Here is a 109,653-nt window from a genome sequence, read left to right as displayed (position 1 = left end):
CCCTTATGTTCACAGGAAGCATTCAATGGCAAAGAGCAAGTTTGAGCGCAACAAGCCGCACGTCAACATTGGCACGATCGGTCACGTTGACCATGGCAAGACGTCGCTGACGGCCGCGATCACGAAGTACTTCGGCGAGTACAAGGCCTATGACCAGATCGACGCGGCTCCTGAAGAAAAGGCTCGCGGCATCACCATTTCGACGGCGCACGTCGAATATGAGACGCCGGCCCGCCATTATGCCCACGTCGACTGCCCCGGCCACGCCGACTACGTCAAGAACATGATCACCGGTGCAGCGCAGATGGACGGCGCGATCCTGGTTTGCTCGGCTGCCGACGGCCCGATGCCGCAGACCCGCGAGCACATCCTGCTCGCCCGTCAGGTCGGCGTTCCGGCGATCGTCGTGTTCCTGAACAAGGTCGACCAGGTCGACGACGCCGAGCTTCTCGAGCTCGTCGAGCTGGAAGTGCGCGAACTTCTGTCGTCCTACGACTTCCCGGGCGACGACATTCCGATCGTCAAGGGTTCGGCGCTGGCCGCTCTGGAAGATTCGGACAAGAAGATCGGCGAAGATTCGATCCGCGAGCTGATGGCCGCCGTCGACGCCTACATCCCGACGCCTGAGCGTCCGATCAACATGCCGTTCCTGATGCCGATCGAAGACGTGTTCTCGATCTCGGGTCGTGGCACGGTCGTGACCGGCCGCGTCGAGCGCGGCATCGTCAAGGTCGGCGAAGAAGTCGAGATCGTCGGCATCCGCCCGACCTCGAAGACGACGGTGACCGGCGTTGAAATGTTCCGCAAGCTGCTCGACCAGGGTCAGGCTGGCGACAACATCGGCGCTCTCGTTCGCGGCGTGAACCGTGACGGCGTCGAGCGTGGCCAGATTCTGTGCAAGCCGGGTTCGGTCAAGCCGCACAAGAAGTTCATGGCCGAAGCCTACATCCTGACGAAGGAAGAGGGCGGCCGTCATACCCCGTTCTTCACCAACTACCGTCCGCAGTTCTACTTCCGCACGACGGACGTGACGGGCATCGTCTCGCTGCCGGAAGGCACGGAAATGGTCATGCCGGGCGACAACGTCACCGTTGAAGTCGAGCTGATCGTTCCGATCGCGATGGAAGAAAAGCTGCGCTTCGCGATCCGCGAAGGCGGCCGCACCGTCGGCGCCGGCATCGTCGCCTCGATCATCGAGTAATCGATAGCGACATCAAATAGCAAAGGCCCTGCCGGCAACGGCGGGGCCTTTCACTTTCAAGCCCTGACCTTGAGTCAATCGCCCGACTCACCCTGAGTCAGTTTTGGAAAAAGCTCGCTCTCGTAACGGAAATGAGTTTTGCGACGACCCGGCCATCGCTGAGCCTCACGCGATGACAGGCTCGCTGCTGCCAGGCGCTGTGTCAGGCTGACCGTAGAGTTGACGGATGCCGGCAGGGGAGGCGGGCAGACATTCACCCAAACCGATAAGTCGCCGCCCGGTGACCGATGGCGGAAGAAGCGTAAATGCGCGTCCGCGATCAATTCTGCTGGTGTAAGCGCGGCGCCATCGATTGCTTCCCGTCGCGAATCGCCTCCCGACCGACCCCGGGGAGGAGCCTCTGTCGATCAGTCGGGAGTCATTGCGGATCGTCGTCTACGCAAGGAAATCAGCGCAGGCGGCTGCGGGGCGGCGCTTTCGGGCGTTCGCTTTGCCGACGCGCCTGACGGGTCCGGCCGAAAGCTCGGGTAGAACGGTCCGGATATCAAAAATGCTCTTGCAAAGCGCAACGCATCCCCTTAAAGGGAGCGCCTAGCCAGTTGGCGGCGAGGCCGAGTTCCCGGTTTATGTTCCGCCAAGGTTGAAGGGGTGTAGCTCAGTTGGTAGAGCGGCGGTCTCCAAAACCGCAGGTCGTCGGTTCAAGCCCGGCCGCCCCTGCCACTTTCAGATGATTGGCGCGAGATTATCCGCAGCGGAATTGTCGGGAAATGGCCGCCGTGCAAAACGGCGAAATTTCATCGAACACTGTTTTCCCTCTTGTGTAAAGGGGAAGGGGTGTTTATGTAGGTCAAAACAGACACGCGGTGCGTGGGGCTGAGCAAGTTCAGCTTTACGCGCCGTAATTGCGTGGGCAATCAATGGCATCCAAGACCAATCCAGTTACGTTTCTGCGCCAGGTTCGATCCGAAGCGCTGAAAATCCATTGGCCGTCGCGTCGCGAGACCATGATCTCCACGGCCATGGTTCTGGTTATGGTTGTGTTCGCTGCGCTGTTTTTCTTCGCTGCAGACCAGCTCATGGGATGGTTACTCCGTCTCGTACTGAACGTCAGCGTTTGATTTCTGGAGAATAAAGATGGCGGCGCGTTGGTACATCGTCCACGCATATTCTAATTTTGAGAAGAAGGTGGCTGAGGACATCGAGAACAAGGCTCGCCAGAAGGGGCTTGAGCATCTGTTCGAGAAGATCCTCGTGCCGACCGAGAAGGTGGTCGAAGTGCGTCGCGGCCGCAAGGTCGATTCCGAGCGCAAGTTCTTTCCGGGTTACGTCATGGTCCGGGCCAACCTGACCGACGAAGCCTACCACCTGATCAAGAACACGCCGAAGGTCACCGGCTTTCTCGGTTCCGACAACAAGCCGGTTCCGATTCCGGACTTCGAGGCCGAGCGCATCCTTGGTCAGGTCCAGGAAGGTGTCGAGCGGCCGAAGTCGTCGATCACGTTCGAGATCGGCGAGCAGGTTCGCGTATCGGACGGTCCGTTCGCGTCCTTCAACGGCACTGTTCAGGATGTCGACGAGGAGCGTTCGCGCCTCAAGGTCGAGGTCTCGATCTTCGGCCGTGCGACCCCGGTCGAGCTGGAATACGCTCAGGTCGAAAAGGTCTGATCAGTTTCGAATTGAGGCCTGCCGTTTATTCGGTGGGTCTCGCGCGGCGTTTGCCGCAAGCGCGTGGGAGGAATGGTGCCTTAGCCGGGCATTCTGACCGAACCACGCAACCGCAGCCGCCGGCGAAGGTCGGCATATCGGACCGGGAAACCGGTCTCTAATGAGCCGGGTAACCGGTCTCTCGAAAGGCAGAGAGTTATGGCTAAGAAAGTTATGGGCCACCTCAAGCTGCAGGTAAAGGCAGGGTCGGCCAATCCGTCCCCGCCGATCGGTCCTGCACTTGGTCAGCGCGGCATCAACATCATGGAATTCTGCAAGGCATTCAACGCCGCCACGCAGGAAATGGAAAAGGGCATGCCGATCCCGGTCGTCATCACCTATTTCCAGGACAAGTCCTTCACCTTCGCGATGAAGCAGCCTCCGGTCAGCTACTGGCTGAAGAAGGAAGCGAAGATCACCTCGGGTTCCAAGACCCCGGGCAAGGGCGCCAAGGCTGGCACCCTGACCAAGGCTCAGATTCAGACCATCGCCCAGGCGAAGATGAAGGATCTGAACGCGGCCGATCTCGAAGGCGCAATGGCCATGATCGAGGGCTCTGCCCGCGCCATGGGCCTGGAAGTGGTGGCTTAACATGGTAAAGCTTGCAAAGCGTATTCAGAAGATCCGCGAAGGCGTGGATCCGACCAAGCTCGTAGCGCTCACCGACGCCATCTCGATGGTCAAGGAACGTGCGATCGCCAAGTTCGACGAAACCGTTGAAATCGCGATGAACCTCGGCGTCGATCCGCGGCATGCAGACCAGATGGTCCGCGGCGTGGTCAACCTGCCGAACGGCACCGGCCGTGACGTTCGCGTTGCCGTTTTCGCGCGTGGCGTCAAGGCTGACGAAGCCAAGGCAGCCGGTGCGGATATCGTCGGTGCTGAAGAACTCGTCGAAATCGTCCAGGGCGGCAAGATCGACTTCGATCGCTGCATCGCCACCCCGGACATGATGCCGCTCGTCGGCCGTCTCGGTAAGGTTCTCGGCCCGCGTGGCATGATGCCGAACCCGAAGGTCGGAACCGTCACCATGGACGTCGCGGGTGCCGTCAAGGCTTCCAAGGGCGGCGCTGTCGAGTTCCGCGTCGAAAAGGCAGGCATCATCCACGCCGGTATCGGCAAGGCCTCCTTCGAAGCCAAGGCTCTCGAAGAGAACATCAAGGCTTTCGCTGACGCCGTCATCAAGGCCAAGCCGGCTGGCGCCAAGGGCAACTACCTCAAGCGGGTAGCGATCTCCTCGACCATGGGTCCGGGCGTCAAGATCGATCCGTCGACGGTGACGATCTAAAAGTTTCGTCCGGAGCCTTCGGGTTCCGGACTGCATGAATTCCCGGTCCTTCGGGGCCGGGAATTTCCCAGGGAAACCTGGGAATTCCTGTCCGAGATTGCGGGTGGTTTCGACCTTAATCACTTGATGCCTGCATGAGACGGGTAAGACCCGAGATTTTTTGAGGTGCCATGCGCCTCGTAAATTCGGTTCGAGCCTAGTGTGCCTTGTGCCTGGAGCCCCTGTGGCGACAGTGCGAGGGGACAGGATCCTCAAGCGTCGCTTGGGGTCCTAATCAAGGGATCCCTTGAGGCAAAGGCAACCCGATGGGGCCTGCAGGATTGCGGTCCCGTCAACTGGAGACAGACAGTGGAAAGAGCGGAAAAGCGCGAATTTGTCACGGAGCTGAACGAAGTCTTCAAGGCTTCTGGTTCGGTTGTCGTGGCCCACTATGCTGGTGTCACAGTTGCGCAGATGAACGATTTTCGTTCGAAGATGCGCGCTGCTGGCGGCACCGTCAAAGTCGCGAAGAACCGTCTGGCCAAGATCGCTCTTCAGGGTACGGAGTCGGAAGGGATGTCAAATCTCTTCAAGGGTCAGACGCTGATCGCATTCAGCGAAGACCCGGTAACGGCTCCGAAGGTCGTCATGGATTTCGCCAAGACCAATGACAAGATCATTGTTCTGGGCGGTTCCATGGGTGCAACCACGCTCACTGCGGATGCGGTCAAGTCGCTTGCGACCCTGCCTTCGCTGGACGAGCTTCGCGGCAAGCTGCTGGGCCTCTTGAATGCCCCGGCATCGCGTATCGCGACGGTTGTTGCAGCACCGGCAAGCCAGCTTGCCCGCGTGTTCGCGGCCTACGCCAAGAAGGACGAGGAAGCCGCTTAAGGCGGTTTTTCGCTGTTCATACCCAAATCAAGTTCGAACCGAATATAAGGAACTATCAAAATGGCTGATCTCGCAAAGATCGTTGAAGACCTCTCTGCTCTGACCGTTCTGGAAGCTGCTGAGCTTTCCAAGCTGCTCGAAGAGAAGTGGGGCGTATCCGCAGCTGCTCCCGTAGCCGTTGCTGCTGCTGGCGGTGGCGCTGCTGCTGCTGTCGTTGAAGAAGAAAAGACCGAGTTCGACGTCATCCTCGTCGAAGCCGGCGCCAACAAGATCAACGTCATCAAGGAAGTCCGCGCCATCACCGGTCTCGGCCTCAAGGAAGCCAAGGACCTCGTCGAAGGCGCTCCGAAGGCTGTCAAGGAAGGCGTCAACAAGGCTGAAGCCGCTGACCTCAAGAAGAAGCTTGAGGACGCCGGCGCCAAGGTCGACGTTAAGTAATATCGGAATGCGGCGGGAGGGGTCTCCTCTCCCGCCCATTTCCTCCGAACGTATTACCCAGGAACCGTCAAAACGGTTCCTGGGTAATGGGTTCTCAAGAGGATGGTCCCGAATCGAACAGAAAAGGCAATCCGGCCTGGCGTGTTCGAGAGGTGGGACGAGATTGAGAATACCCATTGATCGACGGGATCGACTGGCCAGCGAACCCCGTCCGTTGCAGGCCCGGATGCAATTTTGAAGGAGCGACGATGGCTCAGACCCTTTCCTTTAATGGTCGCAGGCGCGTACGCAAGTTTTTTGGAAAAATCCCCGAAGTCACAGAGATGCCGAACCTCATCGAGGTTCAGAAGGCATCCTATGACCAGTTCCTGATGGTTGATGAACCGAAGGGCGGTCGTCCGGACGAAGGTCTGAACGCTGTCTTCCGGTCGGTCTTCCCGATCACCGATTTTTCCGGCGCCTCCATGCTCGAATTCGTGTCCTACGAATTCGAACTGCCGAAGTTCGACGTGGAAGAATGCCGTCAGCGCGATCTGACCTACGCAGCGCCGCTGAAGGTGACGCTGCGTCTCATCGTGTTCGATATCGACGAGGATACGGGCGCCAAGTCCATCAAGGACATCAAGGAACAGTCCGTCTACATGGGCGACATGCCGCTCATGACCGACAACGGTACGTTCATCGTGAACGGCACCGAACGCGTGATCGTGTCCCAGATGCACCGTTCGCCGGGCGTCTTCTTCGACCACGACAAGGGCAAGAGCCACTCTTCCGGCAAGCTGCTCTTCGCAGCCCGCGTCATCCCGTATCGCGGTTCCTGGCTCGACATCGAATTCGACGCCAAGGATATCGTTTACGCCCGTATCGACCGCCGCCGTAAGATCCCCGTGACCTCGCTGCTGATGGCGCTCGGCATGGACGGCGAAGAAATCCTGTCGACCTTCTATACGAAGTCGTCCTATCAGCGCGACGGCGACGGCTGGCGGATTCCGTTCCAGCCGGAAACCCTGAAGGGTGCGAAGACCCTTTCCGACATGATCGACGCCGATACCGGCGAAGTGGTTGTCGAATCCGGCAAGAAGCTCAACCCGCGTCTTCTCCGTCAGCTGACGGAGAAGGGCTTGAAGGCCTTGAAGGCGACCAATGACGACATCTACGGCAACTATCTTGCCGAAGACATCGTCAACGCGGCAACCGGCGAGATCTACCTCGAAGCCGGCGACGAAATCGACGAAAAGACCCTGCCGATCATCCTGAGCGCCGGTTTCGACGAAATCCCGGTTCTAGGCATCGACCATATCAATGTCGGCGCCTACATCCGCAACACGCTTTCCGCCGACAAAAACGAGAACCGTCAGGACGCTCTGTTCGACATCTACCGCGTCATGCGCCCGGGTGAACCGCCGACGATGGAATCGGCCGAAGCCATGTTCAACTCGCTGTTCTTCGATGCGGAGCGTTACGACCTCTCCGCCGTCGGCCGCGTCAAGATGAACATGCGTCTCGACCTCGAAGTCGCCGATACCGTTCGCACGCTCCGCAAGGACGACATCCTGGCCGTGGTCCGGATGCTGGTCGAGCTGCGCGATGGCAAGGGCGAAATCGACGACATCGACAACCTCGGCAACCGCCGCGTCCGTTCTGTCGGCGAACTGATGGAAAATCAGTATCGCCTCGGCCTGCTCCGCATGGAGCGCGCCATCAAGGAACGCATGTCGTCGATCGAAATCGACACTGTCATGCCGCAGGACCTGATCAACGCGAAGCCGGCAGCTGCCGCGGTTCGCGAATTCTTCGGTTCCTCGCAGCTGTCGCAGTTCATGGACCAGGTGAACCCGCTTTCGGAGATCACCCACAAGCGCCGTCTTTCGGCACTTGGCCCGGGTGGCCTGACCCGCGAGCGCGCAGGCTTCGAAGTCCGCGACGTTCACCCGACCCATTACGGCCGTATTTGCCCGATCGAGACGCCGGAAGGCCCGAACATCGGTCTGATCAACTCGCTTGCCACCTTCGCCCGCGTCAACAAGTACGGCTTCATCGAAAGCCCGTACCGCAAGATCATCGACGGCGTCGTGACGAAGGAAGTGCTTTACCTTTCCGCTATGGAAGAGGCGAAGTATTACGTCGCACAGGCGAACGCCGAACTGGATAAGAACGGCTCTTTCGTGGAAGAGTTCGTTGTTTGCCGTCATGCCGGCGAAGTCATGCTGTCCCCGCGCGACACCATCAACCTGATGGACGTCTCGCCGAAGCAGCTTGTCTCGGTCGCGGCCGCTCTGATCCCGTTCCTGGAAAACGACGACGCCAACCGCGCTCTCATGGGCTCGAACATGCAGCGTCAGGCCGTGCCGCTGGTACGTGCTGAAGCTCCGTTCGTCGGCACCGGCATGGAACCGGTCGTCGCCCGCGACTCCGGTGCGGCGATCGCTGCCCGCCGTGGCGGCGTTGTCGACCAGGTCGACGCGACCCGTATCGTTATCCGCGCCACCGAAGACCTCGATCCGTCGAAGTCGGGCGTCGATATCTATCGTCTGCAGAAGTTCCAGCGTTCGAACCAGAACACCTGCGTCAACCAGCGCCCGCTGGTCGCCGTCGGTGACATCCTGAACAAGGGCGACATCATCGCCGACGGCCCGTCGACGGACCTTGGTGACTTGGCGCTCGGCCGCAACGCGCTCGTCGCGTTCATGCCCTGGAACGGCTACAACTACGAAGACTCGATCCTGCTCTCCGAGCGCATCGTGTCGGACGACGTGTTCACCTCCATCCACATCGAGGAATTCGAAGTGATGGCGCGTGACACCAAGCTTGGTCCGGAAGAAATCACGCGCGACATTCCGAACGTTTCGGAAGAAGCGCTGAAGAACCTCGACGAAGCCGGCATCGTCTACATCGGCGCCGAAGTCCAGCCGGGCGACATCCTCGTCGGCAAGATCACTCCGAAGGGCGAAAGCCCGATGACGCCGGAAGAAAAGCTTCTACGCGCCATCTTCGGTGAAAAGGCCTCCGACGTTCGCGACACCTCCATGCGCATGCCTCCGGGCACGTTCGGCACGGTCGTGGAAGTCCGCGTCTTCAACCGTCACGGTGTGGAGAAGGACGAACGCGCCATGGCGATCGAGCGTGAGGAAATCGAACGCCTCGCCAAGGACCGCGACGACGAACAGGCAATTCTTGACCGCAACGTCTATGGCCGTCTGACGGACATGCTGCGCGGCCAGATGTCGGTTGCCGGTCCGAAGGGCTTCAAGAAGGGCATCGAGCTCACCAACGCCGTCATCTCCGAATATCCCCGCTCGCAGTGGTGGATGTTCGCAGTCGAGGACGAAAAGGTGCAGGGCGAAATCGAAGCGCTCCGCGGTCAGTACGACGAATCCAAGTCGCGCCTTGAACAGCGCTTCATGGACAAGGTCGAGAAGGTCCAGCGCGGCGACGAAATGCCTCCGGGCGTCATGAAGATGGTCAAGGTCTTCGTCGCTGTGAAGCGCAAGATCCAGCCGGGCGACAAGATGGCCGGGCGTCACGGCAACAAGGGCGTCGTGTCGCGCATCGTTCCGGTCGAGGACATGCCGTTCCTCGAAGACGGCACGCATGTCGACATCGTTCTGAACCCGCTCGGCGTGCCTTCGCGCATGAACGTCGGTCAGATCCTCGAGACGCACCTGGCTTGGGCTTGCGCAGGCATGGGTAAGCGTATCGGTGCGCTGCTCGAAGATTACCGCAGGTCGAACGATATCACCGACTTGAAGAAAGAGCTGACGGAAGCCTATCAGAGTGAGGCAAACGCTGAAGTTGCAAGCTTCGACGACGACTCTCTCGTTCGTCTGGCCGAGCAGTCCAAGCGTGGCCTCTCGATCGCAACGCCGGTCTTCGACGGTGCGCATGAGCCGGACGTCGCAGCGATGCTGACCAGGGCAGGCCTCGATCCGTCCGGTCAGTCGGTCCTCTACGACGGCCGTACCGGCGAACAGTTCGACCGCAAGGTGACTGTCGGCTACATGTACATGATCAAGCTGAACCACCTCGTGGACGACAAGATCCACGCGCGTTCGATTGGTCCGTACTCGCTGGTTACCCAGCAGCCGCTCGGTGGCAAGGCGCAGTTCGGCGGCCAGCGCTTCGGCGAAATGGAAGTCTGGGCGCTCGAAGCCTACGGCGCCGCCTACACGCTGCAGGAAATGCTGACCGTGAAGTCGGACGACGTGGCCGGCCGTACCAAGGTCTACGAAGCGATCGTGCGCGGCGACGACACGTTCGAGGCAGGCATTCCGGAGAGCTTCAACGTTCTCGTCAAGGAAATGCGCTCTCTCGGCCTGTCCGTCGAGCTCGAGAACTCGAAGATCGAGGACGCGAACGCCGGCCAGCTGCCCGACGCAGCCGAATGATCATAACAAGGCGCGCGCCGTTTGAAGGCGCGCGCTGCTCCCTCCGCCGGTATCCGCCGGCAGGATAGGGAAACTTTCGCCGCATTTCGCGGCTAATACCGTTTTAAAGCATCGGACGGTCCGTCCCGGGAATTTGGACTGTTCCGATCGCAAGCCGAGGGCTTCCGCCCCTAAAGGAGATAGGCATGAACCAAGAGGTCATGAATCTTTTCAATCCGCAGGTGCCTGCACAGCACTTCGACTCGATCCGTATCTCGATCGCGTCTCCGGAGAAGATTCTCTCCTGGTCCTACGGCGAGATCAAAAAGCCGGAGACCATCAACTACCGTACCTTCAAGCCTGAACGCGACGGCCTTTTCTGCGCCCGCATCTTCGGGCCGATCAAGGACTACGAGTGCCTGTGCGGCAAGTACAAGCGCATGAAGTACAAGGGCATCATCTGCGAAAAGTGCGGCGTCGAAGTTACGCTGTCGCGCGTTCGCCGTGAGCGCATGGGCCATATCGAGCTCGCTGCTCCCGTCGCCCATATCTGGTTCCTGAAGTCGCTTCCGTCGCGCATCTCGACCCTTCTCGACATGACGCTGAAGGATGTCGAGCGCGTTCTCTATTTCGAGAACTACATCGTCACTGAGCCGGGTCTCACCTCGCTCAAGGAAAACCAGCTTCTTTCCGAAGAAGAATACATGATCGCCGTCGACGAGTTCGGCGAAGATCAGTTCACGGCGATGATCGGCGCCGAGGCCATCTACGAGATGCTGGCCTCGATGAATCTCGAAAAGATCGCCGGCGACCTGCGTTCGGAACTTGCCGACACTACGTCGGATCTGAAGCAGAAGAAGCTGATGAAGCGCCTGAAGATCGTCGAGAACTTCATGGAGTCGGGCAACCGTCCGGAATGGATGATCATGAAGGTCGTCCCGGTCATCCCGCCGGACCTGCGCCCGCTGGTTCCGCTCGATGGCGGCCGTTTTGCGACCTCCGACCTCAACGATCTCTATCGTCGCGTCATCAACCGTAACAACCGTCTGAAGCGCCTGATCGAACTGCGCGCTCCGGGCATTATCATCCGCAACGAAAAGCGCATGCTGCAGGAATCTGTGGACGCGCTGTTCGACAACGGCCGTCGTGGCCGCGTCATCACCGGCGCCAACAAGCGTCCGCTGAAGTCGCTGTCCGACATGCTGAAGGGCAAGCAGGGCCGCTTCCGCCAGAACCTTCTCGGCAAGCGCGTCGACTATTCCGGCCGTTCGGTCATCGTGACCGGTCCGGAACTGAAGCTGCACCAGTGCGGCCTGCCGAAGAAGATGGCGCTCGAACTGTTCAAGCCGTTCATCTACGCCCGCCTAGACGCCAAGGGTTACTCCTCGACCGTCAAGCAGGCCAAGAAGCTGGTTGAAAAGGAAAAGCCGGAAGTCTGGGATATCCTCGACGAGGTCATCCGCGAGCATCCGGTTCTCCTGAACCGCGCACCGACGCTGCACCGCCTGGGCATCCAGGCCTTCGAACCGATCCTGGTCGAAGGCAAGGCTATCCAGCTGCATCCGCTCGTCTGCACGGCCTTCAACGCCGACTTCGACGGCGACCAGATGGCCGTTCACGTGCCGCTGTCGCTCGAAGCCCAGCTTGAAGCCCGCGTGCTGATGATGTCGACGAACAACATCCTGCATCCGGCAAACGGCGCACCGATCATCGTTCCGTCGCAGGACATGGTTCTCGGTCTCTACTATCTGGCGATCATGAACCAGAACGAGCCGGGCGAAGGCATGGCCTTCTCCGACATGGGCGAATTGCACCACGCTCTGGAAAACAAGATCGTCACCCTGCATGCCAAGATCCGCGGCCGCTTCAAGACCCCGGATGCCGACGGCAAGCTGGTGTCGAAGATCTATGAAACGACCCCCGGCCGCATGATCATCGGCGAACTTCTGCCGAAGAACGTCAACGTGCCGTTCGAGACCTGCAACCAGGAAATGACCAAGAAGAACATCTCCAAGATGATCGACACGGTCTACCGTCACTGCGGTCAGAAGGACACGGTGATCTTCTGCGACCGCATCATGCAGCTCGGCTTCACCCATGCGTGCAAGGCCGGCATTTCGTTCGGCAAGGACGACATGATCATTCCTGAAACCAAGGCCAAGATCGTTGGCGACACCGAAACCCTGGTGAAGGAATACGAACAGCAGTACAACGACGGCCTGATCACTCAGGGCGAGAAGTACAACAAGGTCGTCGACGCCTGGGGCAAGGCCACCGAAAAGGTTGCAGAAGACATGATGGCCCGCATTAAGGCCGTCGAGTTCGATCCTGAAACCGGCCGCCAGAAGCAGATGAACGCCATCTACATGATGTCCCACTCGGGTGCCCGTGGTTCTCCGAACCAGATGCGCCAGCTGGGCGGCATGCGTGGCCTGATGGCCAAGCCGTCGGGTGAGATCATCGAAACGCCGATCATCTCGAACTTCAAGGAAGGCCTGACCGTTAACGAGTACTTCAACTCGACCCACGGTGCCCGTAAGGGTCTCGCAGACACCGCCTTGAAGACCGCGAACTCCGGTTACCTGACCCGTCGTCTCGTCGACGTCGCTCAGGACTGCATCGTCAACCTGGTCGATTGCGGCACCGAAAGCGGTCTCACCATGACGGCGATCGTTGACGCCGGTCAGGTCGTGGCTTCCATCGGCGCTCGTGTCCTTGGCCGTACCGCACTCGACGATATCGATCACCCGGTCACGGGTGCCCGCATCGTCGATGCCGGCAAGATGATCCTCGAGCCGGATGTCATCGAGATCGAAAAGGCTGGTATCCAGTCGATCCGCATCCGTTCGGCACTGACCTGCGAAGTTCAGACGGGCGTCTGCTCGGTCTGCTACGGCCGAGATCTGGCCCGTGGTACTCCGGTCAACATGGGCGAAGCCGTCGGCGTCATCGCGGCTCAGTCGATCGGCGAGCCGGGAACCCAGCTCACCATGCGTACCTTCCACTTGGGCGGTACGGCAAACGTGGTCGACCAGTCGTTCCTGGAAGCGTCGTACGAAGGCACGATCCAGATCAAGAACCGCAACATGCTGCGGAACTCCGAAGGCGTTCTCGTCGCGATGGGCCGCAACATGGCGGTCACCATCCTTGACGAGCGCGGCGTCGAGCGTTCCTCGCAGCGCGTCGCCTACGGTTCGAAGCTGTTCGTGGATGACGGCGACAAGGTTCGTCGCGGTCAGCGTCTGGCAGAGTGGGACCCCTACACACGCCCGATGATGACGGAAGTGGAAGGTACGGTTCAGTTCGAAGACGTGGTCGACTCGATCTCGGTTTCGGAATCGACCGACGAATCCACCGGCATCACCAAGCGTCAGGTCATCGACTGGCGGTCGACGCCGCGCGGCATCGACCTGAAGCCGGCGATCGTCATCAAGGACGCTTCGGGCACCATCATGAAACTGGCCCGCGGCGGCGAAGCCCGCTTCAACCTGTCGGTCGACGCCATCCTGTCGGTCGAGCCGGGTCAGAAGGTCAGCCAGGGCGACGTTCTCGCCCGCGTTCCGCTGGAAAGCGCCAAGACCAAGGACATCACCGGTGGTCTGCCGCGCGTCGCCGAGCTCTTCGAAGCCCGTCGTCCGAAGGATCACGCCATCATCGCTGAGATCGATGGTACGATCCGCCTCGGCCGCGACTACAAGAACAAGCGTCGCGTCATGATCGAACCGGCGGAAGACGGTGTCGAACCGGTCGAATACCTGATCCCGAAGGGCAAGCCCTTCCATCTTCAGGAAGGCGACTACATCGAAAAGGGCGACTACATCCTCGACGGCAATCCTGCGCCGCACGACATCCTGGCGATCAAGGGCGTGGAAGCACTCGCTTCCTACCTCGTCAACGAAATCCAGGAAGTCTACCGCCTGCAGGGCGTTGTCATCAACGACAAGCACATCGAGGTGATTGTCCGTCAGATGCTGCAGAAGGTCGAGATCACCGATGCCGGCGACAGCCAGTATATCGTCGGTGACAATGTCGACCGGATCGAACTGGACGAAGCCAACGAGCGTCTTGCTGAAGAAGGCAAGAAGCCCGCTTACGGCGAACCGGTTCTGCTCGGCATCACCAAGGCGTCGCTGCAGACCCCGTCCTTCATCTCGGCCGCTTCCTTCCAGGAAACGACCAAGGTGCTGACGGAAGCTGCGATTGCCGGCAAGACGGACACGCTGCAGGGCCTCAAGGAAAACGTCATCGTCGGCCGTCTCATCCCGGCCGGTACGGGCGGCACCATGACCCAGATCCGCCGTATCGCCACCTCGCGCGACGAGCTGATCCTCGAAGAACGCAAGAAGGGTTCGGGCGCATCGTCCGCCACCCCGATGCTTCAGAACCTGAACACCGAGAACACGCCTGCGGAGTGATCCGCCGGCACGTCGGTCAGAATGAAGAAAACCGCCCGGAGCGATCCGGGCGGTTTTTTCGTTTCAGGCGGGAAGGGGAGCGAACATCAAAAAGCCGCCGAAAGTGTTCGGCGGCTCGTGCATGGTTTGGTGAAATGCTCCGAGGTCTGGCGCGCAGCTCTACTGGTGAGGTGGGGGGACAGGCCGGTGATCGAAAGGGCGGCATTACTGCAGCCGCCAACGAGGGGAGGCGAGGGCGGTCAGGCCTCCCTCATCGATCGAGACTACTCGAACCGGATGATCGCCACTTCGCCTTCGAGCGCGCCCTGGTAGGCCGAGGCGTGCGGCTCCTCGGTGGGTTCGTCGGTCAGGACGCCGATTTGGTCGAGATCGGCCTCGATGAAGCCTTCTTCCGAGAGGGCGTTGAGTGCCTCGCGGACGGCGGAATCGTCGTCGGGCGCGCGCAGCATGATATGCAGCTCGATGCCTTCGGCGCCCTTCGTCTCATAGCCCTTGCCGATGATGATGAAGACCATCGGCCCGTCGAGGTTGTTGTCATTGTCGGGTGTGGCGATCATGGTCATCTCCGCGAGCGAATCCCTAGTATCGTCCGAAGACGAGGCGGAACGGAAGGTTCCCGCACTCTTTAGTGCGATCAGCGGTGATTCCCAAACATTATCCGCGAGGGCATCTCATATTTCTGGAAACCCTGTCTCGAAACCCTCCGTTTGGCCCCGAAACCAAGGGTTTGGGGCAATAATTTAGGATTTGGTCTTGACGGGCAGGGGGGAAAACAGTAAACGCCCCGCATCGGAAGCGATGTGAGGCTTGCCCGTTCGGAACGACTCGTTCCGGAGTACGCCTCAGACACGGTTCCATACGCACGTTGAAGACACGAATGCTGCACGCACGACGCATGAGGAATGCGTCCTCTGCTTTTTGTGGTCCATCCGAAAAGCGGATCGGGCCACGTTTTGCGCATGAGGAAATGTGTGTGCCGCCGCCGGAAACGGCATCAGATCGGCCCGAAAGGGTACTGAGAAAAACGTAAGGGATGGTTGAATGCCTACCGTAAACCAGCTGATCCGCAAGCCTCGCCAGGCGAACGTAAAGCGTAACAAGGTTCCTGCTCTGCAGGAAAACCCCCAGAAGCGCGGCGTTTGCACCCGCGTTTACACGACGACCCCGAAGAAGCCGAACTCGGCTCTGCGTAAGGTTGCCAAGATTCGCCTGACCAACGGCTTCGAAGTCATCGGCTATATCCCGGGTGAAGGCCACAACCTGCAGGAACACTCTGTCGTGATGATCCGCGGCGGCCGCGTCAAGGACTTGCCGGGCGTTCGCTACCACATCATCCGCGGCGTTCTCGACACCCAGGGCGTCAAGAACCGCAAGCAGCGCCGTTCCAAGTACGGTGCGAAGCGTCCGAAGTAATTCGGCATTCTGATTATCCGGCGCTGCGCGAGGTTCTCCGCGTGGTAAAGCGCCCGCAACAATTGAGAGACGAGAAGTATGTCCCGACGCCATAGTGCAGAGAAGCGTGAGATCAACCCGGACCCGAAGTTCGGCGATCTGGTCGTCACGAAGTTCATGAATGCGATCATGCTCCACGGCAAGAAGTCCGTAGCTGAAAACATCGTTTACGGCGCGTTCGACGTCGTGCAGGGCAAGGCCAAGGCCGACCCGCTGGGTATCTTCCATTCGGCGCTCGACAATGTCGCGCCGCATGTCGAAGTTCGTTCGCGCCGCGTTGGTGGTGCGACCTACCAGGTTCCGGTCGACGTTCGTCCCGAGCGCCGTCAGGCTCTCGCGATCCGTTGGGTGATCGCTGCTGCCCGCAAGCGCAACGAAACGACGATGGTCGATCGCCTTTCCGGTGAACTTATGGATGCTGCAAACAACCGTGGCAGCGCCGTCAAGAAGCGTGAAGACACGCACAAGATGGCCGACGCCAACCGCGCATTCTCGCATTACCGTTGGTAATCTTCACTCGATCGAATTTCGAAAGGCAGTCCTATGGCTCGCGAATATAAAATCGAAGACTACCGCAATTTCGGTATCATGGCGCATATCGACGCCGGCAAGACCACGACCACCGAGCGTATTCTTTATTACACCGGCAAGTCGCACAAGATCGGCGAAGTTCACGACGGCGCAGCCACGATGGACTGGATGGAGCAGGAGCAGGAGCGTGGCATCACGATCACTTCCGCTGCGACCACGACCTTCTGGAAGGGCCGCGACGGCAAGATGCGCCGCTTCAACATCATCGACACCCCCGGCCACGTCGACTTCACCATCGAAGTCGAACGTTCGCTGCGTGTGCTCGACGGTGCGGTTGCTCTCCTCGACGCCAATGCCGGCGTTGAGCCGCAGACGGAAACCGTCTGGCGCCAGGCCGACAAGTACAACGTTCCGCGCCTGATCTTCTGCAACAAGATGGACAAGACCGGCGCCGATTTCTATCGCTCGGTCGAGATGATCAAGACGCGCCTCGGCGCGACTGCTGTTGTCTGCCAGTTGCCGATCGGCGCTGAGACCGAGTTCAAGGGCATCGTCGACCTGATCGAGATGAACGCTCTCGTATGGCGCGACGAATCGCTCGGCGCTATGTGGGACGTCGTCGAAATCCCGGAAGACCTGAAGGCTCGTGCCGAAGAATTCCGCGAAAAGATGATCGAGACCGTTGTCGACATCGACGAAGAAGCCATGGAAAACTATCTGAACGGCGTCATGCCGGACAACGATAAGATTCGTGCGCTCATCCGTCGCGGCACCATCGACGTCAAGTTCTTCCCGATGTTCTGCGGCTCTGCCTTCAAGAACAAGGGCGTTCAGCCGCTCCTCGACGCCGTTGTCGAATTCCTGCCGTCCCCGGCAGACATTCCGGCGATCAAGGGCATCGACGTCAAGACCGAAGCCGAAATCGACCGTCATCCCGATGACACCGAGCCGCTTTCCATGCTGGCGTTCAAGATCATGAACGACCCCTTCGTTGGTTCGCTGACCTTCTGCCGTATCTATTCGGGCAAGCTCGAAAAGGGTTCTGCGCTGCTGAACACGGTCAAGGAAAAGCGCGAACGCGTCGGCCGCATGCTGCAGATGCACTCGAACTCCCGTGAAGACATCGAAGAAGCCTTCGCTGGCGACATCGTCGCTCTCGCAGGCCTCAAGGAAACCACCACGGGCGACACGCTCTGCGATCCGCTGAAGCCGGTCATCCTCGAGCGCATGGAATTCCCCGAGCCGGTCATCCAGATCGCCATCGAGCCGAAGTCCAAGGGCGACCAGGAAAAGATGGGCCTCGCGCTCAACCGCCTGGCTGCCGAAGACCCGTCCTTCCGCGTCAAGACCGACGAGGAATCCGGCCAGACGATCATCGCCGGCATGGGTGAACTTCACCTCGACATTCTTGTCGACCGCATGCGTCGCGAGTTCAAGGTCGAAGCCACCGTCGGTGCTCCGCAGGTTGCTTACCGCGAAACCATCACGCGCAAGCACGAAGAAGACTACACGCACAAGAAGCAGTCCGGTGGTACCGGTCAGTTCGCGCGCGTCAAGATCGTCTTCGAACCGAACCCGGACGGCGACGACTTCAAGTTCGAGTCCAAGATCGTCGGTGGTTCTGTTCCGAAGGAATACATCCCGGGCGTCCAGAAGGGCATCGAAAGCGTTCTGTCTTCCGGCCCGCTGGCTGGCTTCCCGATGCTGGGCGTCAAGGCGACCCTCATCGACGGCGCCTTCCACGACGTCGACTCGTCGGTTCTGGCATTCGAAATCGCCTCCCGCGCCTGCTTCCGTGAAGCAGCCAAGAAGGCCGGTGCCCAGCTCCTCGAGCCGATGATGAAGGTCGAAGTCGTCACTCCGGAAGATTACGTCGGTGACGTCATCGGCGACCTGAACTCCCGTCGCGGTCAGATCCAGGGCCAGGAATCGCGCGGCATCGCCGTCGTGATCAACGCCCACGTGCCGCTCGCGAACATGTTCAAGTACGTCGACAACCTGCGCTCCATGTCCCAGGGCCGCGCGCAGTACTCGATGACTTTCGATCACTACGCACCGGTTCCGACCAACGTCGCAAACGAAATCCAGGCTAAGTACTCCGGTCAGAAGTGACCGGGGTAACCCGCCCAATCAATTAGAGAATAACCCCTGACGGGGATAAGAACGGAGAAGCCGGAAATGGCAAAGAGCAAGTTTGAGCGCAACAAGCCGCACGTCAACATTGGCACGATCGGTCACGTTGACCATGGCAAGACGTCGCTGACGGCCGCGATCACGAAGTACTTCGGCGAGTACAAGGCCTATGACCAGATCGACGCGGCTCCTGAAGAAAAGGCTCGCGGCATCACCATTTCGACGGCGCACGTCGAATATGAGACGCCGGCCCGCCATTATGCCCACGTCGACTGCCCCGGCCACGCCGACTACGTCAAGAACATGATCACCGGTGCAGCGCAGATGGACGGCGCGATCCTGGTTTGCTCGGCAGCCGACGGCCCGATGCCGCAGACCCGCGAGCACATCCTGCTCGCCCGTCAGGTCGGCGTTCCGGCGATCGTCGTGTTCCTGAACAAGGTCGACCAGGTCGACGACGCCGAGCTTCTCGAGCTCGTCGAGTTGGAAGTGCGCGAACTCCTGTCGTCCTACGACTTCCCAGGCGACGACATTCCGATCGTCAAGGGTTCGGCGCTGGCCGCTCTGGAAGATTCGGACAAGAAGATCGGCGAAGATTCGATCCGCGAGCTGATGGCCGCCGTCGACGCCTACATCCCGACGCCTGAGCGTCCGATCAACATGCCGTTCCTGATGCCGATCGAAGACGTGTTCTCGATCTCGGGTCGTGGCACGGTCGTGACCGGCCGCGTCGAGCGCGGCATCGTCAAGGTCGGCGAAGAAGTCGAGATCGTCGGCATCCGCCCGACCTCGAAGACGACGGTGACCGGCGTTGAAATGTTCCGCAAGCTGCTCGACCAGGGCCAGGCCGGCGACAACATCGGCGCTCTCGTTCGCGGCGTGAACCGTGACGGCGTCGAGCGTGGCCAGATCCTCTGCAAGCCGGGTTCGGTCAAGCCGCACAAGAAGTTCATGGCCGAAGCCTACATCCTGACGAAGGAAGAAGGCGGCCGTCATACGCCGTTCTTCACCAACTACCGTCCGCAGTTCTACTTCCGCACGACGGACGTGACGGGCATCGTCTCGCTGCCGGAAGGCACGGAAATGGTCATGCCGGGCGACAACGTCACCGTTGAAGTCGAGCTGATCGTTCCGATCGCGATGGAAGAAAAGCTGCGCTTCGCGATCCGCGAAGGCGGCCGCACCGTCGGCGCCGGCATCGTCGCCTCGATCATCGAGTAAGTTTTAACGCAAGCGGCCCTAGCCGCTTGCGTATGACACAAAAATGTAGCAAATGGCGCGCGAGCGTGATTTGCCGTCTGCTTCGGGTTCGAGGCGGGCAATGAACAGACAAGGTGGGCCAAAGGCCCGAAGACTGGAAAGGGACGCCGTATTTCGGTGTCCCCTTCGATCTTTGAAACCGGTGGTCCGCCTTAAGGTAAGAGAACAACCCGTGCCCTATTGGGTTGGCACGTGGATAAACAGACAACAAGGATAACGTCGAATGAACGGCCAAAATATCCGCATTCGCCTGAAGGCGTTCGATCACCGCATTCTCGACGCGTCGACGCGCGAGATCGTGTCGACGGCGAAGCGCACCGGCGCAAGCGTCCGGGGCCCCGTTCCGCTTCCGACCCGCATCGAGAAGTTTACGGTTAACAGGTCCCCCCACATCGACAAGAAGAGCCGCGAGCAGTTCGAGATGCGCACGCATAAGCGCCTTCTCGATATCGTTGACCCGACACCGCAGACGGTGGACGCGCTGATGAAGCTCGACCTCGCCGCTGGTGTCGATGTTGAGATCAAGCTCTGAGACTTCTGTCTCGGGCTGAGTGAGAAGGATTGAACCGATGCGTTCAGGTGTAATTGCACAAAAGGTGGGAATGACGCGCGTCTACAACGACGCAGGCGAGCATGTCCCTGTAACCGTATTGCGGTTGGAAAACTGCCAGGTCGTGGCTCAGCGCACCGTAGACAAGAATGGCTACACTGCCGTTCAGCTGGGTGCCGGCACTGCCAAGGTAAAGAACACGACCAAGGCGCTGCGCGGCCATTTCGCCGTTGCCGAAGTCGAGCCGAAGGCGAAGCTCGTCGAGTTTCGCGTTTCCGAAGACAATCTGATCGACGTCGGCACCGAGCTGACGGCAGGTCACTTCACGGCGGGTCAGCTGGTGGACGTCACCGGTACCTCGATCGGTAAGGGTTTCGCCGGCGCCATGAAGCGCCATAACTTCGGTGGTCTCCGCGCCACGCACGGTGTGTCCGTTTCGCACCGTTCGCATGGTTCGACTGGTAACAACCAGGATCCGGGCAAGGTCTGGAAGGGCAAGCGCATGGCTGGTCACATGGGCCAGACGCGTATCACCACCCAGAACCTCGAAGTCGTTTCCACCGACGAGAACCGTGGCCTGATCCTCGTCAAGGGTGCCGTTCCCGGCTCCAAGGGCGCTTGGATCGTCGTTCGCGATGCCGTCAAGTCGGCCGCGAAGTAAGGGAGCCAAGCACATGGAATTTAACGTCAAGACCCTCGAGGGAAAAGACGCCGGCAAGGTAGCCCTGTCGGACGAGATTTTCGGCCTCGATCCCCGCGAAGACATTCTGGCCCGTATGGTTCGTTGGCAGCTCGCCAAGAAGCAGCAGGGCACGCACAAGACCAAGGGTCGTGCTGAAGTCTCCCGCACCGGCGCCAAGATGTACAAGCAGAAGGGTACGGGCCGCGCTCGTCACCATTCGGCTCGCGCTCCGCAGTTCCGCGGCGGCGGCAAGGCTCACGGCCCGGTCGTTCGCAGCCACGAGCATGACCTTCCGAAGAAGGTTCGTGCGCTGGCTCTCCGTCACGCCCTCTCTGCAAAGATGAAGGCTGAAGACATCATCATCGTCGACAACCTGGTTGCCGCCGAAGCAAAGACCAAGGCGCTTGCCGGTTCGTTCGCTTCGCTCGGCCTCACCAACGTGTTGTTCATCGGCGGCGTTGAGCTCGACAGCAACTTCAAGCTCGCAGCCCAGAACATCCCGAACGTCGATGTTCTGCCGGTTCAGGGCATCAATGTTTACGACATCCTGCGTCGCGGCAAGCTGGTGCTTTCCAAGGCCGCGGTGGAAGCTCTAGAGGAGCGTTTCAAGTGACCGACATCCGCCACTATGATGTGATCGTATCTCCCTCGATCACCGAAAAGTCGACCATGGCATCTGAACAGAACCAGGTCGTCTTCAACGTTGCCAAGACTGCTTCCAAGCCGGAAATCAAGGCTGCCGTAGAGGCGCTTTTCGGTGTGAAGGTCACGGCCGTCAACACGCTTGTCCGTAAGGGCAAGGTGAAGCGGTTCCGCGGCTTCATCGGCAAGCAGAAGGACGTCAAGAAGGCTGTCGTCACCCTGGCCGAAGGTCAGACGATCGACGTCTCCACCGGTCTCTGAGGTATAAGATAATGGCATTGAAAAGCTACAACCCGACGACCCCGAGCCAGCGTCAGCTGGTCATCGTCGACCGGTCCGGCCTCTGGAAGGGTAAGCCCGTCAAGAAGCTCACCGAGGGTCTCTCCAAGAGCGGCGGTCGCAACAACTACGGCCGCATCACCGCCCGCTTTATCGGCGGCGGTCACAAGCGTACCTATCGCCTGGTCGACTTCAAGCGTCGCAAGTTCGACGTCGAAGGCACGGTCGAGCGTCTGGAATACGACCCGAACCGTACGGCCTTCATCGCTCTCGTCACCTATACCGACGGTGAGCAGGCCTACATCCTGGCTCCGCAGCGTCTCGCTGCTGGCGACAAGGTGATCGCGTCCGAAAAGGCCGTCGACGTAAAGCCCGGCAACACCATGCCGCTGCAGTACATTCCGGTCGGCTCGATCGTTCACAACGTCGAAATGAAGCCGGGCAAGGGTGGCCAGATGGCTCGCTCCGCAGGCACCTACGTTCAGCTCGTCGGCCGCGATGCCGGCATGGCGATCCTGCGCCTGAACTCCGGCGAACAGCGCCTCGTACCGGGCTCCTGCCTGGCTTCGATCGGTGCTGTATCCAACCCGGATCACGGCAACATCAACGACGGCAAGGCCGGTCGTACCGTCTGGCGCGGCAAGCGTCCGCATAACCGCGGCGTCGTCATGAACCCGGTCGACCATCCGCACGGCGGTGGTGAAGGCCGCACCTCGGGTGGCCGTCATCCGGTCAGCCCCTGGGGCAAGCCGACCAAGGGCAAGCGCACACGTTCGAACAAGTCCACGGACAAGTTCATCATGCGTTCGCGCCACCAGCGCAAGAAGTAAGAGAGGAAGTCACTAATGGCTCGTTCAGTATGGAAAGGTCCGTTTGTTGACGGCTATCTTCTCAAGAAGGCTGAGAAGGTGCGCGAAGGCGGACGGAGTGAAGTAATCAAGATGTGGACCCGTCGGTCCACCATCCTGCCGCAGTTCGTTGGTTTGACGTTTGGCGTCTACAACGGCAGCAAGCACATTCCGGTCAGCGTCAACGAAGACATGGTCGGACACAAGTTCGGTGAATTCGCTCCCACCCGTACCTATTACGGTCACGGCGCGGACAAGAAGGCGAAGAGGAAGTAATCATGGCGAAGGCTAAGACCGAACGCCGGCTGAAGGATAACGAGGCGCAGGCAGTTGCGCGTACGCTCCGCGTCAGCCCCCAGAAGCTGAACCTCGTTGCCGCCATGATCCGCGGCAAGAAGGTGGAACGCGCGCTTGCAGAACTCGAATTCTCGCGCAAGCGCATCGCCGGCACCGTGAAGAAGACCCTCGAGTCTGCAATCGCCAATGCCGAAAACAACCATGACCTCGACGTCGACGCGTTGATCGTTTCGGAAGCCTATGTAGGCAAGTCGATCGTGATGAAGCGCTTCCACGCTCGTGGCCGCGGCCGTGCATCGCGGATCGAGAAGCCTTTCTCGCATCTGACGATCGTCGTTCGCGAAGTCGAGGAAAAAGGGGAGGCTGCATAATGGGCCAGAAAATTAATCCGATCGGTTTCCGCCTCGGCATTAACCGCACCTGGGACAGCCGTTGGTTCGCCGACAACGCGGAATACGGTCAGCTCCTCCATGAGGACCTGAAGATCCGCGCCTACCTGATGTCGGAACTGAAGCAGGCCGGTATCGCCAAGGTGGTCATCGAGCGTCCGCACAAGAAGTGCCGCGTCACGATCCACTCGGCTCGCCCGGGCCTGATCATCGGCAAGAAGGGCGCTGACATCGAGAAGCTTCGCAAGAAGATCGCGACGATGACCAATTCGGAAACGCATCTCAACATCGTTGAAGTGCGCAAGCCGGAAATCGACTCGACGCTCGTCGCCCAGTCGATCGCCCAGCAGCTCGAGCGTCGCGTGGCTTTCCGCCGTGCGATGAAGCGTGCCGTTCAGTCGGCCATGCGTCTCGGTGCCGAAGGCATCAAGATCACCTGCGCCGGCCGTCTCGGCGGTGCTGAAATCGCCCGTACCGAATGGTACCGCGAAGGTCGCGTTCCGCTTCATACGCTGCGTGCAGACATCGACTACGGTACGGCGGAAGCCGAAACCGCATTCGGCATCTGCGGTATCAAGGTCTGGATCTTCAAGGGCGAAATCCTTGAGCATGATCCGATGGCTTCTGAACGTCGCGCCATGGAAGGCGATGCCCAGGGTCCCGCAAGCCGCGAACGCGGCGATCGTGGTGACCGTGGCGATCGCCGCCGCGAAAACGCTTGATCAACGCTGGCGAAAGATAAGCTCGGAGAAGTAAGAAAATGTTGCAGCCAAAGCGTACCAAGTACCGCAAGCAGTTCAAGGGTCGCATCAAGGGTGTGGCCAAGGGCGGCTTCGACCTGGCCTTCGGTGAATTTGGTCTGAAGTCCCAGGAACCCAACCGCGTCAACGCCCGCGAGATCGAAGCGGCCCGCCGCGCGATCACCCGCGCGATGAAGCGCGCCGGCCGTGTCTGGATCCGCGTGTTCCCGGACGTTCCGGTCACCGCAAAGCCGACCGAAGTCCGCATGGGTAAGGGTAAGGGCGGCGTCGAATACTGGGCCTGCAAGGTCAAGCCCGGTCGCATGATGTTCGAGATCGACGGTGTTTCCGAGGAGCTCGCCCGCGAGGCGCTTCGTCTCGGTGCTGCCAAGCTCTCGGTCAAGACGCGCTTCGTACAGCGCATCGCAGAGTAAGGAGCAAGGCACATGAAAGCCGAAGACGTTCGCGGCCTCACGGCCGATCAGCTCAAGGACAAGCTCGCCGACCTGAAGAAGGAGCAGTTCAACCTGCGCTTCCAGAAGGCAACCGGCCAGCTCGAAAAGTCCTCGCGCATCACCGAAGTCCGCAAGGACATCGCCCGCGTGAAAACCATTGCCCGCCAGAAGGCGGCAGAAGCCAAGGCCTAAGGAAAAATAATATGCCGAAACGCATTCTGCAGGGCGTCGTAGTTTCCGACAAGAACGAGAAGACCGTTGTTGTCCGGGTCGAGCGCCGCTTCGCGCATCCGCTGCTTCAGAAGACGGTCCGCCGTTCCAAGAAGTACAAGGCGCATGACGAGAACAACCAGTACAAGGTAGGTGACGTCGTTTCCATCGAGGAATGCGCGCCGATCTCCAAGGACAAAACCTGGACGGTCATTTCCGCCCAGGCTTAATTTGCTTCGGATCCGCGTCTGGGCCTTGCGCCCGGCGCAGAATCCTGTAAGAAGCACCCCACTGGCGCAGGACGCTCGGAAACGAGCGTTCTTTTGCTTTGAGCGCAGGGAAGGTCCTTTTAAGGAAACCACCTTGGCAAGACCCCACCCGCGCACAACGAGATTCTGTCCATAAGCCGAAACGGGGCGTTTTTAACGCCCGGTCGTTTCGGTCATTAGAAAAAGGCGACCTGACATGATTCAGATGCAAACAAACCTCGACGTGGCGGATAATTCCGGCGCACGTCGTGTCATGTGCATCAAGGTGCTGGGCGGCTCCAAGCGCAAGTACGCTTCCATCGGCGACATCATTGTCGTTTCGATCAAGGAAGCCATCCCGCGCGGCCGCGTCAAGAAGGGTGACGTGATGAAGGCGGTTGTTGTGCGTACCGCCAAGGACATCCGTCGTCCGGACGGCAGCGTCATCCGCTTCGACAACAACGCAGCGGTCCTCATCGACAACAAGAAAGAGCCGATCGGCACCCGTATCTTCGGACCGGTTCCGCGCGAACTTCGCGCCAAGAACCATATGAAGATCATCTCGCTGGCTCCGGAAGTACTGTAAGGAGCTCATGCGATGAACAAGATCAAGAAGGGCGACAGCGTCGTCGTACTCGCTGGCAAGGACAAGGGCCGCTCCGGCGAAGTCCTCCAGGTTATGCCGAAGGAAGACCGCGCCGTCGTGCGTGGCATCAACATGGTGAAGCGCCACCAGCGTCAGTCTCAGACGCAGGAAGCCGGCATCATCAACAAGGAAGCGTCCATTCACCTGTCGAACATCGCGATCGTCGCGAAAGACGGCAAGCCGACCCGCGTTGGCTTCTCCGTCATCGACGGCAAGAAGGTGCGTGTAGCCAAGCGTACGGGAGATGTGATCGATGGCTGAGGCAAAGTATGAGCCGCGGCTCAAGGTGGAATACAATTCCCGTATCCGCGCCGCGCTGAAGGAACAGTTCTCCTTCGCAAACGACATGATGATCCCCAAGCTGGACAAGATCGTCATCAACATGGGTGTCGGCGAAGCGACGGCTGACTCGAAGAAGCCTTCCGTGGCTGCCGCCGACTTGGCCGCCATTGCCGGCCAGAAGCCGATCATCACCAAGGCGCGGAATTCCATCGCGGGCTTCAAGGTTCGCGAATTCATGCCGATCGGTGCAAAGGTCACGCTTCGCGGCGCCCGCATGTACGAATTCATGGACCGTCTGATCAACATCGCGCTTCCGCGCGTTCGCGACTTTCGTGGCTTGAACCCGAAAAGCTTTGACGGCCGTGGCAACTTCGCCATGGGCATCAAGGAGCACATTGTGTTCCCAGAGATCAACTACGACAAGGTTGATCAGATGTGGGGCATGGACATCATCGTTTGCACGACGGCTACCAAGGACGACGAAGCACGGGCTCTCTTGAAAGAGTTCAACTTCCCGTTCCGCCAGTAACCGTAACGACGAGCGTTTAGAAGGAACTCCCATATGGCGAAAACCAGCGCAGTTGAAAAGAACAAGCGCCGCCGCAAGACAGTTGCCAACCAGGCCGCCAAGCGTGCGACCCTGAAGGCAACCATCATGAACCAGGAACTTTCGATCGAAGAACGGTTCAAGGCAACCCTGAAGCTCGCTTCTCTGCCGCGCGATGGCTCGAAGACGCGTATCCGCAACCGTTGCGAAGTCACCGGTCGCCCACGCGCTTTCTATCGCAAGCTCAGGATGTCGCGTATCGCGCTTCGTGAGCTCGGCAATCTCGGCAAGGTGCCGGGCATCGTCAAGTCGAGCTGGTAAGGAGATCGTTAGATGACCATGACTGATCCCTTGGGCGATATGCTCACCCGCATCCGCAACGGCGCAGCCCGCCGCAAGTCGACCGTTTCCACGCCTGCTTCCAAGCTGCGTGCCCGCGTCCTCGACGTTCTGCAGGCTGAAGGCTATATCCGCGGTTATTCGGAAATCGACTTCGGTAACGGCAAGGCCGAGATCGAAATCGAACTCAAGTACTACGAAGGCGCGTCGGTGATCCGTGAGATCGGCCGCGTGTCCAAGCCGGGCCGCCGGGTCTATGTCTCGGTAAAGTCCATTCCGCAGGTCGCGAACGGCCTCGGCATCACCATCCTTTCGACTCCGAAGGGCGTGATGGCCGATCACCAGGCTCGCGAACAGAACGTTGGTGGTGAGGTTCTCTGCTCTGTCTTCTAAGACAGGGTAGGGGAACTCCATAGCGAACAGACAGGATTGAAACATGTCTCGTATCGGTAAAAAGCCCGTTCAGGTTCCTGCAGGGATCACGGCCACTGTTGATGGCCAGAAAGTGACTGCCAAGGGCCCGAAGGGTGAGCTTTTCTTCGTCGCAAACGACGAAATCAAGCTGGAACTCGAAAACAACGCTGTCTCGGTGACCCCGGTCAACGACAGCAAGGATGCTCGTTCGAAGTGGGGCATGTCCCGCACGATGATCGAAAACATCTTCAAGGGTGTGAAGGACGGTTTTGAGCGCAAGCTTGAAATCAACGGCGTTGGTTACCGCGCATCGCTGCAGGGCAAGAACCTGCAGCTGGCTCTCGGTTTTTCCCACGACGTGGTCTATCAGACCCCGGAAGGCATCACCATTGCCGTGCCGAAGCCGACGGAAATCATCGTCACCGGCATTAATAAGCAGCAGGTCGGTCAGGTTGCCGCGGAGATCCGTGAATACCGCGGTCCAGAGCCTTACAAGGGCAAAGGCGTCAAGTACGCTGAGGAACGGATCGTCCGCAAGGAAGGCAAGAAGAAGTAAGGACGACGGATCATGGCAACCAGAAAAGAAGCACTCACCAAGCGTGCGAGCCGTGTTCGCCGCCAGATCAAGAAGGTCGCAAACGGCCGTCCGCGTCTGTCGGTTCATCGCTCGTCCAAGAACATCTATGTCCAGGTCATCGACGACGTGGCCGGCCGCACGCTTGCTGCCGCCTCCACGCTCGACGCTGGTCTGCGCGCATCGCTGAAGACCGGCGCTGACGTTGCGGCTGCCGCCGCTGTCGGCAAGCTGGTTGCGGAACGCGCCACCAAGGCCGGCGTGACGGAAGTCGTGTTCGATCGCGGCGCCTTCATCTATCACGGCCGTATCAAGGCCCTGGCCGAAGCTGCCCGCGAAGGCGGCCTGAGCTTCTAAGAACTTTCGCCCGCATCCCTGAATAGGGGAGGCGGGCGAAAAGCGGTTCGCCGCACTCATAAGTCGTTCCATCCTAGTCCTTCGAGGGCAGGGGATGGTTGGCTCCCGGAAATTGCCCATTGCACCCGGAAAAGAAAAAGGAAAAGAACAATGGCACAAGAAAGAAGAGGCCAGCGCGAAGATCGCCAGAGCCGCGAAGAGCGCGATAGCGAATTCGTAGACAAGCTGGTCGCGATCAACCGCGTCGCCAAGGTCGTCAAGGGCGGCCGTCGTTTTGGTTTCGCAGCTCTCGTCGTCGTCGGCGACCAGAAGGGCCGCGTCGGCTTCGGCCATGGCAAGGCACGCGAAGTGCCGGAAGCCATCCGCAAGGCGACCGAAAGCGCAAAGCGCGATCTGATCTTCGTTCCCCTGCGTGATGGCCGTACGCTGCATCACGATGTCAACGGCCGTCACGGCGCCGGCAAGGTTCTGCTGCGCTCGGCCAAGGCTGGTACCGGCATCATCGCCGGCGGTCCGATGCGCGCCGTATTCGAAACGCTCGGCGTCCACGACGTCGTTGCCAAGTCGACCGGTTCGTCGAACCCTTACAACATGGTTCGCGCCACGTTCGACGCCCTGAAGCATCAGGTGCATCCGAAGGACGTAGCAGCTCAGCGCGGCATCAAGTATGCAACGCTGCAGACTCGCCGCGCCGCTTCCGGCAATGCGCAGGAAGAATAAGGAGAGCGATAATGGCCAAGAAAGCCACTCAGGCAGAAGCCAAGAAGACGGTTACGGTCGAGCAGACCGGTAGCCCCATCCGCCGCCCGGCCGTGCAGCGTCAGACGCTGATCGGTCTCGGCCTCAACAAGATGCACCGGACCCGTACGTTGGAAGATACTCCTTCCGTTCGTGGCATGATCCGGGCTGTCCAGCATCTCGTTCGCGTCGTCGACGAGAAGTGAGACGGAGGAAACGACCATGAAACTGAATGAGATCAAGGACAACGAAGGCTCTTCCAAGGACCGTATCCGCGTAGGTCGCGGTATCGGTTCGGGCAAGGGCAAGACCGGTGGTCGCGGCGTGAAGGGTCAGAAGGCCCGTTCCGGCGTCGCCATCAAGGGCTTCGAAGGCGGCCAGATGCCGATCTATCGTCGCCTGCCGAAGCGCGGCTTCACCAACATCTTCAAGACTGACTACGCCGTCGTTTCGCTCGGCCGTATCCAGACCGCGATTGATGCCAAGAAGCTCGACCCGAAGGCAACGATCGATGCTGCTGCCCTCAAGGCTGCCGGCGTCATCCGTCGCCCCAAGGACGGCGTTCGTCTCCTCGCCGACGGCGAGCTGACGGCGAAGGTTTCGATCGAAGTTGCCGGCGCCTCCAAGGCTGCCGTCGAGAAGATCGAAAAGGCCGGCGCTTCGATCAAGCTGCTCGTCGTAGCCGAAGCAGCGGCCGAATAAATCGTTTTGAAATCGCCCGGTTTGTGCTTCACACCGGGCGATTTTATCTCCATATGTGAGCCTCACGATCCCGAAGCGATCCTGTTGGTCGCCTGACCGGGATCATACGGAAAACAGGGTGAGGCATCCGATTGCATTGGCAATCTCGCACGCCCGGTTTTTTGAACCAGAATTTTTAGACTGCTTTCCGGACCCGGCATTTCCCCCGCCGCCGGAGAATTGGTCAGGCGGAGAATTGCATGGCTTCTGCAGCGGAACAACTTGCCTCCAATCTGAATTTTGCGACTTTCGCAAAAGCGGAGGATCTCAAGAAGCGGCTTTGGTTTACCCTCGCGGCACTTCTCGTGTATCGCCTCGGTACCCATATTCCGCTTCCGGGCTTGAACCCCGAAGCCTATGCGCAGGCCTTCCGCGGCCAGGCCGGTGGCATCCTCGGACTTTTCAACATGTTTTCGGGCGGTGCAGTGGAGCGCATGGCGATCTTCGCGCTCGGCATCATGCCCTATATTTCCGCATCGATCATAGTGCAGCTGATGACCTCGGTCGTCCCCTCGCTTGAGAACCTCAAGAAGGAAGGCGAAGCCGGCCGCAAGATCATCAACCAGTACACCCGTTACGGCACGGTGCTGCTCGGCACGCTGCAGGCCTATGGCATTGCAGCCGGCCTTGAGAGCGGCCAGGGCCTGGTGCTGGATCCGGGCTGGTTCTTCAAGATTTCGACGGTGGTGACGCTGCTCGGCGGCACCATGTTCCTGATGTGGCTCGGTGAGCAGATCACCTCGCGCGGTATCGGCAACGGGATTTCGCTGATCATCTTCGCAGGTATCGCCGCAGGTCTTCCGACCGCGCTGGCCGGTACGTTGGAGCTTGGCCGTACCGGTGCGCTTCCGACTGCGCTGATTCTCACCGTTATCGTGGTGGCCATCGGCGTCATCGCCCTCATCGTTTTCGTCGAGCGCGCCCAGCGCCGCCTTCTGATCCAGTATCCGAAGCGCCAGGTCGGCAACCGCATGTTCCAGGGCGATACGTCGCACCTGCCGCTGAAGCTCAACACCTCGGGCGTCATCCCGGCGATCTTCGCCTCGTCGCTGCTGCTTCTGCCGGCGACAGCTGCGGGCTTTGCCGGCAATGCCGGGCTGCCGGACTGGGCGACGATGATCATCTCGGCGCTCGGCCACGGCCAGCCGCTGTTCATGCTGCTTTACGGCCTGCTGATTGCCTTCTTCGCCTTCTTCTACACGGCGATCGTCTTCAATCCGAAGGACACCGCCGACAATCTGAAGAAGCATGGCGGCTTCATTCCGGGCATCCGTCCTGGCGAACGCACGGCCGAATACATCGATTACGTGCTGACCCGAATCACGGTCGTCGGCGCTATCTACCTTGTCTTCGTCTGCATCCTGCCGGAATTCCTCGTGGCCCGCAGCGGCGTGCCATTAGCCCTTGGTGGGACTTCGCTTTTGATTGTTGTCAGTGTAACCCTCGATACGGTAGCACAGATTCAAGGGCACCTCATTGCGCAGCAGTATGAGGGTCTGATCAAGAAGTCGAAACTGCGCGGAGGAAAGAGGGGACGATGAGACTGATTCTTTTAGGGCCGCCGGGCGCGGGTAAGGGGACCCAGGCCCAGCGGATCGTGGAGAAGCACGGTATCCCGCAGCTCTCCACGGGCGACATGCTGCGTGCGGCGGTCGCCGCCGAGACGGAAGTTGGCAAGCGCGCCAAGGCCGTCATGGATGCCGGCAATCTTGTCTCCGACGAGATCGTCAATGCGATCGTCTCCGAGCGTATCGACCAGCCCGATTGCGCCAACGGCTTCATCCTCGATGGTTTCCCACGCACCCTGGTGCAGGCGGATGCGACCGAGGCGATGCTGAAGGCGAAGGGTCTCGATCTTTCGGTCGTCATCGAACTGCGTGTCGACGACAGGGAACTCGTGCGTCGCGTCTCCGGCCGCTATTCCTGCGCCCAGTGCGGCACGGTCTACCACGACACGGACAAGAAGCCGTCCCAGGAAGGCGTCTGCGACAAGTGCGGTTCGACGCATTTCAAGCGCCGTCCCGACGACAATGCCGAGACCATGACCAAGCGCCTCGAGGTCTACTACAAGGAAACCTCGCCGCTGATCGGTTATTACCACGCCAAGGGCAAGCTCAAGGCTGTGGACGGCATGGCCGACATGGACAAGGTCACGGCCGATATCGAAAATATCCTGGCGGCTCTTTGAGCCGTCATCTATCTGTTAAAGAATCTTGGGCGGAGCGGTTGCATTTCAGCGCTGATTCCGTTAAACACCGCGCCAACTCGCGACAGCTTTAGCGATCGGCGCGGATTTCCCGCAAGGACATCCGAGACCGGTCGTTTTGACCTGTTCCGTATGGTGTTTGAACTGGCGGCCATAGATCTGGCTGCTTTCATGGAAGAAGTACCACTTGCCGGATGGCAACTGGAACAAGGAGAATAGGCGTGGCACGTATCGCTGGCGTCAACATCCCGACTGCGAAGCGCGTTGTCATCGCGCTGACCTACATTCACGGGATCGGCCCGAAATTCGCATCGGAAATCATGGAGAAGGTCGGTCTTCCGGCTGAAAAGCGCGTCCATCAGCTGACGGACTCGGAAATCCTGCAGATCCGCGAAACCATCGACCGCGACTATCAGGTCGAAGGTGACCTTCGTCGCGATACCGCGATGAACATCAAGCGTTTGATGGACCTCGGCTGCTACCGCGGCCTGCGTCATCGCCGCGGCCTCCCGGTTCGCGGTCAGCGCACGCACACCAATGCCCGCACCCGCAAGGGTCCGGCAAAGGCGATCGCTGGTAAGAAGAAGTAATTTTCAAGTGAGCGGTGATTAGTGAGCAGTGATTAGTCCTGCTCACTAACGACTAACGACTGCTTACTTGAGGTGGAGCCGCTGGAATTACGGCGGTGCAGAGATCAACGAAAGGGATAAAATGGCCAAGGAAGCCACCCGCGTCCGTAGACGCGAGCGTAAAAATATTACGTCGGGCGTTGCCCACGTCAATTCTACCTTCAACAACACGATGATCACCATCACCGACGCGCAGGGCAATGCGATTGCCTGGTCGTCTGCCGGTGCAAAGGGCTTCAAGGGTTCGCGCAAGTCGACCCCGTTCGCTGCCCAGATCGCTGCCGAAGACTGCGCCAAGAAGGCGCAGGAGCATGGCATGAAGTCGCTGGAAGTCGAAGTCTGCGGCCCGGGTTCCGGCCGTGAATCGGCTCTGCGCGCTCTGCAGGCTGCCGGCTTCATGATCACCTCCATCCGTGACGTGACCCCGATCCCGCACAACGGCTGCCGCCCGCGCAAGAAGCGCCGCGTCTGATCGTCGGAAATTGAAGGGGCTGCCGAATCTCACATCGAGAATGGGCGGCCTCTGTCTGAACTCGGGAATAGCCGCCTGACCCTCTGCGGAGGTTCGGCGGCTTTACCCATATCGCCGATGGACATGGTTCCGATCGGTGCCCCTCATGCTCGGTTGCCACGATTGGATGGTGGCAACGAACGGAAGGTATTTAGTGATGATCCAGAAGAACTGGCAGGAACTGATCAAGCCGAACAAGGTGGAATTCTCCTCCTCCGGCCGTACCAAGGTAACCCTGGTTGCCGAACCCCTCGAGCGCGGCTTCGGCCTGACGCTCGGCAACGCGCTTCGTCGCGTGCTTCTGTCGTCTTTGCGCGGTGCGGCTGTGACCGCCGTGCAGATCGATGGCGTATTGCATGAGTTCTCCTCCATCCCGGGTGTCCGGGAAGATGTGACGGACATCGTGCTCAACATCAAGGAAATCGCCATCAAGATGGATGGCGACGACGCAAAGCGCATGGTCGTGCGCAAGCAGGGCCCGGGCTCGGTAACCGCCGGCGACATTCAGACGGTTGGCGATATCGAGATCCTCAACCCGCACCATGTCATCTGCACCCTCGACGAGGGCGCCGAGATCCGTATGGAATTCACGGTCAACAACGGCAAGGGTTACGTCCCGGCCGATCGTAACCGTGCCGAAGATGCTCCGATCGGCCTCATCCCGGTCGACAGCCTCTATTCGCCGGTCAAGAAAGTGTCCTACAAGGTGGAAAACACCCGCGAAGGCCATGTTCTCGACTACGACAAGCTGACCATGACCATCGAAACCGATGGCTCGGTCACGGGTGAAGACGCCGTTGCCTTCGCCGCTCGCATCCTTCAGGACCAGCTCTCGGTCTTCGTCAACTTCGACGAACCGCAGAAGGACGTCGAAGAGGAGTCGGTTACCGAACTCGCGTTCAACCCGGCGCTTCTCAAGAAGGTGGACGAACTGGAACTTTCGGTCCGTTCGGCCAACTGCCTGAAGAACGACAACATCGTTTACATCGGCGATCTCATCCAGAAGACCGAGGCGGAAATGCTGCGCACTCCGAATTTCGGTCGCAAGTCGCTGAACGAGATCAAGGAAGTTCTGGCATCCATGGGCCTCCATCTTGGTATGGAAGTTCCCGCCTGGCCGCCGGAAAACATCGAAGATCTCGCCAAGCGTTACGAAGACCAGTACTGAAATCAACGAAGGCAGGTTTTGACTGCCTTTCCCCGTCAAACAGCAGGCACCTTGTCCAAGGATCCGGATGTCTGTATGTGCCAGGAAACGGCAGGCCCTAAGAAGAATGGGTACCTGCATTAAAGGAGAATAGCCATGCGCCACGGAGTAGCCGGCCGCAAGCTCAATCGTACCGCCAGCCACCGCAAGGCGATGTTCGCCAACATGGCGGCTTCGCTCATCACCCACGAGCAGATCGTCACGACCCTTCCGAAGGCGAAGGAAATCCGTCCGATCGTTGAAAAGCTCGTCACCCTCGGCAAGCGCGGCGACCTGCACGCTCGTCGTCAGGCGATCTCGCAGATCCAGGACCAGGACGCCGTCAAGAAGCTGTTCGACGCCATCGCTTCGCGTTACGCAACCCGCAACGGCGGTTACCTGCGTATCATGAAGGCCGGCTTCCGCCAGGGCGACAACGCTGCCATGGCCGTCATCGAGTTCGTTGAACGCGATGTCGACGCCAAGGGCGCAGCCGACAAGGCCCGTGTTGCCGCTGAAGCAGACGCTGCCGAAGCCGCATAATCCTGTCCGCATCGTCGGAATAAAAGGCCGGGTGGAAACGCCCGGCTTTTTCGCGTTTGGTGACCTTGGGCGAAGGATGGATGATGAGTGAGCGGGCTTCGGGGCGCATCCTGCGGATTGCCGGGACGGTGGCGGTGATTGCCGTCGGCCTCGCCCTGCGCCGGTTCGGCTACGATCTCGGTCTGCCGTTCCTCGTGGTGAAATATGGAGGCTCGATTCTTTGGGGCGCGATGGTCTACCTGGCCCTTGCCGCTCTCCTGAACTCCACCCGGGCCGTTCCGGTCATCGCCTTCGCTGTCGTGATCGCCGCCAGCGTGGAGTTCTCCCGGCTCTATCACACGCCATGGCTGAACGAATTCCGGCTGACGAACCCCGGTGCGCTTCTGCTCGGTCGCGTGTTTTCGCTCTGGAATATACTCGCCTATGTCGCCGGTATCGTGACGGCGGCGTTCATCGATCGCCGCCTCGCGAATCGAAGGCCCGCTGACCCGCGTCTATGAGCCACTCCGGTTCTGAGTTGACTGGCGTTTGGCTAATTTCTACGGCCTACTGCCTCACCACCTGCGCTACTTTGGTCTTACCGCGTTTCCAGTTCATGAATGGCCGCCTGACGGCCCGGTAGGCGAGGAGGAGGGCAATCAGCCCGATGTGGATGAACGGCACCAGCGTCACCGATTTGACCGCCAGCACGTAATGAAGCGCCCCGCCGGCGGCGATGATGTAGATCAGCCTATGCAGCCTGTTCCAGCCTTGTGCGAGCTTGCGGATCGACCAGTTGTTGGAGGTGACGGCAAGCGGGATCAGCATCAGCAGGCAGGCAAACCCGATGGTGATATAGGGCCGCTTGGTGATATCGCCGCCGACTGCGCCGAAATCGAAGCGCAGGTCGAGCGTCAGATAGACCGAGAAATGCATCAGCACGTAATAGAAGGCGATCAGCCCAAGCGCCCGGCGATAACGTATCCAGTTGATGCCGGCGAGATCGCGCAGCGACGTGATCGCGAGCGTCGCGATGATGAACCGCAGCGCCCAGATGCCGAGCTGATGTTCGAACTCCTTGACCGGATTGAAGCCGAGGCCACCGGTCAGCCCGAGGTAAAAGTACCAGGCAGCCGGAACGAGCCCTATCACGTAGAGCGCCCAGACGCTGGCCTTGTGATAGCGGCGGGGCAGGGAGGGGAGGCTCGCCATTCTCAATAGTTCGCCTTCAGGTCCAGGCCGTCATAGAGGCTCGCCACCTGGTCCGCGTAACCGTTGAAAGGCAGGGTCGGCCGGCGGTTGGCGCCGAAGAAGCCGCCTTCGCCGATCCGCTGTTCTGTCGCTTGGCTCCATCGCGGGTGGTCGACCGCCGGATTGACGTTGGAATAGAAGCCGTATTCGCGGGCGTTGGCGTTCTTCCAGGTGGTTTCCGGCTGCTTCTCGACCAGCGAAATCTTGACGATCGACTTGATGCTCTTGAAGCCGTATTTCCACGGCACGACGAGCCGGATCGGCGCGCCGTTCGGGTTCGGCAGCGTTTCGCCGTAAAGGCCGACCGCGAGGATCGCCAGGGGATGGCGGGCCTCGTCGAGACGCAGGCCTTCGATATAGGGCCAGGGCAGCGGCTGGAAAAAGCCCTTCTGGCCCGGCATTTCCTCCGGCCGCACCACGGTTTCGAACGCCACGTATTTGGCGCTGCCGAGCGGCTCGACCTGGTCGAGAAGGGTAGAAAGCGGGAAGCCGATCCATGGGATCACCATCGACCAGCCCTCGACGCAGCGCATCCGGTAGGTGCGGTCCTCGAGGCTCATCTTCATGAGTTCCTCAAGCCCGAATTCCTTCGGCTTGCCGACCATTCCATCCACCTTCACCGACCACGGCGTCGGTTTGAAGTCGCCGGAATTGGCGGCAGGATCTTCCTTGTTGACGCCGAATTCGTAGAAGTTGTTGTAGGTGGTGACCGCCTCCTTCGGCGTCAGCGTCTCGTCCAGCTTGAAGGCGCTGGGCTTGGCAGACAGCGGCGCGGCAAACGCGCTGTCTGCACCCGCAAAGGCTAGTCCGGCACCGGCCGCCGCGCCCATAAAATTCCGGCGCGAGATGTAGATATCGCGGGGGGTGATTTCGGAAGCCGCGATATGCGGCGGACGATAGGCGGGCATGTCGAAAATCTCCTCTGCGGCAGCGAGTGCCTTCTTGCTCCTATACGTAACGCGGAACCAAAAGGTTTCACAGCGGCGCGAAGATTGGTTCGAACCACGTTTGCGTGAAAAACGGCAGGTTTGCGGATGGAAATGCGATCGATGGAACCCCATTTCTGGTTCTTCAGTTCTCATCGCAGGGCCATTCGCCCGACAGGAGGAGATTGCAGATGACGGCACGCACGTGGGAGGCCGGAAGCCACGAGACCCTCGCCGACCGCACTGAGAGATTACGGCGCCTGCGCCGCCTTTCGGGCATCGCGCGGTTGATGGACACGGCAATCGGCATTCCCGGCACCCGCATCCGTTTCGGCGCCGATTCCGTCTTCGGCCTCATCCCGCTCGTGGGCGATGCAGGCGGCGCGCTCGTCGGCCTCTACATCGTCAACGAAGCCCGAAGGCTCGGCCTGCCGCCCGCAAAGCTCACCCGGATGCTCGGCAATGTCGCCGCCGACTCCGTGCTCGGCAGTGTGCCGCTGGCCGGCGATGTCTTCGACCTATTCTTCAAATCGCACCGCCGCAACGTCAAGATGATCCTCGACCACTTCGACATCCATCCGGATGAACTGCGGGAGAGGTGAGGGCCGATCAGAACGCTTTCGGAACTCCGGCTTGCTTGAGAGTGGCATTTGCGGTGTGACGGGATTTCACGCCATGGTCCACCGTGAAATAGCGTTTGGTGATCGGGCTGTACCAGATTTCGTGATCACCCTTGCCGGGCCGGTGGTAATGACAGCCGGCCTTTTCCAGCATCTCCTTCAATTCCCGAAGGTAGCCGGCCATTGTTCAGGCGCGTCGTGGGTTGGGAATGCGGGAGAGCTGCTCCGACATGATGTAGACGGGAATTTCCTGAAGCGGAGATGAGGTGCCGTTGAGCTCAATCAAGTCGGCGAGCGCGGCTTTCACCTTTGGTTCAAGCTCTTCCATGGTATCGGCTTCAACGGCCAACCCCTCGATATCGTTGCTCGTCGCGACCCACACGGAGGCCTCCTCGTCCCAGGTGGCGTGAACGATGATAGACATGATGGAGGTCATTGTTTTCTCCGAGCGGCCCTAAAGGCAATATAGAGGTTCGAGGCCCGGAACACAATTTCGGTTTCTGCAGGTATCCCAACCGTACCGCTTTGGCCTGTCGTGATAGTGACACTCCGGGCGCTTTGCGCTAGGAAAGCCGCAAAACCACGGGCTTTTGCGCGCGTCTCCCGAAAGCGGTAGACTGTGCCGGCCCGCAAGAAGAGATCGAGGACAACACCATGCCAGCTTACCGCTCGAGAACCACGACCCATGGCCGCAACATGGCAGGCGCGCGCGGGCTTTGGCGTGCGACCGGCATGAAGGACAGCGATTTCGGCAAGCCGATCATCGCCGTGGTGAACTCCTTCACCCAGTTCGTGCCCGGCCACGTGCACCTGAAGGATTTGGGCCAGCTCGTCGCCCGCGAGATCGAAGCGGCCGGCGGCGTTGCCAAGGAATTCAACACGATCGCCGTCGATGACGGCATCGCCATGGGCCATGACGGCATGCTTTATTCGCTGCCTTCGCGCGAAATCATCGCCGACTCGGTCGAATACATGGTCAACGCCCACTGTGCCGACGCCATGGTCTGCATCTCCAACTGCGACAAGATCACGCCCGGCATGCTCAATGCCGCGATGCGCCTCAACATCCCGGCCGTCTTCGTCTCGGGCGGCCCGATGGAAGCCGGCAAGGTGGTGCTCAAGGGCAAGACCCATTCGCTCGACCTGATCGACGCCATGGTTGCGGCCGCCGACGACAAGATGAGCGACGAGGACGTCAAGGTCATCGAGCGCTCGGCCTGTCCGACTTGCGGCTCGTGCTCGGGCATGTTCACCGCCAATTCGATGAACTGCCTCACCGAAGCGCTCGGCCTGTCTCTGCCCGGCAATGGCTCGGTTCTGGCAACCCATGCCGACCGCAAGCGCCTGTTCGTCGAGGCCGGTCACTTGATCGTCGATATCGCTCGCCGTCACTACGAGCAGGAAGACTATTCCGTCCTGCCGCGCTCGATCGCCACCAAGCAGGCTTTCGAGAACGCCATGACGCTCGACATCGCCATGGGCGGCTCCACCAACACCGTCCTTCACATCCTTGCCGCGGCTTACGAAGGCGAGGTCGATTTCAACCTTGACGACATCGACCAGCTCTCGCGCCGTGTTCCTTGCCTCTCCAAGGTCGCGCCGGCCAAGGCCGATGTGCATATGGAAGACGTCCACCGTGCCGGCGGCATCATGTCCATCCTCGGCGAGCTGGACAAGGGCGGGTTGCTCAACCGCGAGTGCTTCACCGTCCATGCCGAAACGCTCGGCGATGCGATTGACCGATGGGATATTACCCGCACCAACAGCGAGATGGTGCGCAACTTCTTCCGCGCAGCACCTGGCGGCATCCCGACCCAGGTGGCATTCAGCCAGGAAGCCCGCTGGGACGAACTCGACACCGACCGTGAGGCGGGCGTCATCCGCTCCGTCGAACGTCCGTTCTCGAAAGACGGCGGCCTTGCTGTCCTCAAGGGCAATATCGCCATCGACGGCTGCATCGTGAAGACGGCCGGCGTCGACGACTCGATCCTGAAGTTCACCGGTCCGGCTCGCGTCTTCGAAAGCCAGGATGCCGCCGTCAAGGCGATCCTATCCAACGAGATTGTCGCGGGCGACGTCGTGGTCATCATCTACGAAGGCCCCAAGGGCGGCCCTGGCATGCAGGAAATGCTCTATCCGACCAGCTACCTGAAGTCGAAGGGCCTCGGAAAGGCCTGTGCTCTGATCACCGACGGCCGTTTCTCCGGCGGCACCTCGGGCCTGTCGATCGGCCACGCCTCGCCGGAAGCGGCCAATGGCGGCACGATCGGTCTGGTGCGGGAAGGGGACAAGATCGAGATCGACATCCCGAACCGCACGATCAACCTCGCCGTTTCGGACGCCGAACTCGCCGAGCGCCGCAGAGAGCAGGACGCCTCCGGCTGGAAGCCGTCGCAGCCCCGCAAGCGCAACGTCACCACCGCACTGAAGGCCTACGCCGCATTTGCTGCGAGTGCCGACAAGGGCGCTGTGCGGATCTTGCCGGAATAAGGGTCTCGTTGCCCGATTCACTTGTTCGCGGCTGGAGTCGCATCGCGTTTTGAGACGATGAGGCTGACGGGCGCATGGTCGCTCGTCTTCGCCTTTTCGCTCAGAAGCGCGTTAATCCGCTCATGGATCTCATGTTCCACCAGCCCCGCCTTTGCATGTACGATAAGCGACCCGAGGCCGAGGCGGCTCAGCGCTTCCGTGAACGTGATATGGTCTAGCAGTATATTGGGCGAGCGGGCCGGATCCAGCTTGTCTTGAAATTGTGACGTCCAGCGTAAATTCTGCGGGTAATCGAAAAGTGCATGGTTGAGAAATTTCCGTGCGAAGAAGATGTCGCCCTGCAGGACGCCGATCAGGTCGTGCAGCAGATATTCCCGCTCGATAAGCTCCTTACCCGGGCCATCGTTGAGATCGCCGATGACGAAGATGATCGGCGACTCCTCCTGCTCGAAGCGCTTGTCGATATAGTAACGGACATCCGTCGCCTCAGTCGTCAGCTTGATGCGGGCAAGATGGGCATTGGCCATGAACCAGTTGACGTCGGCTCGCGCGTAATATGTCTTGTCCGTTTGACCGGCAGCTCGCCCCGGCACGTCCATGCCGATATGCTTGCTCTTGAAATGCGCTCCGATGATCTCGACCCGACGCCCTTCCCAGGTCATCACCAGCACCTGCGGGTGGCGATAATGAGAATGTTGCTGGCGGATATTGCTTCCAACTGTCTGGCTCGACTCGATCAGCTGGGGTGCGGAAAACACCCATTTGCCGTCGGCCTGCGGGCGGAAGGCTACCGCGGCGCTATAGGATTTCCAGACCGTAAGATCGAGCAGGTGGGCTTCCGTCGCCGCAGCCAATTCCGGCTTGACGAGAAACCACATCCATTGCTCGCCCAGAATGCCGTACGCCCTATCGTCTCCGGCAGGATGGACGATGAGCTGGTATTCGGGAAGGTAGGTCCTGCAGAATTCCAACATCGCATCGGCGCCTCGGATCGCTTCGATCAGGAAAAGCACGTCCGCGTCGATCGCCAATATCTCGCTGCGGAGAGCCTGCAGCTTTGCCTGCGCATCGACCATTGACGGGCGACGGCCGGAGAACGTTTTCGATTTTTCCTTCGCCTTTCCAGTCACGACACTGAAAGAATCGATCAGCCACTCAACATTCCACGATGTGATCTTGAAAGCCTTCATGATGGTCCCCCGCGTCTATAGACGGGCGAACAATAGCACGGATGCATCCTTCGGGTGTGTCGGTTTCGTAAAATCAACGATCCGCCCGGGATGCCCTCAAAGCGGCCGGTTCAAATTCTTGTAGGCCTCATCCAACTGCTTTAGCCTCTCGCCATAGGCCGCCCGGAGGCATTCGACATCCTCGCCACAGGCCTGCCGCCTCTTCAGCCAGGCGCTCTGTTCGTCCTGCAGTTTGCCACGGTTTCCCATCGCCATCAGGCTGGTGAGGATGTCGAAGGTGGTGACCATTTTCACGTCGGCATCGTTGAGCGTGCGGGTGTCGCAGATCACCTTCTCGTCGGCCGCAAGGTTTGCCCGCTCGCAGTCGAAACTCGCAGCAGTTGCAGTTCGGGGCGAGCCTGAGAGCGTCAGGCCGAGAAGGCTCGTCAAGGCGATGGCGATGGTAAAACATCTCATGGCTGCACTCCTGATCTCCAGTCGGAACGCCTGGAGATCAGCTCAGTTCCCAGAGGCTCCACAGAGCGAAGACGAGACAGGAGAACCAGATGAAAAGGATGAAGGCGAAGCCGGTGCGGCTGGTGGGGCGTTCGGCCCAACGCTCGGCCTTGGCGCGGAACTCGCTCATCAGCGGCGCGGGGACCAGCCTGATGGCAAGCGCGATGCCGAGCGGCACGATCAGCAGATCGTCGAGATAACCGAGAACGGGAATGAAATCGGGAATGAGGTCGATCGGCGACAGCGCGTAGGCCGCGACCGCGCCGGCGACCAGCTTGGCATGCCCCGGCACGCGGCGGTCGCGCGCGGCGAGCCACAACGCCAGAACGTCGCGTTTCAGCCGTTTCGCCCAACCTTTCATGCCTGCCAGCCAGTTCAATGTTCTTCTCCCGATCTCGACCCTATATAGGGAGGAAAGCTTGACGGTTTTCGCCACAATTTCCGTTGTTCCGCCACCTTTCCTTTCTAGCGTGGCGCGCTACAAATCGATCCGGATTTTTCTCAAATGAGGACTTACATGCTGACCATGCCGAAACGCGTGTCGACCGGCCTTCTCGCTCTTGTTCTTCTGATGCCTGTTGCGGCACTCGCCCAGGAAAAGGTGGTGCCGCAGAGCCGTCAGGAAATGCAGCTCTCCTTCTCGCCACTGGTTAAGCAGACGGCCGGCGCCGTCGTCAACGTCTATGCCGAACGGGTCGTGCAGCGTCTCAATCCGTTTGCGGGGGACCCCTTCTTCGAGCAGTTCTTCGGCCAGCGCATGCCGAACCGTTCGGAAAAGCAGTCGTCGCTCGGCTCCGGCGTCATTCTTGCGGCAGATGGGCTCGTCGTTACCAACAACCACGTGATCGAAGGTGCCGACGATATCAAGATCGCGCTCGCCGACGGCCGCGAATTCCCCTGTGACGTGGTGCTGAAGGACGCGAGCATCGACCTGGCCGTGCTGCGCATCAAGTCGAAGGAGCCTTTTCCGGTTCTCGCCATCGGTGATTCCGATCGCACCGAAGTAGGCGATCTGGTGCTTGCGATCGGCAACCCGTTCGGCGTCGGCCAGACGGTGACGAGCGGCATCGTCTCCGCACTTGCCCGTAACCAGGTCACTACCGGCGATTTCGGCTTCTTCATCCAGACCGACGCCTCGATCAACCCGGGCAATTCCGGCGGCGCGCTGATGAACATGAACGGCGAGCTGATCGGCATCAACACCGCGATCTTTTCGCGCGGCGGCGGCTCTAATGGCATCGGGTTCGCGATCCCCGCCAATCTCGTGAAAGTCTTCCTCGCCACGGCTGCCGCAGGCAAGACGAGCTTCGAACGCCCCTTCGTCGGCGCGAGCTTCGATGCCGTCAATTCGGATGTGGCCGAAGCGCTCGGCCTCAAGACCGCCCGCGGCGCGCTGGTGACACGCGTTGTCGAAGGCGGACCGGCGGACAAGGCCGGCCTGAAGCCCGGCGAAGTGGTAACTGCCGTCAACGGCATTTCGGTCGAGCATCCCGATGCTCTCGGTTACCGGCTGACCACCGCCGGTCTCGGCAGGCAGGCGGTGCTGACCATCCAGACCGCCGACGGCCAGCGGCAGGTGAACCTGGCGCTCAACACCGCCCCGGAAACAACGCCCCGCGACGAGCGGCTGATCGAGGGGCGCAATCCGTTTGCCGGCCTTCGCGTGGCCAACCTGTCGCCGAAGCTTGCGACCGAACTGCGCATCCCGGCTGAAAAGACCGGCGTGGTCGTAACCGACGTGACGCGCAACTCTCCCGCCGCCCGCCTCGGTTTCGAGCCGAAGGACATCCTCATCTCCCTGAACGGCACTGCCGTCACCAGCACCAAGGGCATGGAAACCATGCTCGGCGACGATCCGGGCTTCTGGCGGGTGGAGATCGAGCGTGGCGGCCAGCGCATCAGGCAGTTCTTCCGATGAGCGGTGATCTCTTCGCGCCGAAGGTTCCGGAAGAGGTCGCCAACCGGCGGCCGCTTGCCGATCGCCTGCGGCCGAAGTCGCTTGCCGAAGTCACCGGGCAGCCGCACCTGACGGGCGAGGACGGTGCGCTGCGGCGGATGATCGATAGCGGCTCGCTCGGCTCGATGATTTTCTGGGGGCCGCCCGGCACCGGCAAGACCACGGTGGCGCGGCTGCTTTCCGGCGAGGCGGGTCTCGCCTTCGAGCAGATATCGGCGATCTTTTCCGGCGTAGCCGACCTGAAGAAGGTCTTCGAGACCGCACGCCTGCGCCGCATGGACGGGCGCCAGACGCTGCTCTTCGTCGATGAGATACATCGCTTCAACCGCGCCCAGCAGGACAGTTTCCTGCCCGTCATGGAGGATGGCACCGTCATCCTGGTCGGTGCCACCACCGAAAACCCGAGCTTCGAACTCAACGCCGCTCTTCTGTCACGTGCCCGGGTGCTGACCTTCCGCAGCCACGACGAGGAAAGCCTGAGCGAGCTTCTGGCCCGCGCCGAACAGGCCGAGGGCAGGCCGCTGCCGCTTGATGAGGATGCACGCGCCAGCCTCATCCGCATGGCCGATGGCGACGGCCGCGCGGTGCTGACGCTCGCCGAAGAGGTCTGGCGCGCCGCGCGGGAAGGGGAAGTCTTCGATACGACCGGCCTCACCCAGATCGTCCAGCGCCGCGCCCCAGTCTACGACAAGGCGCAGGACGGCCACTACAATCTGATCTCGGCGCTCCACAAGTCGGTGCGCGGCTCGGATCCGGATGCCGCACTCTATTATCTGGCGCGCATGTTCGATGCGGGCGAGGACCCGCTTTATCTTGGCCGCCGGCTGGTGCGCATGGCGGTCGAGGATATCGGCCTTGCCGATCCGCAGGCGCTGGTCGTCTGCAATGCGGCCAAGGATGCCTATGACTATCTCGGTTCGCCTGAAGGCGAGCTGGCATTCGCGCAGGCCTGCGTCTATCTGGCGACCGCGCCGAAATCCAACGCGGTCTATACCGCCTTCAAGGCTGCCACCCGCGCCGCCAAGGAAAACGGTTCGCTCCTGCCGCCCAAGCACATCCTCAATGCCCCGACCAAGCTGATGAAGGGCGAGGGGTATGGCGACGGTTACCGCTACGACCACGATGAGCCGGACGCGTTTTCAGGTCAGGATTATTTTCCGGAAAAGATGGGCCGGCAGACGTTCTACGACCCGCCGGAGCGCGGCTTCGAGCGTGACATCCGCAAGCGGCTCGACTGGTGGGCCAAGCTTCGCAAGGAACGAAACCCGAAGTGACCCTCGTCTGAAACCGATCAGGAGGCCTGTTTCTGGGCCACGACATTGGCCGGCGCGCCGATCAGCCTGACGGAAGATTCCGCCAGCCCGTGATGGCCTTCCATGTCGACGATGACGTGCCAGTGGCCAGCCTCCGGGATCACCAGGCGGATGGGGGACCGTTTGGCGATGCCGCCGACATATTTGAAATCGAGAAGCTCGGTAAAGCGCTGGAAGTTGGCGGCGTTCATCAGGCGCACGTTGTTGACCGCATTCAACGTCACCTCGATCGTCGTCCCCGCCCGCTGCGGTTTCAGATCGTAGTGGGTAAAGCGGAAATTCGGTACGGCCATTCCTGCCTCATTGATGCCAGCATAGAAGTTCATCAATCTTAACAAAATGTCGTTAACGAATGGTGGAACCTAGCGGCTACCTGTGTGTTTAGTTTCTGAAGACCATCTTCAGCCGGCACAGTCCCCATGCCGCGCCGAGGATTATCAGGCGGCTTTCATCCCCTGCAGCCGCCGTACAAGAATAATATTTTGACCTCCAATCTGCCTGTCCCGCCGTCTCCTCGCGGCGGGATTTTCTTTGCGCGAACAATTTTTAGCGTGGATTGTCGGCCCGGGCTCTTCCTCTCCGTCCTTGGGGCATCACCACCGATCCCCGAGGAGGACGTCATGTCGATCAGGATAATCGCCACCGCAATCGCAGCCCTTGCCGCATCGCTCGTTCCGGCATTCGCCGAAGCGCAGGAGCCGAAGTCGGCCGCGCCGCAGGCAATCGCCGCCGAGCCATCGAAGAAGGGCCGTGTCGAGGCCGGCGGCATCAGCTATTATTACGAGATCCGCGGGAAAGGCGAACCGCTCCTGCTGCTCCATGGTGGTCTCGGCTCCGTCGATATGTTCGCCCCGATCATGCCGGCGCTGACGGAGCACCGCCAGGTGATCGCCGTTGACCTCCAAGGCCATGGCCGCACCCCTCTCGGCAAGCGTCCGATCAGCCTAGAAGCCATGGGCGCCGACATGGGCAGGGTCGTCTCACAACTCGGCTACCGCCAGGTCGATGTGCTCGGTTATTCCATGGGCGGCGGCATCGCGCTGCAGATGGCCGCTCAGGCGCCGGAAAAGGTGCGGCGGCTCGTCATCGCCTCGGCGCCGTTTGCCAAACGCGGCTTCTTTCCGGAAATGATCCCGCAGCAGGAGTCCGTCACCGGTGCCATGGCCGAGATGATGAAGGACACGCCGATGTTCATCTCCTACAAGGCCGTGGCTCCGGATGTCTCCGAATTCCCGCGGCTCCTCGACGCCATGGGCGACCTGATGCGCCGGGACTACGATTTCTCCGATGCGGTCGCCAAGTTGACCATGCCGGTCATGCTGGTCTTCGGCGACAGCGACATGGTGCGCCCGGAGCATATCGTCGAGTTTTACCAGAAGCTCGGCGGCGGCCTGAAGGATGCCGGCTGGATGCGTGAGAACATGCCGAAGAACCGGCTGGCGATCCTGCCCGATCTCACCCATTACGAGGCATTCGCATCGCCGGCCCTGGCGCCGACCGTGCTGCCCTTCCTGGACGGCAAGAGCAATGCGCCGAACTGGGCGGAGCAGGTGAAGAAGTGAAAACCGCAATAAAAGCTATGCCGGCCGAAAGGCCGGCATAGCTTCGATTTCAACCACTTGCCGGCATCTGCGGATTCCCGTTCAGAAACACTTGAATCAGTTTCTGAGGTTTTCGCGGTCGAGCTGCAGCGTCAGCGCCAGCACTGTTTCGCAGGTCGGGGTCGGCACGCCGGCGAGCTTGCCAAGCGCCACCACCATGCCGGTCAGCGGAACGATCTCCAGCGCCTTTCCGGCAAGCAGGTCCTGCAGCATCGAGGTCCTGACCGGGCCGAAACCGCCCGACCGGCCAAGCTGTTCTTCGAGGCTTCGGCTGAAGGCCGCGCCAAGCGCCTCGCCGACGGCCCTGGTTTCCGCCATCACCTTGCCGACCTGCGCGACCAGCGCTGCATTTTCCATGATGCTGTTCATCCGGCCGCGGGTAAGCGCGCTGATCGGGTTATAGGCGGCGTTGCCCATCAGTTTGGTCCAGATCTCGTCGCGGATCCGCGGGGTCGGGATGATGTTGAGCCCGGCACGGCCGAGAAGTTCGGAGATCGACACCAGGTCCGGCGAAAGCTCGCCGGATGGTTCGCCGAGGAAAAAGCGGCCGTCGCCATTGAGGCGGATGGTGCCGGGTTCGGTCACCTCCGCCCCCTGATAGGCGACGCAGCCGATGACCCGTTCCGGACCGACCAGCCGCCAGAGCTTGCCCTCCGGATCGAGTTCCGGGAGCTGTCTTTCCGCATGCCCGCTTCCGGAATCCCGATGGAAATACCACCAGGGAATGCCGTTGAGGATCATGATGACCCGGGTGCGTTCCTTGAGAAGGCTCGCAAGGCCCTCGGCCGCATCGCCAAGCTGGTGTCCCTTGAGACCGGTAATGATCAGGTCCTGTTTCGGCAGTTCCGACGGGTCGCTGGTGGCGGTGACACGCGCATGGAGCGGCGCGGCATCGCCGCCCTGCTCGACGGTCAGGCCCTTGTCGCGAATGGCGGCGAGATGTGCGCCGCGCGCCACGATCGAGACATTGGCCTCCTCGCCGAGCCCGTTCGCGATCTTCGTCGCGAACGTGCCCCCGAGAGCGCCCGCACCATAAATGCAGATATTCCTGATGGTCATGATCCTCACCGACGCTGAAATGCAGTGCGGGTAGATCTAGGGCATCTCCGGCGGTCAGGCGAACGAGTTTTTGTGATGGGTCAATGGGCCCAGTTGGCGGAAACGAGTTCTGTCCGGCGAAGCTCGTCGATCGCGGTGACTGCATCTTCCACGGACCAGCCGGCCTTGACGGCGGCGGCAATCATCTTGATCTCCGCCTCCTCTTCGAGGGCAAGAAAGAGCGGTTCGAGGGCCTCCTGAACGGTGAGGATATGTTCATCGGGCGGGGCTATGGACGCACGTGCGGCGGACGTAGGCATGGTACGTGGTGCTCCTCTCTCTTTTGTGATCGACTGTTCACAATTGCTATGACCGCAAAAGGTTCCACGCAACCTGTGGAAAATTTCATTCGGCCGCTTTCTGCAGCACCGAGCTTGTTCTTTCGCCAAGCCTCTGCCTTGTTGCCGAGCTAAAATGCAAGTGATTCGGGTGCCACGAGGCCGCCCGGCCGGCGGGTGCCGATGCCAAGGAGATTGCGATGACGGACGCCAAAAAATACCAGATCACCGAAATGCGGCCGAAGATCACCGTGATCGGCGTCGGTGGCGGCGGCGGCAACGCCATCAACAACATGATCGCCGAGGAATTGGAAGGCGTCGATTTCATCGCCGCCAATACCGACGCGCAGGTTCTGGCAACCTCCAAGGCGTCGCGGCGCATCCAGCTCGGTGCCCATGTGACCGAAGGCCTCGGTGCGGGCTCGCTGCCGGAGATCGGCCGCGCTGCAGCGGAAGAATCGATCGACGAGATCATGGACCATCTCTCCGGCTCGCACATGTGCTTCGTAACGGCCGGCATGGGCGGCGGCACAGGCACCGGTGCCGCACCGGTCATCGCCCATGCTGCCCGCAATGCCGGCATCCTTACCGTCGGCGTCGTCACCAAGCCGTTCACCTTCGAAGGCAACCGCCGCATGAAGACGGCCGATGCCGGTATCGAGGAACTGCGCCGGGCCGCCGATACCGTCATCGTCATTCCGAACCAGAACCTGTTCCGCATTGCCGATGCCAAGACCACGTTTGCCGACGCGTTCATGACCGCCGACAAGGTGCTATTTGCCGGCGTCGGCTGCATTACCGACCTGATCGTCAAGGAAGGCCTGATCAACCTCGATTTCGCCGACGTGAAGTCGGTGATGAAGGGCATGGGCCGGGCAATGATGGGCACCGGCGAAGCCTCCGGCGACGGTCGCGCGCTGCTTGCCGCGGAAGCTGCGATCGCCAATCCGCTGCTCGACGACATCTCGATGAAGGGCGCCAAGGGCGTGCTGATCTCGATCTCCGGCGGTTCCGACATGACGCTGTTCGAGGTGGACGAAGCCGCAAGCCGCATCCGCGACGAAGTCATGGATGACGCCGATATCGTCGTCGGCGCGATCTTCGACCGCAGTCTCGATGGAAAGTTCCGCGTCTCGGTCGTCGCGACCGGCCTCGATGGCGGCGAAGCCGGTGTCGCTCCCGGCACTCCGGCGGACATGCAGACTTTCCAGCGCACGCTGCAGTAACGTCGGCTCGCCTATCTGGAAAACAGCAGTTTTATATAGGAGCGGTAGGCAAGGATCTGCCGCTCCAGTTGCCAGGGGTCCTTCAGCGCCTTGGACATGATGATCGCCCCGTCCATGACGCAGGACAGCATGTTCGCCACATCTGCCAGAGCCACTGGTTCGCGGGGCGGATAAACCGCTGCGATCTCCTCGATATGCTCGAGAAAGCGCGCGTTCCAGGAACGTATCGAATCCGAGTTCAGCTTCAAGACTTCATGATCGAAAAGCCGCTCCTGGTAGCAGACCGAGGCGATCAGGCAGCCTGGATGGCCGCCCGGCAGGTCGCGCACCAGCTCGCTCAGGAACTTCAGCCCCAGTAGGAAAGCCTGCAGCGGATCGTCGCTCAGTTCCCGGCCCCGGCCGAAGATGTCGTCGAAGATCTGGTCGTTTTCGGCGACGTAGCGGCGCAGCATCTCGCGCGCCAGCTCGTTCTTGTCCTTGAAATGGTAGAAGAACCCGCTCTTGGTGATACCGGCTTCGGCGATGAGTTCGTCGATGGATGTGGCGGCGAACCCCTTGGCGAGCACGGACGCTTCCGCGATCTCCAGGATGCGGTCGCGGGTGGCTGCTCCTTTGCGCGTTTCCCGCGTCTCCGAAGACTTGACCGCCGGTACAGTTTCTCGCGGCCTCACCGTGGCAACGTCGAGATTCTCTGCCCTTCGAGACATGCTAACCTCCCGTAAATTCGGACAAATTTCAAAAGCATGCTCGGCTGTACCATGAGCTTACTAGAAGCTCCGCACGTAAATCTGCGAAAAACCGGTCATTCACTGAGCGGCCCGGAGCAATATCCAGGATCGGCTCGCCATGTTTACCACAGGAGACAGACGATGGCCAAGTATCGCCACAACCTGCCGCAGATCAAGAGCGGCGATTTTCTTTCCGACGGAGGTCTGGAGACGACGCTGGTCTTCCATCGCGGCATCGACCTTCCGGCCTTCGCAGCTTTTCCGCTGCTCGACAACGCCGCCGGCCGCGAGGAACTGACCGCGTATTACGAGACCTATCTGGCGATCGCCCGCGATCACCGCCTCGGCTTCATCCTCGACACGCCGACCTGGCGTGCAAATGCCGACTGGGGGCCGCAGCTCGGTTACGATCGCGAGGCGCTGAGGGCGCTCAATATCCGCTCGGTCGAATACGTCGAAAAGCTGCGTCGGCTCTGGGAGCGGCCGAGCCGGCCGATCGTCCTCAACGGCGTCATCGGACCGCGTGGCGACGGCTACAAGGACGGCAACATGGAGCCTCAGGCAGCCGAGGATTATCACGCCTTCCAGGCCGAAGCCTTCGCCGAGAGCGAGGCCGACATGATCTCGGCGATCACCATGAACAATATCGGCGAGGCGGTTGGCATCGTCCGGGCCTCGAGGCGCGTCGGCATGCCCTGCATCGTGTCCTTCACGGTCGAGACGGACGGTAGGCTGGTCAACGGCAAGACATTGCGGGCGGCGATCGAGGAAACCGATGCGGCGACCGGTGGTTACGCGGCCTATTACATGGTCAACTGCGCCCACCCCACCCATTTCGAGCAGGCGCTTTCCCGCGGCGAAAGCTGGGTGAAACGGATCTCCGGCATTCGAGCCAACGCGTCCGCCAAGAGCCATCAGGAGCTCGACGATTCGACGGAGCTGGATATCGGCGATCCGCTCGACCTCGGCGCCCGCTACCGCTCGCTCCGGCAGAACTATCCGGCGATGCGGGTGCTCGGCGGTTGCTGCGGCACCGACCACCGGCATCTGCAGGCGATCTGCGACGCCTGCCTGCCGGCGGCCGCGGCCTGAGGCGGGAGGGAGGAGCATGCCTGCCACGACATTGTTCGGCGCCATCGCCCTGATCTCCGGCCGTTGGCTCAATCCCTGCGTCACGGTGAAGGATACCGATGGCGAGCGCGCCCGGGCGAGGCTCAGGACCCTGCCCATGATCGACGAACACCTGCTGCGCGATATCGGCTTTCGCGAGGAGGTATCCCGTTTCCACCGCAACCGCTTTCCGGGGTTTTGACCGCAAGGCCGGTTCTTGCAAATGCCTTCCGGCGGTTTCGGCTGCCGGGAGGCTTTTCCTTTTCCGCCTCTTCCCCGTCTTTCCACCGTCATCGCGTGGCGGTATAGCTCGCGGCCCATTCGACGATTGAGAGGAGGACGAGCATGGATGCGACTGATGTCGGCGCCCATTGGGAGAGCAATGCCGAGACCTGGACGATCTATTCGCGGGCCGGTTACGACAAATACCGGGATGCGCTGAATACGCCTGCCTTCCTCGAGATGCTGCCGCCGGTCACCGGATTGAGAGGTCTCGATCTCGGCTGCGGCGAGGGCACCAATACCCGCGAGGTCGCGCGGCGCGGGGCCGAGATGATCGGGCTGGACATTGCTCCGACCTTCATCCGTTACGCGCGCGAGACGGAAGCTGCCGATCCGCTCGGCATCGTTTATGTGCTCGGCGACGGGCAGGGGGTCGACTTTCCGGACGAAAGCTTCGATTTCGTCACCGCCTTCATGTCGATGATGGACATGGCCGATCAGCGCGAAGTGCTGAAGGGCGTCCATCGCATCCTGAAACCCGGCGGTTTCCTGCAGTTCTCGATCCTGCATCCCTGTTTCGTGCCGCCGACGCGCAAGAACATCCGTGACGAGACGGGCGAGGCGGTCGCCGTCCAGGTGGCCGACTATTTCGACGAAACGGACGGGCGGATCGAACGCTGGCTGTTTTCGGACATCCCGGCTGAGGAGCGGGCGAAGCTGACGCCGTTTGCGGTGCCGCGTTTCCACCGGACGCTGACCACCTGGGTGTCGATGATCGTCGGCGCCGGACTGGTGATCGATGCCTTCGGCGAGCCGATGGCATCCGAAGAGATGGCGCGGGCCGAACCGGTCGTCGCCGACACCCGCGTCGCGCCGATCTTCCTGCACATCCGCGCCGTCAAGCGGTAGACGCGAAAAGGGCGGCCAGGCTCTCGCATGGCCGCTCCATCAGGATCGCGATGTTCAGTAGCGTGTCGCGACCAGCAGGTCTTCCTCCTCGTCTCGCTGACGACCGCCGAGGGCGGCTGCCGCGGACGAAATGAAGGCGCCGACAAGCAGCGACAGCGAGCCGACCAACGCGGTCGTGGCGGCCGCCTTGCGGGCCTCGTCCGCTGCCTTCTGGGCGGCGACCTTGGCATCGTCGATCCGCTTCAGGACCGCATCGACGCGAGCGCGGGCATCCTGCGGCGAAAGGCCGGTGCGGGCCGCGACGATCGTTGCCAGATAGGCCTTGTCGTCTTCCGGTACTCCGCCCTGGACGGCACCGTTGAGCAGAATGCGCGACACTTCCGCGGTTGCCGCCGCGTCGTCGTTCTGGGCGCGGGCCTGGGCCTGCTGCGGACGCAGCAGCGCATCGGTGAAGTACGACGTCGCCATGTCTGTGCCGCCGGACCCGCTATCCGACGAGGACGCGGCCGCTGCGGTACCGGCGACACCTGCAGTCGCCGCCGCCGATCCGACAGCCTGCGCTCCGGTGCTCGCCAGCGAGCCGAGCGACGACGCCAGGAAACCTGCGACGAAGACGGTGGCGACGGCCCAGGAGACGAAGCCGTGGGCGGTATCGCGGAAGAACACCTCGTCGGTATGCACGGCCGCCCATTTGGTGCGCAGCCGGCCGGTCAGATATCCGCCGAGCGCCGCCGACAGCCATTGCACCACCACCAGCCAGATCGCCGCGCTGATGCCGACGGTGGCGGCGGAACTGCTTTCCCCCGACCAGGGAGAGATCATGGTGAGGCCGAGGCCGGATCCGAAAAGGATGAGGATGAGGCTGATGCCGGTGGCGGCCACCGCGCCGCCGAAGATCGGCCCCCATGCGATCGCAGATTTCGACGACTCCACCGGAGTTGCGATCGCGGAGCCTGCGGATGAAATGGGCATTTTCCGCCTCCTCAACGCATGAAGAGAACAAGAAGGATGACGATCGGCAGTGGGATGCCGAGAAGCCAGAGCAGTATGCCGCGTCCCATGGTGAACCTCCTGAAAGAACACAGTTTGTTGTCGAATTGCGTTCCCTCAACACGCCGGCCGACGGTTGGTTCCTGACGCCGATTTATTTAACGATTTTAGCTGAGGCGGGGTGGTTGCCGACGCACCCGTTCAACGTGTGGCGACGTATGGTCCAGCCCGAATGGTCACTAAAGCGTGAGCCTGTAACCGAGGCGCGGACCGCCGCGAATGAAGGTGCGATGGCAATGCTGCAAGGAGCATCCGCGTGAAAAACCTGAATTCGTTTCGTATCGCGATCGCCGCCGCGTCGCTTGGCCTGATCGGTGCAGCACCCGCCCTGGCCGGCGCGAGAAATCCGGTCGTGGTCGAACTGTTTACGAGCCAGGGCTGTTCGTCCTGCCCGCCCGCCAATGCCAATCTGGTCAAGCTGAGCAGCGATCCCAACATCCTGGCGCTCAGCTTCGCCGTGACCTATTGGGACTACCTCGGCTGGAAGGACATTTTCGGCAGGAAGGAGTTCACCCAGCGCCAGGTGACCTACGAACCGGCACTCGGCCAGTCGGGCCCGTTCACGCCTCAGATGGTCATCAATGGCCGCACTTCGACGGTCGGCCAGGATCTCGGTGAAGTTCGCAGCCTGATCGCAGCAGAAAAGCCGCTTGCCGGACCTGCGGTGCGCCTGAAGGGCGACACGGCCGCGATCGATGGCGGCGGCAAACCGGCTTCGCCTGCCGATATCTGGCTGGTCCGCTATGATGCGGGTCTTGTCGAAGTTCCCGTGGCGCGCGGCGAAAATGCCGGCGAGACATTGCCCCATGCACATGTGGTGCGCCAACTGACGCATCTTGGGCTATGGGACGGCAAGCCGCAAAGCCGGACGATCCCGCCGGCAAAGCCCAACGAGAAACGTGCTCTGCTCGTCCAGGAGCGCAATGGCGGCCAAATTCTCGCGGCGGCGACGGATTGATGAAGAGCGGAGACGGGCCGCTAAAGCTGCGTGCTCTCTGATGTCCACACCATCCGTAGAGAACCTGTTCCGGCGCCGCCGCTTCATTCCATCGGCGCGGGAGCCTGCTCCCGATGCTGTTACACTTGTTGATCGGTTCTCTGCCACTCGCGGCCGGCGAGTTAAGGAAGTGTTTATGAATTCGTGAAAAATGAATGGATACTTGCCGGCGGTCCGGGCCTGAGGGGGCTTGGTTGGGATGACCGTGACTGCCGCGCGGTGCGTAACCTTTTGAGTAACCGCCTGCATGTGTTCGCGACGCAGGTGCTGTACGGAGTAAAGCCAAGACCATGAACAAGAAGCCCTTCGCCCTGGCGATCTTCGCCGCATCTTTCGCCACGCCCCTCTGGGCTGCCGACCTCGCGCCTTATTCCGAACCGCCGGCCTATAACGAACCTGCCGGCGCACCGAAAGCGGGTTGGGGTGGCGCCTATGTCGGTGCCGATCTCGGCATGGCATCCCGCAAGCTGAACCCGTTCGATGGCGACAAGGGCCTCGTTCTGGGCGCTCATGGCGGCTACAATATAGACCTCGATTCCGGCGTCGTCGGCGCGGAAATCGAAGCCTCGCATCTGGGCAACGTGGAAAGCCGCGTACCGGGCGGCAAGATCACCGAGAAGGGGCGCGTGGCCGCCAAGGCCAAGGCCGGCGTTGGCTTGAACCAGACGCTCGTCTATGGCACCGCGGGCGTCGCGCTCACCAGCTTCGGCGGCAAGAACGGCACGTCCGGTCCGGACGGCTGGAAGCCGGGCTGGGTCTTGGGCGCCGGCGTCGAGCAGAAGCTGACCGACAATCTGTCGGCCCGGGTCGAATACAATTACACCATGACCAACGATGTCCGCAGCACTTCCGGCGGCGTCTCCTCCAGGACCGACGTGCGCGACCAGACGCTCAAGGCTGGCGTGAACTACAAGTTCTAGTCCCGCAAAAAACTCTCCGGATCCATCGGATCTGGAGAGGGCATTGTCGCGGTTCGACAATCTTTAAAGCGCCGTATGCCGGAAGGCCTACGGCGCTGTTGGTTTAAAGGGCGGTTCTCAGAGAGCCGCGTCCGTGTCGAGCTGGTCGCGGACCTGGTCGATCTTGCCGACGGCCGGCCCCACTCCAAGCTCGTCCTGCGCCCATCCGAAGGCCTCGTCGCTCACCGGCGCGCCCGCGAAATCCTCCAGCGCATCGCGAAGCGCTGCCTCGCCGAGCTCGGGATCGGTGGCGGCAGGATCGATGCCGTTCGTCTGTTCGTATTGCGCATAGGCCTTCACATAGGCCGAGAGCGAGGTCATCCGCGGATCGTTGGTGTTGAGATAGGCGTGGTAATTGCGCTTCAGGGAGCTGAGGCCTGCCACTTTTGCGGCCTGCGGCTTGGTTTTCTCCGCTGGCGTTGCCTTCGAGACCTTGCGGTCGGCATCCTTCTTCGTCTGCTCCTTGCCAGAGCCGAGACTGGCCGAGGTCGACCGGCTCTTGCCGGAATTGCCATGGTTCGAGACGTCGTCGCGACCACCGCCCTTGCCGCCGCCGTTTCCACCGCCGCCACCATTACCGCCGCCGTTACCGCCACCATTGCCATCCTTGGCCAAGGCGAGGTCCGGAAATCCGGTTACGCCTCCGCCGACGGACACTGCGGCGAGCGCAAGGACGACGATGCCGTTCTTGAGGACCTTGTTCATGTTCACCCATCTCCTGATATACATTGCCAAAGCCACAAGAAGCTTGTGCTTCGTGGCTTTTCGGATGCCGTACATTCTGGAGCAGCAGCCGATATAAATCCATGGGATTAGGACCAATGAGCCTGCCTTCGGGACCAAGGTCCGGTGGGGGGCGGGGACATTAGTCTCATTGGGCCTGCGGTCCACATGACCTGCCCGGCCGCGCGTCGTCGCTTTGACTGTAACCTAGGCGCGGTAACGAAGCGCGTTCAGCAGGAGCACGAATGCGGGGGAATGCTGCCGCCGGCTCGGGTAATACAGATGATAGCCAGCGAAGGGCGGGCACCAATCTTCAAGAACACGGACTAGGCGTCCGTCCTCGATATATGGCTGGGCGTAGTCCTCCAGCATATAGGCGATGCCGAGGCCAGTGAGGGCCGCGTTGATCCTGAGTGAACCGCTGTTGAACACCGCCTGTCCGTCAACCCTGACGTTGACGACTTTTCCAGCCTTCTCAAACTCCCACGCATTGATGGCCTTGGAGGTGGGCATCCGGATGTTGATGCAGTTGTGACGCGTCAGATCCTCGGGAGTTACGGGCAGTCCCTGCTTTTCGAAATAGGATGGTGAGCCGACCACCGCCATTCTCAGGTCAGGCCCGATGCGCATCGCGATCATGTCTTTCTCGACCTGTTCCCCCAGACGAACCCCGGCATCAAACCGCTCGGCCACGAGATCGACCATGGCCGCATCGACGATCACTTCGATCTTCACCTCCGGGTATTCGCGGAGAAACGTCTCGAGCACCGGCCACAGGATTGCCTCGGCCGCGTGCTGGCTCGACGTGATGGCAATCCTTCCGGCAGGGCGCTCCCGGAGATGCATCAATGAATCAAGCTCCGCGTCGATCTCCTCGAAACGGGGCCCAAGCGATGCCAGGAGGCGCTCGCCCGCTTCCGTGGCCGAAATGTTTCGGGATGTCCGTGCAAGAAGCCGCAACCCAAGACGTTCTTCAAGGTTCTTGATCGTCTGGCTCAGAGCTGACTGCGAGACGTTCAATCTTGCCGCGGCCTTCGTGAAGCTGCCCTCTCGGGCGACGGCGACGAACACGGCAAGGTCGTTATAAAGCTTGGCCATCGATAAGTTTTCCTAATAGCCCCTAGAGCATTCCATCATCTTTTCGATGGAAGCAAGTCGGACTAGGTTTCCTTGCGCGATCGAGGACATGGAGAAAACGATGAAGGCCGGGCAGCAGAGCAGACGCGGGTTCCTTTCCACCCTGGCAGTCGGCCTGGCCGCGCCGGTCTTTTTCAGAGGCACCATGTCGATGGCGGCCCAATCCACGACCGTCGAGATCAGGAACGGCGTCCTGCGTGGCTCCTTTGCAAAGGGGGCCGTCAGCTTCAAGGGGATCCCCTATGCCGCAAGCACGGCCGGTGCCAATCGCTTCAACGCTCCGCAACCGGTGCAGGACTGGGCAGACGAGCGCGATGCCACGAAATACGGCTCCCTCAGCCCGCAGATCAACACCGGAATGAGCGGGCCTGTGTTCGGCTGGTATAATCAGAACGAGCCGCTTGGCGAGGACTGCTGCGTCCTCAACGTTTTCACGCCCGACCTGGACAGGAATGCCAATCGCCCGGTGATGTTCTACATCCATGGCGGCGGATACATCAACGGCGGGGGAGGCGGTGCCGGCCTGGACGGAAGCAATCTCGCCCGCTACGGCGAGGTCGTGGTCGTCACGATCAACCACCGCCTCAACGCGTTCGGCTACACCAATCTGTCCCACCTCGATGCCGAGCGTTTCGGTGACGCAGCCAATGCCGGAAATCTCGACATCGTTGCGGCACTCGAATGGATCCGCGACAATATTGCTGCATTTGGCGGAGACCCCGGCAGCGTAACCGTCTTCGGGCAGTCCGGCGGCGGATCGAAGATCATGACCTTGCTGGCGATGCCGAAGGCCCAAGGTTTGTTCCATCGCGCCATCAGCATGAGCGGCGCGGCCGGCCTCAACGTCGATCCGGCGGCGGCCATGGAGCCTTATGCCAACGCGTTCATCAAGGAGCTCGGTGTCGATCCGAAAAACCTCGCCGCGGCACAGCAGATCCCGATGCAGGCCGTGCTCGATGCACGCAACCGTGCCGTGGCCGCCTCGTTCGAAGGCGCCCGCCCGGTCATCGACGGAAAGCACATCGTCACCCGTCCGATGACGGCGGAAGGCCTCGCAATGCATGCCAAGGTGCCGCTGATGATGGGGAGCACCAAGACGGAGGCCAGCCTGTTCTTCCAGAGCGACATGCGGAACTTCAAGCTCACCGACGATCAGATGCGGACGAGGATGCGCACGGTGTTCAAGATCGACGACCGGAAGGTTGATGCGATCGTGGCGGCGTACCGCAAGGCGTCACCCGAGATGACCCCGTCCGACATCCTGGTCGCCGTTGCCTCCGACGTGCAGTTCCGCCTTCCGCTGACCGGGGCCGCCGAAACCAAGTCGGGCGCCTCCGGGCAGGCTCCCGTCTACATGTACAGTTTCAACTGGCCCATCCCGTGGGAGAACGGCGTGCTCGGCTCGCCGCATGCCGTCGACATCCCGTTTGCGTTCGGCACAGTCAACGAGGCCGGGGAGATGACCGGGCCGGGCGACGAGGCGATGGAGACCTCCATGAACCTGATGTCGGCCTTCGCGAACTTCGCGCGGACCGGAAACCCGAACAACGACCGTATGCCGGAATGGAAGCCGTACGACACTGCCGCGAGGACGACGATGCTGATCGATGCCAAGTGTGAGGCTGCCACGGACTGGCGGGGTGACGCCCTCCGGGAGGTCTCGACACTGAAGATCGATCCGTTCAATCGCGCGGCGCTCTACAAATACGAGTCCTGACGGAGGAGGCGGGGCGTGAGCCATGAGATCCCGAAACGCACGCTCTTGAAGGCGATATCGCTGACAGCCGCAGGTGTCGTCATGCCCCGGGTGCCGGCACTCGCAGGCACGCAGCCCCGCGTGCTGGTGGCCTATTTCTCCCGAACCGGAAACACCCGGGTGATCGCGAAACAGATCCGGCGCGCCCGCGATGCCACGCTCTTTGAAATCACGGCGGCGACGCCCTATCCGGAGGATTACCAGGCAACGGTCGCTCAGGCTGCGGCAGAGACCAGATCCGCCTATCTGCCGCCCCTCATGCATTTTGTTGCCGACATTCAATCCTACGACACGATCTTCCTGGGCTTCCCCATCTGGGGAATGACCGCGCCGCCGGTGATCCGCTCGTTCCTGCTGGCGCACGACCTGGCGGGCAGGCAGGTCGTTCCGTTCATGACCCATGGCGGTTATGGCCAGGGCGACAGCATCGGCGTTGTCGAGGCCTATGCCCCCAAGGCAACCGTCCGCCCCGGCTTTTCCCTGGAGGCCGATCAGGAGAGGCGCACGCTGGATACGGTCTCGACCTGGCTGGACACCATGCCGCGGAGCGACTGAGGCGTTCCGCTGGCCAGATAGAAGCTCCCTGTATTCCGTGGCAACGATCCGTCGGGCTCTTGCGCGACGTCGAACACGGATGTCACATCAGACTATCCTGACGCGTTCGACGAACTGCGGCGGTGGGAGTGTCCACTCTCGCCAATATCGCTGTCATAACCCATATTCCGTCCTTTCTGCCGGAGCAGGCATGGCGGCTGCAAACCTGTGCAAATGCTGGGGCGCGTCCTTTTCATAAATGAAATAAATCTGTCACAAAACTGTAATGAGCAACAGATAGAGGGTAGCCGACGCCCAAGCGTCAATCCGAATTCCAAGGGAGAAATCCATGAAGAAGTATCTAGGAAGCTGCGCTGTAGCCGCAATTCTGCTGGCCACCGCAGGCGTCGCAACGGCTCGCGATCAGGTTCAGGTTGCCGGTTCCTCCACCGTTCTTCCCTATGCGAAGATCGTTGCAGAAGCTTTCGGCGAAGCCTTCCCGAAGTTCAAGACCCCGATCGTCGAGTCGGGCGGCTCGGGCGCGGGCCTCAAGGAATTCTGCAAGGGCGTCGGCGAAGCCACGATCGACATCGCTAATTCTTCGCGTCCGATCAACAAGAGCGAACTGGAAGCCTGCAAGGCCGCCGGCGTGACTGACGTCCAGGAAATTCGCATCGGTTACGATGGTATCGTCTTCGCGGCCGCCAGCAGCAACGGCGACATGAAGATCGAGCCGAAGGACTTCTACAAGGCTCTTGCCGCTGAAGTGGTTGTTGACGGAAAGCTCGTCGCCAACCCTTACAAGAACTGGTCGGAGATCAACCCGACTCTGCCGAAGGGCCCGATCGCTGCCTATATTCCGGGCACGAAGCACGGTACGCGCGAAGTCTTCGAAGAGAAGGTATTGTCGGAAGGCTGCAAGGAAGTTGGTGCTGCGGAAGCCATCAAGAAGCTCGTTCCGGACGCCAAGCAGGCGACCGCCAAGTGCATTGCTGTTCGCAAGGACGGCGTTGCTGTCGACATCGACGGCGACTATACCGAGACGCTCGCTCGTATCGCCGCCAACAAGACTGGCGTCGGCGTATTCGGCCTCGCCTTCTACGAAAACAATGCCGATAAGCTGAAAGTCGCCACCGTCAACGGCATCAAGCCGACCGCGGCTGTGATTGCTGACGGTACCTATCCCGTCTCCCGCCCGCTGTTCTTCTACGTCAAGAAGGCTCACCTGGGTGTTGTTCCGGGCCTCAAGGAATACGTCGAGTTCTTCACCTCTGATGACATGATCGGTCCTGACTCGCCGCTCGTCGAGTACGGCCTCGTTGCCGCTCCGGAAGCGCAGCGCGTGCAGCTCCGCAAGGACTTTGCCGCTGGCAAGACCATGTAATTGAAAGACCGGCGCCGCTTTTGAAGCGGCGCCGTTTTCTCTCCGACCGAGGGCTTTTGCCTTGGTGGGGAATCGTCGGTTTTGTGGCGATGGTGTTGCGCGAGGCGCGACGGCGATGCGATCGGTTCCGATGAACGGAGCTGGGCGGTGATGGGTTGCCGCCGAAGGCGGTACGCCGGGGGATTATGATGAACACATCACTAATATTGTTGATTTTGGCGATAATCGGCATAGCCGGTTACGTCGCCGGTGCCCGGTATGCAATGGCACTGGTCGGAGGAATTTCCTCCAAACTTCATTCGCGGCCTGGATATTACGGTTCTTTTGTCGCCGTCTGGGCGATCCTGCCGGCCGTCGTCATTCTTTTTGTCTGGCTGGTCGCCAGCCCCATGTTTATCAGTTCCTCGGTGCGCGGCGCGTTTCCCGAGGAGGTGAAAACCCAATCGCAGGCCGAGCAAGGCCTGAGCTACGGCATGATCACCTCGATCGCCCGCGGCATGAACGCACTGACCGGCGACGAGATCGCCCGCATCGAGAATAATCCGGTGGAGCTTCGTGCTGCGCTTGGCGCCAAGGGCGTTCCGCTTGCGGGTGATCCGCAGCCCTTCATGGTCAAGGCCGCTGCCGAACTGAACAGGATGACCTTCGTCAGCCGTATCCTCATGACGATCCTCGTTCTGGGGGCTTCCATCGGCGGCGCTCTCTTTGCTTACCGCCAGATCGCGCCGCGCTTCCGTGCCCGCAATCGGGTGGAAAAAGTGATCCTCGGCAGCCTCGTCGTCGCTTCTTCGATCGCTATTCTGACCACGGTCGGCATCGTCGCATCGATGCTGACGGAAGCGGCCCACTTCTTCACCGCCATTCCTGCCTGGGAATTCTTCTTTGGCACGGTATGGGATCCGCGTTTTGCGGCTGCGGGTTCGGGTGGCTCCGAAGGTCAGTTCGGCCTCATTCCGCTGCTGCTCGGCACGCTCTATATCGGTTTCGTCGCGATGCTCTTCGCGGTTCCGATCGGCCTCTTTTCGGCAATCTACATGTCGGAATACGCGTCGCCGAAGGTCCGCTCGGTTGCCAAGCCGCTGCTCGAAGTGCTCGCCGGCATTCCGACCATTGTCTACGGCTTCTTCGCATTGACGACGGTCGGTCCGTTCCTTCGCGACATTTCCTCGCAGCTGAACGGCCTTGTCACCGGCGACTATGCCAACTTCATCCAGGCACAGAGCGTTCTGACGGCCGGTTTCGTCATGGGCATCATGCTGATCCCCTACGTCTCCTCGCTGTCGGACGATATCATCACGGCAGTGCCGCGGGCCCTGCGTGACGGTTCGCTCGGTCTCGGCGCCACCCGTTCGGAAACCATCAAGAAGGTCGTCCTGCCCGCCGCTCTGCCGGGCATCGTCGGCGCGCTCCTGATGACCGCCTCGCGCGCCGTCGGCGAAACCATGATCGTCGTGCTTGCGGCCGGTGTCGCCGCCCGCCTGCAGATCAATCCGTTCGAGCCGATGACGACCGTGACCGTGAAGATCGTCAACCAGCTGACGGGTGACCTTGAGTTTACCTCGCCGCAGACCCTGGTTGCCTTCGCGCTGGGCATCACGCTGTTCGCCATCACGCTTTGCCTCAACATCTACGCGCTCTATATCGTGCGCAAATACCGGGAGCAGTACGAATGACCGATGTGGTTTCTCCCGCCGCCGGCATCCCCAAGGCCAAGTCCGTCCGTCGCGATATCGGCATCAAGCGCCGTTACGCCGCCGAGCGTCGCTTCCGAGCCTATGGCATCGCCGCGCTTTCCTTCGGCATCATCTTCCTGATGCTTCTCCTGTGGTCGGTGGTCTCCAAGGGATACACCGCCTTCCAGCAGACCATGATCACCATGCCGGTCGAGTTTTCGCAGCAGATCATCGACCCGCAGAACGAACGCGCCACCAACCCGCAGAAGCTGATGACGGCGAACTATCCGGTCGTCGCCCGCAATGCGCTCGCCAAGCTGCTCAATGTCAGCGTGGACGACCGTGTCGCAGCCCGCGCAGTCAGCCAGATGCTGTCGGATGGCGTCCGCGTTCAGCTGCGTGACCTGGTGGTCGCCAATCCGGCGATCATCGGCACGACGCAGACGGTAAGACTGCTCGCTTCCGGCGATATCGACTCGGCCTACAAGGGCCAGATCGACCTCAACGTCGGCCAGGAGAACCGCAAGATCAACGACCAGCAGCTCGGCTGGATGACCCAGCTCTCCGACAGCGGAGCGCTTGCCAAGCATTTCAACAGCGGCATTTTCGTCAACGGCGCATCGAGCCGTCCGGAAGCGGCTGGCGTCGGCGTCGCGCTCATCGGCTCGTTCTACATGATGCTGATCGTGCTTGTCCTGGCGCTGCCGATCGGCGTCGCCGCCTCGATCTATCTCGAGGAGTTCGCCCCGAAGAACAAGTTCACCGACCTGATCGAGGTGAATATCAACAATCTCGCGGCCGTTCCCTCGATCGTCTACGGTCTTCTCGGTCTGGCGGTCTTCGTCAACTTCATGGGCCTGCCGCGTTCCGCCTCCTTCGTCGGCGGTCTGGTGCTCACCCTCATGACGCTGCCGACGATCATCATCGCGACCCGCGCGGCACTGAAGGCCGTGCCGCCATCGATCCGGGCGGCCGCCCTCGGGCTCGGCGCATCGAAGATGCAGACGATCTTCCACCATGTCCTGCCGCTTGCCATGCCGGGCATCCTGACGGGCACCATCATCGGCCTGGCCCACGCACTCGGCGAAACCGCGCCGCTGCTGCTGATCGGCATGGTGGCCTTCGTCGCCAACTATCCGACCACGCCGCTCGACCCGTCGACGGCGCTGCCGGTCCAGATCTACATGTGGGCGAACGAAGCGGAGCGCGCGTTCGTCGAGCGTACCTCGGGAGCAATCATCATCCTGCTCCTGTTCCTCATCCTGATGAATGTTGGCGCAATTCTCTTGCGGCGTCGCTTCGAGCGGCGCTGGTAGAAGGAGTATGACAATGAATATGATGTCAGAATCGGCAGTAGAAAAGGCGCTGGACCAAAAGATGAGCGATGCTTCCCACAAGATGATCGGCAAGGACGTTTCGGTTTACTACGGCGAAAAGCGTGCGCTTTTCGACGTGAACCTCAACGTCCGCGAAAACACTGTGACGGCTCTCATCGGTCCTTCCGGCTGCGGCAAGTCCACCTTCCTGCGCTGCCTCAACCGCATGAACGACACGATCGAGAATTGCCGCGTCACCGGCAAGATCACCCTCGACACGGACGATATCTACGACAATAACATCGACGTCGTGGAACTTCGCGCCCGCGTCGGCATGGTGTTCCAGAAGCCGAACCCGTTCCCGAAGACCATCTACGAGAACATTTCCTACGGTCCGCGCATCCACGGCCTTTCCAAGAACAAGGCCGACATGGACCAGATCGTCGAGGCGAGCCTGCAGCGCGCCGGCCTCTGGGGCGAAGTCAAGGATCGCCTGCACGAATCCGGCACGGGCCTCTCCGGCGGCCAGCAGCAGCGTCTGTGCATCGCCCGTGCGATCGCCGTGTCGCCGGAAGTCATCCTCATGGACGAACCCTGTTCGGCTCTCGACCCGATCGCGACCGCCAAGGTTGAAGAACTCATCCATGAGCTGCGTGCCAACTACACGATCGTCATCGTGACGCACTCGATGCAGCAGGCTGCCCGCGTGTCGCAGCGCACCGCCATGTTCCATCTCGGCCAGCTCGTCGAGGAGAACGACACCGACAAGATGTTCACCAATCCCGACGATCAGCGCACCCAGGATTACATCATGGGCCGCTTCGGCTGATCCAGCCGATTGTGCCGCCTGAAAATCAATTTTGAGGACTAGAAGATGGCATCGACCCATATCCTGTCGGCTTACGACGACGAACTGAAATACCTGAGCCGCCGCATTTCCGAGATGGGTGGCCTCGCCGAGCAGATGTGCTCGGACGCTGTGCGCGCGCTGGTCAATTCCGACGCCGCACTCGCGCAGAAGGTCATCTCCGACGACGTGATCCTCGATCACGCCGAGCGCGAGATCGGCGACAAGGCGATCATCACGATCGCCCGCCGCCAGCCGGTTGCGGCCGACCTTCGCGAGATCGTCGGTTCGCTGCGCATCGCCTCCGATCTCGAGCGCGTCGGCGACCTTGGCAAGAACACCGCCAAGCGCGTTATCGCGGTTCAGGGCACCGGCGTTCCGCGCAAACTCGCCCGCGGCCTCGAACATCTCTCCGATCTCGCCCTCGTGCAGCTCAAGGACGTCCTCGACGTCTACGCGACGCGTTCGGCGGAAAAGGCCGAGGCGATCCGCAGCCGCGACGAGGAAATCGACGCGATGTACACCTCGCTGTTCCGCGAACTCCTCACCTACATGATGGAGGATCCGCGCAACATCACCACCTGCACGCATCTCCTGTTCTGCGCCAAGAACATCGAGCGTATCGGCGACCACGCCACCAACATCGCCGAAACCATCTACTACATGACGACGGGCGCCCAGCCGGAAGGCGATCGTCCGAAGGACGACTCGTCGAACACGCTCGGCGCGATCACTGAATAGAACTGACGGAGCAGGCCAAGAATGCTGCCGAAAATCGCTGTCGTAGAAGACGAAGAAGCGCTGAGCGTGCTTCTTCGTTACAATCTGGAAGCCGAGGGTTATGAGGTCGATACCGTTTTGCGGGGCGACGAAGCCGAAATTCGGCTTCAGGAGCGGGTACCGGACCTTCTGATCCTGGACTGGATGCTGCCCGGTGTTTCCGGCATCGAACTCTGCCGCCGGCTGCGCATGCGCCCGGAAACGGAGCGCCTGCCGATCATCATGCTGACGGCCCGCGGCGAGGAGAGCGAACGTGTTCGCGGCCTCGCCACCGGCGCCGACGACTATGTGGTAAAACCCTTCTCGACGCCGGAACTGATGGCCCGCGTCAAGGCCATGCTGCGCCGGGCCCGTCCCGAGGTGCTCTCCAGCGTTCTCCGCTGCGGCGATATCGAACTCGATCGGGAAACCCATCGCGTTCACCGCAAGAGCCGCGAAGTGCGTCTGGGCCCGACCGAATTCCGCCTGCTCGAATTCCTGATGGCAGCGCCAGGGCGGGTCTTCTCCCGCTCGCAGCTTCTGGACGGCGTCTGGGGCCACGACATCTATGTCGACGAGCGTACCGTCGACGTCCATGTGGGAAGACTTCGCAAGGCACTCAACTTCTCCAACATGCAGGATGTCATCCGCACCGTCCGCGGTGCCGGATACTCCATGGAAACATAGTTGGTGGCCACGAGATGAGCGCGCGGGTCCTGTTGGTCGACGACGACGAGTCGTTCCGTCTGATATTGCAGAAAGCCCTCGTGGCCGACAGCTTCGTCGTATCGATGCTGGCAAGTGGAGCCGAGATCTCAAATCGCCTGAAAGCCGTTCCGCCGGATATCCTGGTCATGAGTTCGGATCTTCCGGGCGTGCGAGGTCTCGAGGTCTGCCGGGAGGTCCGTCTCGACCCTATCCTGTCGCGCCTTCCGATCATCCTCCTTGTGCCGTCGGGTGGCGAAGGCCTTCACCTCATCGCGCTGGCGGCGGGCGCCGACGATTGCCTCATGAAGCCATTTTCCCCGGTCGAACTCGTTGTCCGTGTGAAAAACCTGCTGAGGCGCGTCAACCCCGCCCTCCTGGACCACATGCTCAAGGTCGGCGATCTCACGCTCGACCGGGAGGCCCACCGGGTTCACCGGCAGAAACGTGAGGTCAAGCTCGGGCCTAAGGAGTTCAAGCTTCTTGAATTCCTGATGCGGACACCGGGCAAGGTTTATTCCCGCTCGGAGCTCAAGGCATCCCTGTGGGGCGACGACACGACCGTCGATGAACGCGCCATCGACGTCCATATCGGCCGGCTCCGCAAAGTCATCAGCCTCGGCAAGTCCGACAACGTGATCCGGACCGTGCGCGGCGCCGGATACGCATTGGGCGATTTCTGACGCCCCCATTGGCCTCGAGGCTCACCTTTATCCTGACCGTCTCATGCCGCCGGCGGATCATAGCCATGGAAGCTGGCGGGTTTGCTGTGGGCGTCGGCGTTGGATCCCCTCTCTTGGAATTTCTAACACTTAGCTGAAGCTAAAATGTTGAAATTCCATTCTCCCCCGCCAGGGGGGAGATAGGGTACCTGCCGCGCTCTTGCCGTATCCTTCGTCTCCGTGCGTAAATGCATGGCCACCATCGGGGATTGTGATGCGCCGCGACATTCCGGATCGACATCGACGGTTTGCGAGAACCATGCGGTCGGGCTCGACCAAGGCGGAAAATATCCTGTGGCAGGCCGTCCGCAACAGGCAGATCGGCGGCTTCAAGTTCAAGCGTCAGGTTCCGCTGGACGGTTATATCCTCGATTTCCTCTGCTTCGAAGGGCGGTTGATCATCGAGGTGGATGGCGGACAACACGCCGGGAGCATATCCGACCAAATCCGGGATGCATATTTCCAAAGCCAGGGCTTCCGCATCCTGCGCTTCTGGAACGACGAGGTGGTGACCAATCTCGATGGCGCGGTGCTGACCATTCTGGCGGAGTTGAAGAACGGCGGGGAGTGAATCTGCCGATCGGTCGGCGCCTCCGCGCCTGCCTCACTATGGTGCAACGGCGCCGCGGGTTACCTCTCCCCCCTGCGGGAGAGGAAGAAAAATCGGTACTTAGCGTCAGCTAAGTGCCAGATTTTTCAGGTGAGGGGATTTGCTGTTGGCGCCGGCGTTGAACCCCCTCTCTTGGAATTTCTAACACTTAGCTGAAGCTAAGATGTTGAAATTCCATTCTCCCCCGCTAGGGGGGAGATAGGGCGCCTGTTGCACCATCACCTTTTTATAGGCCCAGTCGTGGCAAGATCACGCATTTCAATTCGCCTGGAAAGGGTAACGTTACCTTTTGCGATATTAAGAGGTATGCCGGTTCGCCGTGAAAGAGATTGAATATCGGACCTCAACGCGTAGGAAATAAATGGAGGTGCAAGAAAATGTCTCGCAAACATATCGGCTTGGGCCTCCGCACTTTCAGTAGAGTTCATTCCCCTGATGGCAGCGTCGTAGGTATCAATAGTTTTATGTAGTGTTTTGTTTTTGCTGGCGTGAAGTATATAGTGGCCAATCTCGTGAGCGATAACAAATCTACACCCTGCATCGCCTTCACAAGCGCTGTTGTATATAGATTCGCGTATTACTATTCTCTTATTTTTTGGATCGCTAAAGGCTTGCCCATTAACTTCGGCATCCACCTTTATAACAATATGGAAGCCTGGGAACAATTCGCGCATTTTGAATTCTAATATTTCAATAACGTCAACGAGTTCGACGTGAGCCACATCGAACTCGTGACGATATTTCTGAGCGATCTCAGCCATTTGCCGAGAGTTCAGTCCGTTTCGAATAAAGATGTCTGTCGCCATCTTTCTTTCTTATAGGCCGCCATATCAATCACTTTAGCGGTGACTTTGGCGGCTTCCTTTGGTTGCACAGGCGCAACCGGAGCTTGAGCGATAGGCTGCGGCTTCCGGGGCTTTTTCATGTCACCTAGCATATCAACGGGAAAGCTCAAGAGCTTGGAAATTTTCTCCCATTCCGCTTCAGTTGGCCACTTTTCCCCGTTCTCCACCGAGCTTAGATCACTCGTGGCCATTTGGAGCATCTGGCCCAACTGGTACGTCGTCAATCTAGTATCGCTTCGTGCCTTTTTAATCATGTGGCCCAAGCGCTTCATATTTTCAGACTGTTCCATATTTGAGCCCTCAAAGCCCGTCGTTCTAATCAGCTGCAGCCGCTCGTAGCCCCACAAGTGTCGCACTTCTCGCAAGTCCCATTCCGGACCATCGTGAAGTTCTGGCACTCGCCGCACATGTTGCCCGTATAGCCCTGTGCGATCGAGCGCATGCGGCGTTCGTTTTCGACCTTTTTGGCTTCCGTCTTGGCGGTCGCAGCCTCGTCGGCGGCCTTGTCGGAGAAGAGGGCGGTGGTGGCCGCCTGTTCTTCGACCAGTTCCTCGACGATCTCTTCGGCGAGTTCCTTGGCGCGCTCCTCGTAGTCCCGCTTGAAGGAGACGATTTCGGAAGTCGAGATGGCGACGGTCGGTTCCAGCTTGCGGGCGGCGGCACCGGCAAAGGCGGTGACGTTGGTGCCGGCCGAGGCGCGGGCAGGGGCGGCCGTCGCCGCACCCTTGATGTCGGCCGGGCGATCGCCGCCGGTGCCGGAGACGAGCGTCGGCTTGTAACCGCGGGTCAGGCCCTTGGAGACCACATCCGCCTTGCCTTCCGAAACGCCGCGGCCAAGCGCGGTGTTGGAGAAGTCCGACGTATCGACATGCGCGAGGTCGTGGCGGCCGAGATAGGAGATCGCCAGTTCGCGGAACACGTAGTCGAGGATCGACGTGGCGTTCTTGATCGCGTCATTGCCCGTGACGATGCCGGCCGGTTCGAACTTGGTGAACGTGAAGGCGTCGACATATTCCTCGAGCGGCACGCCATACTGCAGGCCGAGCGAGACGGAGATCGCGAAGTTGTTGATGAAGGCGCGCAGGGCCGAGCCTTCCTTGTTCATGTCGAGGAAGATTTCTCCGAGGCGGCCGTCGTCGTATTCACCGGTGCGCAGGAAGATCGTGTGTCCGCCGATCTTCGCCTTCTGGGTATAACCCTTGCGGCGGCCGGGCAGCTTTTCCTGGCTGCGGACGACCTTTTCGATGATCCGCTCGACGATCTTTTCGGTGATCGTCACGGCCTGGGCGGCTGCCGGCTGGGCCAGCAGTTCCTCGACCGCGTCTTCCGCATCGTCATCGGCAATCAGCGACGAGTTGAGCGGCTGGGAGAGCTTCGAGCCGTCGCGATAAAGCGCGTTGGCTTTGACGCCGAGCTTCCAGGACAGCATGTAGGCGGAGCCGCAATCCTCGACGGTCGCGTCGTTCGGCATGTTGATCGTCTTGGAGATCGCACCCGAGATGAACGGCTGGGCGGCCGCCATCATGCGGATATGGCTTTCGACCGAGAGGTAACGCTTGCCGATCTTGCCGCAGGGATTGGCGCAATCGAAGACGGCCAAATGTTCGGCCTTCAGGAAGGGAGCACCTTCGAGCGTCATCGCGCCGCAGACATGGATGTTGGCGGCTTCGATGTCCTTCTTGGAGAAGCCGATATGTTCGAGCAGGTTGAAGCTCACGTCGGCGAGCTGCTCGTCGGTGACCCCAAGCGTGCCCTTCAGGAAGTCTGCGCCAAGCGTCCACTGGTTGAAGACGAACTTGATGTCGAAGGCGGCCTTGGTGGCGCCGTTGATGGCTTCGATCTTGTCGTCGGTGAAGCCCTTGGCCCGAAGCGAGCCGGCGTTGATGCCGGGTGCCTGGTTGAGGTTGCCGTGGCCGACGGCATATGCCTCGATCTCGGCAATCTGGCTTTCCGAATAACCGAGCGTGCGCAGCGCTTCCGGGACGGCGCGGTTGATGATCTTCCAGTAGCCGCCGCCGGCGAGCTTCTTGAACTTGACGAGCGCGAAATCGGGCTCGATGCCGGTCGTGTCGCAATCCATCACCAGGCCGATCGTGCCGGTCGGGGCGATGACCGAGACCTGCGCGTTGCGGTAGCCGTGCTGTTCGCCGAGGACAAGCGCCTTGTCCCAGGCAGCCTTGGCATGGGCGACCAGATCCTGGTCCGGGTTTTCCGAATGGATCAGCGCCACCGGGTTGACCGACAGCTGTTCGTAGCCGGAGGTTTCGCCATGGGCGGCGCGGCGATGGTTGCGGATGACCCGCAGCATGCTGTCGCGGTTCGGCGCGTAGTTCGGGAAGGGGCCGAGCTCGGAGGCGATTTCAGCCGAGGTGGCATAAGAAATGCCGGTCATGATCGCGGTCAGCGAGCCGGCGATGGCGCGGCCTTCCGGAGAGTCATAGGCGATGCCGGTCGACATCAGCAGGCCGCCGATATTGGCGTAGCCGAGGCCGAGCGTGCGATACTGGTAGGAGAGTTCGGCGATCTGGCGCGACGGGAACTGCGCCATCATCACCGAGATTTCCAGCACGACGGTCCACAGCCGCGTCGCGTGTTCGTAATCGGCGATGTTGATGCGGGCAGTCGTCTTGTCCTTGAACTGCAGCAGGTTCATGGAGGCGAGGTTGCAGGCCGTGTCGTCGAGGAACATGTATTCCGAGCACGGGTTCGAGCCGCGGATCGGGCCGCCGGCCGGCGAGGTGTGCCAGTCGTTCATCGTCGTGTTGAAATGGATGCCCGGATCGGCGGACGCCCAGGCGGCGTAGGAGATCTGTTCCCAGAGGTCCTTGGCCTTCAGCGTCTTCATCACCCGGCCGTCCTTGCGGGCGGTCAGGTTCCAGTCGCCGTCGGTCTCGACAGCGCGCAGAAAGTCGTCCTTCAGCGAGACGGAGTTGTTGGAGTTCTGGCCGGAGACGGTCAGATAGGCTTCCGAATCCCAGTCCGTGTCATAGGTCTTGAATTCCAGGTCCTTGTAGCCCTGGCGGGCGAACTGGATGACGCGGCCGATATAGTTTTCCGGAACCTGGTCCTTCTTGGCAGCCTTGATTTCGCGCTTCAGGGCAGGGTTCTTGAGCGGGTCGTAGCAGTCGTCGCCGCTCCCGCCTTCGCAGTTGAGGCAGGCCTTCATGATGGCCTTCAGGTGCTTGGAGACGATCTTCGAACCGGTGACGAGGGCCGCCACCTTCTGCTCTTCCTTGACCTTCCAGTTGATGTATTCCTCGATATCCGGATGGTCGATGTCGACGACGACCATCTTTGCGGCACGGCGGGTGGTGCCGCCCGACTTGATGGCGCCGGCAGCGCGGTCGCCGATCTTGAGGAAGCTCATCAGGCCCGACGAACGGCCGCCGCCGGAGAGCTTTTCGCCCGCGCCGCGCAGCATCGAGAAGTTGGAGCCGGTGCCGGAGCCGTATTTGAACAGGCGGGCTTCGCGGACCCACAGGTCCATGATGCCGCCTTCGTTGACGAGATCGTCCTCGACCGACTGGATGAAGCAGGCATGCGGCTGCGGATGCTCATAGGCCGACTTCGACTTGGTGAGCTTAGCCGTGAAGGGGTCGACATAGAAATGGCCCTGGCCGGGGCCGTCGATGCCATAGGCCCAATGCAGGCCGGTGTTGAACCATTGCGGGGAATTCGGAGCGACGCGCTGGGTGGCGAGCATGTAGGCAAGCTCGTCCATGAAGGCGGCAGCGTCTTCTTCGGAGGTGAAATAGCCGCCCTTCCAGCCCCAATAGGTCCAGGTGCCGGCAAGGCGGGAGAAAACCTGGCGCGCATCGGTTTCGGAACCGTACTGCTCTTCCTTCGGCAAAGCCTTCATCGCTTCCGTGTCAGCTACAGAGCGCCACAGGAAGGAGGGGACGTCGTTTTCCTCGACCTTTTTCAGGAACTTCGGAACGCCGGCCTTGCGGAAATACTTCTGCGCCAGAACGTCCGTCGCAACCTGGGAGAACTGCGCCGGCACGTCGATATCGGCAAGCCGGAAGACGATCGAGCCGTCCGGATTGCGGATCTCGCTGATCCCCTTGCGGAATTCGATTTCCCCATAAGCGCCTGTATCCGGCTTGGTGAAACGACGTTCGATGCGCATTGCCTTAATCCTCGTCCGTTGGCGCCTGATGATAAGGCGCAGATGTGCCGCTCCAGCCCACACGTTCGACGCGCGCAGCCGGTTGAATGTTCCCGATCCCAGGTGATCATCCGCAGATGCCAACCTGTATGTTGTGGTGATAACGGCTGCAACACTACTACATATAGTATTAACAGAATCTTTCCGCCAGTCCCAGCCGTTGTTCCGGAGCGGAAAATCGAGCACGCACGGAGACCGTGATAGCAGCCCGTCCCTCATAGCCGGACTGCATGATCTTTCCCGTCAAACTCGAAGAAGAACCGGCCTCGTTAATTCCGGTCCAGTCGCCGCCGCAACGTAAGGAACACTGTCGAACGAGCCGAGAGATTCGTCAAGGCGTAGATTGCAACGCTTTTATAACCACAAGATATTGTGGTTCGCGGCTGTGGATAACGGGGACGAAGAAATAGCCGAGGATTCTCAGGCAGTTGCGGGGACAGCCTGAAACTTGCGTTGCGAGGTGCGGAAATATTTCGTGAGCGGCGGCAGGTGCCGAAAGCCCGGTCCAGCAGGGTTTCGGGGGTTCGATCGTACCATATCGAGGCAGTTCAAGAATCTGTGGCCACCACTAATAGATAAGCCCGCGCGGTTTTTTAACCGGCGGGCCAGTGACAAGGACCAAGATTTTTGAAAAGGGCCGGAAAGAATCAGCCGTTGGTGCTCGGCTCCCGATGAAGCCTGTCCCCGCGGAAAAGAGGCCCAGGTGTCCCGGCTGACTTCAAGCGAGTCGGGACGATAGCCGTGCAGGCTACCCGAAAGGGCGCGGATGTGTGCCGAACAGGTTCGCCATCGGCGAGCCCGGGGTCTTCGTTTATCTTTTCCCGGCGCTGCGGCGTCAACGATGCCGCAGCGCCAGGGGTATCTCGCCCGGCTCAGAGAGAATCGACGTTTATCCCGATCGTCACGGCGCCGATCGGCGCTCCGCTCTCATCGGTAATCGTCACGCTTGCCTGCGACTGCAGCGTCTGGGACGATTCGTCCTTTTCAACCTCGTCGACGAACAGCGCGTTCTTGCCGGCACCGAAGGATTTTTTGAACTTTGCCTCGTCGCCCTGCCAGTAATCGGAGGTTATGTCGCTCTGGCCGACATTGAGGCCCTTGGCATCCATGACGAAGATTTCCGTAATCGCTCCCTCGGACTTTTCCTTCTTTTCCACGAGAAGTTTCGACAAGGCGTTGTTCAGCACGCTGTCGATCGTCGCACGATTGGAACTGTCGACCTCGGCGCGCCATTTCTTGTCGAGCGCCAGGATATCGGCGTCGCTCAGCTTGGCATTGGTGGCATTCTGGGCCTTGATCGCCGAAATGATCACTGCGTCGGTGAGCCAGGGCTTTACTTTACCGTTGACATATTCGGTCACCGGCGCGACGTGAGCCTCCTCGGCCAGAGCCGTGCCAAGCGGCAGGGCGGATACGGTGCTGCCGAGAAGGAGCATGACGATGATCTTATGCATAGGTGTTTCCCTTCCATAGGTTGCTGACGTTTATGAGGTCATGCCGCTTCAGAGGCGTATTCAGGACGCTTGTCTGAACGGAGCGGCAAAGCCGGTTTTTTTGTCGGAGAGAGATTGATGCCTCCCCGATTCGGAATGGGCCCGGGCACCATTTCCGGCTGTGTTTCCGACAGTGAAGCTGCTGGCCGAACTCAGCAGCAGACGGCCTTGCGAGAGCAGTTCCTGGCAGGCCGCATTGGTTTCCTCCACCATCGCGGCGTTCTGCTGCGTGGCATGATCCATCTGATTGATCGCGGAGTTGATCTCCTGCAGGCCCGTGGCCTGTTCCCGATAAGACTGGACGATCGAAACGATGCTGTCGCTGATGCGGTTGATCTGGTCGCCGATCTGGAGAAGGGCATCGCCCGTGTCGTTGACAAGCCCGACGCCGGCAGCGACCTCTTGATTGGAACTGGTGATCAGAACCTTGATTTCCTTGGCAGCATTGGCCGATCTCTGGGCCAGCTCCCGCACTTCCTGCGCAACGACTGCAAAACCCTTGCCTGCCTCGCCCGCGCGGGCCGCCTCGACGCCGGCATTCAGCGCCAGGAGATTGGTCTGAAAGGCGATCTCGTCGATAACGCTGATGATGTGGCCGATCTGGCTGGACGAGGCCTGAATCCGGTCCATCGCCCCGATCGCATTGCGGACGACGGTTGCCGAGGAATGGGCGCCCTTCTTCGTCTCCTCGACGAGGTGCCCGGCGCTCTCGGCCTTCTGCGAAGAGGTCCTGACCGTTGTTGTGACCTGGCCAAGGGAGGCGGCGGTCTCCTGGAGAGCTGCGGCCTGTCGTTCCGTGCGCTGAGCCAGCTGGTCGGCGGCGCCGGCAAGCTCGCTGGAGCGATCCTCCACCTGGTGGGACGCCTCCTTGATCTCCGTCAGGGCGGCGGCAACCGCCTCGACCATGTTGTTGAAGTCCTGCTGCAGTTTTTCAAAATCCGGCCCGAGACCATTGAGATGAATCGAAAAATCGCCTCCGGCAAGCTTTTCCAGCGCGTCTCCGAGCTCTGCCATGACGGCCCGTTGGGTGTTGCTGGTTTCCTCGGTGATCCTCGTATTACGGGCGCGTTCCTCGTCAAGCGACTGGCGCTGCTCCGCGGCGATACGCTCTTCTTCGACCTTCGCGATAGCCTCGCCGCGGAACACTTCCAGTGCGCGCGAGAGAACGCCTATCTCGTCACCATTGCGCTGGTATTCGACCGGGGAGGTGAGGTCGCCGGTTTGCAAGGCGATGATGCGCGCACTGAGGTTTCGGACAGGGCGTCCGACAAGCCGGCGCATTGCGAAGAGGAAGGCTGTGACCGCGACGGTGATGACGAGCAATTGGATAAGCAGGGTATTCAGCACTTCCTGCTGCGCCTTGGCGAGGATTTTCGCCACCGACCAGGCAGTGAAGAGATAGCCCGTGACCTTGCCGGATTTGTCCGGGGGCAGGGGCACAACGATCCCGACCAGACCTCTGGAAGCCAGCGTCGTATCGACAACCGTGCTGTCGGGTTTCTGACCGATCGCCTGGGCCAATTCGGCGGAGGACAGGACGCCTGCCACGCCGTCGCGTGCCCAGATGTCGACCGGCGCAAGCTCGGCGTTGAACGCGGCGAACTGGACGAGGTCGAGGTTAGGGTTGTCGCGCTGCAGAGCATAGGCTTCCCGCACCGCGTTGACCTTGCCCCATTTCACGCCGCCGGCCGCAACCGACGCGAACTGTTCGGCGCCGCGCGACCAATGTGCCGTCGCCGTGCTGATCAGCAAGCGCGTTTCCGATATCCAGGTATAGGTGGCCAGGGCGGAAACGCCACAAATGTTGACCGCGACAATAAGCGCCGCCAGTTTCGTGGTCAGCGGCATCCTATTCAAAAAATCACGCATGCGGGCCTCGATGTCATGCAGACGCGACCGGGGGGACCCCAGCCTGGCGGATTGAACTCGGACATCGTACGCTGAGAGTGTTACACGACAGGCATCATGCCCGTGCCGCCATTGTCAGGCAAAGCCTACGGACGACAGTGTTCCTTCTTTATATGAAGAAAAAATAAAATTAGGACGCCCTCATGGGGAAAGCGGAGAAATATACCGCCTGGGGCGAGATCTCGACGCGAGTTCCTTGATGAATGCCAAATTCAAGCCGCAAGGAGTTCTCCACGATCCTTCACGACGCCGAATTGAACGGTTTTCACCGCAGGCCTTCGGGGTGAGCCCGGATTTTGCGGCTGGCCGCACGAAGCGCTCGCGCGGAGAGGACTCCACGTCGTCGCGCCCCGCCCGAGACCTTGCTGTTATAGACCTTAGCTGCGGTCGGCCTTGGCGATCGGCTCCTGGTAGGTGAAGCCCATGTCCCAGGGGAAATAGATCCAGGTGTCCTGGCTGACTTCCGTGACGAAAGTGTCGATGGTCGGCACGCCGGAGGGTTTGGCATAGACGCAGGCGAAATGCGCCTTCGGCAGCATGGCGCGCACCTCCGATGCCGTCTTGCCGGTATCGGTCAGGTCATCGATGACCAGAACGCCGGCGCCTTCGTCGACCGTCAGTTCGGGCGTTATTCCCTTGAGCAGGTTCATTTCGCCCTGGTTGACGTAGTCGTGGTAGGAAGCGATGCAGACCGTCTCGATGAGGCGGATATTGAGTTCGCGCGAAATGATCGCCGCCGGCACCAGGCCGCCGCGGGTGATACAGACGATCGCGCGGAAATCCCGCTTGAGGCCTGCGAGACGCCAGGCAAGCGCCCGGGCGTCACGATGGAATTGATCCCAGGAAACGGGGAAGGCTTTTTCGGGAAGAGACATGAGGCTGGCCACCATTAGCGAAAGCATGTTGCTGGCTCTCGCTAATAGCGGCAATTCGCCCGTAGACGCAAGGATTTGTCAGCGGGAAAGCAAAGTCAGCGCCGTCATTGAATCGAGCACGCTGCGCGTCACGCCGCCGAACAGCATTTCCCACCAGCGCGAATGGCCGTAACCGCCCATCACCAGAAGGTCGACGCTGCCCTCGGAGAGGCGATTCTCGATCGCCGCTGCGGTGGTCACGCCATGCGCCTCCCGGGTCGTCAGCGTCACGTTGATGCCGTGCCGTGCAAGAGTTGCAGCGATCTCGGCGCCGGCCGTTTCCGACGTCTGGCTGTTGCGGTCGCCGGGATCGACGCAGAACACCTCGACGCTCTCGGCCGCTTTCAGAAACGGCATCGAATCGAAGGTCGCACGCGCAGCCTCCCGTGACCCGTTCCAGGCGATCATCACCCGTTTGACCGGCTGCGGCACCTTCATCGTGTAGGGGACGAGCAGCATCGGCCGGCCGCTGTCGAAGAGGAAAGTCTCGAGATCGGCGCGGTGATCGGCATGCGCCGGATCGCTCTGGCTCGCAACGATCAGATCGACGGAGCGGGCGGTATCCATGACCGAATGGCAGCCGTAGCCGGCCGACGACATGAAGCTGCGCCACTCGACGGAAAGTCCCTCGCGCGACGACTGTTGCCTGAAGATCCGCTCCACCTCCGCCGTCTCCTTCTGCGCGGCGTCCTGCAGAATCTGCACGGCGGAGGGATCCGGAATTTCCATCGGCGCGATCAGCGGCACGGCGGCCAGCGTTTCTGCGTGGACGCCGATCAGGTGGCCGGAAAAGCGTTCGGCGAGCGCGATCCCGTAGTCGGTGATCGGCCTGGCGTTTTGAGGTGTGTCGAGAACCGCTAGAATGGTCTTGTAGGCCATGGCTGCATCTCCTCATCAACTGGCTCTGCGGGATTGGGAACCAGTCTCTGATAATTACGTGTGTCGCGCATTGATCCCGGTCAAGGAGTGGCCGCCGACAGCAGGAGAGGCAGAGTGCCGCGGGTCAGGCGTCGGCTGTCGGATTGGTGGCGATCTTGGCCCGGTCGATGCCGGCGATCATTTCCGCCACGGCTTGCGCGGCCGCATCCAGAACCTGCGGGTCGCGGGCGCGCACGACGATCTCGGTCGAGAACCGCTGCCCGTCATATTTCGGATAGGAGCCGATGCTGGTCTCCGGATGCGCCTTCTGGACGGCCGAAAGAAGCGTGCCGATATCGCCTTCGCCATAGGGGCAGGGCAGCGCCCGCGACAGCATTTTTGCCCCCGAGCGCAGCATCGGCAGCACGTTGTCGACCATCGCCTGGAAAACCTGCGGCACGCCGGCCATCACATAGACATTGCCGATGATGAAGCCAGGCGCGGTCGAGACCGGGTTTGCGATATGTCTGGAGCCTTCGGGCATGCGGGCCATGCGCTGGCGGGCTTCGGTGAATTCCATCTCGCGGCGCTTGTACATGTCGGCAAGCAGCTTCATCGCGTCCGGATCGTGGATGCAGGGCACGCCGAAAGCCTTCGAGATCGCGTCGGCCGTGATGTCGTCATGGGTCGGGCCGATGCCCCCCGAAGTAAACACATAATCGTAACGGCCGCGCAGCGCATTCAGCGCCTCGACGATCGCATCCTCCTCGTCGGCGACGATCCGCACTTCCTTGAGGTCGATGCCTGAAAGCGTCAGCAGATCGGCAAGATGGCCGATATTCTTGTCCTTGGTCCGGCCGGACAAGAGTTCATCGCCGATCGCGAGCATGGCGGCGGTGACGATCGAGGATGGTTGAGGCGCTTCAGACATGGATATCCCTCCGTAAGTGCCACACTCCTAAGCCCAATTTTTTCAACGCAGAAGCGATTTTGTCGTGAGGAACGCAGAAACCGCCTCTGTTGCGAATTTATGATCCGCAAGCGAAATATCGTCTCCAGATGTTGAACAGTGCGTAGACCTCGCAAGGGCTGTCGCCGATCCGTGAAGCCATTACATGTGGGCCTGGTTCTGGCCGCAGACGGCCTTGTTCACACACCAGACATGCAATGGAGAAGATCATGGCGAAGGTTCTCGTGCTTTATTATTCCGCTTACGGCCACATCGAAAAGATGGCCTATGCGGTTGCGGAAGGCGCAAAGTCGGCAGGCGCCGACGTGACGGTCAAGCGTGTTCCGGAACTGGTTCCGGACGAGGTCGCCAAGGCCTCCTATTACAAGATGGACCAGCAGGCTCCGGTCGCGACCGTCGAGGAACTGACCGAATACGACGCGATCATCGTCGGCGCCGGCACCCGCTTCGGCACGGTCGCCTCGCAGATGCGCAATTTCTGGGATCAGACCGGCGGCCTCTGGGCACAGGGCAAGCTGGTCGGCAAGCTCGGCTCGATGTTCACCTCGTCGGCCACCCAACACGGCGGCCAGGAATCCACCATCCTCGGCTTCATCCCCACGTTCCTGCACCAGGGAATGGCCGTCGCCGGCCTGCCCTATGCCTTTGCCGGCCAGATGGGCACGGAAGAAGTCAAGGGCGGCTCGCCCTACGGCGCCAGCACGATCACCAACGGCGACGGCTCGCGCCAGCCTTCGGAGATCGAACTCGAAGGCGCCAAGTTCCAGGGCGCCCACGTCGCCAAGCTGGCCGCCAAGCTCGCTGGTTGAGTGAATTGCGATAATTTCTGAAGGGCGCGGCGAGAGATCGCCGCGCCCTTTTTTGCATTCCTTCCATCCGACCGTCTCGCTTTTTTCGTAACCGGCGAACCGCTTCCGCAATTTCGGTGCTTGACGGCGTCGTGCAAGTTCAAGAAACAGGACGCCCATGCGGACGTGGCGAAACTGGTAGACGCAAGAGACTTAAAATCTCTCGGCCTTTGGTCATGCGGGTTCGATCCCCGCCGTCCGCACCAAGCCTGACCTACTTTGCCTGCAACCGTTTGCGATGAAGACCGTTTGATATCCACTTCGATGGAGGCGTGCTTTGGGCTTTACCTTTGCGATCGGCGATATCCACGGTTGTCTTGCGCAGTTGAAGGAGCTGCTTGGGCAGGTGGAGGACCATGCGCCCAGCGGGCATGTGGTTTTCATCGGCGACTATATCGATCGCGGGCCGAAGAGCAGGGGCGTGCTCGACCTCGTCATGGCGGGGCCGCGCAAGGAAGGGTGGCGGTGGACGGCGCTCAAGGGCAACCATGAGGACATGATGGTCCGCGCCCACCAGAACCGCGGGCACGACGAAATCCTATGGATCGACAATGGCGGCCGCGAGACGATGGTTTCCTTCGACGGCTATGTGCCGCCGCAGGTGCTATCATGGTGCGCGCATCGCCCTTTGATCCTTGTCGACCAGCACCGGATCTTCGTGCATGCCGGCGTCGACGAGACGTTGCCGCTCGAGGGGCAGCGGGAGCGCGACCTGATCTGGAAGCGATTTGCGAGCGACGACGACGGCGAATTCTGGGGCCGGCATCTCTGCCATGGCCACACGCCGCTTCCCGGCAATCCACAGACGGTCGGCAACCGCACCAATATCGACAGCGGCTGCGTATTCGGCGGCGAGCTGACCTGCGCCGTCTTCGACGACGACGAACCGGGCGGGCCCGTCGAATTCCTGCGCGTGCCGGGCTAGTGCCGCCAGAAGACCGGCGTCAGCAGGACCAGCACGGTGAGGATTTCGAGACGCCCGAGCAGCATCATCAGCGACAGTAGATAGAGCGCCGGATCGCTGATCGTGGAAAAGTTGCCGACGGGGCCGACGATCGGGCCGATACCGGGACCGACGTTCGACAGCGCCGTGATGATCGAGGACGTGGCGGTCAGGACGTCGTAGCCGAACAGCGCCATGCCGACGCTGCCGACCACCCAGAGGAAAATGTAGAGGCTGACGAACAGGAAGACCGCACGCTGCGTTTCGGCATCCACCGTCAGGCTGCCGTAACGTACGGGATAGATCGCGTTCGGATAGATGAGCTTGTTCAGCCCGGCGCGGATGACGTTGACCATCACCACGAAACGATAGGCCTTGATGCCGCCGGCCGTCGAGCCGGAGCAGCCGCCCATGAAGGTGGCGAAGAAGGCGACCAGCACCGCGAACGGTCCCCAGAGCGTGTAGTCGTCGCTGGCAAAGCCGCCTGTCGACAGGATCGAGGTCATGTTGAAGAACGAATGGATCAGCGCATCGTGGAGTTCGACGCCATTTCTCAGGTGATGGTAGACCGCAACGGCGATCGAGATGACGCAGAGATAGCCGAGGAAAACCAGAATTTGCGGATCGCGCAGCGTATCCAGCCGGCTACGCACGGCCAGCAGGATCAGCACCGAAAACGGCAGGCTGCAGATCGCCAGGAACACCGTGCCGATCACCAGGATTGCGTTGCTGTCGAAGAAGGCGAAGGACATGTCGTGGGTCGAGAAACCGGCGGTCGCGATCGTTGTCATCGCATGATTGAGCGCATCGAAATGGTCCATACCGGCAAGATCGTATGCGACGGTGCAGGCAAGCGTCAGCAGCACGTAGACGATCAGGAAGGCCCGGGTGAAACTCGCAAGCCGGGCGAACGGCTTGTCGTTGGTCTCCGACGATTCCAGCTTGAAGATCGAGGCGCCGCCGACTTTCAGGAACGGCAGCACGAACAGGCCGAGGCCGACGATTCCGATGCCGCCGAGCCAGCAGAGCAGCGAGCGCCAGAGTAGGATGCCGGGCGGCATGTTGTCCAGCCCGACGATCACGGTCGAGCCGGTGGTGGTGATGCCCGAAATCGATTCGAACAGCGCCTGCGCAAACGAGAGCTCGTGTTCGGCAAGAAAAAGCGGAATGGCGCCGACCACGGAAAACATCGCCCAGAGGACGTTGACCAGCAGGAAGCCGAGACGCTTGTTGAAGACCGGCGGTGGGCCATGGGTCGCGAGCGCTGCCGCCGCCGCAAGCCCGCCGACCATGAGGCCGGACATCGCGAAAACCTGCCAGTCGCGATGCCCGTAATAAAGGTCCACCATCGCCGGCAGGAACATGGCGAGCGACAGGTAGAGCGCGCAGAGCGCCGTCATGTAGATGACCGACCGAAGAAGATTGGCGTTCAAAAATGGTTGTCCCGAAGTTCGTGGCAACTGAAAGAAGCTTTGTCTCAGCCGTAAGCCTATGGCATAGCGGGACCATTCTCGAAATTCAATGGATGGCCGATGTGACCAAGGCGGGCTTAACCAGGGCAGGCGTGACGAAAGCGGGCGTGGACGAAGCCAGAGTGGCGATGCGGGAGATCTTCCCCGAAACGCCGCTGCAGATGAACGAGCACCTCAGCCGCCGCTACGGCGCCGAAATCTGGCTGAAGCGCGAAGACCTGTCTCCGGTCCGCTCCTACAAGATCCGCGGCGCCTTCAATTTCCTGCGCAAGGCGATTGCCTCAGGCGCGAAGGGCAAGACATTCGTCTGCGCCTCGGCCGGCAATCACGCGCAGGGGTTCGCCTTTGTCTGCCGCCATTTCGAAGTGCCGGGCGTGGTCTTCATGCCGGTGACGACGCCGCAGCAGAAGATCGACAAGACCCGCATGTTCGGCGGCCCTTTCATCACCATCCGGTTGATCGGCGACATTTTCGACCAGTGCTATGCGGCGGCCCGCGCCCATGTGGAAGAGATCGGCGGCGTCATGGTGCCGCCTTTCGATGACGCCGACATCATCGAAGGCCAGGCGACCGTTGCGGCCGAACTGCTCGAACAATTGCCCGACGACGTAACCCCCGATCTGGTCATCCTGCCGGTCGGCGGCGGCGGGCTTTCGTCGGGCACGACCGGTTACCTGAGAGATATCGTCGCGCGGGACGATTTTCTGTTCACCGAGCCGGAAGGCGCCCCGAGCCTCAAAAAGAGCCTCGAAGCCGGCGAACCGATCACGCTCGCCAAGCTCGACAATTTCGTCGACGGTGCCGCGGTGGCGCGGATCGGCGACCTGAATTTCGAGGCCCTGAAGGGTTTTTCGCCGGATCAGGTTCTGCTGGTGCCGGAAAACGCCATCTGCGTGACGATCACCGAAATGCTCAACGTCGAGGGTGTCGTGCTGGAGCCGGCCGGCGCCCTGTCGATCACCGCGCTCGAGATGCTGGGGCGGGAAAAGCTCGCGGGCAAGACGGTGGTCTGCGTCGTCTCGGGCGGCAATTTCGATTTCGAGCGGCTGCCAGACGTCAAGGAACGCGCCATGCGTTACTCCGGCGTCAAGAAATATTTCGTGCTTCGGCTCGCGCAGCGCCCCGGCGCGCTGCGCGATTTCCTCAACCTTCTGGGACCGGAAGACGATATCGCCCGGTTCGAGTATCTCAAGAAATCAGCGCGCAATTTCGGCTCGATCCTGATCGGTATCGAAACCGCAAGGCCGGAGAATTTCGCCAGCCTGCTCGAACGGTTTGATGCGGCCGGCATGGGCTATCAGGACATTACCGAGAACGAAATCCTGGCGAACCTCGTCATCTGAACACGGTCTGCAGCCAGGCCACGGTCCGTTCAGCAAGCGGTCCGGTGGTCGCCGGGGAGACGATGTCGCCGGCAATCACGTGATTGCCGGGATCGCCGGTCCGGCCGACATCGAAAAGCTCATGAGGTCCGCCCCAGCGGCCGGCGACCTCGCGCACCTTGTCGGGCCGGATGACCTGATCGAGCGAGGAATAGAGGAAGAGGGCCGGCGTCGTGATCCGCTCCACCGGGCTCTCGACCGAGAGTTTCACGAGCGCTGCCATCGGGAGCAGCGCTTTTGTCGGATAGCGGGTCGTCCAGTGGGCGGCGTGGCGGTCGTTATAGGGCGTGAAGCCGCGGTTTTCCCCAAGCAGCAGTTTTGAAAGCTGCGGCGCGACCGGCGTCGTCAGCAGAAATGCGGCAAAGCTGTTGATGCCGTAGTTCGGCGATACGAACACGGCCGCCGAGATGCGCGATGCGATCTTCGGATCGGCAAGTGCGAGCGTCGCGAGCGAGGCGCCGGTCGAGGTGCCGATGACGATGACGCGATTGCCGAGCGCTTCGCCGATCGCGAGACTTTCGGAAAGATCCGCGAGCCAGTCTTCAAGGCTTGGCTCCCCCATGGCGTCGCCGCTGCGGCCGTGGCCGGCGAGGCGGGTGAAATAGAGATTGGCACCGAACGCTGCCGCGACACGGTCGGGCAGGGGGCGTATCTCCTCGGCCGAGGCCGAGAAGCCGTGCAGGTAGACGATCGCGAAGGCCGTCTTCGCCTTCGTCGCCGGATCGGCCCAGACCACCCGTTTGGCAGCACCCAGGCGAATGTCGGCGAAGTGGCTTTCGCTCGCGCTAAGATACACGTCGATATCGGCGCCGAAGCGGGCTTTGTCGAAAGCCGGAAAACCGTCAGCGGGCATGCGCGGGCCGGACATCAGCATCACTCCGAAGGAGGCGATCAGGATCGCGCAGAAATAAATGATCGTCCGCCATGACAACAATCTCCTCCGCATCCGGCGCTCCCTCCGAACCAGGGGAGATGATAGGCGGGCTTCGTGACGGCGGGAAGTCTATTTGCCGCAGATCTGCGGTCGGGAGGGTAGGGCACAGAAGCCGCGGCGCTCCACCTCGGGCCGTGTCTTCTCGATCACGTTGGTCCGAGGCCCGGAAAGCCTGAAGGCACCAGATCCCACGCATCCCGGTCGTCTATGCCGGAAGACCCGGCGTCGCCAGCCTCGAACGGGCCGATCAGCACGACATCCGATCCTGCTGCCTGTATCCGGTTGTAGAAACGCTCCGGCCAGCCCCAGAGTAGGAAGGCAAGATTGGCGGGAACCGGGACCAGGGTATTGCGGCAGGCTTCCGGCACATGGCCGCTCCAGCCGAGCGCCAGGTAGTTGAGGAGGCAGGATTTGGCCGTGCGGTTGGAATAGCCGGGAAGGCCAGGGACAAGCGCCACCGCTTTTTCGGTCGGCTCGTTTCCGCCATAAACGCCGAACGCCGCTGTCCGCGCGGCAGGGTCGGTCATGAGAAGCGTGGCCAGGGCTTCGCCTTCCTCCGTGCGGCGGCTCTTGAAGTTGATCAGGAAACGGCCGTCCGGCAGGGCGGCAAAAACCTCCGGCAAGGTCGGCATCAGGCCTTTGCCCTGGCCTCGGAACGGAAAGGTCCGGCCGCCATCGGCGGTGTAGCCGTAGCCGATGTCGAGTGTCTTCAAAACCGGCATCGGCGTCTGTTCCGTGACGCCCTTGGCCTCGGTGCGGCAATCGAGCGTCCAGTCGTGGAAAACGGCGAACTGCTTGTCCGGCGTCAGATGCACGTCGAGTTCGACCACGTCGGCGCCGGCATCGAAGGCGGCCTTCATGCCTGCCACGGTATTTTCCAGATAGGCATGCGTCGGCGGCAATATCAAGCTCGCCGTGCAGCTGTCGTTCTTGATATCGGTGGCATCGAAAAGCTGGTGCTGCCCGCGATGGGCAATGATCCTGAGCGGAGTTCCCGGGAAGCGGGAGAACAAGGAGGTATTGCCGATCCAAAGCGCGGCGATGACGGCGAGGAGGAATGCTGCGGCGATCTTCCATTTCATGCGGTCAGGCTCCTGAATCGTGCGGGTGATATGAGACGTTGGATTGTGACTTTTCCTTGGGTATCCTGCTTCCGGCTCGCGCAGGAATATGCTAGGCAGCCGACATGGCTTCGTTTCTGTCCAATATTTTCTCGATGTTCTCCGGCGGCGGCAAATCGGCCGAGGCACCTGCTGCTTCCGCCAAGCCGGTCGAGCATGGCGGCTGCATCATCCATCCGGCGCCGATCCGCGAAGGCTCGCAGTTTCGGCTGGCCGGACGTATCGAGAAGGACGTAGACGGCGAGACCCTGGTGCGCAGTTTCGTCCGCGCCGACGTCTTCACCTCCATGGACGACGCAGTCGAATATACCGTCCGCAAGGCTCAGCAGATCATCGATCAAAATGGTCCCTCGCTGTTTTCCGATGGGGAGAAGTCGCGCTCCGCGTGACGTGCGTTCCGCATTGTGATCGCAAAAATTGTGAGTCACACTCAAAATTAAAGCATTAGCGATAGCTTGAAGCATCTGTTCCGATGTCTTTTCTGCGGTCGACTTTTAATGCGATCTCGCTGGTCATATTTTATGCTTTTTATCGGCTCCGGGCTTTCCGGCGGCCTTATTCCAGCTTTTGCCTTCGCGGATGATCTTCCTTCGGGCGCCTCGCGGCTGGACATGACCTGGGTTCTCGTCGCCGCCGGGCTGGTGATGATGATGCAGGTCGGCTTCCTTCTTCTCGAAGCCGGCATGGTGCGCTCGAAGAATTCGATCAACGTAGCCCAGAAAAACCTTCTCGATTTCGTCTTCGGCGTCGTCGCCTTCGCCGCGGTCGGCTTCATGATCGCCTTCAGCCGTTCGAACGGCTTCCTGTTCGGAGCACAGAGCGAGTTCTATTTCCTGCGCGATCTCGACAGCTGGCAATCGGCGTTTTTCGTCTTCCAGGTGATGTTCTGCGGCACCGCCGCGACGATCGTGTCGGGCGCCGTCGCCGAGCGCATGAAGCTGGCGGCCTATGTGTTCGGCTCGCTGTTCATGTCGGGTCTGATCTATCCGGTGTTCGTGCACTGGGCCTGGGGCTCGGCGCTGTTCCCGAACGCATCCGCCTTCCTGTCCCAGACCGGTTTCGTCGATTTCGCCGGCTCCACGGTCGTTCATTCGACCGGGGGCTGGGTGGCGCTGGCGGCCTGCATGATTATCGGCCCGCGCATCGGCAAGTTCGATGCCGACGGCACGCCGGTCAGGATCGCCGGCCATAGCCCTGTTCTCTCGACCACCGGCGCGCTGCTGCTCTTCATCGGTTGGATCGGCTTCAACGGCGGTTCGACGCTCGGCGTTACCGACCAAGTGGCGCCGATCATCATGAATACGGTGCTGGCCGGCGGCATGGGCACCTGTGTCGGTTATGTCATCGGCTTCTACCAGGACGGGGTCATCCTCCCGGAAAAATCGAATTCCGGCATGCTCGGCGGGCTCGTCGCGGTCACCGCCGGCTGCCATATCCTCGATCCGGCAAGCGCACTGATGGTCGGGGCGATCGGCGGCGCGGTGGCGATCTTCGGCAACGCCTTCATCGAAAGAACGCTCAAGATCGACGACGCCGTCGGCGCGATCGGCGTGCATGCCTTTGCCGGCGTCACCGGAACCCTGCTTCTGGCGCTTCTCGCGCCGGTCGATCAGCTTCCGGCTGGCGGCAGGCTGGCGCAGCTGCATGTGCAGCTGGTCGGCGTCGGCGTCAATTTCTACTGGTCCTTCGGTCTCGGCTACGCCTTTTTCTGGGTGGTCGACCGGCTGATGCACATCCGCGTTTTGGCGAAGGACGAAGAGGAAGGGCTGAACCTTGCCGAACACGCGACCCGCCTCGGCGTCGGCCACGTGGAGGATGCGCTGACCGATCTTCTCGGCGGCAAGGCCGACCTGCGCAAGCGCCTTCCCATGGTCAAGGGCGACGAGGCGGAAAAGCTGACCGGCCTCTTCAACCGGCTTATGGACAATGTCGAGCAGGAGGAGCGCAGCCGCGGAGAGCTGATCGAGCTCCGGCGCGACAACGAGGAATCAGAGCGCGTCGCAGCGCTGGCGAACGCCACGTTCGAGGCGATCCTGATCCACCGGGGCGGGGTCATCGTCGACGGCAATGAACAGCTCGGCAAGATGATCGGCCTGCCGCTCGTCGAGATCATCGGCCGTTCCGCATTCGATTTCCTGCATGACGGCGAGACGATCCGCGTCGTCGACATGATGCAACTCAATGACGACAACAGCCACGAGATCCGCGTCAGGCTTGCGAACGGCGAGGAGATTCCCGTCGAGGCGCGCGGTCGCGACATCCTCTACCGCGGCGAGAAGGCCCGTATCGGCTGCCTCGTCGACCTCAGGGAGCGCAAGCTGGCGGAGAGCCGCATGCGCTACCTCGCCCTCCACGATCCGCTGACCGGACTGCCGAACCGCGTGCTGTTTTCCGAGCGGCTGACCGAACTGGTGGACGCGGCTGGAAACGGCAAGGGATGCGGCGTGCTGATGGTCGATCTCGACCGCTTCAAGGACATCAACGACATCCATGGCCACCAGGCGGGCGACGCGGTGATCCGAGAAACCGCCGTCCGGCTTGCGGCCGAAGCCGGTCCGGACAACATTGTCGCCCGGCTCGGTGGAGACGAGTTCGCCGTCGTCATCGCCCATACGTCCGATACCGACGAACTGGAGAAATTCGGCGATCGGCTGCTCGCCGCGATGGCCTACCCGATCGATATCGGCCACGGCGAGCAGGTCAATGTCAGCGTCAGCATCGGCGTTGCGCTCTGCCCCGAAAACGCGGGGGACATGGACGCGCTGATCGGCTGCGCCGACGTTGCGCTCTATCATGCCAAGAATGCCGGCCGGAACGCCTGTCGCATGTTCAAGCAGGGTATGAACGAACTGATCGAAAAGCGCCGGGCGCTGGAAGGCGATCTGGAAATCGCCCTGCAGCGGGGCGAGTTCGAACTCTACCTGCAGCCGCGCGTCGAGGCCGAAAGCGGCCTCATTATCGGCCACGAGGCGCTGCTGCGCTGGTTCCATCCGAAGCGCGGCATGATCAGCCCGGGCGATTTCATTCCGGTCGCCGAAGCCTCCGGCAAGATCATCCGGCTCGGCGCCTGGGTGCTTGCCGAGGCCTGCAGAATACTCGACGACCTCAACGGCCATATCAGCGTCAACGTCAGCCCGCTGCAGTTTCGTCACGCGGATTTCGTCGCCGATCTTGCCGACCTGCTGAAGCGCACCGGCGCCGATCCGCACCGGATCGAGCTCGAGATCACCGAAAGCGTGCTGATCGAGGACGACAAGCGCGCCGTGCAGATCCTCAACGATCTGAAGCGCATGGGCTTCCACATCGCGCTCGACGATTTCGGCACGGGATATTCGTCCCTAAGCTATCTGAGCCGCTATCCGTTCGACACGATCAAGATCGACCGCAGCTTCGTCAACAACCTGAACCTGGTCGACAATGCGCAGATCATCGTCCGCACGATCATCGACCTCGGCACCGGCCTTGGCATGAAGATCGTCGCGGAAGGCGTAGAGACGACCGAGCAGGCGCTGTTCCTCGCGCATGCAGGCTGCGACGAGCTGCAGGGTTATCTTCTCGGCAAGCCCCGTAAAGTCAGCGAGATCGCGCGCGAAATCGATCCGGCGATCGCCACTCAGCTCCGCAACGTGCCAAAGAAGTTGCCGGAGATCCAGGATTACCCCACGTTCGAAGGGGAAACCCACCAGCCGTTGTTGCATAGTCATGCATAATGGCCATACTCCGCACGGGTTGAAGCACGTAAAACGATAGCCGTTACAGCGGTATAGCACCTGCAGGGGGTGAAAGCGGATCGAAATGCAGGTGTTCAATCTCGCCCTCTTTCTTCTCGAAGCGGTGTTCTATTTCGCGGTCATGACCGCCTTCCTGCATTTCCGCCGCCATCTCGGCCTTGGCATATTTCTTGCGGCACTCGGCGTCATGCATTTCATGGAGACCTATCTTGCGGCGGTCTTCTACATCGAACTTCCGTTCGGCACCGTTTCACCAGGCTCGTCGGTGTTTTTTGCCGGGAAGCTGATGATGATCCTGCTCCTTTACCTGAAAGAGGATGCGGCAGTCGTCCGCCAGCCGATCTACGGGCTTTTTCTCGGCAATCTCCTGACCGTCGGCATCGCTCAGATTCTCCAGGCGCATGAGGTCGTGGCACTGCCGGGCGGCCGCGCCGCAGACATGGTGTTCCTGAGCGAGATGGGCTGGCTGATGGTGTGGGGCACGGCGCTGCTCTATGTCGACGCGATCGGCATCATCCTGCTCTACGAACGGCTGGGGCGGGTGCTGCGCGGCAATGTGGTGCTGCGTTTCGCGATCAGCGGCGCAGCCATCCTGACCTTCGACCAGATCGGCTTTTATTCGGCGCTGAACATCCTCTTCGGTGCGCCGCCTTCGGTCTTCTTCGGTGGGTGGTATGCCAAGCTGCTGTCCGTGGTGCTCTATTCGCTGCTGTTTGCCGTCTATCTCAAGATCGAGCAGATTCCGCGGCTCGCCAGATCGACGCGCGAGATTACCGATATCTTCAACGACCTGACGTTTCGCGAGCGCTATCAGGCTCTGCTTGCCAAGAGTGGTGTCGACGGGCTGACCGGCCTTTTCGACCGCGGGCGCCTGGAGGCAGACGTTCCAAAGCTCATTCACCGCTGCCTCGATCGCGGAACAGGGCTCAGCCTTATCATTGTCGACGCGGATCATTTCAAGCAGGTCAACGACCTCTTCGGCCATCTGAAGGGTGACGAGGTGCTGAAGGAAATTGCGCTATGTCTGCAGGCGGGCTCGCGCCCGAGCGACCATCTTTCCCGTTTCGGCGGCGAGGAGTTCGTGCTGATCCTGCCCGATACCGATCACGACGGCGCCCTGACGATCGCAGAACGTCTGCGCATTGCGATCTGCCGATCGGTCATACGTCCTGACGGCCAATGCGTGACTGTCTCGATCGGCGTGGCCACGGCTCCGGAAGACGGACACGCGCTCGATGCGATACTCGGGCGCGCCGACGAGCGGCTCTACCGCGCAAAAAATGACGGCCGGGACAATGTCCACGGCCGTCTTGGCAGGCTGGTCCCGTCGGCCGCAGGGACGGCTTAAGCGGCGAGAGCGAGCTGCCGATTGCGCTGCTGGGCGCTGGCGATCGCCTTTTCAGCAGCTTCGGGGCCGAAGGCGAGGCCTTCGACATAGGTGACTTCCACATCGGTCATACCCAGGAAGCCGAGGATGGTCGTGAGGTACGGGACGGCATGGTTCATGCCGGTGGCCGGGCCTTCGGAATAGACGCCGCCGGAGGCGAGCACGATATAGATCTTCTTACCCTTGGCGAGGCCTTCCGGGCCTTCAGCCGTATAGCGGAACGTCTGGCCAGCGCGGGCAATGTTGTCGATCCAGCTCTTCAGCGTCGAATAAATGTTGAAGTTGATGAGGCCGGTGGCGATGACCACGGTATCGGCAGCCATCAGTTCGGCGACCAGCTTGTCGGAATAGTCGGCGGCGGCAGCTTCTGCCGGGGTGCGGTCAGCCGCAGGCTTGCGGATGGCGGACGTTGTAACGCTGTCGAGATGCGGGATCGGATTGGCACCGAGATCGCGATGGACGACCGACGTACCATTGTCGCGGGCGCTCAGTTCGTTGGCAAGGTCATGGGCGACCTTGCTGGAGAGCGAGTCGTCGCCGCGCGGGCTGGAAGTGACGAGGAGGATCGAGGACATGCTTCTTTTCCTTATCTGGAGATCTTATCTGCGGTCTTGGGCCTGCAGAAGGATTGGGGAGCGGGTGGATCCGCCGTGTTCGAGAGAATAGATAGGCGTGGACGCCCATCGATAAAACTGAGATAATATCGAAGCTATCTATCGAAAATCTGGATGACGACCATGGATGCCAATCCCACACTCGATCAGTTGCAGGTGTTTCTGGCGGTTGCCGAAACGGGCAGCTTTTCCGCAGCTTCGCGGGTGCTGAACCGGGCGCAATCGGTGGTCAGCTATACGATCGGCAATCTTGAAGCCCAGCTGGAAGTGACGCTTTTCGAGCGCAGCGGCGCCCGCCAGCCCAAGTTGACCGAAGCGGGCAAGGCGCTGCTGACGGACGCCCGGCGCATTGTCGCCGACCTCCAGGTGATGCGCGCCCGGGCCAAGAGCATCAAGCAGGGGCTGGAGGCAGAACTGTCGGTGGCGCTGAGCGTGATGGTTCCGTCGGATGCCGTCGTGACGGAGCTGCGCGAGTTCCGGGAGAGGTTCCCGAGCGTGGCGCTCAATCTCAATATCGGCGAGCTCGGCATGGTCATGGAGATGGTCATTTCCGGGAAGGCCGATATCGGTATCGGCGGATCGATCCTTCGGCAGGAGGATTCGGTGGTGATGGAGAAGATCGGCTACTCCTTCATGATCCCGGTCGCCGCTGCCGAACATCCGCTTGCAAAACTCGGTCGGCCCCTGACGCTCGCGGACGTGCGCGAGGAAGTCCAGATGGTCGTCACGGATACGTCCGGCCTGACCAAGGGCCGAGATTTCAATGTCCTGTCCTACAAGACATGGCGCGTCAGCGACATCGCCACAAAACACCAGTTGATCAAAGGTGGTCTTGGCTGGGGCGGCCTGCCGGCTTCGGTCGCCGGAAGGGACATCATGGACGGAACTCTCGTAGCGCTCGATCTCGAAGCCTACGAGCAGAGCCAATACCCTCTCTATGCCATGCGCAAGGCAGCAAACCCGCTGGGACCTGCGGGCCGGTGGCTGGTCGAGGCCATGGAGCGCCGCCTTTCGAGCTGCCCGAGCCATGACGACTTCAAGCAGATGCTCGGTATCGAACCTCGGGAAGGGATACCTCAAGCCGCCGAATAGCCGAAGCGGTTCCGGCGGGGCGTGGGGTTCAGAGCCACTCGATGCGCTTGAGGATCCACAGCGTGCTGGCGGAAATAACGATGACCAGCGCAACGATGAGCAGGAAAGCCCAGGTCTCGCCGACGCCGGGAATGCCGCCGACATTCATGCCGAAGAGGCCGGCGACGACGCTCGGAGGCAGGAGAAGGGCCGCCAGCGCGGCAAGCCGGTTGGAATTGCGCGCGATCCGCTCGCCGATGACCGTGGAAAGGTCGTCATGAAGGATGCCGGTGCGGTCGCGGATCGCGTCGAGATATTCGATGAACCGCATCAGTTTGTCGATGACCTCGCGGAAGCGGAGCTTGTCCCGCTCTCTGAGCCATGGCGCGTCGTCGTGCTCGATCCTGCTGAGCGCGTCGCGTTGCGGCGCGAGATAGCGGCGTAGCTGCACGGCGCGGCGACGCAGCAGCTTGAGCCTCTGGCGGACCTCGCTCGCTTCTCCCTTGAAAATCAGCTCGTCGAGTTCGTCGACCTCTTCGTCCATGTCGTCGAGCACCGGCTCCAGATCGCGGACGAGCTTGTCGCTGACGAGCGCCAGCAGTTCTCCCGCCTGCCGGGGACCCTTGCCGTTGTCGAGCGCCCGCCGGATGTCACGTAGTGCCGTGATATAGTGGCCGCTGTCGCGCAATGTCACCAGCCGGTGTTCGTCCACCCAGATATGCAGGGGGACGAGGTCGATCTCGTCGGAGTTCTTTTCTGCTTCTTCCGGCGGAGCGGCGCAGACACCGCGCAGGATGATCAGCAGCCCGTCGTCCAGGGGCTCGACGCGCGGGCGGGAATCCTCTGCAAGAAGCGCCTCCGCCACCAGCGGATCGAAGCCGCCATTGGTGTTTATCCATTCTGCCGTTGCCGGATGATCGCGCTCGAAATGCAGCCAGACGAGGCCGTCTCCCGGCTTCCAACTGCAGGCCTCGGCCATGTTCATCGTCCTGCAGCCGCCGTGCCCGTCGAGGACAAGGGCGAAGCGCAGGCCGGGCTCGTCTCCGTAGCTTACCGCGGTCTTTGCCTTTTCGAGCATCCGTGCGCGTCCTCCCCGCCGATTTCGGATCGATTCTACCAGCAAACACCATGCCCGCGAAGGGTAAGCATTCCCTCAACAACGGCGGAACGACCGGAGCGCGCCGGCTGCGAGTTGACGATATTTGGACCTCTGCTATAACGGCGCCGCGGTCTGCAGTTCACCGAGGCGTTGCCGTCCCGAAAGGGAAGCTAAACCTGCATAGACGAAGATGATCAGCACTTATCCCGTGCTAGAGTCGACAAGCCGGCGACCAGCGACACCCTGATTTTGAGGGAATGGCGCGTTTAAGGATAAGACATGCCGAGATCCATCTTTCCCATGGAGATCGCCGACCTGTCGGCTTTCGCCAAATCCCTTCGCAGCGAAATCCTCAGGTTCGATCACAAGCCGAGCCATCTGGAGATGCTCAATCTCCTGACGCGCGCAGCGGGTTTTCGCAATTACCAGCATTTTCGGGCTGCTGCCAAAACGGCCGACGTCGTCGCTGAATGGCGCCCGGTGCTGGACGACATGCCGGCCCCCGATGAGGCGCGGGTGCTCAAGACAGCGCGCCATTTCGATGAGGAGGGCAGGCTGGTGCGCTGGCCCGGCAAGCGCGGGCTGCAGGAGCTCTGCCTGTGGTTCCTGTGGTCGAAGATACCGGCGGACCGGGAGTTCACCGAACGTCAGATCAGCGAACTCTTGAACACGCTGCACCTGTTCGGCGACGCCGCGATGTTGCGCCGCGACCTCTTCGATTTCGGTCTCGTCCAGCGCACCCGCGACGGCCGGGAATACCGGCGCATCGAGCAGAAGCCGCCGGCTGAATTGAAGCTGCTGCTGTCGCGGATCGATCTCGCCAGGGCAGCGGCGGCATAACCGTCGGTCGGCCCATTCCGTATCGGTCCAAATCGCGATTGTTAGCCATCGGTCGGGAATTTCCCTGCCGATGGCATCTCCGATCGGATCAGAGTTCCAGCGCACCCTGAATACATGGGACCACGTCTCCACCGATCCAGATATCGTCGCCGACTTTGTCGACATACACCCGGCCGGCGCGACCAAGCACGGTGCCCTGGGCCGCAACGTAGCTTTCCGGCGCGACACCGGATCCGATCAGCCATTGGGCAAGGCCGGCGTTGAGACTGCCGGTGACCGGATCTTCATAGCCGTTGCGGGTGAAGGCGCGCACCTCGAACTGCGCGTCCTTGCCGTCAAGATCGGGATTGAAGCGTCCGACGAGCCCGACGCGGGTGCCGGCGAGAGCGGAATAGTCCGGCTTGACCGCCAACACATCGGCGCGCGAGGGCAGGCGCACGCCGATCCAGTCCGGGCCGTTCTCGCACCAGTTGGAATCCTCGATCAGGTTGGTGGGCAGGCTGAGCGCCTTGGTGATCCGATCCACCAGTGCCGGATCCACCGGGCCGCTGCGGGTCAGCGGCGGCGCCGCAAACGCAAGCCGATTGCCGTCACGACGGATGCGGACGAGGCCGGCGCCGCATTCCTGCACGATATCGCCGGTCGGTGACGCCTGTTGCTGCGAGAGCCAGACATGCGCACTGCCGAGCGTCGGATGGCCGGCGAAAGGCAGTTCCTGCGACGGTGTGAAAATCCTGACCCGGTAGCTGGCCTTCGGATCGGTCGGCCTGAGCAGGAATGTCGTTTCGCTGAGATTGGTCCAGTTGGCGAAGGACTGCATCTGCGCGTCGCTCAAGCCGTCGGCGCCGATCACCACCGCAAGCGGATTACCGCGCATCGGCTGGCTGGAGAAGACGTCGACCTGCTGGAAGGAGAATTTTGGCATTGTCTTGCCTCATGCAGTTGAAAAGAAAGACGGCAGCCAAGGCTGCCGTCCAGATATCGCCGAAAGGTGGTATTGGCCGTTACAGCACGAGCCGGAACTTGGCGAAGCCGTTCTCGCCGTCGCCGGCGTCCTCGATCTTGGCACCCTTGACCGCGCTAGCGAACTGGCGGGCTTTGGGGCCGGTCTCGAAGATGGCGCTTGTGCCGGGCAGGGGCTTGAACGACCAGTTGGCGTCGGCCGACGGGTTGATCGTGCCCTGTTCGACGATATAGCGCACGATCACATCGCGGTTGGTGTCGGGCGCCACGAAGATCACCTTGTCGCCGGCGATCTCCGGGAACTTGCCGCCGCCGCCGGCGCGGTAATTGTTGGTGGCCACCACGAATTTCTGGGCCGGATCGATCGGCTTGCCGTTGTACTTGAGGTCGACGATGCGGTTGGAGTTGGCATTGATGAGCTTGCCGTCCTTGTCGAACCGGGTCGGCTGCGACAGGTCGATCTGGTAGGTCACTCCGTCGATGACGTCGTAATTGTAGGACGGGAAGTCATTGTTGAGGAGAGGCGCGTCTTTCGCGCCGGCTTGCACCTGGTTGAACATGCCGGCCGACATTTCGAGCCAGTTCTTGACCTGCGCTCCCGTGATCAGCACCGCCTGCACGGTATTCGGATAGAGATAGAGGTCGGCGACGTTCTTGATGGCGATGTCACCCGCCGGGACATCCGTGAAATATTCGGCGCCGCCACGCCCGCCCGCCTTGAAGGGCGCCGCCGCAGAGAGCACGGGAATGTCCTTGTACTGGCCCTCTTTCAGCATGTCCTTGATGTACCAGGTCTGCGCATTGGCGACGATCTGCACCGACGGGTCGTCGGCGACCAGTGCGAAGTAGGAATAGAGCGGCGCCGAGCTCTTGCCGACCGCGCGGCGGATATAGGCGAGCGTCGCCTCATGCTCTTCTTTCGCGGCAGCGATGATTTCCGGCTTGTCCTTGACGTCGGCGACGATCTTGCGGGCCTCGTCGCGATGGTAGATCGGCCGGGCTTCGGACGTGGAATCGACGATCTTCCAGCTCTTGCCGTCCTTTTCGAGCAGCAGGTCGATCAGCCCCATATGCGAGCCCCAGAAGCCGCCCATGACGGCCGGCTTGCCCATCAGCTTGCCCTTCTTGGTGTCGGCGCCGACAATGCCGTCGAAATCCTTGGTGCCCGGGAAGACCAGATGCTGGTGGCCGGTGAAGATCGCATCGATGCCTTGGATACCCGCGAGATAGAGCGAGGCGTTTTCCATCCGGTCGCTCTGTCCGCCGCCGTCGATGCCGGAATGGGAGAGGGCGATGACGATGTCGGCACCTTCCTCCTTCATGACCGGCACCCAGGCTTTGGCCGCGTCGACGATGTCTCGGGTCTGCGCCTTGCCTTCGAGGTTCTTTGCATCCCATGTCATGATCTGCGGCGGCACGAAGCCGATAAAGCCGACCTTGACCGGGCTCGTTGCGCCCGACCCGTCACGAATCTGCTTTTCGACGATCACGTAGGGCTTGAGGAAAAGCTCGTCCTTCTTGGCGTCGGAGGCGAGCTGGCCCTTGCTGAGGTTGGCGCAGACATAAGGGAAGCCGGAACCGGCCAGAACCTTGAACAGGAAATCGAGGCCGTAGTTGAATTCGTGGTTGCCGAGCGTGCCGGCATCGTAACCGAGCACATTCATCGCCTTTATGACCGGGTGCTTGTCGCCATCCTTCATGCCGCGCTCATAGGCCATGTAGTCGCCCATGGGATTGCCCTGCAGAAAGTCGCCATTGTCGATCAGCATGGAATTGCCGGCTTCGGCGCGGATCGCGTCGATGACCGAGGCAGTGCGGGCAAGGCCGAGCGTGTCGTTCGGCTTATCGGCGTAATAGTCGTAGGGGAAGACGTGGACGTGGATATCGGTCGTTTCCATGATGCGCAGATGCGCCTGATTGCCGGCCGCACGGGCGGCAAACGGGTGCAGCATGACAAGCGCCGACGAGGCGGCAAGACCTCCGAGCAGCGAGCGGCGGGTGATCGGATGAAGATCGTTGAGCGACGACATGGGCAGCCTCCTTGGAACGGACCGATAAGCGACAATTCGGCGCCATATTGACCCGCGTGGATTGTATCGCCAAGCGGATTCTGAGCGGTGGAGGAGATAGTCGTGAGGATCGCCGGCTCTATCCCAAAAGCGGTCGGATGACGTGTCAACCGGACGTATCAATAGGCCGCCATCCGCATCGCGTCGACGAGTTGGGCCATCTGGAAGGGTTTGGCAAGGACGGGGATGTGGCGCATGTCGGCAGGCAGGCCGAGCGGTCCGTATCCGGTCACGAAAATGAAGGGAATGTCCCGCGCAGTAAGGATCTCGGCGACCGGAAAGCTGGCTTCGCCGGCGAGGTTCACGTCCAGCAGGGCCATGTCCAGCGGAAGCGACCGGGCCTTGATGATCGCATCATCGAGCCGCGAGGCCGTCGCCATCGTCCTGCAGCCGATCTGCTCCAGGAACTCTTCGAGCATCATCGAGACAAGCGCCTCGTCTTCGATGATGAGGACGCGAATTCCGGCGAAGATATGGGTGTCGTTCACCTTGCCCCCATTTGCATGAATGGCGTCACCTCCGCCGAGACGGCGACATCGGCGAGCGGGGCTTCCATCGTGCCGATGATCCCGGCAGGCTGGTCGAATATCACCGATGCCTTGCCGCCGAGATCCTGGGCAAGGCTGCGCTCGATCAGCCTGACGCCGAACCCGCGTCTCGAGGGAGCCACGACCGGCGGGCCGCCGCTTTCCGTCCATGTCAATCGCAGCAGAGGTTTGGCGCCCCGGACAATCTGCCAGTTGATCGCGACCTGGCCGTTGAGCGTCGAGAGCGCGCCGTATTTCAGCGCATTGGTCGTCAATTCGTGCAGACCCATGGCAAGCGCGAGCGCCGCCCGCGGCAACAGCCGGAGGGACGGGCCGGAGACCGCGAAGCGATAGTCGCCGCCCTCGCCGAAGGGTGCCAGCGCGCCGGTCACCACGTCGTCGATATCAGCTCCCTCCCAGTTTTCGCGGGTGAGCACGTCATGGGCGGCGGCCAGTGCCATGAGCCGCCGCTCCAGGTTCTGGCGCACGATCGGATCGCCACCCCGCAGGGTCTGGGAGGCGATGGCCTGGATGGTCGCAAGCGTGTTTTTGACGCGGTGGTTCAGCTCGTTGACCATGAGCTGCAGCCGCTCTTCGATCCGTTTTCGGTCGGTGATCTCGACCGAGACGCCGACCAGGCCGATGACTTTGCCATCGGCGTCGCGCAAGGGGGCTTTGGTCGACGACCATATCCGCGGATGGTGGCCTGCGTGGCTGATGGCCTCTTCGAATTCCTCGGTTTTCGCCTGGTCCATGATCCGGCGATCGTTGGCCATAACCGCCCCGGCCTGGCTCTTGCTGCCCAGGAATTCCATGTCCGTGCGGCCCTCGACTTCGGACCATGGCCTGCCGATCAGGTCGAGCGTCGTGACATTCGCCAGGATGATGCGACCCTCCAGGTCCTTGGCGTAGATCAGTCCCGGCGCGGTCTCCAGGATGATGCGCAGCAGGGTGTTGGTCTGATGGAGCTGCCGTTCGGCCAGCTTGATGGAGGTGATATCATGGCTGACTTCGATCGCGACTTCCGGCTCCCCGGCCTCGCCGCGGCTCAGCGACCATTTGCTGACGATGTGGATCTCCCTGCCGTCCTTATGGCGACGCGTGAGCTCACCCTGCCATTCGCCATCACGAACGAGGGCCGAATTGATTTCCTCGAGAGAGCTTGGGCAGCGGGTGTGCAGGAGCTCGACACTGTCCTTTCCAAGGGCTTCCTTCTCGGAATAGCCGTAAAGGCGCTCCGAGCCGATCCCCCAGAATACGATCCTGCCGTCAAGACTGCGCAACATGCCCTGCGTCTGCCCGAATGCCTGTATGAACCGTTCGAGCCGGCAGAACTTGGCGTCGATATCGCGCTGTATCCTTCGTTTTGCCCAGATGGATGCTGCGAACAAGGCGGTCGCAAGCGCCAGCAGGACCGCCGCCTCGGCCGCAGTGACGGCCGGACGGCTCGGCTCGTCGGACTGCGCCAGAAGTGCGCCCAGTGCCAGGAGCGCGACTACCAAGCATGTCACGAGGGTAACCAGCAGGCGCGGCGCCCGCGATGTCGGAGAGGGCAGGCTAAAGGGAACAGCAACCATCTAAGCATCCTTTGTTTTGCCTGTGCGCCGTGGCTGTCGGCTCAATACAGGCGGAAAAAACGTGGACACTTGAACAGCCGCTACTCTTGACGAGGGCGGTTTTAGTTTCGCCGGCTCCGGTTTAGATTAGGGTTTTATCACTTATGGATTCAACGGCAAGTAGTAAATAATTAGTAAATGCCACTCATCGCTTGATATTTCCGTTGGGCGCCGTCTTTACATTGGTTTCAGTTATGCATGGCGATGATTCGGGACGCACGAATAAATTGAAGTAGAGTGGAAGCGAATTGAGCCAACCGGCCTTCAGCGCGAGGCTGGAACCTCTCTGTGGAAGAAGCGGAAATAGGACGATACCTGCGCCACCGCATTGCTGTTGATGCTGAACTGCACACCGAGGCGGCCACTGCGGCGCCATTTGACGGTGCCTTCCAGGATGCCGAGTTCCTCGCTTTCGATCCGGACCGGACTGCCGTCGGCGGCATGCAACGTGCGTCCGCCGAGGTCGAGCGCCATGCCGGTTGGCGAAAGGTCGGTAACGCGGCCTTCGACGGCTTGGTTGAAGTATTTGACCGTACCGAGGATGCGGGTTTTCTTGCGCTCGGCACTACGGGTCTTCATTCGTCCGTTGCTGGTGGTGATCATGCGGTGCGGCCCTCGTTGTTTCTTCTGTTGTTCCCACCAATAGGGAGAACCTGTTGAAGTCTGCTTAGGTCGATCCGTAAAAATCTATCGATGGCCCGAATCTCCTGATAGCGAAGGCTCCTTGAGAGCCGTGGCTTGACGGTCGTGAGCAATGTCCATAGTGATGAGACAGACCTGTCTCATCACTATGGTATGTTTCGTGTCATCCGAGCAGACTTCGCAAACTTCCTCGAAGCGGCAGCATGTTGTCGAAACGGCCTACAGGCTGTTCAGGCAGGACGGCTTTCACGCGACCGGTATCGACCGGATCATCGCCGAGGCCCAGGTGGCCAAAATGACCATGTATCGTCATTTTCCATCCAAGGAGGGCTTGATCGTCGAAGTCCTCGATGAGCGGTTCCGGCGTTTCGAAGAGCAGCTCGACCGCATGGCCGCCTTGTCGAAGCAGCCGGAAGGGATGATCGACGATATCATCGGGTGGTACGGGCGCTGGTTCAATCGGGCGGATTTCAACGGCTGCCTGTTTGCCCATGCGGTTGCCGAATACAGCTCGCCCGGTCATCCCGTCTTCGAAGCCGCCGTCAGGCAGAAGGAGAGCCTCCGGCGCCGCATGGCGGAAATTCTGGCGAAACGGATGTCCGGCGCCCAAGCTGAAACGGCGTCCACCGCAATCCTGATGCTCATCGAGGGAGCCACCCTGATGGCCGAGATGGGGCAGGGCGCTAAAGCCATCGACGCGGCACGCAAGGCGGCAGCGGATATTGTCGCCGCAGGCCGCCGCACATGAGTGCATCCGTCGTCCTGCTCGCCCTCTTTGCAGCCGCGCTTCATGCCTGCTGGAACGCGTTCCTGCGCTCCGGCGCCGACCGGTTCTGGACAATGACGATCATGGCGCTGGCGATGACGGTCGTCGCCTTGCCGGTGGCGTTGATCCTGCCACTGCCGTCCCCTGAAGCGTGGTTCTATCTGGTCGGCTCCGCGGTCTTCCAGCTGATCTACAGCCTGCTGCTGGTCGCCGCCTACCGGCATGGGGAACTGGGGCAGGTCTATCCGATCATCCGCGGCAGCGCACCGCTGCTGGTGACGCTGGCAGGGGTGATTTTCGCGCGGGAACTGCCGCTGCCGCTCTCGATGGTCGGCATATGTTTTGTGGTGCTGGGTATCCTGCTTCTGGCCCTTGGCAGGGGGAAAGCCTCGACCGGTTCAATGCTCTACGCATTGGCGACCGGCGTTTCGATTGCCGGTTATTCGACGATCGACGCAGTCGGCATTCGCCTGTCCGGCAATACGAGCGCCTATATCGCCTGGGTCTTTGTGCTGCCCGGCATCCTGCTCCTGGTCGCCTTCATGGCAATGCGCGGACCCCTGCGGATCGATCTGCGGTCCCGTGAAACGGTAAAAGCGATCGGCGGCGGCCTGGTTTCGCTCGTCTCCTACGGCGTGGTGCTGCTCGCCTATTCGATGGCCCCGGCGGGACCGGTTTCGGCGCTGCGGGAAACAAGCGTCGTGTTTGCGGTGATGATCGGCTGGCTGTTTCTCGGCGAGACGCTCTCCGCGAAGCGCATCGCAGCCTGTATCGTGGTTGCGGCCGGCGCCATTCTCATCGGGTTTTCATAGTCCCACATTCGGCTTGTCGATGATTTCGCGCAGCGCGAAGCTCGAATTGATCTTCACCACATGCGGCAGCGCCGACAGCCAGTCGCGATGGATACGCTCGTAATCCTCGAGGTCCTTGGCGGCGACCCGCAGGATGTAGTCGTATTCGCCCGACATCAGGTAACAGACCAGAACGTTGGGGCAGAGCTTCACCGCCGCCTCGAATTCGGTGAGTGTCCTGGCGAACTGGCCGGACAGCGAGATGTGGACGATCACCATCATCTTGTAGTCGAGCGCCTTGTTGGAAAGTCGGGCGTGATAACCGCTGATCGTGCCGTTCTTCTCAAGGATGTCGAGCCGCCGCGAACAGGCGGACGCCGACAGCCCGACACGCTCGGCAAGCTCCGCATTGGAGATGCGGCCTTCCTGCTGCAAGGTTCGCATGATCGCAACATCAATGGCATCGAATGCGCTCATTCGTGGATCCTTCGAAAAATTGGCCGTTCAAGCAATTATCTGCGAAAATGCGACATTTCGCAATTCGTCTTCGCAAGGACATTCACGCGATTTTCTGGTTTTCTTCCTCACGGGAACATCAACGGCGAAAGCCACAACTGAGAGGAACGCTGAATGCGTGTCGGATGCCCGAAGGAAATCAAAAACCATGAATACCGCGTGGGGCTGACGCCCGGCGCGGTACGTGAATATGTGGCCCACGGCCACGAGGTGCTGATCGAGACCAAGGCAGGTGCCGGCATCGGCGCGGATGACGGCGCCTATGTGGCAGCCGGGGCCAGGATCGTCGGTTCGGCCAAGGAAATCTTCGAAAGATCCGACATGGTCGTCAAGGTCAAGGAACCGCAGCCCTCCGAATGGGTGCAGCTCCGCGACGGCCAGCTTCTCTACACCTATCTCCATCTCGCGCCCGATCCGGAACAGACCAAGGGTCTGCTCGCGTCCGGCGTCACCGCCATCGCCTACGAGACCGTCACCGACGATCGCGGCGGGCTGCCGCTCTTGGCTCCGATGTCGGAAGTCGCCGGCCGCCTGGCAATCCAGGCGGGCGCCACCGCGCTGCAGAAGGCCCATGGCGGCCGCGGCATCCTGCTCGGCGGCGTGCCCGGCGTGCTGCCGGCGAAGGTCGCCGTCATCGGCGGCGGCGTCGTCGGCCTGCATGCGGCCCGAATGGCCGCCGGGCTTGGCGCCGACGTCTCGATCATCGACCGGTCGCTGCCGCGCCTGCGCCAGCTCGACGACATCTTCAACGGACGCGTCCACACCCGTTATTCGACCATCGATGCGGTGGAAGAGGAGGTCTTCTCCGCCGACCTGATCATCGGTGCCGTGCTGATCCCCGGTGCTGCCGCGCCAAAACTGGTCAGCCGTGAGATGCTGTCAGGCATGAAGCAGGGCGCAGTCATGGTCGACGTCGCGATCGACCAGGGCGGCTGCTTCGAAACCTCGCATGCGACGACGCATTCCGAGCCGACCTACGAGGTCGACGGCATCGTCCATTATTGCGTGGCCAACATGCCGGGTGCCGTGCCGGTGACCTCGGCGCATGCGCTGAACAATGCGACGCTGCAGCACGGGCTGGCGCTGGCCGACCGTGGCCTGCGGGCGATCGCCGAAGACAGGCACCTGCGCAACGGCCTCAACGTTCATCGGGGCCGGGTAACCAACAAGCCGGTCGCGGAAGCGCTCGGCTACGAGGCCTTCGCTCCGGAAAGCCTGCTCAGCGTCGCGTAACCGGAAGTGCCGCGGACCGGCTGAGACACTTTAGGGGCTGGAGAGACGCCGGGCGCTTCGCGTCCGGCGTTTTTCTGTGTTCAGAATCAACACGATATGATTTAGATATATCTAAGTCGTTGACGGAGCATCTAGTGTGCTTATCTTTAGATATATCGAAAGACAGTCTAAGGAGATTAAAATGTTCAAGCACAGGTTCGATGGACGTAATGGCTGCGGCGAACGCGGCGGCCGCAAAGGGTTCGAGGAAGTGTTCGCCGCCCGCGGAGGCCCGTTCGGTGGAGGATTTGGACGCGGCGGCCGGGGTGGTCCCGGCGGCGGCCGCGGTTTCGGCGACGACGGCGATGGCCGGATTGGCCGCTTCCTGATGCAGGGCGACCTGCGCCTCGTCGTATTGGCGCTGATCGAGAAGGAACCGCGCCACGGCTACGAGATCATCAAGCATATCGAGGATCTCACCTACGGCTTCTATGCGCCGAGCCCCGGCGTCATCTATCCGACGCTGACCTACCTCGAAGAGGCCGGCTATGTCGTCGCCGAGGTGGACGGCAACAAGAAGCGCTATGCGATCACCGACGAAGGCCGCAAGTATCTCGACGAGAACCGCAGCTTTGCCGCGACGATCCTCGATCGGCTGTCGCAGCTTGCCGAGCGCATCAAGCAGCGGCAGGAGCGCCACGAGCGCGGCCGCGAATCCGGCCCGTCACTGCCGCGCAGCGTCGATTCCGCCATGCTCAACCTTCGCGAGGTGATTGCCCGCAAGCTCGAGGGCGACGAAAGGAAGGGCAGTGAGATCGTCAGGTTGCTGCTCGATCTCGCCGAAAGCCTTGAGCGCGGCGACGAGCAGGGTGACAATACCCAGAATTGAAGCCTAAGCGGGCTTCAGGACGAACATGATGGCGCGCCGCTTCGATAGAACGGCGCGCTTTCGCGTTTCAGATTGCGAGAGCCGTGTCCGCGAACGCCGGCACTTCGACCTTGTCGATCCGGCACTGGTAACAATTGTTGCGGGCCGAGCGGACATGCACATAGGCGATGTCGTCGCGGGCGAGCAGTTCCTCGGCGCGCGAGGCGATCCTCTCGGTCGGCGTCACCGCGCCGCTGCCATAGACGATCCGGTCGTCCCGTCCGTAGCCGCGGACGATATAGTCCGTGCTTGCCAGCATGGGCGGCAGGACCTCTTCCGCCGCGTAACGCCGGCAGGGCTGCTTGTGCAGGAAGATCGGGCCGGTTTCCGCATAGGGCTGCAGTTCGGGGAAGGGCCGGTAAGCGAGAACCAGCAATTCCTCGCCGGCATCGATATTCTTGAGGCAATGGCGGCAGGGATAACCGGGGCCGTCGGACGTCATCGTTTCCGGCTGGCGTCCGTAGGCGTCGGCACCGCCCTTCCAGAGATGCTCTGCATCGGCGGCGGGCATGGCTTTGAAGGAAATGGTCATCGGGCTCTCCTGTGGTGCGTGTTGCACAACAGATGCGCCTGCAGGACGCGTCTCGCCACCCGATACTTGCCTCCGGTCAAGAATATGAAATCCGTTGCGCCAGCGGGCTGTATCAGTTGCCTTTGGGCGGCGAGCGTATGATGTTTTCCGCGGCGATGCTGGAGCTCGACCAGTCGGTGAATGTTTCAGCCATCAGCCGCGATGCTTCGATCTCGATTCGGTCGCCTGTCCGCGTGGGCTGGTTCTGGTCGTTCCAGTTCCGCTGCAGGGTACCGCGATAGCTCCTGTTGTCGAAGGGGGAGATGTAAGTGAAGGAGATGAACGTGTCTTCGGATACGTGCGACCCGAACTGCCGCCGCACCGCGCCGCAATCCGAGCTCCATTTGCGCGGTGGTTCGAAAAAGGGCACCTGCCGACGCGGCGGCCACTTCGAACAAAGGGCTTCGACCCTGTCGATGCCGACCGTTTGCGGAATGTAGAGGGTGATCCTGACCACCCACCAGGAGATAAATAACAGGAGGACGACGAGCATCATCACCACGAAAGCGATCAACATCGCCTTGGGTGAAAATCGCGACATCAGCCGTCGAGCGCTTTCAGGAGCTCGGCATCCGTCATCGGCGGAACCAGCGCTTCATAGGTCGAAACCGGCGAAAAACCCATCATCTGGTAGAGCTGCAGGGCGCGCGGGTGGTCCAGCGTATTGGTGGTGACGGTCACCTTCTGCGGATTGTCCTGCCAGGCGGCATAGAGCGCCTGGAGCAGGAACCACTTGCCGATGCCGAGCCCGATCGCCCGCTCGAACAGGCCGAAGTAGGAGAGCTCGATGACGTCGTCGCTTTCCTTGAACAGCTCGAAAAAGCCGGCGGGCGCGCCGTTGACGTAGAGCACCGTGACGGAGGTTCGCGGATTGTGGACGGCGGCCGCCAGTTCGTCGTCACCCATGCGCAGGCGCTTGTACCAGTGCCAGCGTTTGCCCACCTGCCGATAGAGATAGCGATAGTAGTGAAGCGGGATTTCGGGGGCGCGGATGATCGCCGTCTGGATATTGACCGGCACGGCCAGGCTTGTTTTCGGCGGTGCGGTCATTTCCAGGCTGGTGACATGGGCTTTCAGCGGAGCGGGCTTCCTGGCCATGGCGCTCACGCCGCTTTCGGCGAGGGCGGGCCGGTCACCACAGGCGTATCCTGGCGGCTGCCCCATTCGGTCCATGAACCGTCATAGAGCGCGTTGTCCTCATGGCCGAGGGATTCGAGGGCCAGCGTGATGATCGCGGCGGTGATGCCGGAGCCGCAACTCGTCACCACCGGCCGGCCGAAATCGATGCCGGCATCCTCGATCGCCTTTTGCAGCTCGGGCAGCGAACGCAGTTTGCCATTGACCGAGAACGTGCCGGACGGAAGACTGAGCGCGCCCGGCATATGACCGGAACGCATGCCGGCGCGTGGCTCCGGGTCGGTGCCGGCGAAACGGCCGGCCGGCCGTGCATCGGCGATCTGGCGCGTGCCTTCGCTGACGATCGACAGCATGGTCTGGAAGTCGATCACCTTGTCGACCCGGAAATTCGGGGTGAAGGTAACGGGTTCGGGCGAGGGGACGGTCGTTTCGAGGGGACGGCCCTCGGCCTTCCAGCCGTCGATGCCTCCGTCGAGCACGAAGACTTGGCCTGCGCCCATGATCCGGAACAGCCACCAGCCGCGCGGCGAGGAGAAGATGCCGGGACCGTCGTAGATGACGATCCGGTCGTTTTCGCGGATGCCCATGCGGCCGACTACCTCGGCAAACACGTCCGGCGCCGGCACCATATGCGGCAGGCCGGTCGAGTGATCGGCGACCTTGTCGTGGTCGAAGCGGACGGCGCCGGGAATGTGCCCGGCCGCGTATTCGGCATCCCCGTCGCGGTTCTGCGCGGGAAGATAGAAGGAGGCGTCGAGGATCTTGAGGTCGGGGCTGCCGAGCTCGTTGTGAAGCCACTCGGACGAAACGACGAAACGGCTGGTTTCACTCATGTTATATCTCCTTTGGGCCGATATATCAGGCCTCTGCGCCGGGCTCGCCGAACCGGATGCGGAACCGGCGGTTTTCCTTGCCCTTCTTCTCGATCTTGGCGATATGAATCGCCCCGACCTCCTGCGTTTCGGAGACATGTGTTCCACCGCAGGGCTGGCTGTCAACGCTGGAATTTTCGCCTATGCAGACGAGGCTGACCCGCCCGAGACCCATCGGCGGGCGCACGTTCTTCGACTTGACGATGCCCGGATTGGCGGCAAGCTCCTCGTCGGTGATCCACTGCACGTAGACGGGGTGGTTCTGGCCGACGAGCTCCATCAGCCTGGCGGTTACCTCCTGCCGGTCGATCGTGTCGGTCATGTCGAAATCGACGCGCGACTCCTCTTCGCCGACGGCGGCCCCGGTGATCGGATACTGGCAGACGACGGAGAGAAGATGGCAGGCGGTGTGCATGCGCATCAGCTTGTAGCGGCGCTGCCAGTCGATATGCATGACCAGGTTTTCGCCGACCAGCGGCTGGGCTTCACCTTCCAGGGGCACATGGAGGACGATATCCTTTGTGGCGCCGTGTCTGGTCTGCCCAAGCTGGATTTTGGTGCCGTCGGCGCGTTCGAGAAAGCCTGTATCGCCCGGCTGACCGCCGGACGCGGCATAAAAACAGGTGCGATCGAGCTCGATGCCGCCGTCCTCGTGGATGGCCGTCACCACCGCTTCTGCTGTCGATAGATAGAAGTCGTCGCGGTAGAGAGCTTCAACGGGCATGGATCACTCTGTTCTTTGAAGGGTATCAGACCGTCTGGAAGGGAATGTCGATCTGCCGTTTCTGCGTCAGCCACGCCGGTACCGGCAAGCCCTTGGATTTCAGGAAATCCGGGTTGAAAAGCTTGGACTGATAGCGGTTGCCGTAGTCGCAAAGCACCGTCACGATCGTGTGGCCGGGACCGAGATCCCTGGCGAGGCGAACGGCGCCGGCGATGTTGATGCCGGTCGAGCCGCCGAGGCAGAGGCCTTCGTGCTCGACCAGGTCGAAGATATAGGGCAGCGCTTCCGCATCCGGGATCTGGTAAGCGAAGTCCGGCTTGAAACCTTCGAGATTGGCGGTGATGCGGCCCTGGCCGATGCCCTCGGTGATCGAATTGCCTTCCGACTTGAACTCGCCATGGGCGTAGAATTCATAAAGGGCGGCACCTTCCGGATCAGCGATGCCGATCTTGATGTCCGGGTTGCGGGCCTTGAGGCCGAGGGCGACACCGGCAAGCGTACCGCCTGAGCCGACTGCGCAGATGAAGCCGTCGACCTCGCCGCCGGTCTGCTCGAAGATCTCGGGCGCCGTGGTCTGGACATGGGCTTCCCGGTTGGCGACGTTGTCGAACTGGTTGGCCCAGATCGCGCCGGCGGGTTCGGTCCTTGCAAGCTGCTCGGCAAGGCGGCCCGAGATTTTCACGTAGTTGTTCGGGTTCTTGTAAGGGACCGCGGGAACCTCGACCAGTTCGGCACCAAGCAGCTTCAGCGCGTCCTTCTTTTCCTGGCTCTGGGTTTCCGGGATGACGATGACGGTGCGGTAGCCAAGCGCCTTGGCGACCAGGGTCAGGCCGATGCCGGTATTGCCGGCCGTGCCTTCGACGATGACGCCGCCGGGGCGCAGGAGCCCCTTCTTTTCAGCGTCGCGGATGATGTAGAGCGCTGCCCGATCCTTGACCGATTGGCCGGGGTTCAGGAACTCCGCCTTGCCGAGGATTTCGCAGCCGGTCGCTTCGGAAGCGCCGTTCAGCCGGATGAGGGGCGTGTTGCCGATCACGTCGAGGACGGAGGAATGGGAGGTCATCGGGGGTGCCTTCTTGTTCATCGCACATGTAAACAGGGTCTTTTCGGCGGACAAGGACCCGGAGGCAAGAAATTCTGTTTCCGGAAAGGGTTTGCCCCCGTAAAATCCATCTATCCGAGGCCGGATCCGCGGTTGCGAGGGGCGAGTGAAAGAGGGTTCGAAGTGCCGTCCTCTAATGTATCGACAAGCCCTTAAAAAAATCGGCCCTATTATATTGGAAGTAGTAATCCAAATTTCTCTCCATGCGTATAGACGTACAGTTAAAGCAGAGACGAAACCGCTTTCGGCGACGCGTTGACCTCGCTTTGACCGGATTTTTGCATAAAACTGGCATTTTGGACATGCTGCGGAACCTTGAACGGCTGGATCTTCTGATCGCGCATTACGTGTCCGGCTCACTTCCGGAGCCGGCTCACGTTCTCGTCGGTTCGCATCTGGCAATGCAGGCCTCCGCCGCGAAACTGGCCGGTCTCATGGAGGGCCTTGCCGGTGAGATCCTGCATATGACCCCGCCCGTGGCATTGTCGGCCCGCGAGCGGCGATTGGCTGAGATCTTCGCCTCTGCCGCGCCGGCGGAGCCTCCTGCCGGGATTTTCGAAAAATCGGAATTCCCCGCGCCGCTGCGTGCCTATGCGGGCACGGACCTTGCCGATATCAGATGGAAAACGAAACTCCCGGGATTGCGCCATCACGTCATCGAAAGGTCGAAGGATGTCGAGACGAGCCTTTTGTGGGTACGGCCGGGAAGGGCGCTGCCCCAGCACGGCCATCAGGGGCTTGAACTGACCTTGGTGCTCGACGGCGAATTTCGCGACCATCGCGGCAATTTCGGCAAAGGTGATATCTCGATCGCGGACGAAACACTGGACCATCGGCCGATCGCGGGCAAGCGCGAGCCGTGTCTCTGTTTTTCCGTGCTGTTCGCGCCGATCGCCCTTTCCGGCTCCACCCTCCGGCTTTTCGGCGATCTGATCGGTCTCTGAACCATCACGGCCGGCGACCGCCGGCCCATTCGTTCAGTTCAGATGCAGTTGCGCTTCGCTGACCGCTTCTTCGAATTGCTGGCGCGCTTCCTCCGGCGATCTGCGCCCATCGAGCGCTGCCCGGCAGACGCTGCGCGCCTTGACAAAGTGTGGTCCGCGCATATCCGGCCACCGATCCGTCAGGAGCGCAAGCGCCTCGAACGGTCCGTTGATGACCTCAGTACCGAGTTGCCCGAAGGCGACGCGCACCGGTTTTTGCCAACTTGCCTGCGGCATCTTTCGTTTCCTCCCTGGATACCAACCTTGAAAAACGACGAAGCAAGCAATTGGTTCCGTCGGATGCCAAAAAAATTTCATCGGCAGGCGATGGCCAAAAAAACGAGCCGCCGTACCTTTCGATA

Annotated in this window: 117 protein-coding genes and 2 tRNA genes; 78 read left to right on the top strand and 41 right to left on the bottom strand. The window is 61.1% G+C overall.

Translation table 11 applies throughout. The features are described 5' to 3' along the window. Positions 1 to 25 precede the first annotated feature (25 nt). From tuf (C5J24_RS17045) to rpoC, 10 genes are all read left to right on the top strand, one after another. The gene (gene tuf / locus C5J24_RS17045; protein WP_105401075.1) at positions 26 to 1,201 is read left to right on the top strand and encodes an elongation factor Tu; all 1,176 of its coding nucleotides are present in this window, start codon (positions 26 to 28) and stop codon (positions 1,199 to 1,201) included. A 644-nt stretch (positions 1,202 to 1,845) separates the two neighbouring features. Continuing rightward, a tRNA-Trp gene (locus C5J24_RS17040) sits at positions 1,846 to 1,921 on the top strand. A gap of 197 nt (positions 1,922 to 2,118) precedes the next feature. Beyond that, on the top strand, positions 2,119 to 2,319 hold the full coding sequence (gene secE / locus C5J24_RS17035; RefSeq protein WP_046669638.1) for a preprotein translocase subunit SecE: 201 nt from the start codon (positions 2,119 to 2,121) through the stop codon (positions 2,317 to 2,319). Positions 2,320 to 2,335: 16 nt separating this feature from the next. Continuing rightward, positions 2,336 to 2,866, top strand: coding sequence for a transcription termination/antitermination protein NusG (gene nusG / locus C5J24_RS17030; protein ID WP_007770615.1), 531 nt, complete (start codon positions 2,336 to 2,338; stop codon positions 2,864 to 2,866). Positions 2,867 to 3,064: 198 nt separating this feature from the next. After that, positions 3,065 to 3,496: a 50S ribosomal protein L11 gene (gene rplK, locus C5J24_RS17025; RefSeq protein ID WP_037088457.1), complete on the top strand. Its 432-nt coding sequence runs from the start codon at positions 3,065 to 3,067 to the stop codon at positions 3,494 to 3,496. Position 3,497: 1 nt separating this feature from the next. Then, on the top strand, positions 3,498 to 4,193 hold the full coding sequence (gene rplA / locus C5J24_RS17020; RefSeq protein WP_105401076.1) for a 50S ribosomal protein L1: 696 nt from the start codon (positions 3,498 to 3,500) through the stop codon (positions 4,191 to 4,193). A gap of 312 nt (positions 4,194 to 4,505) precedes the next feature. Further along, on the top strand, positions 4,506 to 5,063 hold the full coding sequence (gene rplJ, locus C5J24_RS17015; protein WP_258718953.1) for a 50S ribosomal protein L10: 558 nt from the start codon (positions 4,506 to 4,508) through the stop codon (positions 5,061 to 5,063). A gap of 60 nt (positions 5,064 to 5,123) precedes the next feature. Beyond that, positions 5,124 to 5,501: a 50S ribosomal protein L7/L12 gene (gene rplL, locus C5J24_RS17010; RefSeq protein ID WP_038585827.1), complete on the top strand. Its 378-nt coding sequence runs from the start codon at positions 5,124 to 5,126 to the stop codon at positions 5,499 to 5,501. A 248-nt stretch (positions 5,502 to 5,749) separates the two neighbouring features. Continuing rightward, entirely contained in the window at positions 5,750 to 9,886 is a 4,137-nt protein-coding gene (gene rpoB, locus C5J24_RS17005) for a DNA-directed RNA polymerase subunit beta (protein ID WP_105419449.1), read from the top strand. 185 nt (positions 9,887 to 10,071) lie between these two features. Next, a complete protein-coding gene (rpoC, locus tag C5J24_RS17000; protein ID WP_105419447.1) occupies positions 10,072 to 14,280 on the top strand; it encodes a DNA-directed RNA polymerase subunit beta' in 4,209 nt (1,402 codons plus the stop codon). Positions 14,281 to 14,543: 263 nt separating this feature from the next. On the opposite strand, the gene C5J24_RS16995 is transcribed toward rpoC, so the two are convergent. Then, positions 14,544 to 14,837, bottom strand: coding sequence for a hypothetical protein (locus tag C5J24_RS16995; RefSeq protein WP_046635345.1), 294 nt, complete (start codon positions 14,835 to 14,837; stop codon positions 14,544 to 14,546). 484 nt (positions 14,838 to 15,321) lie between these two features. On the opposite strand from C5J24_RS16995, the gene rpsL reads away from it, so the two are divergent. The 32 genes from rpsL to C5J24_RS16835 all read left to right on the top strand — a co-directional run bounded on the left by rpsL (position 15,322) and on the right by C5J24_RS16835 (position 35,209). Next, the gene (rpsL, locus tag C5J24_RS16990; RefSeq protein WP_003547537.1) at positions 15,322 to 15,693 is read left to right on the top strand and encodes a 30S ribosomal protein S12; all 372 of its coding nucleotides are present in this window, start codon (positions 15,322 to 15,324) and stop codon (positions 15,691 to 15,693) included. 78 nt (positions 15,694 to 15,771) lie between these two features. Further along, on the top strand, positions 15,772 to 16,242 hold the full coding sequence (gene rpsG, locus C5J24_RS16985; RefSeq protein WP_007755828.1) for a 30S ribosomal protein S7: 471 nt from the start codon (positions 15,772 to 15,774) through the stop codon (positions 16,240 to 16,242). 33 nt (positions 16,243 to 16,275) lie between these two features. Next, positions 16,276 to 18,375 carry an elongation factor G gene (gene fusA, locus C5J24_RS16980; RefSeq protein WP_105419445.1) on the top strand — a complete coding sequence of 700 codons (2,100 nt, stop codon included), beginning with the start codon at positions 16,276 to 16,278 and terminating at the stop codon, positions 18,373 to 18,375. Positions 18,376 to 18,441: 66 nt separating this feature from the next. Continuing rightward, entirely contained in the window at positions 18,442 to 19,617 is a 1,176-nt protein-coding gene (gene tuf / locus C5J24_RS16975) for an elongation factor Tu (protein ID WP_105401075.1), read from the top strand. Between the two features lie 262 nt (positions 19,618 to 19,879). Next, positions 19,880 to 20,188, top strand: a complete 309-nt coding sequence (gene rpsJ, locus C5J24_RS16970; protein ID WP_003547547.1) for a 30S ribosomal protein S10 — start codon at positions 19,880 to 19,882, stop codon at positions 20,186 to 20,188. A 37-nt stretch (positions 20,189 to 20,225) separates the two neighbouring features. Beyond that, a complete protein-coding gene (gene rplC / locus C5J24_RS16965) occupies positions 20,226 to 20,867 on the top strand; it encodes a 50S ribosomal protein L3 (RefSeq protein WP_037084734.1) in 642 nt (213 codons plus the stop codon). Positions 20,868 to 20,880: 13 nt separating this feature from the next. After that, the gene (gene rplD / locus C5J24_RS16960) at positions 20,881 to 21,501 is read left to right on the top strand and encodes a 50S ribosomal protein L4 (RefSeq protein ID WP_037084733.1); all 621 of its coding nucleotides are present in this window, start codon (positions 20,881 to 20,883) and stop codon (positions 21,499 to 21,501) included. Beyond that, on the top strand, positions 21,498 to 21,791 hold the full coding sequence (locus C5J24_RS16955; RefSeq protein ID WP_037084732.1) for a 50S ribosomal protein L23: 294 nt from the start codon (positions 21,498 to 21,500) through the stop codon (positions 21,789 to 21,791). The genes rplD and C5J24_RS16955 overlap by 4 nt, the downstream gene beginning before the upstream one ends. Before the next feature lie 11 nt (positions 21,792 to 21,802). Continuing rightward, positions 21,803 to 22,639, top strand: coding sequence for a 50S ribosomal protein L2 (gene rplB, locus C5J24_RS16950; protein WP_046636975.1), 837 nt, complete (start codon positions 21,803 to 21,805; stop codon positions 22,637 to 22,639). Between the two features lie 15 nt (positions 22,640 to 22,654). Beyond that, complete coding sequence (gene rpsS, locus C5J24_RS16945) at positions 22,655 to 22,933, top strand: 30S ribosomal protein S19 (RefSeq protein ID WP_007770151.1); 279 nt, start codon at positions 22,655 to 22,657, stop codon at positions 22,931 to 22,933. Between the two features lie 2 nt (positions 22,934 to 22,935). Then, entirely contained in the window at positions 22,936 to 23,325 is a 390-nt protein-coding gene (gene rplV, locus C5J24_RS16940; protein WP_007770149.1) for a 50S ribosomal protein L22, read from the top strand. After that, on the top strand, positions 23,325 to 24,065 hold the full coding sequence (gene rpsC / locus C5J24_RS16935) for a 30S ribosomal protein S3 (RefSeq protein ID WP_007770147.1): 741 nt from the start codon (positions 23,325 to 23,327) through the stop codon (positions 24,063 to 24,065). Before rplV ends, rpsC begins: the two co-directional genes overlap by 1 nt. A 38-nt stretch (positions 24,066 to 24,103) precedes the next feature. Continuing rightward, on the top strand, positions 24,104 to 24,517 hold the full coding sequence (gene rplP / locus C5J24_RS16930) for a 50S ribosomal protein L16 (protein WP_007770145.1): 414 nt from the start codon (positions 24,104 to 24,106) through the stop codon (positions 24,515 to 24,517). 12 nt (positions 24,518 to 24,529) lie between these two features. Then, complete coding sequence (gene rpmC / locus C5J24_RS16925; RefSeq protein WP_007770142.1) at positions 24,530 to 24,730, top strand: 50S ribosomal protein L29; 201 nt, start codon at positions 24,530 to 24,532, stop codon at positions 24,728 to 24,730. A gap of 11 nt (positions 24,731 to 24,741) precedes the next feature. After that, positions 24,742 to 24,978 carry a 30S ribosomal protein S17 gene (gene rpsQ, locus C5J24_RS16920; protein ID WP_038585841.1) on the top strand — a complete coding sequence of 79 codons (237 nt, stop codon included), beginning with the start codon at positions 24,742 to 24,744 and terminating at the stop codon, positions 24,976 to 24,978. 235 nt (positions 24,979 to 25,213) lie between these two features. Further along, a complete protein-coding gene (gene rplN, locus C5J24_RS16915) occupies positions 25,214 to 25,582 on the top strand; it encodes a 50S ribosomal protein L14 (RefSeq protein WP_007770138.1) in 369 nt (122 codons plus the stop codon). Positions 25,583 to 25,594: 12 nt separating this feature from the next. Further along, complete coding sequence (gene rplX, locus C5J24_RS16910) at positions 25,595 to 25,903, top strand: 50S ribosomal protein L24 (protein WP_105419443.1); 309 nt, start codon at positions 25,595 to 25,597, stop codon at positions 25,901 to 25,903. Further along, positions 25,896 to 26,453 (top strand): 50S ribosomal protein L5, encoded by a 558-nt coding sequence (rplE, locus tag C5J24_RS16905; protein WP_046605440.1) that lies wholly within the window; start codon positions 25,896 to 25,898, stop codon positions 26,451 to 26,453. The genes rplX and rplE overlap by 8 nt, the downstream gene beginning before the upstream one ends. Positions 26,454 to 26,486: 33 nt before the next feature. Next, positions 26,487 to 26,792, top strand: coding sequence for a 30S ribosomal protein S14 (rpsN, locus tag C5J24_RS16900; protein WP_007770129.1), 306 nt, complete (start codon positions 26,487 to 26,489; stop codon positions 26,790 to 26,792). Between the two features lie 12 nt (positions 26,793 to 26,804). Beyond that, a complete protein-coding gene (gene rpsH, locus C5J24_RS16895) occupies positions 26,805 to 27,203 on the top strand; it encodes a 30S ribosomal protein S8 (RefSeq protein ID WP_038542158.1) in 399 nt (132 codons plus the stop codon). 43 nt (positions 27,204 to 27,246) lie between these two features. After that, positions 27,247 to 27,780 carry a 50S ribosomal protein L6 gene (gene rplF, locus C5J24_RS16890; protein WP_038585850.1) on the top strand — a complete coding sequence of 178 codons (534 nt, stop codon included), beginning with the start codon at positions 27,247 to 27,249 and terminating at the stop codon, positions 27,778 to 27,780. Between the two features lie 12 nt (positions 27,781 to 27,792). After that, a complete protein-coding gene (gene rplR, locus C5J24_RS16885; RefSeq protein WP_037084721.1) occupies positions 27,793 to 28,155 on the top strand; it encodes a 50S ribosomal protein L18 in 363 nt (120 codons plus the stop codon). A gap of 150 nt (positions 28,156 to 28,305) precedes the next feature. Beyond that, positions 28,306 to 28,875, top strand: coding sequence for a 30S ribosomal protein S5 (rpsE, locus tag C5J24_RS16880; RefSeq protein WP_038542164.1), 570 nt, complete (start codon positions 28,306 to 28,308; stop codon positions 28,873 to 28,875). Positions 28,876 to 28,886: 11 nt separating this feature from the next. Continuing rightward, positions 28,887 to 29,099, top strand: coding sequence for a 50S ribosomal protein L30 (gene rpmD / locus C5J24_RS16875; protein ID WP_037084714.1), 213 nt, complete (start codon positions 28,887 to 28,889; stop codon positions 29,097 to 29,099). A gap of 16 nt (positions 29,100 to 29,115) precedes the next feature. After that, positions 29,116 to 29,595 (top strand): 50S ribosomal protein L15, encoded by a 480-nt coding sequence (gene rplO / locus C5J24_RS16870; protein WP_046605439.1) that lies wholly within the window; start codon positions 29,116 to 29,118, stop codon positions 29,593 to 29,595. Between the two features lie 239 nt (positions 29,596 to 29,834). Further along, complete coding sequence (gene secY / locus C5J24_RS16865; RefSeq protein WP_046605438.1) at positions 29,835 to 31,175, top strand: preprotein translocase subunit SecY; 1,341 nt, start codon at positions 29,835 to 29,837, stop codon at positions 31,173 to 31,175. Further along, positions 31,172 to 31,822 (top strand): adenylate kinase, encoded by a 651-nt coding sequence (locus C5J24_RS16860; protein ID WP_105401080.1) that lies wholly within the window; start codon positions 31,172 to 31,174, stop codon positions 31,820 to 31,822. The genes secY and C5J24_RS16860 overlap by 4 nt, the downstream gene beginning before the upstream one ends. 239 nt (positions 31,823 to 32,061) lie before the next feature. Continuing rightward, a complete protein-coding gene (gene rpsM / locus C5J24_RS16855) occupies positions 32,062 to 32,430 on the top strand; it encodes a 30S ribosomal protein S13 (protein WP_024164297.1) in 369 nt (122 codons plus the stop codon). 121 nt (positions 32,431 to 32,551) lie between these two features. Continuing rightward, positions 32,552 to 32,941: a 30S ribosomal protein S11 gene (gene rpsK / locus C5J24_RS16850; RefSeq protein WP_007766864.1), complete on the top strand. Its 390-nt coding sequence runs from the start codon at positions 32,552 to 32,554 to the stop codon at positions 32,939 to 32,941. A gap of 196 nt (positions 32,942 to 33,137) precedes the next feature. Further along, the gene (locus tag C5J24_RS16845; RefSeq protein WP_105419441.1) at positions 33,138 to 34,148 is read left to right on the top strand and encodes a DNA-directed RNA polymerase subunit alpha; all 1,011 of its coding nucleotides are present in this window, start codon (positions 33,138 to 33,140) and stop codon (positions 34,146 to 34,148) included. A 135-nt stretch (positions 34,149 to 34,283) separates the two neighbouring features. Then, the gene (gene rplQ / locus C5J24_RS16840) at positions 34,284 to 34,709 is read left to right on the top strand and encodes a 50S ribosomal protein L17 (protein WP_007766870.1); all 426 of its coding nucleotides are present in this window, start codon (positions 34,284 to 34,286) and stop codon (positions 34,707 to 34,709) included. An 83-nt stretch (positions 34,710 to 34,792) separates the two neighbouring features. After that, positions 34,793 to 35,209: a DUF2809 domain-containing protein gene (locus C5J24_RS16835; RefSeq protein WP_245446669.1), complete on the top strand. Its 417-nt coding sequence runs from the start codon at positions 34,793 to 34,795 to the stop codon at positions 35,207 to 35,209. A 46-nt stretch (positions 35,210 to 35,255) separates the two neighbouring features. On the opposite strand, the gene msrQ is transcribed toward C5J24_RS16835, so the two are convergent. Together msrQ and msrP are read right to left on the bottom strand one after the other, a co-directional pair. Continuing rightward, positions 35,256 to 35,900, bottom strand: a complete 645-nt coding sequence (msrQ, locus tag C5J24_RS16830; RefSeq protein WP_105419437.1) for a protein-methionine-sulfoxide reductase heme-binding subunit MsrQ — start codon at positions 35,898 to 35,900, stop codon at positions 35,256 to 35,258. A 2-nt stretch (positions 35,901 to 35,902) separates the two neighbouring features. Beyond that, positions 35,903 to 36,847 carry a protein-methionine-sulfoxide reductase catalytic subunit MsrP gene (msrP, locus tag C5J24_RS16825; protein WP_105419435.1) on the bottom strand — a complete coding sequence of 315 codons (945 nt, stop codon included), beginning with the start codon at positions 36,845 to 36,847 and terminating at the stop codon, positions 35,903 to 35,905. 209 nt (positions 36,848 to 37,056) lie between these two features. Here msrP and C5J24_RS16820 point away from each other — a divergent pair, with 209 nt between their 5' ends. Further along, a complete protein-coding gene (locus C5J24_RS16820) occupies positions 37,057 to 37,467 on the top strand; it encodes a DUF4112 domain-containing protein (protein ID WP_105419433.1) in 411 nt (136 codons plus the stop codon). Between the two features lie 7 nt (positions 37,468 to 37,474). Here C5J24_RS16820 and C5J24_RS16815 read toward each other — a convergent pair whose 3' ends face one another. Further along, positions 37,475 to 37,669 (bottom strand): type II toxin-antitoxin system HicA family toxin, encoded by a 195-nt coding sequence (locus C5J24_RS16815; RefSeq protein ID WP_105419431.1) that lies wholly within the window; start codon positions 37,667 to 37,669, stop codon positions 37,475 to 37,477. A 3-nt stretch (positions 37,670 to 37,672) separates the two neighbouring features. Beyond that, entirely contained in the window at positions 37,673 to 37,921 is a 249-nt protein-coding gene (locus C5J24_RS16810; RefSeq protein ID WP_052754766.1) for a DUF1902 domain-containing protein, read from the bottom strand. 218 nt (positions 37,922 to 38,139) lie between these two features. Between C5J24_RS16810 and ilvD the strand changes: the two genes are divergently transcribed. Beyond that, positions 38,140 to 39,975, top strand: a complete 1,836-nt coding sequence (gene ilvD / locus C5J24_RS16805; RefSeq protein ID WP_105419429.1) for a dihydroxy-acid dehydratase — start codon at positions 38,140 to 38,142, stop codon at positions 39,973 to 39,975. 17 nt (positions 39,976 to 39,992) lie between these two features. Here ilvD and C5J24_RS16800 read toward each other — a convergent pair whose 3' ends face one another. The 3 genes from C5J24_RS16800 to C5J24_RS16790 form a co-directional block, all read right to left on the bottom strand. After that, positions 39,993 to 41,165, bottom strand: coding sequence for an endonuclease/exonuclease/phosphatase family protein (locus C5J24_RS16800; protein ID WP_105419427.1), 1,173 nt, complete (start codon positions 41,163 to 41,165; stop codon positions 39,993 to 39,995). A 96-nt stretch (positions 41,166 to 41,261) separates the two neighbouring features. Next, complete coding sequence (locus C5J24_RS16795; protein ID WP_105419425.1) at positions 41,262 to 41,621, bottom strand: lysozyme inhibitor LprI family protein; 360 nt, start codon at positions 41,619 to 41,621, stop codon at positions 41,262 to 41,264. Positions 41,622 to 41,658: 37 nt separating this feature from the next. Further along, positions 41,659 to 42,039 carry a YkvA family protein gene (locus C5J24_RS16790; protein WP_371674473.1) on the bottom strand — a complete coding sequence of 127 codons (381 nt, stop codon included), beginning with the start codon at positions 42,037 to 42,039 and terminating at the stop codon, positions 41,659 to 41,661. A gap of 138 nt (positions 42,040 to 42,177) precedes the next feature. Between C5J24_RS16790 and C5J24_RS16785 the strand changes: the two genes are divergently transcribed. Both C5J24_RS16785 and C5J24_RS16780 read left to right on the top strand, forming a co-directional pair. Further along, positions 42,178 to 43,578 carry a DegQ family serine endoprotease gene (locus C5J24_RS16785; RefSeq protein WP_105401088.1) on the top strand — a complete coding sequence of 467 codons (1,401 nt, stop codon included), beginning with the start codon at positions 42,178 to 42,180 and terminating at the stop codon, positions 43,576 to 43,578. Beyond that, complete coding sequence (locus C5J24_RS16780; RefSeq protein ID WP_105401089.1) at positions 43,575 to 44,891, top strand: replication-associated recombination protein A; 1,317 nt, start codon at positions 43,575 to 43,577, stop codon at positions 44,889 to 44,891. Before C5J24_RS16785 ends, C5J24_RS16780 begins: the two co-directional genes overlap by 4 nt. A gap of 17 nt (positions 44,892 to 44,908) precedes the next feature. Here the strand turns inward: C5J24_RS16780 and C5J24_RS16775 are convergent, their stop codons facing one another. After that, the gene (locus C5J24_RS16775; RefSeq protein WP_037084690.1) at positions 44,909 to 45,223 is read right to left on the bottom strand and encodes a DUF1883 domain-containing protein; all 315 of its coding nucleotides are present in this window, start codon (positions 45,221 to 45,223) and stop codon (positions 44,909 to 44,911) included. 327 nt (positions 45,224 to 45,550) lie between these two features. Here C5J24_RS16775 and C5J24_RS16770 point away from each other — a divergent pair, with 327 nt between their 5' ends. Beyond that, positions 45,551 to 46,492 carry an alpha/beta fold hydrolase gene (locus C5J24_RS16770; RefSeq protein WP_105419423.1) on the top strand — a complete coding sequence of 314 codons (942 nt, stop codon included), beginning with the start codon at positions 45,551 to 45,553 and terminating at the stop codon, positions 46,490 to 46,492. Between the two features lie 96 nt (positions 46,493 to 46,588). On the opposite strand, the gene C5J24_RS16765 is transcribed toward C5J24_RS16770, so the two are convergent. After that, the gene (locus tag C5J24_RS16765) at positions 46,589 to 47,590 is read right to left on the bottom strand and encodes a ketopantoate reductase family protein (RefSeq protein ID WP_105401092.1); all 1,002 of its coding nucleotides are present in this window, start codon (positions 47,588 to 47,590) and stop codon (positions 46,589 to 46,591) included. Positions 47,591 to 47,670: 80 nt separating this feature from the next. Next, positions 47,671 to 47,889, bottom strand: coding sequence for a hypothetical protein (locus C5J24_RS16760; RefSeq protein ID WP_105401093.1), 219 nt, complete (start codon positions 47,887 to 47,889; stop codon positions 47,671 to 47,673). A 218-nt stretch (positions 47,890 to 48,107) separates the two neighbouring features. On the opposite strand from C5J24_RS16760, the gene ftsZ reads away from it, so the two are divergent. Further along, a complete protein-coding gene (gene ftsZ / locus C5J24_RS16755; protein WP_105401094.1) occupies positions 48,108 to 49,133 on the top strand; it encodes a cell division protein FtsZ in 1,026 nt (341 codons plus the stop codon). A gap of 11 nt (positions 49,134 to 49,144) precedes the next feature. Here ftsZ and C5J24_RS16750 read toward each other — a convergent pair whose 3' ends face one another. Further along, positions 49,145 to 49,840 (bottom strand): TetR/AcrR family transcriptional regulator, encoded by a 696-nt coding sequence (locus tag C5J24_RS16750; protein ID WP_105401095.1) that lies wholly within the window; start codon positions 49,838 to 49,840, stop codon positions 49,145 to 49,147. A gap of 162 nt (positions 49,841 to 50,002) precedes the next feature. Here C5J24_RS16750 and C5J24_RS16745 point away from each other — a divergent pair, with 162 nt between their 5' ends. From C5J24_RS16745 to C5J24_RS16735, 3 genes are all read left to right on the top strand, one after another. After that, positions 50,003 to 50,953: a homocysteine S-methyltransferase family protein gene (locus C5J24_RS16745; RefSeq protein ID WP_105419421.1), complete on the top strand. Its 951-nt coding sequence runs from the start codon at positions 50,003 to 50,005 to the stop codon at positions 50,951 to 50,953. Between the two features lie 16 nt (positions 50,954 to 50,969). After that, entirely contained in the window at positions 50,970 to 51,173 is a 204-nt protein-coding gene (locus C5J24_RS16740) for a hypothetical protein (protein WP_105419419.1), read from the top strand. 143 nt (positions 51,174 to 51,316) lie between these two features. Next, positions 51,317 to 52,102 (top strand): class I SAM-dependent methyltransferase, encoded by a 786-nt coding sequence (locus tag C5J24_RS16735; RefSeq protein WP_105419417.1) that lies wholly within the window; start codon positions 51,317 to 51,319, stop codon positions 52,100 to 52,102. Between the two features lie 54 nt (positions 52,103 to 52,156). On the opposite strand, the gene C5J24_RS16730 is transcribed toward C5J24_RS16735, so the two are convergent. Further along, positions 52,157 to 53,074: a hypothetical protein gene (locus C5J24_RS16730; protein ID WP_105419415.1), complete on the bottom strand. Its 918-nt coding sequence runs from the start codon at positions 53,072 to 53,074 to the stop codon at positions 52,157 to 52,159. On the opposite strand from C5J24_RS16730, the gene C5J24_RS16725 reads away from it, so the two are divergent. From C5J24_RS16725 to C5J24_RS16715, 3 genes are all read left to right on the top strand, one after another. Beyond that, on the top strand, positions 53,062 to 53,412 hold the full coding sequence (locus C5J24_RS16725) for a hypothetical protein (RefSeq protein ID WP_105419414.1): 351 nt from the start codon (positions 53,062 to 53,064) through the stop codon (positions 53,410 to 53,412). The genes C5J24_RS16730 and C5J24_RS16725 overlap by 13 nt on opposite strands. After that, complete coding sequence (locus C5J24_RS16720; RefSeq protein ID WP_105419413.1) at positions 53,409 to 54,110, top strand: thioredoxin family protein; 702 nt, start codon at positions 53,409 to 53,411, stop codon at positions 54,108 to 54,110. The genes C5J24_RS16725 and C5J24_RS16720 overlap by 4 nt, the downstream gene beginning before the upstream one ends. A 329-nt stretch (positions 54,111 to 54,439) precedes the next feature. Continuing rightward, positions 54,440 to 55,069: an outer membrane protein gene (locus C5J24_RS16715; RefSeq protein WP_105419412.1), complete on the top strand. Its 630-nt coding sequence runs from the start codon at positions 54,440 to 54,442 to the stop codon at positions 55,067 to 55,069. A 117-nt stretch (positions 55,070 to 55,186) separates the two neighbouring features. Here C5J24_RS16715 and C5J24_RS16710 read toward each other — a convergent pair whose 3' ends face one another. Together C5J24_RS16710 and C5J24_RS16705 are read right to left on the bottom strand one after the other, a co-directional pair. Continuing rightward, positions 55,187 to 55,813 carry a hypothetical protein gene (locus tag C5J24_RS16710; protein WP_245446668.1) on the bottom strand — a complete coding sequence of 209 codons (627 nt, stop codon included), beginning with the start codon at positions 55,811 to 55,813 and terminating at the stop codon, positions 55,187 to 55,189. Positions 55,814 to 56,038: 225 nt separating this feature from the next. Next, entirely contained in the window at positions 56,039 to 56,929 is an 891-nt protein-coding gene (locus tag C5J24_RS16705) for a LysR family transcriptional regulator (protein ID WP_105419411.1), read from the bottom strand. A 100-nt stretch (positions 56,930 to 57,029) separates the two neighbouring features. On the opposite strand from C5J24_RS16705, the gene C5J24_RS16700 reads away from it, so the two are divergent. The 10 genes from C5J24_RS16700 to C5J24_RS16655 all read left to right on the top strand — a co-directional run bounded on the left by C5J24_RS16700 (position 57,030) and on the right by C5J24_RS16655 (position 67,235). Continuing rightward, the gene (locus C5J24_RS16700; RefSeq protein WP_245446667.1) at positions 57,030 to 58,685 is read left to right on the top strand and encodes a carboxylesterase/lipase family protein; all 1,656 of its coding nucleotides are present in this window, start codon (positions 57,030 to 57,032) and stop codon (positions 58,683 to 58,685) included. Positions 58,686 to 58,700: 15 nt separating this feature from the next. Next, positions 58,701 to 59,279, top strand: a complete 579-nt coding sequence (locus tag C5J24_RS16695) for a flavodoxin (RefSeq protein WP_245446665.1) — start codon at positions 58,701 to 58,703, stop codon at positions 59,277 to 59,279. A 328-nt stretch (positions 59,280 to 59,607) separates the two neighbouring features. Further along, positions 59,608 to 60,642: a substrate-binding domain-containing protein gene (locus C5J24_RS16690; protein WP_105419409.1), complete on the top strand. Its 1,035-nt coding sequence runs from the start codon at positions 59,608 to 59,610 to the stop codon at positions 60,640 to 60,642. 188 nt (positions 60,643 to 60,830) lie between these two features. Continuing rightward, positions 60,831 to 62,315 (top strand): phosphate ABC transporter permease subunit PstC, encoded by a 1,485-nt coding sequence (gene pstC, locus C5J24_RS16685; protein WP_105401424.1) that lies wholly within the window; start codon positions 60,831 to 60,833, stop codon positions 62,313 to 62,315. Then, positions 62,312 to 63,631 carry a phosphate ABC transporter permease PstA gene (pstA, locus tag C5J24_RS16680; protein ID WP_105419408.1) on the top strand — a complete coding sequence of 440 codons (1,320 nt, stop codon included), beginning with the start codon at positions 62,312 to 62,314 and terminating at the stop codon, positions 63,629 to 63,631. Before pstC ends, pstA begins: the two co-directional genes overlap by 4 nt. A gap of 13 nt (positions 63,632 to 63,644) precedes the next feature. Continuing rightward, positions 63,645 to 64,460, top strand: a complete 816-nt coding sequence (pstB, locus tag C5J24_RS16675) for a phosphate ABC transporter ATP-binding protein PstB (RefSeq protein ID WP_046668027.1) — start codon at positions 63,645 to 63,647, stop codon at positions 64,458 to 64,460. Positions 64,461 to 64,505: 45 nt separating this feature from the next. After that, positions 64,506 to 65,219, top strand: a complete 714-nt coding sequence (gene phoU, locus C5J24_RS16670; protein ID WP_105401106.1) for a phosphate signaling complex protein PhoU — start codon at positions 64,506 to 64,508, stop codon at positions 65,217 to 65,219. 21 nt (positions 65,220 to 65,240) lie between these two features. Next, positions 65,241 to 65,924, top strand: a complete 684-nt coding sequence (gene phoB, locus C5J24_RS16665) for a phosphate regulon transcriptional regulator PhoB (RefSeq protein WP_037084667.1) — start codon at positions 65,241 to 65,243, stop codon at positions 65,922 to 65,924. 14 nt (positions 65,925 to 65,938) lie between these two features. After that, a complete protein-coding gene (locus C5J24_RS16660) occupies positions 65,939 to 66,625 on the top strand; it encodes a winged helix-turn-helix domain-containing protein (RefSeq protein ID WP_105419406.1) in 687 nt (228 codons plus the stop codon). A gap of 253 nt (positions 66,626 to 66,878) precedes the next feature. Beyond that, the gene (locus tag C5J24_RS16655; RefSeq protein WP_105419404.1) at positions 66,879 to 67,235 is read left to right on the top strand and encodes an endonuclease domain-containing protein; all 357 of its coding nucleotides are present in this window, start codon (positions 66,879 to 66,881) and stop codon (positions 67,233 to 67,235) included. 257 nt (positions 67,236 to 67,492) lie between these two features. Here the strand turns inward: C5J24_RS16655 and C5J24_RS16650 are convergent, their stop codons facing one another. The 8 genes from C5J24_RS16650 to C5J24_RS16615 all read right to left on the bottom strand — a co-directional run bounded on the left by C5J24_RS16650 (position 67,493) and on the right by C5J24_RS16615 (position 78,391). Then, entirely contained in the window at positions 67,493 to 68,080 is a 588-nt protein-coding gene (locus tag C5J24_RS16650; RefSeq protein WP_105419402.1) for an ImmA/IrrE family metallo-endopeptidase, read from the bottom strand. After that, positions 68,047 to 68,409: a helix-turn-helix transcriptional regulator gene (locus tag C5J24_RS16645; protein WP_172724019.1), complete on the bottom strand. Its 363-nt coding sequence runs from the start codon at positions 68,407 to 68,409 to the stop codon at positions 68,047 to 68,049. The genes C5J24_RS16650 and C5J24_RS16645 overlap by 34 nt, the downstream gene beginning before the upstream one ends. A gap of 29 nt (positions 68,410 to 68,438) precedes the next feature. Beyond that, entirely contained in the window at positions 68,439 to 72,248 is a 3,810-nt protein-coding gene (locus C5J24_RS16640) for a vitamin B12-dependent ribonucleotide reductase (protein WP_105419398.1), read from the bottom strand. A gap of 911 nt (positions 72,249 to 73,159) precedes the next feature. Further along, positions 73,160 to 73,741, bottom strand: a complete 582-nt coding sequence (locus C5J24_RS16635; protein WP_105419396.1) for a hypothetical protein — start codon at positions 73,739 to 73,741, stop codon at positions 73,160 to 73,162. Positions 73,742 to 73,801: 60 nt separating this feature from the next. Beyond that, positions 73,802 to 75,649 carry a methyl-accepting chemotaxis protein gene (locus C5J24_RS16630; RefSeq protein ID WP_105419394.1) on the bottom strand — a complete coding sequence of 616 codons (1,848 nt, stop codon included), beginning with the start codon at positions 75,647 to 75,649 and terminating at the stop codon, positions 73,802 to 73,804. A 416-nt stretch (positions 75,650 to 76,065) separates the two neighbouring features. Continuing rightward, a complete protein-coding gene (gene gpt, locus C5J24_RS16625) occupies positions 76,066 to 76,563 on the bottom strand; it encodes a xanthine phosphoribosyltransferase (RefSeq protein WP_105401425.1) in 498 nt (165 codons plus the stop codon). A 78-nt stretch (positions 76,564 to 76,641) separates the two neighbouring features. Next, a complete protein-coding gene (locus C5J24_RS16620) occupies positions 76,642 to 77,481 on the bottom strand; it encodes a universal stress protein (RefSeq protein ID WP_105419392.1) in 840 nt (279 codons plus the stop codon). A 124-nt stretch (positions 77,482 to 77,605) separates the two neighbouring features. Beyond that, on the bottom strand, positions 77,606 to 78,391 hold the full coding sequence (locus tag C5J24_RS16615) for a competence/damage-inducible protein A (protein ID WP_105419390.1): 786 nt from the start codon (positions 78,389 to 78,391) through the stop codon (positions 77,606 to 77,608). Between the two features lie 248 nt (positions 78,392 to 78,639). Between C5J24_RS16615 and wrbA the strand changes: the two genes are divergently transcribed. The 3 genes from wrbA to C5J24_RS16600 all read left to right on the top strand — a co-directional run bounded on the left by wrbA (position 78,640) and on the right by C5J24_RS16600 (position 80,203). After that, positions 78,640 to 79,239: an NAD(P)H:quinone oxidoreductase type IV gene (wrbA, locus tag C5J24_RS16610; protein WP_046624463.1), complete on the top strand. Its 600-nt coding sequence runs from the start codon at positions 78,640 to 78,642 to the stop codon at positions 79,237 to 79,239. A gap of 159 nt (positions 79,240 to 79,398) precedes the next feature. Then, positions 79,399 to 79,484, top strand: a tRNA-Leu gene (locus C5J24_RS16605). A 71-nt stretch (positions 79,485 to 79,555) separates the two neighbouring features. Further along, positions 79,556 to 80,203 carry a metallophosphoesterase family protein gene (locus C5J24_RS16600; RefSeq protein WP_105419388.1) on the top strand — a complete coding sequence of 216 codons (648 nt, stop codon included), beginning with the start codon at positions 79,556 to 79,558 and terminating at the stop codon, positions 80,201 to 80,203. Here the strand turns inward: C5J24_RS16600 and C5J24_RS16595 are convergent. Then, positions 80,200 to 81,654: a TrkH family potassium uptake protein gene (locus C5J24_RS16595; RefSeq protein WP_105419386.1), complete on the bottom strand. Its 1,455-nt coding sequence runs from the start codon at positions 81,652 to 81,654 to the stop codon at positions 80,200 to 80,202. The genes C5J24_RS16600 and C5J24_RS16595 overlap by 4 nt on opposite strands. Before the next feature lie 167 nt (positions 81,655 to 81,821). Here C5J24_RS16595 and ilvA point away from each other — a divergent pair, with 167 nt between their 5' ends. Next, complete coding sequence (ilvA, locus tag C5J24_RS16590; protein WP_371674539.1) at positions 81,822 to 83,036, top strand: threonine ammonia-lyase; 1,215 nt, start codon at positions 81,822 to 81,824, stop codon at positions 83,034 to 83,036. Here the strand turns inward: ilvA and C5J24_RS16585 are convergent. Then, on the bottom strand, positions 83,029 to 84,021 hold the full coding sequence (locus C5J24_RS16585) for a carboxylesterase (protein WP_105419382.1): 993 nt from the start codon (positions 84,019 to 84,021) through the stop codon (positions 83,029 to 83,031). The two genes, ilvA and C5J24_RS16585, sit on opposite strands and share 8 nt — an antisense overlap. Before the next feature lie 134 nt (positions 84,022 to 84,155). Continuing rightward, positions 84,156 to 85,091: a glycerophosphodiester phosphodiesterase family protein gene (locus C5J24_RS16580; protein WP_105419380.1), complete on the bottom strand. Its 936-nt coding sequence runs from the start codon at positions 85,089 to 85,091 to the stop codon at positions 84,156 to 84,158. A gap of 104 nt (positions 85,092 to 85,195) precedes the next feature. Between C5J24_RS16580 and C5J24_RS16575 the strand changes: the two genes are divergently transcribed. The 3 genes from C5J24_RS16575 (at position 85,196) to C5J24_RS16565 (ending at position 90,209) form a co-directional block, all read left to right on the top strand. After that, on the top strand, positions 85,196 to 85,519 hold the full coding sequence (locus C5J24_RS16575) for an HlyU family transcriptional regulator (protein ID WP_105401121.1): 324 nt from the start codon (positions 85,196 to 85,198) through the stop codon (positions 85,517 to 85,519). A gap of 132 nt (positions 85,520 to 85,651) precedes the next feature. Continuing rightward, the gene (gene amt / locus C5J24_RS16570; RefSeq protein WP_105419378.1) at positions 85,652 to 88,840 is read left to right on the top strand and encodes an ammonium transporter; all 3,189 of its coding nucleotides are present in this window, start codon (positions 85,652 to 85,654) and stop codon (positions 88,838 to 88,840) included. Positions 88,841 to 88,925: 85 nt separating this feature from the next. Continuing rightward, positions 88,926 to 90,209, top strand: a complete 1,284-nt coding sequence (locus tag C5J24_RS16565; RefSeq protein ID WP_105419376.1) for a diguanylate cyclase — start codon at positions 88,926 to 88,928, stop codon at positions 90,207 to 90,209. On the opposite strand, the gene C5J24_RS16560 is transcribed toward C5J24_RS16565, so the two are convergent. Then, entirely contained in the window at positions 90,206 to 90,823 is a 618-nt protein-coding gene (locus C5J24_RS16560) for an FMN-dependent NADH-azoreductase (protein WP_105419374.1), read from the bottom strand. The two genes, C5J24_RS16565 and C5J24_RS16560, sit on opposite strands and share 4 nt — an antisense overlap. 162 nt (positions 90,824 to 90,985) lie before the next feature. On the opposite strand from C5J24_RS16560, the gene C5J24_RS16555 reads away from it, so the two are divergent. Further along, on the top strand, positions 90,986 to 91,954 hold the full coding sequence (locus C5J24_RS16555; protein WP_105419651.1) for a LysR family transcriptional regulator: 969 nt from the start codon (positions 90,986 to 90,988) through the stop codon (positions 91,952 to 91,954). A gap of 28 nt (positions 91,955 to 91,982) precedes the next feature. Here C5J24_RS16555 and C5J24_RS16550 read toward each other — a convergent pair whose 3' ends face one another. Continuing rightward, complete coding sequence (locus C5J24_RS16550; RefSeq protein ID WP_105419373.1) at positions 91,983 to 93,011, bottom strand: CorA family divalent cation transporter; 1,029 nt, start codon at positions 93,009 to 93,011, stop codon at positions 91,983 to 91,985. 300 nt (positions 93,012 to 93,311) lie between these two features. Here C5J24_RS16550 and C5J24_RS16545 point away from each other — a divergent pair, with 300 nt between their 5' ends. After that, positions 93,312 to 93,872 (top strand): DUF2087 domain-containing protein, encoded by a 561-nt coding sequence (locus C5J24_RS16545; RefSeq protein ID WP_105419371.1) that lies wholly within the window; start codon positions 93,312 to 93,314, stop codon positions 93,870 to 93,872. 88 nt (positions 93,873 to 93,960) lie between these two features. Here C5J24_RS16545 and C5J24_RS16535 read toward each other — a convergent pair whose 3' ends face one another. The 5 genes from C5J24_RS16535 to C5J24_RS16515 form a co-directional block, all read right to left on the bottom strand. After that, on the bottom strand, positions 93,961 to 94,797 hold the full coding sequence (locus C5J24_RS16535) for a PhzF family phenazine biosynthesis protein (protein ID WP_105419369.1): 837 nt from the start codon (positions 94,795 to 94,797) through the stop codon (positions 93,961 to 93,963). Positions 94,798 to 94,876: 79 nt separating this feature from the next. Continuing rightward, positions 94,877 to 96,865 (bottom strand): bifunctional 2',3'-cyclic-nucleotide 2'-phosphodiesterase/3'-nucleotidase, encoded by a 1,989-nt coding sequence (locus C5J24_RS16530; protein ID WP_105401128.1) that lies wholly within the window; start codon positions 96,863 to 96,865, stop codon positions 94,877 to 94,879. Positions 96,866 to 97,023: 158 nt separating this feature from the next. Beyond that, the gene (locus C5J24_RS16525; RefSeq protein ID WP_105401129.1) at positions 97,024 to 97,392 is read right to left on the bottom strand and encodes a response regulator; all 369 of its coding nucleotides are present in this window, start codon (positions 97,390 to 97,392) and stop codon (positions 97,024 to 97,026) included. After that, positions 97,389 to 99,008 carry a sensor histidine kinase gene (locus C5J24_RS16520; RefSeq protein WP_105419367.1) on the bottom strand — a complete coding sequence of 540 codons (1,620 nt, stop codon included), beginning with the start codon at positions 99,006 to 99,008 and terminating at the stop codon, positions 97,389 to 97,391. The genes C5J24_RS16525 and C5J24_RS16520 overlap by 4 nt, the downstream gene beginning before the upstream one ends. 303 nt (positions 99,009 to 99,311) lie before the next feature. Further along, entirely contained in the window at positions 99,312 to 99,650 is a 339-nt protein-coding gene (locus C5J24_RS16515; protein WP_105419365.1) for a PilZ domain-containing protein, read from the bottom strand. A gap of 187 nt (positions 99,651 to 99,837) precedes the next feature. On the opposite strand from C5J24_RS16515, the gene C5J24_RS16510 reads away from it, so the two are divergent. Together C5J24_RS16510 and C5J24_RS16505 are read left to right on the top strand one after the other, a co-directional pair. Then, positions 99,838 to 100,437 carry a TetR/AcrR family transcriptional regulator gene (locus tag C5J24_RS16510; protein WP_245446676.1) on the top strand — a complete coding sequence of 200 codons (600 nt, stop codon included), beginning with the start codon at positions 99,838 to 99,840 and terminating at the stop codon, positions 100,435 to 100,437. Then, positions 100,434 to 101,267 carry a DMT family transporter gene (locus C5J24_RS16505; RefSeq protein ID WP_105419361.1) on the top strand — a complete coding sequence of 278 codons (834 nt, stop codon included), beginning with the start codon at positions 100,434 to 100,436 and terminating at the stop codon, positions 101,265 to 101,267. Before C5J24_RS16510 ends, C5J24_RS16505 begins: the two co-directional genes overlap by 4 nt. Here the strand turns inward: C5J24_RS16505 and C5J24_RS16500 are convergent. Beyond that, positions 101,262 to 101,723 carry an Lrp/AsnC family transcriptional regulator gene (locus C5J24_RS16500; RefSeq protein WP_105401134.1) on the bottom strand — a complete coding sequence of 154 codons (462 nt, stop codon included), beginning with the start codon at positions 101,721 to 101,723 and terminating at the stop codon, positions 101,262 to 101,264. The two genes, C5J24_RS16505 and C5J24_RS16500, sit on opposite strands and share 6 nt — an antisense overlap. Before the next feature lie 153 nt (positions 101,724 to 101,876). On the opposite strand from C5J24_RS16500, the gene ald reads away from it, so the two are divergent. Continuing rightward, on the top strand, positions 101,877 to 102,995 hold the full coding sequence (gene ald / locus C5J24_RS16495; RefSeq protein ID WP_105401135.1) for an alanine dehydrogenase: 1,119 nt from the start codon (positions 101,877 to 101,879) through the stop codon (positions 102,993 to 102,995). Positions 102,996 to 103,176: 181 nt separating this feature from the next. Beyond that, positions 103,177 to 103,863 (top strand): PadR family transcriptional regulator, encoded by a 687-nt coding sequence (locus C5J24_RS16490; protein ID WP_105419359.1) that lies wholly within the window; start codon positions 103,177 to 103,179, stop codon positions 103,861 to 103,863. A 67-nt stretch (positions 103,864 to 103,930) separates the two neighbouring features. Here the strand turns inward: C5J24_RS16490 and C5J24_RS16485 are convergent, their stop codons facing one another. The 6 genes from C5J24_RS16485 to C5J24_RS16460 form a co-directional block, all read right to left on the bottom strand. Then, on the bottom strand, positions 103,931 to 104,434 hold the full coding sequence (locus C5J24_RS16485; protein WP_105419357.1) for a DUF1203 domain-containing protein: 504 nt from the start codon (positions 104,432 to 104,434) through the stop codon (positions 103,931 to 103,933). A gap of 112 nt (positions 104,435 to 104,546) precedes the next feature. Continuing rightward, on the bottom strand, positions 104,547 to 105,014 hold the full coding sequence (locus tag C5J24_RS16480; RefSeq protein WP_105419355.1) for a hypothetical protein: 468 nt from the start codon (positions 105,012 to 105,014) through the stop codon (positions 104,547 to 104,549). Then, a complete protein-coding gene (locus tag C5J24_RS16475) occupies positions 105,014 to 105,571 on the bottom strand; it encodes a GNAT family N-acetyltransferase (RefSeq protein ID WP_046668066.1) in 558 nt (185 codons plus the stop codon). The genes C5J24_RS16480 and C5J24_RS16475 overlap by 1 nt, the downstream gene beginning before the upstream one ends. Before the next feature lie 5 nt (positions 105,572 to 105,576). Then, positions 105,577 to 106,443, bottom strand: a complete 867-nt coding sequence (sseA, locus tag C5J24_RS16470; RefSeq protein WP_105419353.1) for a 3-mercaptopyruvate sulfurtransferase — start codon at positions 106,441 to 106,443, stop codon at positions 105,577 to 105,579. 25 nt (positions 106,444 to 106,468) lie between these two features. Next, on the bottom strand, positions 106,469 to 107,206 hold the full coding sequence (locus C5J24_RS16465; protein ID WP_105419351.1) for an alanyl-tRNA editing protein: 738 nt from the start codon (positions 107,204 to 107,206) through the stop codon (positions 106,469 to 106,471). 25 nt (positions 107,207 to 107,231) lie between these two features. Further along, positions 107,232 to 108,269, bottom strand: coding sequence for a cysteine synthase A (locus C5J24_RS16460; RefSeq protein WP_105419649.1), 1,038 nt, complete (start codon positions 108,267 to 108,269; stop codon positions 107,232 to 107,234). Positions 108,270 to 108,610: 341 nt separating this feature from the next. Here C5J24_RS16460 and C5J24_RS16455 point away from each other — a divergent pair, with 341 nt between their 5' ends. Next, positions 108,611 to 109,252 (top strand): ChrR family anti-sigma-E factor, encoded by a 642-nt coding sequence (locus C5J24_RS16455; RefSeq protein ID WP_105419349.1) that lies wholly within the window; start codon positions 108,611 to 108,613, stop codon positions 109,250 to 109,252. A 33-nt stretch (positions 109,253 to 109,285) separates the two neighbouring features. Here C5J24_RS16455 and C5J24_RS16450 read toward each other — a convergent pair whose 3' ends face one another. Next, positions 109,286 to 109,528: a DUF982 domain-containing protein gene (locus C5J24_RS16450; RefSeq protein WP_007772754.1), complete on the bottom strand. Its 243-nt coding sequence runs from the start codon at positions 109,526 to 109,528 to the stop codon at positions 109,286 to 109,288. Positions 109,529 to 109,653: the final 125 nt, after the last annotated feature.

Source organism: Neorhizobium sp. T25_27 (assembly GCF_002968565.1).
GTDB classification, from domain to species: Bacteria; Pseudomonadota; Alphaproteobacteria; order Rhizobiales; family Rhizobiaceae; genus Neorhizobium; species Neorhizobium tomejilense.
The sequence above is the reverse complement of the archived record's forward strand: the minus strand, read 5'-3'. Positions and strand labels throughout refer to the sequence as shown.

What these genes read in the sequence shown, in the direction of transcription:
- C5J24_RS16995 (WP_046635345.1), bottom strand. Translation starts at nt 14,837, where the DNA reads ATGATCGCCACACCCGACAATGACAACAACCTCGACGGGCCGATGGTC.
- rplF (WP_038585850.1), top strand. Translation starts at nt 27,247, where the DNA reads ATGTCTCGTATCGGTAAAAAGCCCGTTCAGGTTCCTGCAGGGATCACG.
- rpsS (WP_007770151.1), top strand. Translation starts at nt 22,655, where the DNA reads ATGGCTCGTTCAGTATGGAAAGGTCCGTTTGTTGACGGCTATCTTCTC.
- rpoB (WP_105419449.1), top strand. Translation starts at nt 5,750, where the DNA reads ATGGCTCAGACCCTTTCCTTTAATGGTCGCAGGCGCGTACGCAAGTTT.
- C5J24_RS16820 (WP_105419433.1), top strand. Translation starts at nt 37,057, where the DNA reads ATGACGGCACGCACGTGGGAGGCCGGAAGCCACGAGACCCTCGCCGAC.
- wrbA (WP_046624463.1), top strand. Translation starts at nt 78,640, where the DNA reads ATGGCGAAGGTTCTCGTGCTTTATTATTCCGCTTACGGCCACATCGAA.
- C5J24_RS16485 (WP_105419357.1), bottom strand. Translation starts at nt 104,434, where the DNA reads ATGACCATTTCCTTCAAAGCCATGCCCGCCGCCGATGCAGAGCATCTC.
- C5J24_RS16780 (WP_105401089.1), top strand. Translation starts at nt 43,575, where the DNA reads ATGAGCGGTGATCTCTTCGCGCCGAAGGTTCCGGAAGAGGTCGCCAAC.
- C5J24_RS16710 (WP_245446668.1), bottom strand. Translation starts at nt 55,813, where the DNA reads ATGAACAAGGTCCTCAAGAACGGCATCGTCGTCCTTGCGCTCGCCGCA.
- C5J24_RS16505 (WP_105419361.1), top strand. Translation starts at nt 100,434, where the DNA reads ATGAGTGCATCCGTCGTCCTGCTCGCCCTCTTTGCAGCCGCGCTTCAT.
- ilvA (WP_371674539.1), top strand. Translation starts at nt 81,822, where the DNA reads ATGCGGGAGATCTTCCCCGAAACGCCGCTGCAGATGAACGAGCACCTC.
- C5J24_RS16565 (WP_105419376.1), top strand. Translation starts at nt 88,926, where the DNA reads ATGCAGGTGTTCAATCTCGCCCTCTTTCTTCTCGAAGCGGTGTTCTAT.
- rpoC (WP_105419447.1), top strand. Translation starts at nt 10,072, where the DNA reads ATGAACCAAGAGGTCATGAATCTTTTCAATCCGCAGGTGCCTGCACAG.
- C5J24_RS16520 (WP_105419367.1), bottom strand. Translation starts at nt 99,008, where the DNA reads ATGGTTGCTGTTCCCTTTAGCCTGCCCTCTCCGACATCGCGGGCGCCG.
- rpsG (WP_007755828.1), top strand. Translation starts at nt 15,772, where the DNA reads ATGTCCCGACGCCATAGTGCAGAGAAGCGTGAGATCAACCCGGACCCG.
- rpsE (WP_038542164.1), top strand. Translation starts at nt 28,306, where the DNA reads ATGGCACAAGAAAGAAGAGGCCAGCGCGAAGATCGCCAGAGCCGCGAA.
- gpt (WP_105401425.1), bottom strand. Translation starts at nt 76,563, where the DNA reads ATGTCTCTTCCCGAAAAAGCCTTCCCCGTTTCCTGGGATCAATTCCAT.
- C5J24_RS16535 (WP_105419369.1), bottom strand. Translation starts at nt 94,797, where the DNA reads ATGCCAAAATTCTCCTTCCAGCAGGTCGACGTCTTCTCCAGCCAGCCG.
- ftsZ (WP_105401094.1), top strand. Translation starts at nt 48,108, where the DNA reads ATGACGGACGCCAAAAAATACCAGATCACCGAAATGCGGCCGAAGATC.
- C5J24_RS16575 (WP_105401121.1), top strand. Translation starts at nt 85,196, where the DNA reads ATGGCTTCGTTTCTGTCCAATATTTTCTCGATGTTCTCCGGCGGCGGC.
- rplR (WP_037084721.1), top strand. Translation starts at nt 27,793, where the DNA reads ATGGCAACCAGAAAAGAAGCACTCACCAAGCGTGCGAGCCGTGTTCGC.
- C5J24_RS16815 (WP_105419431.1), bottom strand. Translation starts at nt 37,669, where the DNA reads ATGGCCGGCTACCTTCGGGAATTGAAGGAGATGCTGGAAAAGGCCGGC.
- C5J24_RS16490 (WP_105419359.1), top strand. Translation starts at nt 103,177, where the DNA reads ATGTTCAAGCACAGGTTCGATGGACGTAATGGCTGCGGCGAACGCGGC.
- ilvD (WP_105419429.1), top strand. Translation starts at nt 38,140, where the DNA reads ATGCCAGCTTACCGCTCGAGAACCACGACCCATGGCCGCAACATGGCA.
- C5J24_RS16730 (WP_105419415.1), bottom strand. Translation starts at nt 53,074, where the DNA reads ATGCCCATTTCATCCGCAGGCTCCGCGATCGCAACTCCGGTGGAGTCG.
- rplO (WP_046605439.1), top strand. Translation starts at nt 29,116, where the DNA reads ATGAAACTGAATGAGATCAAGGACAACGAAGGCTCTTCCAAGGACCGT.
- C5J24_RS16725 (WP_105419414.1), top strand. Translation starts at nt 53,062, where the DNA reads ATGAAATGGGCATTTTCCGCCTCCTCAACGCATGAAGAGAACAAGAAG.
- C5J24_RS16460 (WP_105419649.1), bottom strand. Translation starts at nt 108,269, where the DNA reads ATGACCTCCCATTCCTCCGTCCTCGACGTGATCGGCAACACGCCCCTC.
- rplN (WP_007770138.1), top strand. Translation starts at nt 25,214, where the DNA reads ATGATTCAGATGCAAACAAACCTCGACGTGGCGGATAATTCCGGCGCA.
- C5J24_RS16450 (WP_007772754.1), bottom strand. Translation starts at nt 109,528, where the DNA reads ATGCCGCAGGCAAGTTGGCAAAAACCGGTGCGCGTCGCCTTCGGGCAA.
- secE (WP_046669638.1), top strand. Translation starts at nt 2,119, where the DNA reads ATGGCATCCAAGACCAATCCAGTTACGTTTCTGCGCCAGGTTCGATCC.
- C5J24_RS16640 (WP_105419398.1), bottom strand. Translation starts at nt 72,248, where the DNA reads ATGCGCATCGAACGTCGTTTCACCAAGCCGGATACAGGCGCTTATGGG.
- rpsN (WP_007770129.1), top strand. Translation starts at nt 26,487, where the DNA reads ATGGCGAAAACCAGCGCAGTTGAAAAGAACAAGCGCCGCCGCAAGACA.
- rpsC (WP_007770147.1), top strand. Translation starts at nt 23,325, where the DNA reads ATGGGCCAGAAAATTAATCCGATCGGTTTCCGCCTCGGCATTAACCGC.
- C5J24_RS16585 (WP_105419382.1), bottom strand. Translation starts at nt 84,021, where the DNA reads ATGCGGAGGAGATTGTTGTCATGGCGGACGATCATTTATTTCTGCGCG.
- secY (WP_046605438.1), top strand. Translation starts at nt 29,835, where the DNA reads ATGGCTTCTGCAGCGGAACAACTTGCCTCCAATCTGAATTTTGCGACT.
- C5J24_RS16455 (WP_105419349.1), top strand. Translation starts at nt 108,611, where the DNA reads ATGCTGCGGAACCTTGAACGGCTGGATCTTCTGATCGCGCATTACGTG.
- rplV (WP_007770149.1), top strand. Translation starts at nt 22,936, where the DNA reads ATGGCGAAGGCTAAGACCGAACGCCGGCTGAAGGATAACGAGGCGCAG.
- C5J24_RS16500 (WP_105401134.1), bottom strand. Translation starts at nt 101,723, where the DNA reads ATGAGCGCATTCGATGCCATTGATGTTGCGATCATGCGAACCTTGCAG.
- rpsH (WP_038542158.1), top strand. Translation starts at nt 26,805, where the DNA reads ATGACCATGACTGATCCCTTGGGCGATATGCTCACCCGCATCCGCAAC.
- C5J24_RS16735 (WP_105419417.1), top strand. Translation starts at nt 51,317, where the DNA reads ATGGATGCGACTGATGTCGGCGCCCATTGGGAGAGCAATGCCGAGACC.
- C5J24_RS16740 (WP_105419419.1), top strand. Translation starts at nt 50,970, where the DNA reads ATGCCTGCCACGACATTGTTCGGCGCCATCGCCCTGATCTCCGGCCGT.
- C5J24_RS16480 (WP_105419355.1), bottom strand. Translation starts at nt 105,014, where the DNA reads ATGTCGCGATTTTCACCCAAGGCGATGTTGATCGCTTTCGTGGTGATG.
- amt (WP_105419378.1), top strand. Translation starts at nt 85,652, where the DNA reads ATGCTTTTTATCGGCTCCGGGCTTTCCGGCGGCCTTATTCCAGCTTTT.
- C5J24_RS16655 (WP_105419404.1), top strand. Translation starts at nt 66,879, where the DNA reads ATGCGCCGCGACATTCCGGATCGACATCGACGGTTTGCGAGAACCATG.
- rplC (WP_037084734.1), top strand. Translation starts at nt 20,226, where the DNA reads ATGCGTTCAGGTGTAATTGCACAAAAGGTGGGAATGACGCGCGTCTAC.
- C5J24_RS16860 (WP_105401080.1), top strand. Translation starts at nt 31,172, where the DNA reads ATGAGACTGATTCTTTTAGGGCCGCCGGGCGCGGGTAAGGGGACCCAG.
- C5J24_RS16630 (WP_105419394.1), bottom strand. Translation starts at nt 75,649, where the DNA reads ATGCGTGATTTTTTGAATAGGATGCCGCTGACCACGAAACTGGCGGCG.
- C5J24_RS16845 (WP_105419441.1), top strand. Translation starts at nt 33,138, where the DNA reads ATGATCCAGAAGAACTGGCAGGAACTGATCAAGCCGAACAAGGTGGAA.
- fusA (WP_105419445.1), top strand. Translation starts at nt 16,276, where the DNA reads ATGGCTCGCGAATATAAAATCGAAGACTACCGCAATTTCGGTATCATG.
- tuf (WP_105401075.1), top strand. Translation starts at nt 18,442, where the DNA reads ATGGCAAAGAGCAAGTTTGAGCGCAACAAGCCGCACGTCAACATTGGC.
- rplX (WP_105419443.1), top strand. Translation starts at nt 25,595, where the DNA reads ATGAACAAGATCAAGAAGGGCGACAGCGTCGTCGTACTCGCTGGCAAG.
- C5J24_RS16765 (WP_105401092.1), bottom strand. Translation starts at nt 47,590, where the DNA reads ATGACCATCAGGAATATCTGCATTTATGGTGCGGGCGCTCTCGGGGGC.
- C5J24_RS16545 (WP_105419371.1), top strand. Translation starts at nt 93,312, where the DNA reads ATGCCGAGATCCATCTTTCCCATGGAGATCGCCGACCTGTCGGCTTTC.
- rplD (WP_037084733.1), top strand. Translation starts at nt 20,881, where the DNA reads ATGGAATTTAACGTCAAGACCCTCGAGGGAAAAGACGCCGGCAAGGTA.
- rplP (WP_007770145.1), top strand. Translation starts at nt 24,104, where the DNA reads ATGTTGCAGCCAAAGCGTACCAAGTACCGCAAGCAGTTCAAGGGTCGC.
- C5J24_RS16745 (WP_105419421.1), top strand. Translation starts at nt 50,003, where the DNA reads ATGGCCAAGTATCGCCACAACCTGCCGCAGATCAAGAGCGGCGATTTT.
- C5J24_RS16800 (WP_105419427.1), bottom strand. Translation starts at nt 41,165, where the DNA reads ATGAAGGCTTTCAAGATCACATCGTGGAATGTTGAGTGGCTGATCGAT.
- rpmD (WP_037084714.1), top strand. Translation starts at nt 28,887, where the DNA reads ATGGCCAAGAAAGCCACTCAGGCAGAAGCCAAGAAGACGGTTACGGTC.
- C5J24_RS16650 (WP_105419402.1), bottom strand. Translation starts at nt 68,080, where the DNA reads ATGGCGACAGACATCTTTATTCGAAACGGACTGAACTCTCGGCAAATG.
- rplK (WP_037088457.1), top strand. Translation starts at nt 3,065, where the DNA reads ATGGCTAAGAAAGTTATGGGCCACCTCAAGCTGCAGGTAAAGGCAGGG.
- rpsQ (WP_038585841.1), top strand. Translation starts at nt 24,742, where the DNA reads ATGCCGAAACGCATTCTGCAGGGCGTCGTAGTTTCCGACAAGAACGAG.
- rplE (WP_046605440.1), top strand. Translation starts at nt 25,896, where the DNA reads ATGGCTGAGGCAAAGTATGAGCCGCGGCTCAAGGTGGAATACAATTCC.
- C5J24_RS16775 (WP_037084690.1), bottom strand. Translation starts at nt 45,223, where the DNA reads ATGGCCGTACCGAATTTCCGCTTTACCCACTACGATCTGAAACCGCAG.
- rpmC (WP_007770142.1), top strand. Translation starts at nt 24,530, where the DNA reads ATGAAAGCCGAAGACGTTCGCGGCCTCACGGCCGATCAGCTCAAGGAC.
- C5J24_RS16550 (WP_105419373.1), bottom strand. Translation starts at nt 93,011, where the DNA reads ATGCTCGAAAAGGCAAAGACCGCGGTAAGCTACGGAGACGAGCCCGGC.
- msrQ (WP_105419437.1), bottom strand. Translation starts at nt 35,900, where the DNA reads ATGGCGAGCCTCCCCTCCCTGCCCCGCCGCTATCACAAGGCCAGCGTC.
- C5J24_RS16785 (WP_105401088.1), top strand. Translation starts at nt 42,178, where the DNA reads ATGCTGACCATGCCGAAACGCGTGTCGACCGGCCTTCTCGCTCTTGTT.
- phoB (WP_037084667.1), top strand. Translation starts at nt 65,241, where the DNA reads ATGCTGCCGAAAATCGCTGTCGTAGAAGACGAAGAAGCGCTGAGCGTG.
- C5J24_RS16750 (WP_105401095.1), bottom strand. Translation starts at nt 49,840, where the DNA reads ATGTCTCGAAGGGCAGAGAATCTCGACGTTGCCACGGTGAGGCCGCGA.
- rplB (WP_046636975.1), top strand. Translation starts at nt 21,803, where the DNA reads ATGGCATTGAAAAGCTACAACCCGACGACCCCGAGCCAGCGTCAGCTG.
- C5J24_RS16560 (WP_105419374.1), bottom strand. Translation starts at nt 90,823, where the DNA reads ATGTCCTCGATCCTCCTCGTCACTTCCAGCCCGCGCGGCGACGACTCG.
- C5J24_RS16510 (WP_245446676.1), top strand. Translation starts at nt 99,838, where the DNA reads ATGGTATGTTTCGTGTCATCCGAGCAGACTTCGCAAACTTCCTCGAAG.
- C5J24_RS16770 (WP_105419423.1), top strand. Translation starts at nt 45,551, where the DNA reads ATGTCGATCAGGATAATCGCCACCGCAATCGCAGCCCTTGCCGCATCG.
- rpsL (WP_003547537.1), top strand. Translation starts at nt 15,322, where the DNA reads ATGCCTACCGTAAACCAGCTGATCCGCAAGCCTCGCCAGGCGAACGTA.
- C5J24_RS16530 (WP_105401128.1), bottom strand. Translation starts at nt 96,865, where the DNA reads ATGTCGTCGCTCAACGATCTTCATCCGATCACCCGCCGCTCGCTGCTC.
- rplQ (WP_007766870.1), top strand. Translation starts at nt 34,284, where the DNA reads ATGCGCCACGGAGTAGCCGGCCGCAAGCTCAATCGTACCGCCAGCCAC.
- C5J24_RS16705 (WP_105419411.1), bottom strand. Translation starts at nt 56,929, where the DNA reads ATGGCCAAGCTTTATAACGACCTTGCCGTGTTCGTCGCCGTCGCCCGA.
- C5J24_RS16615 (WP_105419390.1), bottom strand. Translation starts at nt 78,391, where the DNA reads ATGTCTGAAGCGCCTCAACCATCCTCGATCGTCACCGCCGCCATGCTC.
- rplL (WP_038585827.1), top strand. Translation starts at nt 5,124, where the DNA reads ATGGCTGATCTCGCAAAGATCGTTGAAGACCTCTCTGCTCTGACCGTT.
- C5J24_RS16555 (WP_105419651.1), top strand. Translation starts at nt 90,986, where the DNA reads ATGGATGCCAATCCCACACTCGATCAGTTGCAGGTGTTTCTGGCGGTT.
- msrP (WP_105419435.1), bottom strand. Translation starts at nt 36,847, where the DNA reads ATGCCCGCCTATCGTCCGCCGCATATCGCGGCTTCCGAAATCACCCCC.
- C5J24_RS16810 (WP_052754766.1), bottom strand. Translation starts at nt 37,921, where the DNA reads ATGACCTCCATCATGTCTATCATCGTTCACGCCACCTGGGACGAGGAG.
- C5J24_RS16635 (WP_105419396.1), bottom strand. Translation starts at nt 73,741, where the DNA reads ATGCATAAGATCATCGTCATGCTCCTTCTCGGCAGCACCGTATCCGCC.
- C5J24_RS16580 (WP_105419380.1), bottom strand. Translation starts at nt 85,091, where the DNA reads ATGAAATGGAAGATCGCCGCAGCATTCCTCCTCGCCGTCATCGCCGCG.
- pstC (WP_105401424.1), top strand. Translation starts at nt 60,831, where the DNA reads ATGAACACATCACTAATATTGTTGATTTTGGCGATAATCGGCATAGCC.
- C5J24_RS16700 (WP_245446667.1), top strand. Translation starts at nt 57,030, where the DNA reads ATGAAGGCCGGGCAGCAGAGCAGACGCGGGTTCCTTTCCACCCTGGCA.
- rpsJ (WP_003547547.1), top strand. Translation starts at nt 19,880, where the DNA reads ATGAACGGCCAAAATATCCGCATTCGCCTGAAGGCGTTCGATCACCGC.
- C5J24_RS16620 (WP_105419392.1), bottom strand. Translation starts at nt 77,481, where the DNA reads ATGGCCTACAAGACCATTCTAGCGGTTCTCGACACACCTCAAAACGCC.
- C5J24_RS16475 (WP_046668066.1), bottom strand. Translation starts at nt 105,571, where the DNA reads ATGGCCAGGAAGCCCGCTCCGCTGAAAGCCCATGTCACCAGCCTGGAA.
- C5J24_RS16835 (WP_245446669.1), top strand. Translation starts at nt 34,793, where the DNA reads ATGAGTGAGCGGGCTTCGGGGCGCATCCTGCGGATTGCCGGGACGGTG.
- ald (WP_105401135.1), top strand. Translation starts at nt 101,877, where the DNA reads ATGCGTGTCGGATGCCCGAAGGAAATCAAAAACCATGAATACCGCGTG.
- C5J24_RS16465 (WP_105419351.1), bottom strand. Translation starts at nt 107,206, where the DNA reads ATGCCCGTTGAAGCTCTCTACCGCGACGACTTCTATCTATCGACAGCA.
- rpsK (WP_007766864.1), top strand. Translation starts at nt 32,552, where the DNA reads ATGGCCAAGGAAGCCACCCGCGTCCGTAGACGCGAGCGTAAAAATATT.
- tuf (WP_105401075.1), top strand. Translation starts at nt 26, where the DNA reads ATGGCAAAGAGCAAGTTTGAGCGCAACAAGCCGCACGTCAACATTGGC.
- C5J24_RS16690 (WP_105419409.1), top strand. Translation starts at nt 59,608, where the DNA reads ATGAAGAAGTATCTAGGAAGCTGCGCTGTAGCCGCAATTCTGCTGGCC.
- C5J24_RS16515 (WP_105419365.1), bottom strand. Translation starts at nt 99,650, where the DNA reads ATGATCACCACCAGCAACGGACGAATGAAGACCCGTAGTGCCGAGCGC.
- C5J24_RS16760 (WP_105401093.1), bottom strand. Translation starts at nt 47,889, where the DNA reads ATGCCTACGTCCGCCGCACGTGCGTCCATAGCCCCGCCCGATGAACAT.
- rplA (WP_105401076.1), top strand. Translation starts at nt 3,498, where the DNA reads ATGGTAAAGCTTGCAAAGCGTATTCAGAAGATCCGCGAAGGCGTGGAT.
- nusG (WP_007770615.1), top strand. Translation starts at nt 2,336, where the DNA reads ATGGCGGCGCGTTGGTACATCGTCCACGCATATTCTAATTTTGAGAAG.
- sseA (WP_105419353.1), bottom strand. Translation starts at nt 106,443, where the DNA reads ATGAGTGAAACCAGCCGTTTCGTCGTTTCGTCCGAGTGGCTTCACAAC.
- pstB (WP_046668027.1), top strand. Translation starts at nt 63,645, where the DNA reads ATGAATATGATGTCAGAATCGGCAGTAGAAAAGGCGCTGGACCAAAAG.
- C5J24_RS16715 (WP_105419412.1), top strand. Translation starts at nt 54,440, where the DNA reads ATGAACAAGAAGCCCTTCGCCCTGGCGATCTTCGCCGCATCTTTCGCC.
- C5J24_RS16795 (WP_105419425.1), bottom strand. Translation starts at nt 41,621, where the DNA reads ATGAGATGTTTTACCATCGCCATCGCCTTGACGAGCCTTCTCGGCCTG.
- C5J24_RS16660 (WP_105419406.1), top strand. Translation starts at nt 65,939, where the DNA reads ATGAGCGCGCGGGTCCTGTTGGTCGACGACGACGAGTCGTTCCGTCTG.
- pstA (WP_105419408.1), top strand. Translation starts at nt 62,312, where the DNA reads ATGACCGATGTGGTTTCTCCCGCCGCCGGCATCCCCAAGGCCAAGTCC.
- C5J24_RS16645 (WP_172724019.1), bottom strand. Translation starts at nt 68,409, where the DNA reads ATGGAACAGTCTGAAAATATGAAGCGCTTGGGCCACATGATTAAAAAG.
- phoU (WP_105401106.1), top strand. Translation starts at nt 64,506, where the DNA reads ATGGCATCGACCCATATCCTGTCGGCTTACGACGACGAACTGAAATAC.